A 107,414-nucleotide genomic window follows, 5' to 3' on the forward strand; every position below is an offset into this window, starting at 1 on the left:
AGATCGACGCCTACAACGCGGTCCTCGCCGAGTACCAGGCTGCGGACGAGCACGGAAGTGACCTCCAGCGCCATGTCGCAAGCTAATGTGCCGGGCGTGATTCGAACCGTGACGACGAGGAGTGAAGTGGTCAAGCGCAGCGCGATCCTCTGTGCAGGCGCGACCTTCATCTGCAGCACCCTCACCGCCTGCGGCGGTAGTGGTGGTGGAGCCGAAGGTTCCCCCGCACCGGAGACGCAGCAGCCGAGCGGTGTCACGATCAGCGCACCGAAGGACGCGATGGCGATGGACCGATGCGGCCTCCTGCCCCCCGACGCCGCGACCGGGCTCGGCCTGGCCGCGCAAGGCAAGGAGCAGTCCGATCCACTGGATCCGGAAGCTCCCTCGTCGTGCGTCTGGAACTCCGAAGATGGCAAGAACCGCCTGTCACTGACCCCGCTCGATGGCCGCTCGATCCAGGCGTATTACGACAACAAGTCGAAGTACGTCGATTTCCAAGATCTTTCCATCGCGGGGCACCCGTCGGTGCGGGCCAACCAGGGCGACCCGAAGCAGGACGGCACTTGCGACATCTTCCTCGCCACGAAGGAAGGGCAGATCTTGTCCGCACAGGCCCATGTGATGGACACGAGTCAAGACGCCTGCGGCATCGCGCAGAAGGCGCTCGAAGCCGCCGTTGCAACCCTTCCTGCTTCGAAGTAGCTATTGGGGGACAAGACAAATGCTCGACATGTGCTACGCGAGTAGCGCTAAGGAATACCGCAAGCAGATGGGCGGGTCCCCGGACGCCGCCAGCCTGCCCGCGCCCACCGACGAAGGTGTGAAGCGCTGGGAAAACGCCGCGAAGGCGTTCGACCAGATGGTCGAGGACATCGCCGCAGCGCTGCGCGATGCAGAGGCCGCGCACACGGGTCGTGCCGCCGAGGCCGCCAACGCCTCCATCGCCGAGATCCAGCCGCTCGCTCGGACTGCCGCCGAGACCTCGCGGGGAGTCAAGGCCGCGCTGGAGGAGCAGAACACCTACCAGCGGGAGGCTTTTCAGGCTCTCCCCGTCAAGGGCGACCCGTTGCCGAGCGGGCAGGGTGCTCTTCTCGACCCGCCGCAGAAGGGGTGGGTCGAGGACTGGGGTCTCGACTCGAACCCGGTGACCGGGTGGATGTCGGACTACGAGGACCGGCAGCAGGCCTACGTGGACACCAACCAGCAGGCCAACCAGGTCATGGAGCGCTACAGCCAGCAGACCGAGGGCGTGATCGCGCGGTTGCCGGAGTTCCAACCCGCCGACCAGCCGCCGCCCGCGGCTGCGCCGGTGTCGTCCTACCCGACTTCGAGCACGTACTCCGCTGGTGACAGCGGTTCCTCCTACTCGGGTGGCGCCTACTCCGCGCCGTCCGGCACGTCGTCGGCTTGGGCTTCGGCTCCGAGCGCCGCACCTGCGGTGCACGCTCCGTCCGCGCCGCCGGCCGCGTCGAACCCGTCCTGGGCGACGCCGACGCCAGCGGCTCCCGGACTTCCGCCGGGTGTGGTGCGCGGTCCCGACGGCACGCTGTTCCGGCAGAACCCGCAGACCGGCGCGTGGGAGCGGCAGAACCCCTCCAACGGGCGCTGGGCCCCCTCCCGCACCGGCGGCCCCGGTGGTCGCCGCGGCGGCGAAGGCGCAGGTGCGCCCGTGGGTCGCGGTGCCGGTGGCCGGGCCGGGATGGGCGGCCTCGGTGGTGCCGGTGGCGCGAACGCCTCCGGTGGGGCCGGTCGTGGTGGCCAGGCCGGTGCACCCGGGGCGGGTGCCGGTGCCGGGCGCGGCAAGCAGGGTGAGTCCGAGGAGCAGGAACACCAGCGTCCCGGCTGGCTCGTCGAGCAGGACGACGTGTTCACCAACGACATGCAGCGCACCGCACCACCCGTCTTCGGTGACGCCGACCAAGGCCGGTGATTCGTGGCCAGGCGTGAACTGAGCCTGCCTCCCGCCGCCGCGAACTACCTCTGCACCCGGTTCGACCTGCAGCTGCACCCCCTGCTGCGGGTCGGTTGGTTGCCGCTGGACGCCACCGAGAACGATCGCCGCGAGGCGGCCGAACTCGGTCGGCGCCAGCTCATCCAGCAGAGCCTGTTCGACGGCGACGAGCTGCACCCGTTCGTCGAAGAGGCCGTCCACCTGCTGGCCCGGCCGCCGCTGGCGATCGGGGTCGCGGTCCACGCGCGGGAGGGCGAGGACTTCAACGCGGTGCTCGTCGAGTACGGCCGCAGCACCGTACAGGCGTACCAGGCGGACGGCGAAACCCCTGACGACCTGCGAGAGATCCGAATCAAGCGGCACGAGCACGGTGGTCCGGCGGGCAACGCCATCAACCTGCTCGGCCAGGTCACCGCCGCCGAGGACGCGTCCGTGTCGATCCCCTACGCGCACCTGGAGCAGGTGACCACGCGGATGGGCGGCTCCGCGCGGACGCTGTCCTCGGCGCTGGGCTACGCCGGAGTCCGCGGTGCGCAAGCGAAAGCGCTGACGAACGCCTTCACCGCGAAGCGCAGCTTGGAAGGGCTGATCACCGTGCGCGCCTACGACCAGAAGGTTCGACGGACGCGTTCGCTGCCGTTCAACCTGCAGTTCTTCGCCACCGAAGCCGGTTGCTACCTGGCCCAGCGCAAGCCGGGGCGCGACGGCCGCGAGTGGTACACGCTGGCGCCGGCCGACTGGCGGAAGCTCGTCGGGACGATCAACGAGATGATCCGGCTGCTCACCCGGCCGGCGGCTCGCGTCTGAAGAAGATGCCGCTGCGCCGCGTGCACGCGGCGCAGCCGCGAGCCGTGCAGCCCACCTGCGCAGCGACGCGCTGACACCCGCACCTCCGAGCAGAACGAGCGCAGGGAACGGATCCGCAGACGTGAAGAGGGGCTGACCTCCTTGGAGAAGATCAGCCCCTCTTCGACGGTGCTAAGTCGGCTCGCCTTCGGTGCTGCGAAGGTGGGAACCGGGTGGCCCGGGAGGATTCCCGAGCCACCCGTTCGAGCTACGAGATCAGGACCCGAGCGGGAGGACGTTCGGCACGATCATCGGGCGGCGGCGGTACTTCTCGGCCACCCAGCGGCCCACGACCCGACGCACCGACTGCGCGATGCGGTGCGTGTCGGTGATGCCCTCGGCCTCGGTGCGCGCCAGCTCCATCTCCACCAGCGGCACCACTTCGTCCAACGCCTTCGGGTCGTCCGAGAAACCGCGGCCGGAGATCGTCGGCGACGAGACCGCGCGCCCGTTCGTGGCGTCCACCGCGACCGTGATCGCGATGAAACCGCCCTCGCCCAGCACCAACCGGTCCGACAGCGTCGATTCACCGACGTCGCCCACCGACAGGCCGTCGACGTAGACGTGACCGACCTCGACACGGCCCGCGATGCTCGCGATGCCGTCCACCATGTCGACCACCACGCCGTCCTCGGCGATGACCACGCGATCAGCGGGAACACCCGTCAACCGGGCCAGCTCGGCGTTCGCGCGCAGGTGGCGCCACTCTCCGTGCACCGGCATCACGTTGCTCGGGCGCACCGCGTTGTACAGGTACAGCAGCTCACCGGCGGAGGCGTGACCGGAGACGTGGACCTTCGCGTGGCCCTGGTGCACCACCTGGGCGCCCAGCCGGACCAGGCCGTTGACCACTCCGAACACGGCCGTCTCGTTGCCCGGGATCAGCGAGCTCGCCAGCACGACCGTGTCACCGGCGCGGATGCTGATCTGCCGGTGCTCGCCTCGCGCCATCCGCGACAGCGCCGACAGCGGCTCGCCCTGCGAACCCGTCGAGACGAACGCGACCTCGGTCTCCGGCATCTCCAGCGCCTGGTCCAGGTCGACGAGCAGGCCCTCCGGCACGTCGAGCATGCCCAGATCGGCGGCGATGCCCATGTTGCGCACCATCGACCGGCCCACGAAGCAGACCTTGCGACCGTGCGACTGGGCGACCTCCAGCACCTGCTGCACGCGGTGCACGTGGCTGGCGAAGCAGGCCACGATGACCCGCTGCGTCGCGTTGCCGATCACCCGGTCCAGCACCGGGCCGATCTCGCGCTCCGGCGTGACGAAGCCCGGCACCTCGGCGTTGGTGGAGTCGACCAGGAACAGGTCCACGCCCTCGTCGCCCAGCCGGGAGAACCCCGCCAAGTCGGTCAGCCGGTTGTCCAGCGGCAACTGGTCCAGCTTGATGTCACCGGTGTGCAGCACGACACCTGCGGGCGTGCGGATGGCCACCGCAAGCGCGTCCGGGATCGAGTGGTTGACCGCGAAGAACTCCAGGTCGAAGGCACCATGTGCGCTGCGCTGGCCCTCGGCGACCTCGATCAGCTGCGGGCTCAGCCGGTGCTCGCGGCACTTGGCCGCCAACAGCGCCAGCGTGAACTTCGAGCCGACCACCGGCAGGTCCGGCCGCAGCCGCAGCAGGAACGGGACCGCACCGATGTGGTCCTCGTGGCCGTGCGTGAGGACCAGGGCCTCGATGTCGTCCAGCCGGTCCTCGATCGCGCCGAAGTCCGGCAGGATCAGGTCCACGCCGGGCTGGTCGTCCTCAGGGAACAGCACGCCGCAGTCGACGATCAGCAGCCGGCCCTCGTACTCGAAGACCGTCATGTTCCGGCCGACCTCGCCGATGCCACCGAGCGCGACGACCCTGAGACCACCTTCGGCCAACGGGCGTGGTGGTGCCGACGAAGTCGGCGTCACCGGGTGGTACTCGGTGGCTGTCGCCTGTGCGCTCAACGCTGTGTCACCTCTGTGCTGCGTCCGGGTTGACCAATACCAAACCAGCATCCCACAGGTCACTGGTGATCAACCGCACCTGCTCCTCGGTGGCGGCCGGGAGCGGCAGCCTCGGCTGCCCCGTTTCGTAGCCGCACAGCCGCAGAGCCGTCTTGGCGAAGATGACGCCACCGACGAAGTTCATCGACCGGTAGACCGGGAGGAGTCCCTTGTGGACTTCCAGGGCGCCTGAGACATCGCCGGATTCGTAGGCGTCGAGCATCTTGCGAAGCCGGTCGCCGACCACGTGGCCGATCACGCTGACGAAGCCGACCGCACCCACCGACAGCCACGGCAGGTTCAGCGGGTCCTCACCGGAGTAGTAGGCCAGACCCGCGTCGTTCATCGCCTCGCTGCCCGCCCACAGGTCGTGCTTGGAGTCCTTGACCGCGACGATCTGCGGGTGCTCGGCCAGCCGCTTGAGGGTGTCGACCTGGATCGGCACCACGCTGCGCGGTGGGATGTCGTAGAGCATCACCGGCAGGTCGGTGGCGTCGGCGACGGTCCAGAAGTGCTGGTAGAGGCCTTCCTGCGGCGGCCGGGAGTAGTAGGGGGTCACGACCAGCAGGCCGTGCGCACCGGCCTTCTCGGCGGAGCGCGCCAGCTCCACGGAGTGCTCGGTGTTGTTCGTGCCGGCACCGGCGACGACGGTCGCCCGGTCGCCCACGGCCTCGACCACCGCGCGCAGGAGCTGTTCCTTCTCCTGGTCGGTGGTGGTGGGGCTCTCACCGGTGGTGCCGTTGACGACCAACCCGTCGTTGCCGACGTTGTCGACCAGGTAAGCGGCGAGCTCCTGCGCCACTTTCAGGTCGACCTTCCCGTCTTCGTCGAACGGCGTGACCATGGCGGTCAGGACGCGGCCGAACGGGCGGCCCGGAATGGCGGTGGGGCAGTCGGTCATGGTCCTGACGCTACCTGGTCAGGGACCTGCTGAAGACAGCCGGACCGAGCTGAACCGAGCCCGCCGGAAAGGCGTTGCCGACGGGCTCGAAAGGCCGTGCTTCTTTCGGTTCAGCGGTGCTGCAACGAGCAGTTCTTCAGAACGAGCGGCGCAGGTCCTGCATGGCCATGACGTCGGCCTCGTTGCCCTCGAAGGTGACCTTGGTTTCACGGCGACCGAACGCCTGCAGGAGCAGCTCGCTCGGCTCGCCGATGATGCGCACCGTGCGCGGACCGCGCTTGGCCTGGATCTCGGTGCCGTCGGTGCGGCGGAGCACCACGCCCACCGGGCTGCGGCCGTAGAACATCCTCGCGACGCGGCCCAGCGACTTCCACAGGGCCTCATCGCGCGTCTCGTCGGACGGGCGCGGCTGCCAGCCCTGCTGCGCGCGGCGCACGTCCTCGTGGTGCACGAAGAACTCGGCCGCGTTGACCGTCTCGTCGACCCCACCGATGCTCAACGGGTTCCACTTGGGCGGCCCCTGCCGCACCTGGTCGACCAGCTCCGGCCAGGCCAGCTCGCGCAGCTCCTGCTCAGCGCGCTCACCGCGCTCGGCCAGCGCCTTGATCAGCCGGCCCGCCAGCGCGTCCGGACGGCGTTCGCGCACCACCAGGTGCACCGCGAGGCCCCTGGTCGTCCACCCCTTGCACAGCGTCGGCGCGTCCGGGCCGACTTGCTCGAACAGCTCGCACAACAGCTGGCGTTCTTCGCTGGCGACACCCATGGCGCCCACTCTAGACGTCGATCTTCCCGAGCGTCGGACGCGTCGACGATCGAGACGAAAGCGGCACCCGCGGTACTTCCGCGGATGCCGCTTCCCGAGTTGCACAGGCGCGAGCGGCACAGCCGCGAGCAGTGAGAGCTGCTCTCGCAGCCGCACCGCCGCGGGTTCTGACACTCCTGGCGAGTACGCCGAGACGCCGTGCTGGCACGCATCACCCGCCGTGCTGGCACGCATCACCCGCCGTGCTGGCACGTAGCAGGAGTGGAGCAGGGAGCCAGGAGGTGTGCCAGGTTCCGCTACCCGCCCCGCCGAGCAGAGCGACCACGGATCGGGAGGGCGATCGTCAGCCTTCGGTGACGAAGGGGCTGGAGGCCACCTCCGTGCCGTCCTTGAGCGTGGTGATCTCGAAGTCGCTGAAGACGTTCGGCGCGGCCTTCTGCAGCTGCTTCAGGCACTCCACGGCCAGGCCGCGGATCTCGACGTCGGCGTGCTCGGAGGCGCGCATCGCGACGAAGTGCCGCCAGGCGCGGTAGTTGCCGCTGACCACGATGCGGGTCTCGGTGGCGTTGGGCAGCACCGAGCGGGCCGCCTGCCGGGCCTGCTTGCGGCGCAGCGTCATCTTCGGCTCGTCGGCGAACTTCTCCTCCAGCGCCGCCAGCAGATCGCTGTAGGCCTGCACGCTCGCCTCGGCGGCCTGCACGAACTTCTCGTGCAGCTCCGGGTCCTCGGCGATGACGTCGGGCTCGACCATCGCCGCGTCCCGCTCGGGGACGTAGCGCTGCGAGAGCTGCGAGTAGGAGAAGTGCCGGTGGCGGATCAGCTCGTGGGTCAACGAGCGGGACATCCCGGTCAGGTAGAACGACACCGACCCGTGCTCCAGCACGGACAGGTGACCCACCTCCAGGATGTGCTTGAGGTACCCGGCGTTGGTGGCGGTCGCCGGGTTCGGCTTGCGCCACGACTGGTAGCACGCACGACCGGCGAACTCGGCCAGCGCCTGCCCACCGTCGGCGTCGGTCGACCAGTCCACGTCTTCCGGCGGGAAGAACTCGGTCTTGCCGATCAGCTGCACTTTCGGCCGCACGATCTCGGTCACGACGGGCGTGCCCCTTTCCTGCTTCTCACGACTCCCCATGTTGCTCGAAAGCCTAACCGGCTGGCCCGACGAGATCGCCTGACGCCAGTTGACACCATCGAGTGCTTGCATGGCGTCACAGGTGCCGCCATAGTGGTGTCATGGACTTGAACCCGTACATCGACCAGCTTCGCGAAGACCTGACCTCCGCCGCTGCCGCCGGCGACGACCAGACGCGGCAGACGGCGGCGGTGCTGTCCGGCGCGATCGAACCGGCCGCACGGCTGGCGATCATGAACGCACTGTCCGACCTGGCGGCCGAGGTCACGACGAACCTCGACGGCCAGGTCGTGGACCTCCGACTGGACGGCCGCGACGTCCGCGTCGTGGTCAGCGGTGGCGGCAGCCCGTCGCACACCGCGGACGACACCGAACCACCCCCGCCTCCGCCGCCCAGCGGCGACAGCGGCGACATCAGCCGCATCACCCTGCGGCTGGTGGAGGAGATCAAGTCCCAGGCGGAGCAGGCCGCGTCCGCCCAGGGCGTGTCGCTGAACACCTTCGTCGCGCAGGCCGTTCAGGGCGCGCTGCGCGGTGGCGGACGCGGCGGCCCGTGGGACAGGCCGCGTCGCGGACGCGGAGGGCACGGCCACGGCGGGCACGGGCGTGGTCGCGTCGGGCCGTGGGACGGGCCCGGCTTCGGCGGCGGGCCCGGCTTCGGCGGCGGGCCCGGTGGCGAAGGCGGTGGCTCCCGCGTTCGCGGCTGGGTGCAGGGCTGATCCGGCCACATGGCGGAAGGGCGAGATGAGATGACCGACAACAACGACGAACCCGACCTCGACCAGGAGTGGTCCGAGGCCGAGGAAGAACTGACGGATCTGCTGCGCAGCCAGGACTTCGACTCCGACGCTCCGATCCGCATCGACATCGGCAACAACCGCGGCTCGGTCGTGGTCGAGCTGACCGACACGGCGATGACACACGTCGAGGTCCGGCACGACCCGAGCGCGGGCGGGCAGGACTGGCAGAACGGGCTGTCCGGTTTGCTGAGCTGGGTCACCGAACAGTTCGGCACGCAGGGCGGCCGCGGCGGTCTCGACCTGGGCAACCTGCCGCGCGAGCCGATCATCGAGGCCGTGCGCCGCACGCGCATCGACATGTCCAGCGGCCGGCTGGTCGTGCGGGCCCCGTCGAACGCACCGCTGCGCGGAGTTCCACTCGCGGTGCGGGTCACCGCGCCGCTGGGCTCCGAGGTCGGCGTGCAGAGCGGGTCCGCCGAGGTCGCCGTGTCTGGTGCTGCCGGGAAGGTCAACGTGCAGGCCGGGACGGGAACCGTCTCGATCGAGGAGGCCACCGACCGGGCCACCGTGCGCAGCGGCTCCGGACACCTCCGGCTGGGCGCCATGCGGGGCGGCGTGCACGCGCGCTCCGGGCGCGGTGATGTCGAGGTCGGCGTCATCGAGGCGCCGTCCTCGGTGGCCAACGGGTCCGGTGCCGTCTGGCTCGGCGAGGTCTCCGCCGACGTGCTGGTGCGCAGCGGCAGCGGTGACATCACCCTGGCCGACGCGGTCGACGGGCAGATCGAGCTGATCACCGGGTCCGGTGAGCTGCAGGTGTCGGTCCACCGCGGCACGAGCGCCGAGGTCGACCTGACCTCGTCCACCGGTGCCGCTCGCAGCGATCTGGACGTCGCTGATCAGCGACCGGAGACCGAGCCAACGCTGCGCATCTTCGGCCGCACGGGCAGCGGCGACGCCGTGCTCACCACCGCCAGCTGACGGAGTGGGACGGGTTTGCTTGGCAGCGCCGGTAGCGGAGGCTGAGTCCTACACCGGAACAGCGCCTGAGCTAAGGGCGTTTTTGAACGCGGCGAAGCCGCTGTCTCAGGTGTGGGACTCAGCTCGCACCGCGGGTTCCTCAACGGCTTCGTGGCGAGCACGCCGCAAGACGTACTCGAGGAGTGATGCGCGGAGTTCACGGAGCCGCTGCGCTTCCCCCTTCGGGGTTTCCGGCACCCTCACCGCCACGCAGAGGAGCTCCCTGATCAGTTCCTAGTTCGGCGTTCAGCGGGCGGATCAGGTCACCCCGTTCGCCGACCACGACGTCGTCGAGTCCGAGCCAGGTCGCCATCTCGCGCAGAGTGGCGGCCAGCTCAGGCGCTACGGGCGCGGCGTCGCGGCCGGGTTCCAAGAACGCTCCGGGGACCCGGAGCACGCCGGCCGCCCGGTCGGCCTTGAGATCGACGCGGGCGACGAGCTCACCGTCGAGGAGGAAGGGGAAGACGTAGTAGCCGTACTGCCGCTTGGGCTCCGGCACGTAGATCTCGATGCGGTAGCGGAAGCCGAAGATGCGCTCGGCACGCGAGCGCTCCCAGATCAGCGGGTCGAACGGGCACAGCAGCGCCCGGCCGGCCACCTCGCGGGGAGCGCGGGCCTCAGCGTGGCGGTAGGCGGGCTGACGCCATCCCCGCACCACGACCGGTTCGAGCACGCCGCCTTCGACGAGCTCCGCGACCGCCTGCTTCGACTGGTCCGGGGACAGCCGGTAGTAGTCGCGCAGATCGGTCTCGGTGCCGATGCCCAGGGCCTGGGCGGAGCGCTCCACCAGTCCGCGAACAGCTTCGGAGTCCTCGGGCTCGTGCGCGAGGACGTCGGCGGGCAGCACGCGTTCCGGCAGGTCGTAGAGCCGCTCGAAACCTCGGCGAGTGCCGGTGGTCAGCTCCCCCATCGCGAACAGCAGCTCGCAGACCCGCTTGGTGTCGGTGCGGTTCCACCACGGGCCGCGCCCCTGCCGCTCACCACCGCCGAGCTCGCGCTCCAACTGGCCCGCACCGATCGGGCCGAGTTCCTTGACGGCGTTCAGCACGTCGTTGACCAGCTCGGGGTTCTGCTCCAGCAGCTCGCGAGACCGCTTGCGCCACCCACCGCCGTGCTCGCGCATCCGCCAGCGCAGCAGCGGCCAGTCCTCGACCGGGATCAGCGACGCCTCGTGCGCCCAGTACTCGACGAGCATCCGGGGCTGCCGGGCGGTGTGCGACCACGCAGCGGTGTCGACCAGCTCCGCCGGGTAAGCACCGAGCCTGCTGAAAAGCGGCATGTAGTGGGCGCGCACCGCGACGTTGACCGAATCCAGCTGCAACAGCTTGGTCCGGGACAGGACCCGCTGGAGGTGCCGGCGGGTCACCGCTCCGCGCGGTCGCGGGTCGGCGAAGCCCTGCGCCGCCAGAGCCATTCGCCGTGCCGTGTCGTTGCTGATGGTCTGCACCTGGGCGATCGTGCCAGCACACCCCGACAACGCGGACTGCTGGCGCGTGCTCGGAACCGACACGTTAGGTTGTCGCGCATGGCTGAAGCCGATGTGCGCGAAGCAGTGGCGTCCGACGCCGCCGAGATCGCGCGCATTCAGGTCGAGACGTGGCAGACCGCCTACGCCGAAATCCTCTCCCCCTCCGTGCTGGCCGGGCTGGACAGCGGCGACGTCGAGCAGGAGTGGCGAGAAGCCGTCACCGCTGGCGCGGCCACCGTGCTGCTCGCGATCGAGGGTCACTGGACCGTGGGTTTCTGCGTCGCAGGCCCTGCCCCGGAATCCGAAGTCGCCGCCGCGGACGGCTCAGTCCCCGATGACGCATCGACGACGGTGCTGGTCAGCTCGCTGCTGGTGGAGCCGCGATGGGGTCGTCGGGGGCACGCCGGACGATTGCTCGGCACGATGGGGCGTCGGTTCGCCAAGCACGGCGCGACGCGTGGCATCGCGTGGGTTCCGGAGTCGGACTCCGCCTCGCTGTCGTTCTACCGCGCTGCGGGGTGGTCGCCGGACGGCACTGTTCGCACGTTGGACGCAGGTGGGCGCCCGCTTCGCGAGATGCGCCTGACCGGTCCGCTGGAATTCGAGTTCGAGCACCACTGACGCCTGTCCCCGGGAGCCGAAAGTGCTGACCATCATCGGGTTGCTGTCCACCACCTTCGGTGTGTCCGTGGCCTCCGCGCTCCTCCCGCTGATCAGCGTCGAGCTGTTCGCGGTGGGCCTGGTGCTCAAGGAACCCGACATCCCCTGGTGGGTACTAGCGCTGGTCATCGCCACCGGTCAGATCGGCGGCAAGCTCCTCCACTTCTACGCGGCCAGGGGCAACATCCGCCTCCCCGCATTCATGCGCAGGGAGAAGGAGGAGAAGCCGGCGACCAAGGGCCGCTGGAAGTCGTGGCTGGAGCAGTTCCGCGAGAACTGCCGGACCCGCCCGGTCTGGGCGGGGACCGTCCTGCTGATCAGCGCCGCCGCCAGCCTTCCCCCGTTCGCGGCGGTGGCCATCATCGCCGGTTGGGCCAAGGTGCCGGTGTCGACGTTCCTGATCACCGGTTTCATCGGCCGCTTCGCCCGCTTCGGCGTCTTGGCCGCGGCCCCAGCAGCGATGGCCGCCTGGCTCTGACCGCGAGAACCCCGACCTCAGCGGAAGGGCGAGTTCCGCTCCCTCTGGAGGTCTGGAGATCACGAGCACGGCTCCGAGGTCGACGCCCGGCAGGACCCACACCGACTCGCGTTGGCGACGCCGCCGGTGAGCAGCACGGCGCTCATGGCGAGCACACCGGAGCAGCGGCGCGGCGGAGGACTTGGACATGTTGCTCCTGGTCCTCCACCGGCCGCGGCCGGTGGAGGTCAGCAGACGGCGTCCGAGGGCTTGGGGTTGCCCAGTCCGAACAGCGGCCGCAGCGCGACACCGGCGTAGGTGCCGACGATGGCCATCACACCCCACAGCCAGCCGTGCAGGCTGAACGAGGCGATGCCGGAGAAGTAGGCGCCGATGTTGCAGCCGCCTGCGAAGCGCGCACCGATGCCCATCATGATCCCGCCGAGCACGGCGCCGACGGCCATCCGCCACGGGATCTTGCGGTGCAGGGTGAACGCCCCGGCCAGGGCGGCGGCGATCAGCGCGCCAACCATGATCCCGAAGTCCATCACCGAGATCCGGTCGGTGAGCACGGATGCGGTGAGCTTCGCCGCGTTCTCCGGGTCCTGCCAGAACGGGGCACCGGAGACGTCGACGCCGATCCAGCCGAGGATCTTCGCGCCCCACAGGGCGAACGCGGAGGTGATGCCCCACGAGCTGCCGGAGACGAACAGCGTCGCCGCGTTGAGCGCGGCCAGCAGCACCGCGCCGACCCACAGCGGCCAGGAGCCGCGCAGGGCGCGCAGCACGCCCTTGGCGATCGGTGGCTGGTCGATCGGCGGAGGCGTGCGGCGCCGCTCGACCAGCAGCGACACCCCCACGACGACACCGATGATGACCAGCGTGATCAGCACTCCACCGGCGTAGCCCAGCGGGGTCTCGGCCAGCGAGACCTTCGGGCCGATGCTCTGCACGCTCTTGATGAACGGCGAGATGAACGCGGTGAACACCGAGCCGGCGATGAACCCGCCGAGGGTGAAGATGATCGCGGTCTGCCCGCTGCCGACCGCGAAGAGCGTGCCGGAGGCGCAGGAGCCGCCGACCTGCATGCCGACGCCGAACAGGAACGCACCGAACACGACGCCGAGGCCAGCGGTCTGGAGCTGCGGTTCGGGCGTGCCGGACAGCGAGTACCCGCTGCCGAGGATCCCCGCGAACAGCACGGACGCCACGCCCAGCATGAGCATGTGCGCGCGGATCGCGCGACCCTGTCCCACGGTGATCAGCTGGCGCCATGCCGAGGTGAACCCGAACCGGGAGTGGAACAGCACCAGTCCCAGGGCGAGGCCGACGCCGTAGAGCACGGTCATCTTCCACCCGGCCGCGTTGGCCACGGCGAGCCCGAGCACGACGGCGACCGCGATGCCGATCGCCACGACTCCCCGTTGCGCGGGCGGTGCCGTGCGCACCGGCCGTGGCGCCGGTCTTTCAACTTCCACGACAGACATCTGCACTCCTACTCCTCCGTGACCGGAACCGGAGACGGCCACGATCGTCCCCTGCGGGATGACTGGCCGAGGTTCCGCCATGCTCGTACCCGCCCAGCCGCATGACGTCGACCTGGGCGGAGACGGCGATCTCGCGGCGATGTCCTCGCCGCGGGCCCACTCCCGGTATCCGGGCAGCGACGGCGGGTTGCCGAAGGCACTCGCCTGTGAGGGCGCTGCGGTCGCGCCGGTCGAAGCGCAGCGGCAGCGCCGCGCCCGACGGTCGAGTTCACCACCGGACCGTGCAACAGCCAGGGCGCGAGGTGCATTCCGCACAGGTGTTCACTGGCCCCAAAGGTGTGGGACACGTCATCCCAGCCCGATACCCGCACCAGCGTTTCCGTCGTGGTTGTCGCTGATGGGAACGCCGCGGTGGGCGGCTTCGGCGAGGACGAGACGTCGCTCGCGGCCTTGCCGAGGGGTGTGTCGTCGCCCACGACGGACAGCGAGGACCTCCAGCTCGGCCAGGTCGCAGACCTCGCGCAGCGCGTCGGCGTCCTCGACGAGCAGTGCGTGTTCGGGCAGATCACCGGCGCTGGCGCGCCGTGCGCCACCGATGCCGAGCCCGCGGTGTACCCCGGAACCGGTCCGCAAGGCTCTGCGATGGTTCCACGGGCACGACGCCGAGGCCGCCGCCAACGCATCGACTTGAGAGGTGCTGCTGAGCCGAGGCTCAGGCCTTCTCGTCCCGTTCCAGGTCGATCGCCTTGCGCATGGCCTTGCGGCCCCGGTTGCGGTCACCGGCCAGGTCGTAGGCCTGCGCGAGCGCGAACCAGCGGCGCCAGTCCTGCGGCGCCGTTTCGAGTTCGGACTGCTTGACGTCGAACCACTCGTCGGCGGCCTCCCGCACGACCCGGCCCGAGGGCCGGCGAGGCAGGTGCGAGACGTCGGGCAGCGCGCCCTCGTCGTCGAGCCTGCGGGCCAGCCGCTCGGTGGCGGCGCCGAAGCGCAGCTGGTCGGCGACGAGAACCGCGCCCAGCACGGGGAAGACCAGGATCGCCAGGCCGAGCGCGATGAAGACCGGCTCACCGCTGGAGATCATCGTGATCGCGCGGCCGCCCATCAGCACCAGGTAGGCCAGCAGCACCAGCGCGACCACGAACGCGGCGGTGCGCGCGGTCATCAGCTGCTTGGCCACCTCAGAGCCCCATCAGCACGTCGAGTCCCACGGTCAGTCCCGGACGGCCGGGAACCTCGCGGATGCCCAGCAGCACGCCCGGCATGAACGAACGCCGGTCGTAGGAGTCGTGGCGGATCGTGAGGGTCTCGCCCTCGGTTCCGAAGAGCACCTCCTGGTGCGCGACCAAGCCGGTCATCCGCACCGCGTGCACCCGCACCCCGTCGACCTCGGCGCCCCTGGCTCCGTCGGGGTCCTTGGTGGTGGCGTCGGGCATCTCACCGAGTTCGGCTTCCTCGCGTGCCTTCGCGATCACCTGCGCGGTGCGAGCCGCGGTGCCCGAGGGCGCGTCGGCCTTCTTCGGGTGGTGCAGCTCGACGATCTCGGCGGACTCGAAGTACTTGGCGGCCAGCTCGGCGAACCGCATCGACAGCACCGCGCCGATCGCGAAGTTCGGCGCCACGATCACGCCGACCTCCGGCTTGGCGGCCAACCAGGTGCGGATGGAGTCCAGCTCGGCCGGTCCGAGACCGCTGGTGCCAACCACGACGTTGATGCCGTTCTCGACGCAGAACTTGATGTTGTCGAGCACCGAGTCGGGATGGGTCAGGTCGACGGCGACCTGCGCGCCGGACTCGACCAGCCTCTCGATGGGGTCCCCCTGGTCGACCTCGGCGACCAGCTCGGTGTCGGCGGCCTCGCCGACGGCTCGCGCCGCTTCGGAACCCATCCGCCCCCGGGCGCCCAGCACACCAACCTTGATCACCGTGGAAACACCTCTCCGCACCGACGCTGCTCACCCGAAGTCTAGGCATCGTGCGCGCGGCCACCCGACGACCCACCCCGCGTGGTGACCGACACCATCCCGGTGATCTGCACGAGCCCGTGGTCGTGCGCGCACGGAGGCGGTTGTGACCCGAACCGACCGGGCGAAAAGGGGCATCGATCCAACGCTTTCGGACCGAACTGCCCTCCTCCCTACACGCCTTCCGGGAGGTCCTCCGGAGTCTTGTAGGGGCCCACGACCGCGGTGGTGAAGTGCCGGTTGAGGAGCTCCTGCGCGAGGGTCGCGACGTCGTCGGGCGTGACCTCCTCGATCTTGGCGAGGGTCTCCTCGACCGTGTAGTGACGGCCGTAGTTGAGCTCGGTCTTGCCGATGCGGCTCATCCGGGCCGCGCTGTCCTCCAGCCCCAGGACCAGGCCACCCCGCAGCTGACCACGACCCCGATCGACCTCCTCCGCCGACAGGCCCTCGGCCGCGACGTCGGCGAGCACCGAGCGGATCACCGAGGCGACCTCGCCCAAGCGCTCCGGCGTGCAGCCCGCGTAGACCGAGAACGTGCCCGCGTCCGAGTAGGCCGTGCTCGACGAGTACACCGAGTACGCCAGGCCCCGGCTCTCGCGGATCTCCTGGAACAGTCGCGAGCTCATCCCGCCACCGAGGGCCGCGTTGAGCACGCCCAGCGCGAAGCGCCGCTCGTCGTAGCGGTCCAGGGCCCGGCAACCCATCAGCAGGTGCGTCTGCTCGGTGTCGTCGGGCTGGAGCACGAGGCGCTCCTGCTTGGGCAGCCGGATCCGGCCGCCGCGCGGGGCTTGCGGGCGCTCGTCGCCGGCCAGCCGGTCGCCCAGCGCCTTGCGCAGCAGTCGCACCACCGTCGCGTGCTCGACGTTGCCCGCGACCGCGACGACCATCTTCGGCATCTGGTAGCTGCGCCGGTAGAAGCCGTGCACCCGGTTGCGGGTCATGTCGCTGATCGACTCCTCGGTCCCCAGCACCGAGCGCCCCAGCGGGCTGTCGCCGAGCACGGCCGTGGAGAACAGCTCGTGCAGCAGGTCCTCGGGATCGTCGTCGCGCATCGCGATCTCCTCCAGGACCACGTTGCGCTCCACGTCCACGTCGGAGGCGTCGTTGACGGCGTCGAAGACCACGTCGCAGAGCATGTCGATGGCCAGCGGCAGGTCCTCGTCGAGCACGTGCGCGTAGTAGCAGGTGTGCTCCTTGGAGGTGAACGCGTTGAGCTCACCGCCGACGGCGTCGATCTCCTGCGCGATGCCCACCGCGGTCCGCTTCGCGGTCCCCTTGAACAGCAGGTGCTCCAGGTAGTGCGCAGCACCGGCTTGCGCCCTGGTCTCGTCGCGCGACCCCACGCCGACCCAGATGCCCACCGACGCGGAACGGACGCCGGGCACCGGTTCGGTGACCACGCGCAACCCGCCCGGCAACACCGTCCGCCGCACTTCCGCCGAACCGTTGTGACCGAGAACCCGGGTGGTCCCGGGACGTTGCAGGTGCCCGGCCGTCTGCTTCTGCTGCTTCATAACCCTGTTCTCGTCGCCTCCGCGCGTCTCCCGCGCACTCACGACAATACGGCCCGCCCCGGTTGACCGGGGCGGGCCGCATCGCGATTTCGGATCAGATCATTCGGCGGCGGCTTCGGCCGGAGCGGCCTCGCCCTCGCCGGAGTTCTCCTCCTCGTCGACCAGCACGAGACTGATCTTGCCGCGGTTGTCGATGTCGGCGATCTCCACGCGCAGCTTGTCGCCGACGTTCACGACGTCCTCGACCTTGCCGATTCGCTTGCCGTTGCCCAGCTTGGAGATGTGCACCAGGCCGTCCTTGCCCGGCAGCAGCGAGACGAACGCGCCGAACGCCGCGGTCTTGACCACGGTGCCCAGGAAGCGCTCGCCGACCTTCGGCAGCTGCGGGTTCGCGATGGCGTTGATCTTGTCGATCGCCGCCTCCGCGGACGGGCCGTCGGCCGCACCCACGTAGATGGTGCCGTCGTCCTCGATGCTGATCTCGGCGCCGGTCTCCTCGGTGATCGAGTTGATCATCTTGCCCTTCGGGCCGATGACCTCGCCGATCTTGTCCACCGGGACGGTCACCGAGGTCACGCGCGGCGCGTGCGGGCTCATCTCGTCGGGCTTGCCGATCGCCTCGGCCATGACCTCCAGGATGGTGAACCGGGCGTCGCGCGCCTGGCCCAGCGCCTGCGCCAGCACCTCGGACGGGATGCCGTCCAGCTTGGTGTCCAGCTGCAGCGCGGTCACGAACTCCTTCGTGCCCGCGACCTTGAAGTCCATGTCACCGAAGGCGTCCTCGGCACCGAGGATGTCGGTCAGCGCCACGTAGTGGGTCTTGCCGTCGACCTCGTCGGAGACCAGGCCCATCGCGATGCCGGCGACCGGCGCCTTCAGCGGCACACCCGCGTTGAGCAGGGACAGCGTCGAGGCGCAGACCGAGCCCATCGAGGTCGAACCGTTGGAGCCCAGCGCCTCGGAGACCTGGCGCAGGGCGTACGGGAACTCCTCGCGCGAGGGCAGCACCGGCATCAGCGCGCGCTCGGCCAGCGCTCCGTGGCCGATCTCGCGACGCTTCGGGCTGCCCACCCGGCCGGTCTCACCGGTCGAGTACGGCGGGAAGTTGTAGTGGTGCATGTACCGCTTCGTCGTCTCCGGGGAGAGCGAGTCGATGGTCTGCTCCAGCCGCAGCATGTTCAGCGTGGAGACACCCAGGATCTGGGTCTCGCCGCGCTCGAACAGCGCCGAACCGTGGGTCCGCGGGATCACGCCGACCTCGGCGGAGAGGCTGCGGATGTCGGTCAGGCTGCGGCCGTCGATGCGGACCTGGTCGCGGATGATGCGCTGCCGGACCAGCTTCTTGGTCAGCGAGCGGAACGCCGCGCCGATCTCCTTCTCGCGGCCCTCGAACGCCTCGCCCTCGCCGGTGCCGACCTTCTCCAGGACCGACGCCTTGATCTCGTCGAGGCGGGTCTCCCGCTCCTGCTTGCCGGCGATCTTCAGCGCCTCGGCCAGCTCGGAGGACACGGCCTGCTCGACGGCGGTGAACGCGTCCTCCTGGTAGGCCGGGAACACCGGGAAGTCCTCGGTGTCCTTGCCGACCGCCTGGGCCAGCTGCTGCTGGGCCACGCACAGGGTGCGGATGAACGGCTTGGCGGCCTCCAGACCGGCGGCCACGACCTCCTCGGTCGGCGCCTGGGCGCCACCGGCGACCAGATCGATGGTCTTGTCGGTGGCCTCGGCCTCGACCATCATGATCGCGACGTCGTCACCGACGATGCGGCCCGCGACGACCATGTCGAACACGGCGCGCTCGAGCTGCTCGTGCGTCGGGAACGCGACCCACTGGCCGTCGATCAGCGCCATGCGGGTGGCACCGATCGGGCCGGAGAACGGCAGACCCGAACCCTGGGTGGACGCCGACGCGGCGTTGATCGCCAGCACGTCGTAGAGGTCGCCGGGCTTCAGGCTCATGACCGTGACCACGACCTGGACCTCGTTGCGCAGGCCGTCGACGAACGACGGGCGCAGCGGGCGGTCGATCAGGCGGCAGGTCAGGATCGCGTCCGTGGACGGCCGGCCCTCGCGGCGGAAGAACGAGCCGGGGATGCGACCCGCGGCGTACATCCGCTCTTCGACGTCGACGGTCAGCGGGAAGAAGTCGAAGTGCTCCTTCGGCTGCTTGGAGGCCGTGGTGGCCGACAGCAGCATGGTTTCGTCGTCGAGGTAGGCGACGACGCTCCCTGCGGCCTGCTTCGCGAGCCGGCCGGTCTCGAAACGGACGGTACGGGTTCCGAACGCGCCGTTGTCCAGCACGGCGGTCGCCTCGTACACGCCCTCTTCGATCGCTTCAGTCAAGGTGACTCCCTATCGTCACAACGCTCACGGCAGGAGCATCCGGATCGGTGATCCGACAAGGCCGGCCATCGATCGAAGCTCCCGGGACCGTCTCGTGACGACTTGCCCGGCAGCCACTACCGAGGACCGGCGGACGCCTGCACCCAGTGCTTGCCACCGTGAGCGCTCTATTGAATTGCTGGCGGCGCCTGCGAGGCACCGCCCGGTTCTACGCACCGGGGGGAGCGGCCGTGGCCACTCCCCCCGGTGTCATGTCAACGACGCAGACCGAGTCGCTGGATCAGCGAACGGTAGCGTTCGATGTCCACCTTGGTCAGGTAGTTGAGCAGACGCCGGCGGCGACCCACCATCAGCAGCAGACCACGACGCGAGTGGTGGTCGTGCTTGTGCTGCTTGAGGTGCTCGGTCAGGCCGATGATCCGCTTGGTCAGCAGGGCCACCTGGGCCTCCGGCGAACCGGTGTCGCCGTCCTTCACGCCGTACTCGGCCAGGATCTGCTTCTTCTCGTCAGTGGACAGCGCCACGAAATACTCCTTCTGCATGTCCCGTGTCTGTGGGCGGCGAGCTGCCGTGCGGCGCCACCGCCGTGAGGACTGGTACCCCGGAAATCGGCCACCACGGACTGCAGCCGTTCCACAGGCCAGGATAACAGGGAAGCCCTGCTCGCCTGGGTTACCCCGACGCAGCGCGCGTCACCGGCACGCGGTGCACCACCCGGTGCACCGGACCGCCTTCGCCCTGGTCACTGCGCATCACCGCGAGTTCTCCGGCGGTCCACCAAGGACCGGTGTAGCCGCTGAGGAGTCCCGGCATCGACCTCCGGTCGGCACGACCGGACGCCCACCGGGCGATGGTCAGGTGCGCCCGGAACCCGTGCGGGTCGCCACCGGCCGCGCGCACCAGCTCACCCAGGGCCAGCCGATCGGTCTCGGTGGCCGGTTCGACGCCGGTCCACAGCACGCCCCGGAAAGTTCCCGAGCCGGTCAGGCGCAGCGCGGGCGGTGCCGCGGTGACGCGCGCCATGCGGCGGTCGAGGCGGGCGGCGACGCGCTGCGGATCAGCGTCGTCGCCGTGGAAGCGCAACGTCAGGTGCCAGCGCTCGGCGGCGGTGAAGCGGAACTTGCGCACGCTCGCCGCCGCCTCGGTCACCCGCGCCGGGTCGAGGGCCGCGATCGCCTCCGACAGGTGCCGGACCGCTTCGTCGGAAGGCCACAGCGCGGTGAACAGCCGCATGCCGCGAGTATGGCGGCTGCGGCTCGTTCTCGAGTGCGGCGGGGCCACTGCTCGAGGTGTGGGACTGCGCCCTACCGCCGCGGGTTCTGAACGGCTCCGCGGCCAGTGCGCGCGACGGCGTGCATCGTCACGGCGCACGGAGTCCGACTGGCACCGCTTCGAGCAGGAAGACCGAACAGCCCCTACTCGCTGTCGGCGGCTCGGCGCAGCAGCCCGGCCAGGCGCGGGTAGCGGCCCTCCAGCAACGACGCCGCGGCCTCCAGCTCGGTGGGTTTGGCGACCTCCAGCAGCACCGGCCAGGCGATCTGCTCGCCGTTGGCGGTCTGCTTGACCGGCAGGTTGTCGCGCCCCACCGAGGGCTGCGACTGGCGCACGTCCTCCAATGCCTGCTTGATCGCGTCCGACTCGCCCGCGGCCACACCCGGGATGAGGACCTTGCGCTCCAGCATCACCAGCCGGGCCAGCACCTGCGGGTTGCCGATCTTGGCGCGGCGGCCGCTCATCACCTGGCTGAGCATCGGCGCGCTGATGCCGAGCACGTCGGCCAGCTGCGCCTGCGAGATGCGGAAGGCCACGACCAGTCGGCGCACCCGGTCTCCCAGCGGCTCGCCGTACCACTGCCGCTGCAGAGCCAGGTTTCGCTGGACGCTGCTGCTCTCCGACACCTTCGCTCCCCCTGCGTGACCGCCACCCCGATGAACCCGGGGTGATCCGGACTCGAATCCTGCCAGCTCACCGGCAGCACGGGGTCGAGAATCCGAAAACCTGTTCATCCCGGCGGCGGAGCTCACTCCCGCACTCCGAGGATTCGGCGGGTCTCGGCGACGTCGGCGTTCATCTGCTCGATCAGCGCGTCCACCGAGTGGTAGCGCTCCATGGCCCGCAGCCGCTGCACGAAGTCCAGATCGACGTGCTCGCCGTAGAAGTCGGCGTCCACATCGAGCACGAAGGCTTCGACGGTGCGCTCGGTCCCGGAGAACGTCGGGTTGCTGCCCACCGACACCGCGGCGGGCATCGCCGGGCCCGGTTGGGACGCGCCACGCCTGCGGTGGGTGAACCACGCCGCGTAGACGCCGTCGGCCGGGATCGCCGTGTAGTCCGGTGTGGACAGGTTGGCGGTCGGGAACCCCAGTTCCTCGCCGCCGCGACCCGCGCCACGCACCACGATGCCCTCGATCCGGTGATGACGTCCCAGCGCCGAGGCCGCGGCCACCACGTCACCCGCGTCGATGCACGCGCGGATGTAGGTGGAGGAGAACGTCACCGAGGTGCCGTCGGCGTCGTCGGAGCGCTCCACCGGTCCGGACACCAGCGCGTCGGAGGCGACCTCGAAGCCGAAGCGCTCGCCGAGCTCGGTGAGCAGGTCGATGTTGCCGGCCGCCTTGTGGCCGAAGGTGAAGTTCTCCCCCACCACGACCTCTGCGGCGTGCAGCTTCTCGACGAGGATTTCGTGCGCGAATCCCTCTGCTGGCACCCGGGACAGCTCGCGGGTGAACGGCAGCACGCAGAACACGTCCACGCCCAGCTGCTCGACGAGCTCGGCCCGCCGCCGCAACGTGGTCAGCTGCGCCGGGTGGCTCCCCGGGCGCACGACCTCAGCGGGGTGCGGGTCGAAGGTCATCAGCACGCACGGCAAGCCCCGCCGCCGAGCTTTCTGCACCGCGTGCGCGATGAGTTTCTGGTGGCCGCGATGCACACCGTCGAAGACACCGATGGTGACCACGCAACGGCCCCAACCACCGGGAAGCTGCTCCAAACCACGCCAACGCTGCACGACCCAGAAGCCTACTTCCCCCGAACGATCACGCGCCCAGCGGTGGAGCCCCACGCCGCCGCGTCGAAATTCGCGCGAGGTTCCGATTCCGCGGCGGGCGTCAGTTCCCGGGGGTGATCACCAGGACGGCCTTCGCCGTGCGGCCACGGTCGCGGACGAGGGCCACAGCCCGGCCGTCGGGGTCGAACATCCCGTAGGTCCCCTCGACACCGGCAGCGGTCACGACCTGCCCGTGCGACAGCGCGCGAGCGGTGGAGGCGTCGACGTTGCGGCGGGGGAAGGCCGTCTCGACGGCTTGGTCCAGGCCCATCGACAGCTCGGGGGTCTCCTCCAGCTGGTCGAGGGTGCGCGCCGTTGCCAGCCCGAACGGTCCCACCCGGGTGCGGCGCAGCGCCGTGAGGTGCCCCCCGACTCCGAGCTGTTCCCCGAGGTCGCGGGCCAGCGCGCGCACGTAGGTGCCCGAGGAGCACTCCACCAGCACGTCGAGTTCGGTGGTCTGGTCGGTTCGCCGCAGCGCGAGCACGTCGAAGCGCGAGACGGTGACCGGGCGGGCTGCGAGCTCGACGGTCTCCCCGCTGCGCGCGATCTCGTAGGCCCGGCGACCGTTGATCTTGACCGCGCTGACCGCGCTGGGCACCTGCTCCAGGTCCCCGGTCAGCGCCGCCACCCCGTCGCGGATCGCGCTCTCGTCCACACCGGACGCATCGATCGAGGACACGACCTCACCTTCGGCGTCGTCGGTCGTGGTCGACGCGCCGAGGGCGATGGTGGCCAGGTACGCCTTGGTGTCCAGCGCGAGGTGGCCCAGCAGCTTGGTCGCCCGCTCCAGGCCGAGCACGAGCACACCGGTGGCCATCGGGTCCAGCGTCCCCGCGTGCCCGACCTTGCGGGTGCCCATGATGCGGCGAACCCTGGAGACGACGTCGTGCGAGGTCATCCCCGCCGGTTTGTCGACCACCAGCAGGCCGGGAGGAACGGCGGGACCTTGTTTGCGGGATTGCGCGGACACGGCCAGCCATCATCCCCGACCCGGCGCCGCGCGATTCCGCCAGGGTCAGGCCGTCGCTGCCGCGGGGGTCGCGCCGACCACGGCCCACTTGCCGGAGCGGGCGCGCAGCAGCAGCGTGATCAGCCGCAGGACCATGAACAGGCTCAGCCCGGTCCAGATCCCCGCCAAGCCCCAGCCGAAGACCAGCGACAGCCAGATCAGCGGCAGGTAACCGATGACGGCGCTGAGGATCGTCGCGGTGCGCAGGTAGGCGGCGTCGCCCGCGCCGAGGAACACCCCGTCCAGCGCGAAGACCACTCCCGCCACCGGCTGCACCGCCACGAAGAACCACCAGGCGTGCGGCATCTCGGCGAGCACGGCGGCATCGGTGGTGAACACCGACGGCAGCACGCCGGACACGGCGGTGAAGAACACGGCCAGTCCGCACCCGAAACCCAGGCTGTACCAGGTCACCTGCTTGGCGACCGCCTTCGCGCGCGGCACCGAACCGCTACCGAGGGCGGCACCGACCAGCGACTGGGCGGCGATGGCCAGCGAATCCAGCACGAGCGACTGGAACATCCACAGCTGCCACACGACCTGGTGCGCGGCCGCCGTCTCGGCGCCGATGCGGGCGGCCACCGAGGTCGCCGACAGGAAGCAGACCTGGAAGGCCATGGTGCGCAGCACCAGGTCGCGGCCGAGGCCGAGCTGAGCGCGCATCCTCACCCAGTCGGGGCGCAGCGGCGCCTTCTCCACGAGCAGGGCGCGGATGAACAGGGCAGCGGCGATGCTCTGGCCGATCAGGTTCGCGATCGCCGAACCCTCCAGCCCGAGGCCCACCGGGTAGACCAGGATCGGGCACAGCACGGCGGACACGCCGTTGCCGATGAGCGTGTAGCGCAACGGGCGGACGGTGTCCTGGACGCCGCGCATCCAGCCGTTGCCGGCCATGGTGATCAGCACCAGCGGGGCTCCGCAGAGCGCGATGCGCAGCCAGGTACCGGCGGCGTCGGCGACCGGGCCGGGCCCTGCCAGCAGCTCCGCGACGGGCGTGGCGACCAGTTGGGCGATCAGCGACAGCACCACGCCGACGGCGATCCCGAGCCAAGTCGCCTGCACGCCCTCGGCGACGGCTTCGGTGCGCCGACCGGCGCCGTGCAGCCGGGCCGTGCGCGCGGTGGTTCCGTAGGTCAGGAAGGTCAGCTGGCTGGAGATCAGCGTGAACAGGGTGCCGCCGAGCGCGAGCCCGGCGAGCGGGACGGCGCCGAGGTGACCGACCACGGCGGTGTCGACCAGCACGTACAGCGGCTCGGCCGCCAGCACGCCCAGTGCGGGGAACGCGAGCCCCAGCACCTTGCGCGGTGACACGCGTTCCCCGGCCTCGGACACGTCATCTCCCTTGTAAGCTGCATCTCGTGGGTTCGACCCTGACAAAGGGTAGCGGTAAGGAGCGTCAGTGGACAGCGCCGATTACATCGAGGTCGCGCTGCGGCTCGCCAACGCCGACGTGACCGGCGTCGAGGCGGTGCGCGCCGCGCTGCACGACGAGCCCTGGTGGGCCGACCGGCTCCGGGACTCCGACCTGCCCCTGCTGCGGGAGGTCTCCGATGGCCTGCGTCGGGCGCTGGCCGCCATGGAGGCGTCGACCGGCCCGGCCCAGGACGAGACGGTCCTCACCGAGATCAACGCGCTGCTGGCCGCCCACCCCCCGCGTCCCCGGCTCTCCGGACACGGCGGTCATGACGGAGCACCCAACTGGCACGTCCACGTCGCGGGCCCCGATGCCCCAGCGGTGGACGAGGTCGCCGCAGCGGCGGCGTGGGGCCTGGCCCAGGGCGTCGTCGCGCACGGCACCACCCGCTGGGGGCTCTGCGAGGCGGAGGGGTGCTCGACGTACTACCTGGACACCTCCACCAACCAGGCGAAGCGCTTCTGCTCACCCCGCTGCGCCAACCGCATGCACGTGGCCGCCTTCCGAGCCCGCCAGCGCTCCTGACCCGGCCCGGCGCCGCGGTCAGGGCGCGAGGAGAGGCGCGTTGTCCAGGGCTTTGCGGATTCCGTCGAGGATCTCGTGCTCCTCGCCGCGAGCGGTGAAGCCGGAGGCCAGGCGGTGGCCGCCACCTCCGCAGGCGTTGGCCGCGTGGCTGACGTCGACGCGGCTGTCGGCGCGCAGCGACACCGACCAGTGAGCGGGACCGATCTCCTTGAGGACGGCGGCGACCTCGGCCTCGCCGGTGGTGCGGATGAGGTCGATGACGCTGTCGACGTCCTCGCTGCCCAGACCGTCGGACTGGGCCTTGCGGACGGTGGTGTGCACGAGACCCAGGCCCTGCGCCGCCGACGGCTCCAGCTCGGCCTTCGACAGGACACCGGCGAGCATGCCCAAGAACCCGAACGGGTGGGTGTCGAGCAGCGGCTTGGTGGTCGCCTCCGGGTCGACGCCCGCGTCGAGCAACCGGGCCGCGACCCGGTGCACCTCGGCGCTGGCGTGCCGGAACGAGCGGGTGTCGGTGACCAACCCGGCGTACAGGCAGCGGGCGGTCGGCAGGTCCAGTTCCGCGCCGAGCTCGTCCAGCAACCGCAGCACCAGCAGCACCGTCGCCTCGGCGGACTCGTCCAGGACGTGCAACGTGCCGTAGCGGGTGTTGGAGATGTGGTGGTCGAGGACGATCACATCACCACCTGCGGCGACGGTGCCCTTGACGCGGTCGGCGAGCTTGCCCAGCCGTCCGAGGCTGCCGGAGTCGCACACGACCAGCAGCGGCGGTGCGGGGGGAACCTCCGACGGGGGCACGATGAGCCCGTCGACGTCGAGGTCGCGCAGCGAGTGGGCGGGCTTGTCCGGATGCCCGAAGGACACCCGGACCGCGCTGCCGCGCTTCCTCAACGCCCTGCCCAGCGCGAGTGCGCTGCCCAGAGCGTCGGCATCGGGGTTGACGTGCCCGAACAGGGTCACATCAGGTGCTGCCGCGAGCTTGCCCGCAGCCGCCGCGACGGCCTCTCGCAGAGACTCGCCCGTCTCCGGGCCGCCCTGCCGGCCGGCGATCTCGGGTTGCCCGCGCACACGTCACCTCCACGTCATCGGCGGCCTCGTCAGGTCCACCGATGACCAACGCACCCGATTCGGCGCCGCGACTCAACCACCTTGTGGGCCACGACGCACATCGGCGTCAAAAGGGTCCTCGTCATCGACACCATCGGTGTCGTCGTCATCATCCTCGGTGTCAGCGCTCGCGCGGTAGGGGTCCGCGTCACCGGCCGGGACCGCACCGGAGGCCAGTCGAGCGACCTCCTCGTCGGCCTCCTTGGCCTTGGCGAGCAGCTCCTCCATCCGGCGGGCCTGGTCCGGGACGGTGTCCGCGACGAACGTCAGGGTCGGGGTGAACCGAACCCCGGTCTGGTCGCCGACCCGGGAACGCAGCACGCCGGTGGCGCTGGTGAGCGCGGCCGCCGTCGAGGCGTAGTCGGCGTCGTCGCCGAAGACGGTGTAGTAGACCGTGGCGTCCCGCAGGTCCGGGGTGACTCGCGCGTCGGTGATCGTCACCATCGCCAGTCGCGGGTCCTTGACCTCGTGCTCCAGCCCGGAAGCGACGATCTGCGCGATGCGCTTGGCCAGCCTGCGGGCGCGCGCCGTATCAGCCACGACGCACCTCCTTCTTGCAAGAAAGCTTCGACACCCGCGGTGCTCCGGCGGGTGGGTCCAACGTCGTTCTCGAAAGTGGCGAAGCCACTTCTTCCTCCGGTGAGCACCTGAGCAGCTCGCACCGCCGGGGCTCTGAGCGGTTTCCTGGCGAGCACGCCGCAGCGCCGATGCCCACCCTTGGCTGAGCGGAACACGCAAGAGTCCACGGAGCCGCTCAGGTTCCCCGACTCGCACCGCTGCGCAGGGGCATCACCGATGACCTAATCCTCGGGTCCCAGCATGCGATGCCGGGCGGAGAGGAGCTCCAGCTCTGGGCGGGCGGCGACCAACCGCTCGCACGCCTCCAGGACTTCGCGCACGTGCGAAGCGTCGCCGGAGACCACCGCGACTCCGAGCAGAGCGCGGCGGTGGAGGTCTTGGTCGCCGGCTTCGGAGACGGCTACCTCGAAGCGGCGGCGCAGTTCGGCCAGGACCGGCCGGACCACGGCCCGCTTCTGCTTCAACGAGTGGACGTCACCGAAGAGCACGTCCAGTTCGAGCGCACCGACGTACATGGGCGGAAATCTTCCCCCGACCCCCGCAGGGGGTCCGTCGCGGACCCCCTGCGCGGGTGTGCGGTGTCAGTCGCGAGGCTTCTCGCGCATCTCGTACGGCTCGATGATGTCGCCCACCTTGAGGTCGTTGTAGGACCCCAAGGTCAGACCGCACTCGAAACCGTCGCGGACCTCGGTGGCGTCTTCCTTGAACCGCTTCAGCGAGTTGATGCTGAGGTTCTCGGCGACCACCACGTTGTCCCGCAGCAGACGCGCCTTCGCGTTCCGCTTGACGATGCCGTCGGTGACCATGCAACCGGCGATCGTGCCGACCTTCGAGGACTTGAAGACCTCGCGGATCTCGGCGCGACCGAGCTCGACTTCCTCGTACTCGGGCTTGAGCATGCCCTTGAGTGCCTGCTCGATGTCCTCGATGGCGCGGTAGATCACCGAGTAGTACCGGATCTCGACGCCCTCGCGGTTGGCGACCTCGGCCGCCTTGCCCTCGGCCCGGACGTTGAAGCCCAGGACGATGGTGTTCTCCGCGGTGGCGAGGTTGATGTCGGACTCGTTGATGCCACCGACGCCGCGGTGGATGACCCGCAGCTCGACCTCTTCGCCGACCTCGATCTTCATCAGGGACTCTTCGAGCGCCTCGACGGTACCCGAGTTGTCACCCTTGATGATCAGGTTCAGCTGGTTGGTCTCCTTGAGCACCTTGTCCAGGTCCTCGAGGCTGACCCGCTTGCGCTTGGCGGCGTTCTGCGCCTCGCGGATGCGGGCCCCGCGGCGGTCGGCGATCTGCCGGGCGACCCGGTCCTCGTCGACCACCAGGAAGGAGTCACCGGCACCGGGCACCGACGTGAAGCCGATGACCTGGACCGGCCGCGACGGCAGCGCCGCGGTGACGTCCTCGTCGTTCTCGTTGATCATGCGGCGAACGCGGCCGTACGCGTCACCGGCGACGACCGAGTCACCGACGCGGAGCGTGCCTCGCTGCACCAGCACGGTGGCCACCGGACCGCGACCGCGGTCCAGGTGCGCCTCGATCGCGACACCCTGCGCCGACATGTTCGGGTTGGCCCGGAGGTCGAGCGAGGCGTCGGCGGTCAGCAGGATCGCTTCCAGCAGACCGTCGATGTTGGTGCCCTGCTTGGCGGAGATCTCGACGAACATCGTCTCGCCGCCGTACTCCTCGGCCACCAGGTTGTACTCGGTGAGCTGCTGGCGGATCTTGTCCGAGTTCGCGCCCTCGACGTCGATCTTGTTGACCGCGACCACGATCGGCACACCGGCGGCCTGGGCGTGGTTGATCGCCTCGACCGTCTGCGGCATGACGCCGTCGTCCGCGGCGATCACCAGCACGGCGATGTCCGTCGACTTCGCACCACGGGCACGCATGGCGGTGAACGCCTCGTGACCAGGGGTGTCGATGAAGGTGACGGGCCGCTCGTTGCCCTCCAGCTCGGTGACGACCTGGTAGGCACCGATGTGCTGCGTGATGCCGCCGGCCTCGCCGGCCTGCACGTTCGCCTTCCGGATGGTGTCCAGCAGCCGCGTCTTACCGTGGTCGACGTGACCCATGACGGTCACGACCGGCGGACGGGCGGCCAGTTCCTCCTCGGAGGAGCCCGGGTCGCCGTAGCTGATGTCGAACGACTGCAGCAGCTCCCGGTCCTCGTCCTCCGGAGAGACCATCTCGACCTTGTAGTTCATCTCCTGGCCGAGGAGCTCGAGGATCTCGTCGGAGACGGACTGGGTCGCGGTGACCATCTCACCGAGGTGGAACATCGCCTGCACCAGCGAAGCCGGGTTGGCGTTGATCTTCTCGGCGAAGTCGGTCAGCGAAGCACCGCGGCGCAGGCGGAGGGTCTCGCCGTTCCCGCGCGGGAGGCGGACGCCGCCGACAGACGGCGCCTGCATGTTCTCCATGTACTCCTGGCGCTTCTGCCGCTTCGACTTGCGACCGCGCTTCGCGGGACCACCGGGGCGACCGAAGGCACCAGCCGTGCCGCCGCGACCACCGGGACCGCCCGGACGGCCACCGCCACCGGGACGACCGCGGAAACCACCGCCGGCCGGAGCTCCACCCGGAGCGCCGCCACCGCCGCCGGGACCGCGGCCACCGCCGCCGCCACCACCGCCGGGACCGCCACGACCACGACCGCCGCCGGGGCCACCGCCGGAGCCGCCACGGGCCGGACGCGGAGGCATCATGCCGGGGTTCGGACGCGGAGGCATCATGCCCGGGTTCGGGCGCGAACCGCCACCGCCACCGCCGCCTTCGCCGCGCGGGGCGTTGTTGCCGCCACCGGCAGGAGCGGTCCCGGCACCCTGGCCGCCGCCACGGCGCTGGTCGTCACGACCGCGACCGGGGCCCTGCTGGCCACCGCGGTCCTGACGCGGACCCGGGCCGGGACGACCCGGGCGCTGCTGAGGAGCACCCTGACCGACGCCGAACGGGTTGTTGCCAACGCGCGGGGGCTTCGGACCAGGCTTGGGCGCCTTCGGGCGCGAAGCATCGCCGTCGCCACCCGGCGCCTTGGACGCGGGCTTGGGACCCGGCTTGGGACCGGGCTTGGCGTCGCCCTTGGGCTTGTCGCCCTGGGGCTCGGCCTTGGGCTGCTCGAACTTGGGCTCTTCGACCTTGGGGGCCTCGGCCTTCGGCTCCGCCTGAGCGGCCGGGGCCGGCTCCTCGGCCTTCGGTTCGGCCTTCGGTTCAGGCTTGGGGGTCGGCTTCGGGCCGGGCTTGGGACCGGGCTTGGGTGCCTCGGCACGAGGGCCGGGCTTGGGTCCAGGCTTGGGCGCTGAGGATCCAGCCGCCCCTCCGGAACTGACGGCCTTGGAATCGCTCTGAGAGGGCTTGCCGTTGTCGCCGTTCTTCCTCGACGACTTGACATATGCGTCACGAAGCCTGCGCGCCACCGGGGCTTCCACGGTGGAGGACGCAGACTTGACGTACTCGCCCTGCTCGGCGAGCTTGTTCAGTACTTCCTTGCTGGTGACACCGAGCTCTTTAGCGAGCTCATGTACGCGGGCCTTGCCTGCCACTGCTCTCCTCATCTGGGTGAGGCCGGGCGGCAGTCCCGCTCGACCTCGTCCTATCGCCGATGCGCGTTCATGGCTTCAGCTTCACGGCTGATTCATGACGGGTCGACCTGCTTTCCTTCGGTTGCCTGGCGCGGGACGGATCCCGCGTCGGTCATGTCCTGAGCCGCCGCAGGCGGTTGCCCGGCACTCAAGTGGTGTTGCACGGCTGAGGTGTCGAGAGATCCCGGCACTCGAAGTGCCCGCGGAAAAGCCCGGCGCCGTTCGGCCAGACGAAGGCAAGCCGGGTCAGGGTGCAGCCAGGCTCCCCGACCCGGTCGCCGATGCCGTGGATCGGGAATCGCGACGAGCCCCGAACCACCGACCTCAGCCACCACACGTAGCAGCTCAACGGCCGACGTCCGAGCACGACAACCCACGCACGTACGAACCGGCACATGGCACTGGCCATTCCCGGGTGCACTCGTGTGGATTGATCGCTCCCCTCGCGTCGAGCCTCCTTGACGATTCTAACCCGAGGGCGTCACTCAGCCGAACCCACGGTGGGCAGTCCCTCAACCGCCGGGTCCGGACCAGCCGGTTGGACGGGCGCCTGACCGCTCGTGGTGGTGGGCGACGACGGGTCGGCATCGCTGCGGATGTCGATCCGCCAGCCGGTCAGCCGGGCCGCCAGCCGCGCGTTCTGGCCTTCCTTGCCGATCGCCAGCGACAGCTGGAAGTCCGGCACGATCACCCGCGCGGTCTTGGTGCGCTCGTCGACCACCTCGACCGAAACCACCTTGGCCGGCGACAGCGCGTTGCCGACGAAGGTCGCCGGGTCGTCCGAGTGATCGATGATGTCGATCTTCTCGCCGCCCAGCTCGCTCATCACGTTGCGGACCCGCGCGCCCATCGGGCCGATGCAGGCGCCCTTGGCGTTGACCCCGCTGACCGTGGACCGCACCGCGATCTTCGACCGGTGCCCGGCCTCGCGGGCCACCGCCGGGATCTCCACGGTGCCGTCGGCGATCTCCGGGACCTCCAGCGCGAACAGCCGGCGGACCAAGTTGGGGTGGGTGCGCGACAAGGAGATCTGCGGGCCCCGGGCGCTGCGCGCCACGCCGTAGACGTAGCACTTGATCCGGGTGCCGTGCTCGTAGTTCTCCCCCGGGACCTGCTCGGCACCGGGGATGACGCCTTCGCTGTCACCGATCTGCACGATCACCATGCCGCGCGAGTTGGCGCGCGCGTCGCGCTGGATCACGCCACCGATGATCTCGCCTTCCTTGGCGGCGAACTCGCCGAAGGTCCGCTCGTGCTCCGCGTCGCGCAGCCGCTGCAGGATGACCTGCCGCGCGGTCGTCGCCGCGATCCGGCCGAACCCCTCCGGGGTGTCGTCCCACTCCTCGGCAACGCTGCCGTCGGGGTTGAGGGAGTGCGCGATGACCCGCACGATGCCGGTCTTGCGGTCGACCTCCACCCGCGCGTGCGGCTGGTGCCCCTCGGTGTGACGGTATGCGGTGAGCAGTGCCGATTCGATCGCTTCAAGGACCGTTTCGAACGGGATGTCCTTGTCGCGTTCGATCGCCCGCAGCGCCGCGATGTCGACGTTCACCTCGACTCCTCCGTGTCTTCCCGGTCGTCCCCCTGCTGGGAAACGCCGCTCGCAGCCCGCTCCAGCTTGACCAGGTCTTCCGCCGGTGGCTGCTGGAACTCCACCTCGACCACCGCGCGCTCCACATCACGGTATGCCACCTGGCGGATCTCAGCGCCCACCAGCACCTGCACGCTCTCATCATCCGCGCTGCCGACCCGCGCCACCAGCTGCTCGCCGCTGGTCAGCCGGATCTTGACCAGCCGGTTGCGGGCGCGCTTCCAGTGTCGCTGCTTGGTCAGCGGCCGGTCCACGCCGGGAGAGGTGACCTCCAGCGTGTAGGAGCCGGCCAGCACGTGCTCGTGCGCGTCCAGGACCTTGGCGACCGAGCGGCTCACCTCGGTGATGTCGTCGAGGCCGACACCGTCATCGGAGTCGATGACGACCTTGACCAGCCGGCGACGACCGGCCTGCTGCACGTCGAGCTCCTCGAGGTCGAAGCCCTTTTCGGCGACGGCCTCGGCGACGACGGGCTCCAGCTGCGCGGTGATCTCACCACGCGGCGGGCTGGACACGTTGGCACTCCTAGGTTTCGGTTCGTGGTCTTGGAAGACCTCATGCATCGCGATCCGGGCCCGAATCGCGGGCGCGAACCGCCCGCGTCCGGTCTGCTCCGGCCGCGGTCGCCCAGGGTATCGCGTCCGCCCGCACCCGAGCGCGACGCGGGACCCCTACGATCGGCGGATTCCCCCAGCCCTGAATGGATCACCGGTCCTACCGCTCCGGCGGTGGCCCCCAGGGTGCGCGCGTTGATCGCGGTGCCTGGCAGGATAGGTCGTCGTGGAACTTCCCCGCGCATCCCTGCCGGTGATCGAGCGCCGACGTGCTCTGCGGTTGTTCGCCGCCGCGCCCGCCGTGGCCGTGCTGGCCGCGTGCGGCACCGGCTCCGACGAGCCCGATCAGCTGCTGCCGCTGGCGACCGCCGCGAAGGCCGACGCCGCGCTGGCGAACGCGATCGCGCGCAGGCACTCGGGGATGTCCGAGACGGCGCGCGAGCTCGCCGCGGCGCGAGCCGCGCACGCCAGCGCGCTGCAGCGGGAGATCGACCGGGTCGCGTCGCGCGACCCCGAGGACCCGCCGTCGGTGCCCGATCCGGCTCCGAAGAAGGCACCGTCCTCCGCCGATGCCGCCGCCGACGCGCTGCGCGCCGCGGTGCGCGAGGGCCAGGAGCGGGCGGCGAGGCTCGTTCCGGGGCTGTCCGGCTACCGCGCGGGTCTGGTGGCGTCGGTGTCCGCGAGTTGTGCGTGCTTGCAGGAGGTGCTGGGTTGAGCGGGATCTCGGAGCAGGCCGCCAAGGCCCTCGGCGACGCGCTGGGCGCAGAGCACGCGGCGCTGTGGGTCTACGGGCTGGCGAACGCCTTCGTCGGCGAGGCGCGGGTGCGCAGCGCGATCGAGGAGGCCGTCGATGCGCACACCCGGCTGCGCGACACCGCTGAGCGGGCGATGCGGCGGGCGGGCCTGACGCCGACCCCGGCTCAGCCCGCCTACGACGTCGGCGGCGACGTGGCCAACCAGTCGAAGGCGGTCGAGCTGCTGATCACCACCGAGACCGACTGCCAGGTCGGCTGGCGCTCTGTGCTGGACAGCACCGAAGACGCCGGGATGCGCCGCACCGCGTTGGAGGGCCTGACCACCTCGGCCACCAGGGCGACCCGCTGGCGGCTGACGTTGGGACGCCAGCCCGCCGCGGAGGACTTCCCCGGCCAGCGGGCGTAGGAGCGCCTGGCCTCAGACGCGGGCGCCGACCGAGGGACCTGGTCATTTCGGTGCCTGGTCCTGGGGCCAGCCGAGCTTGAGCGCCTCGTTGGTGACGTCGCTGAGCGCCGGGTCCTTCTTCGAGGACTTGCTGTAGAACGCCGAGTCGCCGATCACGACCAGCCTGTCCTGCCGCCCCGAGGCGTAGGCCGCGTCGTCGAGGTCGGGCATGTCGCTCGTGCCGTCGCGCTCGTCGTCCACCAGGTCCCGGATGTTGCCCGTGCCGTCCTTGGTGGTCAGCTCGTTGAGCTGGGTGGCGATTTGCGGCGTCGGCATCAGCACGGTGATCACCGAGGTGAGGACGCGGCGGCCGTCGGGCAGGGTCGTCGTGTAGAGCGCGCGGGTGAGGTGGTCGCACTCCTGCTTGCTGAAGAAGTTCTGTATGGAGTCGGTCGAGACGCTCTTGCAGCCCTGGAACGCCTCTTCCTTGCGAACCAGGGTGAAGTCGTAGCGCAACTTCAACGGAGGCGGCGCGGCGACCTCGTCATCGGGTTTGACGGCGCTCCAGACCAGGCCGGACACGACCGCGATCAGCAGCAGCACGAGTCCCCGCAGCGCCCAGCCCATCGGCGTGACGCGCTGCGGCGGCTGCTGCCTCGGCGGCGGGGGCGGCGGCGCGGGCTGTCTGCCGGTGCCCGGGTACGGCTGCTGCGGCGCCGGGTGAGGCGCTTGCTGCGGAGTCGGCGAATGCGTGATCACCGGCCTGGTGACGTGCTCCGGGGTCGGTGCGGCCACCTGGCGGTCCTGCCTGATGTGGGCGTTGTCCCGCCTCAGCGGCGCGGTATCACGCTGCGTGTTGCCGTGCGCTCCCGTCACGTCTTCAGGCACACCCTGTCGGTCTGACACGAGTGCCTACGGTAGCGGTTCTGGATTGCGGGGCGAACAACCCGATACCCGGTTGCGCTGATCAGAGCAGCGCGCGGACCGCCCGTTCGACGTCCTCGGCAGTGTTGTAGAGGTGGAACGACACCCTGGCCTGGCCACCGCGACTGGCGCAGGCCACACCGGCCGCGGTGAGCTTGGCCACGGCGTCCGGGCTGGCCACCGACACGATCGCCGAACCAGCGGCCGACATCCCGAGCTCGGCCCGGAACCCGTCGGCCAGGCCGCTGCAGTGCGCGGCGACGTCCGCGAGATCCAGCCGAGCCAGCCACTCCATCGACGCGGCCGCGCCGACCTGCGCGAGCCACACCGGCGAGATGTCCAGCCCGCGCGCGTCACCGGACAACCGCAACGGCAGGCCGTAGGTGGCCTCCCACGGGTCCTCGGCGGCGTACCAGTTGGCGCTGTGCGGAACGGGTCGCGGCGCGTCGGGGTGGACCGCCAGCCAGGCCGAGCCGCGCGGGGCCATCAGCCACTTGTACCCGGCACCTGCCACCCAGTCCGCCCAGTCCAGCCGCAGCGGCATCCAGCCCGCGGCCTGCGTGACGTCGAGCAGCACGCGCGTGCCGTGCTCCTGCTTGGCCAGCCGGAGCCCTTCGAAGTCGGCGATGCGGCCGTCCTTGGACTGCACCGCGCTGACCGCGACGAGGTCGAAATCCGGTGCGCGCCCACCGATCTGGTCCAGCTCGACCTCGGTGACGGTGACGCCGCGACCGGCCTGCGCGGCGAACGGGAACAGCACGCTGGTGAAGTCGTCAGTGGCCACCAGCACCCGAGCGTCGTCGGGCAGGCTGGCCGCGACCAGGCCGATCACCTGAGAAGCGCTGGCGCCGATGGCGACACGGTCAGCGGGGACGCCGATGAGGCGGGCGAAGGCGTCCCGGGCGGTGGCCACGTGCCCGTCGAAGTCGCCGGGCCGGTCCGAGCCACGGCCCCAGCGCTCCACCGCCTCGGAGACCTTCCGGACGGCCTCGGTCGGCGGGACGCCGATGCTGGCGGTGTTGAGGTAGCCGTCGGGGACGTCGAAACTCGCGTCGAAGGCCTTCCGCATGCCCGCCATCCTCGCACCGATCAGGCCTCGGCGGTGATCTCTGCCTACGGTAGGGGCATGCACAGCGAAGAGATCGAGATTCGCACCGGTGACCGCGAAGTGGTCCGCGATCTGCGCGACGAGTGCCGGCAGTTCCTCAGCTCGGCGGGAGCCGGCGACGGATTGCTCAACGTGTGGGTGCCGCACGCGACCGCGGGATTGGCGATCATCGAGACCGGTGCGGGCAGCGACGACGACCTGCTCACCGCGCTGCGCGACCTGCTGCCCGACGACGACCGCTGGCGGCACCGCCACGGCTCGCCCGGTCACGGCCGCGACCACGTGATGCCCGCGTTCGTGCCGCCCTACGCGACGATCCCGGTGCTGGGCGGGCGGATGGCGCTGGGCACCTGGCAGTCGGTGTGCCTGGTGGACACCAACGTCGACAACCCGGTCCGGAAGGTGCGGCTGAGCTTCCTGCCCGGGTGAGGCGGAAGCCCAGCCGTCGCCGTCACGCGCTCAGGAACTCCTGGAGTCCGGCGAGGTCGTCGGTGTTGATGTGGTCGACACCGACCTCCTCGAGCACGCTCCACACGGCGTCGCGCTCGGCGCCCGCGCTGTCAGGGGTGGCCCAGAAGCGGACGCGCTGGCCGGCGGCGTGCGCGTCGTTCACCATCCGCTCCAGCTCGTCGCGCTCCTCGGCGGGCATGTCACCCGAGCCGTTCCAGGTGAACACCTGCGTCCAGTCGTCGGAGACCAGCGGAACGAGCCTGGGATCGGCGCCGATCGAACCGCCGGTGCCGCCGTCGAGGAACGCGTAGCGGTCGGACTGGCCCTCGATGAACTCGGTCGGCTTCTCGCCGGAGATCACCACCGTCACCGGTCCTTCGGTGACGGTGCCGTTCTCGTAGTGGGAGAACAGGCCCGCGTACTCGGGGTCGCGCATGATCTCGTCGAGCCGCTCGTACCCGTCCTCACCGAAGGTCTTGAAGTCGACCAGCAGTTGGAAGTCGGCGTCGTGGCCCGGGTAGATGCTGCCGCCCCCGGCGTTGAGCCGCTCCACCAGCGGGTCCAGGTACAACGACTCGATGGTCCGGTCGGGGTTGAGCTGGAAGGGGTCGTGGCCGATCAGCAGCGAGTCGCCCAGCGGGTAGATGTCGGCCTCAACGCTGGTGAACCCGTGGTCCAGCGCGTCCAGCAGCGGACGTTCGTGCAGGTAGTCGTTGTGCGCGTGCGCCTGGGCCAGGGGTTCGACGTCGGCGGCCGGTGCGGCGTGGGCCGCGACGGGCACGACCAGGGTCAGCGCTGCCAGCGCGGGCAGCACGAAACGTGAGGGGGAGCGCATCACGAAGCCTCCGGTGATGATCGGTTGATCACCACCGGAGACTAGTGCGATCGCCCTGGTCGGGGCGTGCGCTGACGAGGTTCAGCCACGCACGACGTCGATCAGGTGCGCCACCGCCTCGTCGGCGGCGACCTCGGTGCGCTCGCCGGAGAGCCGGTCGCGGACCTCGACGACACCGTTGGCCAGGCCCTTGCCGACCACCAGGATCGACGGGATGCCGACCAGCTCGGCGTCGGCGAACTTCACGCCCGGCGAGACCGCGCGGTCGTCGAGGATCACCTGCACGCCGGCCGCGTCGAGCTCGGCGGCCATTTCCTCGGCGCGGGCCCGGACGGTCTCGTCCTTGCCCGCGATGACCACGTGCACGTCGGCCGGGGCGACCTCGCGCGGCCACGCCAGGCCCATGTCGTCGTGGCTCTGCTCGGCGATGGCCGCGACCAGGCGGGACACGCCGACGCCGTAGGAGCCCATGGTGATCCGCTTGGGCTTGCCGTCCTGGCCGAGCGCGTCCAGCGAGAACGCGTCGGCGTACTTGCGGCCGAGCTGGAAGATGTGCCCGATCTCGATACCGCGCGCGGCCACCAGGGTTCCCTTGCCGTCGGGCGACGGGTCGCCCTCGCGGACCTCGGCGGCCTCGATGGTGCCGTCCGGCGTGAAGTCCCGGCCGCACACCAGGTCCAGCACGTGGTGGTCGGTCTTGTCCGCGCCGGTGACCCAGGCGGTGCCGGTGACCACGCGCGGGTCGACCACGTAGCGAACACCGTTCTCCTGCAGCGCCTTCGGGCCGATGTAGCCCTTGACCAGGAACGGGTTGGCGGCGAAGTCGGGCTCTTCCAGCAGCGCGACCTCGGCCGGTTCCAGCGAGGCTTCGAGGCGCTTCATGTCGACCTCGCGGTCGCCGGGCACGCCGATCGCCAGCAGCTGCCACTCGTCCGAACCCGGTTGGCGGGTCTTGACCAGCACGTTCTTCAGGGTGTCCGCAGCGGTGAACTTGCGGTCTGTGTTGGCGTTGAGGAAGTCGACCAGCGACTCGATGGTCGGCGTGCTCGGGGTGTGGTGCACCTCGGCGGCGGGCTTGTCCTCAATGGACTCCGCGGGCGGCGCGGGGGTGACCACTGCCTCGACGTTGGCGGCGAAACCGGATTCGGTGCTGCGGACGAAGGTGTCCTCACCGGTGGGGCTCTCGGCCAGGAACTCCTCCGAAGCCGAACCGCCCATCGCGCCGGAGGTGGCCGCCACGATCACGTAGCGCAGACCGACCCGGTCGAAGAGCTTGATGTAGGCGTCGCGGTGCTTCTGGTAGGACGCCGACAGGCCCTCGTCGTCGATGTCGAAGGAGTAGGAGTCCTTCATGACGAACTCGCGGCCGCGCAGGATGCCCGCGCGGGGCCGCTCCTCGTCCCGGTACTTGGTCTGGATCTGGTACAGCATGACCGGGTAGTCCTTGTAGGAGCTGTACTCGCCCTTGACGGTCAGGGTGAACAGCTCCTCGTGCGTGGGCCCGAGGAGGTAGTCGGCGTTCTTGCGGTCCTTGAGCCGGAACAGGTTCGGCCCGTACTCGGTCCAGCGGTTGGACGACTCGTAGGGCTCCTTGGGCAGCAGCGCGGGGAAGTGGATCTCCTGCGCACCGATGGCGTCCATCTCCTGCCGCACGACCTCCTCGACCCGGCGCAGCACGCGCAGGCCCAGCGGCAGCCACGAGTAGATGCCCGGCGCGACGCGCCGCACGTAGCCGGCCCGCACGAGCAGCTTGTGGCTCGGCACCTCGGCGTCGGCCGGATCCTCGCGCAGCGTACGCAGGAACAACGTCGACATCCTCGTGATCACGGCTACTGGCTCCTAGTTCGGCCCGATGGGAATACAGGCAGGGTAGCGACCACGCCGACTCGCCCGTCTGCGCGGTCGCGCCACGCCACCCAGCAATCCTCCCCAAACCCAAACCCCCAGGTCAAACCATTTCCCCACCACCTCCACCACCACTCACCACCGCAACTCCCCACGACTCCGATTCCCGCGCGGAACTCCGATGGATCCCACCGCCGGCCGGTGACCGGAAACCGGGACCGAGTTCCACTGAAGTCAGGAATTCGATTTCAGTGGAAATCCGGGTCCCGAGATCCACTGAAAACCGGGACCCGACTTCCACTGGAATCTCAGACACCACCCGATCAGGCGGGTTTTTCGAGAGATTCGCGGGCAGGTGCATTCGTGCGAGGGGTCCGCGCCTCTTCCCCGTGTGAGACATCCGGAGAAGCCACCGATCATCGACGACCCGTCCATCAAGGTCTTCCGCCGATGCGATGCCATCGCGGCGGGATGGAGCGACGAGGAGCTCCGTGGCGTGGAGTCGGCGTCGCCGGGTTTCCCCGCATCGCGTTCGGCCTGCTCAAACACGGTCCATCACGCGGGCGGTCGCCCACTGCGACGCCCTGCTGCACGCCGGGGTCATCTCGGTGGACGAGATCGCGGGGTTCCTCGTCGGCAGGCACGATCACGGGATCCGACGTGCGCGGGCGCGGATTCCGCACTTGGACGGGCAGGCCGAATCAGTTCCCGAGTCGGTGCTCCGGGTCGAGTTCGTGCTGCGCGGGCTGCACCCGTGCCTGCGCTGGAGGTCTTCGACGGGGATCGCTTCGTCGCCCGGCTGGACCTCGCCTTCGAGGAGGCGAAGGTCGCGGTCGAGCACGACGGCGGCTGGCACGCGGATCCGGCCCAAGTCGAGCAGGACCGCGATCGTCGCGATCGACTCAGAGCGCTGGGGTGGGCGGTGATCGTCGTGACCAACGACCGGCTCCGCGATCACGTGGACGAGGCCATCGCCGAGGTCGCGGCATCGCTGGGAGGCAGGTCCGGGGTGGCCGCATGACCGCTTACCCTGGTGGGCGTGTTGGTTCTGCTTCCTCCTTCGGAGACCAAGGCTGCTGGTGGGGACGGCGCTCCGCTGGAGCTGGCCGGGATGTCGCACCCGGAGCTGAACGGGACGCGCCGCGAACTCGTCGACGCGCTGTCCACTTTGGCCGGTGACGTGCCGCGGAGCCTGGAAGTTCTGGGGATTTCCGAGCGGCAGGTCGACGAGGTGGAGCGCAACGCCGCGCTGTGGTCCTCGCCCACCGCTCTCGCGCTGGAGCGCTACACCGGCGTGCTCTACGACGCCCTGGACGTCGGATCCCTGGAGCCCGCCCAGCGCAAGCAAGCCGATGAACGGCTGGCAGTGGCTTCGGCGCTGTTCGGGCTGGTGCGCGGAACCGACTCGATCCCCGCCTACCGGCTCTCCGGCGGGGGCTCGCTGCCCGGGCTGGGGACGCTGCGCAGCGTGTGGCGCCCGGTCCTGGAACCCGTGCTGGCCGCGGCCGACGATCTCGTGGTGGACCTGCGCTCAGGTGCCTACGCGGCGTTGGCGAAGGTCAACGGGGCCGTCGAGGTCCGGGTGCTGTCCGAGGCCGCTTCGGGCAAGCGCAAGGTCGTCAGCCACCACAACAAGTCCCACAAGGGCAGGTTGGCGCGGGCGCTGGCCTGCGCGCCCGAGGAGCCGCGGTCGGTGGAGGACGTCCTGGACGTCGCCTCCGAGGCGGGGCTGAGGGTGGAGCGCGAGGCCGACCGCGAGCTCTGCGTCGTCGTCACGGCCTGAGGAGACGAACAGCACAGCCCGGCGCCTGTTCCCCGGACGCCGGGTTCGGTCCGATAGACTGCGGGCTGTCTGCGGCTGGCACTCGGCCGCAATGCGAGCGGCGTCCGCCGCGTTCGCCCACCCATCGGCGCGGTATCGCGCCGGGCTCGTCCTCGTGATCGCCCGCGGAAAGACCCGCGAAGCTCTCCCCGTGACGTGCCTACCTCCGGGGAGTACTCTTCGTGCCTTCTTCTTCTGCCACGCCCGCACGCCGCAACCAGTCGGGACGTCCGCGACGTCGCCGTCCGCAGGCCAAGGCGCAGCCGGTCAAGCGCAGCCTGTTCGACGAGGTCGGGGTGACGGCCGTCGACCCGGCGCCGTTCGCCGATCTCGGACTGCCCAACCGCCTGGTGCGCGCCCTGCACGACAGCGGCATGCAGGAAGCGTTCCCGATCCAGGCCGCCACCATCCCGGACGCGCTGACGGGACGTGACGTGCTCGGCCGCGGCCAGACGGGTTCCGGCAAGACGCTGGCGTTCGGGCTTCCGCTGCTGGCGCTGCAAACCGGGAACGCGCGTCCGATGCGCCCGCGCGGCCTGGTGCTGGTGCCCACCCGCGAACTGGCCACCCAGGTCACCGATTCACTCAAGCCGCTGGCCAAGGCCTTGGGCCTGTACGTCCGCGAGGTCGTCGGCGGCACCTCGTTCAACCGGCAGGTCGACACGCTGCGACGAGGCGTGGATGTTCTGGTCGCGACTCCGGGTCGGCTGGCCGACCACGTGCGGCAGGGCACCTGCGATCTGTCCGAGGTGGAGCGCACGGCGCTGGACGAGGCCGACCAGATGGCCGACATGGGGTTCCTGCCGCAGGTCCGGGAACTGCTCGACATGGTTCCCGCCGACGGACAGCGGCTGCTGTTCTCAGCGACTCTCGACGGTGATGTGGACAAGCTCGTCGAGCGGTACATGACAGACCCCGTGGTGCACTCGCTGGCGCCGCCGTCGGCGAGCGTGGACAGCATGGAGCACCACCAGCTCTTGGTGTCGGCGACCGACAAGCAGGACGTGCTGGCGCGCATCGCCGCGCGCGAAGGCCGCACCATCATGTTCGTGCGCACCAAGCACCACGCGGACCGGCTCGCCAAGAAGTTGCGCGCCGTCGGCGTGGAAGCCGGTGCGCTGCACGGTGGGAAGGCGCAGAACGCTCGCACCCGCATCCTCGACGAGTTCAAGAGCGCCTCGACCAGCACGTTGGTGGCCACCAACGTCGCGGCGCGGGGGATCCACATCGACGACGTGAGCCTGGTGGTGCACGTCGAGCCGCCGGCCGACCCGAAGGACTACCTGCACCGGGCCGGTCGCACCGCGCGCGCGGGTTCCAGCGGCACGGTGGTGACTCTGGTGACCGACGACCAGAAGCAGGCGTTCCGCGCCATGGCGAACCAGGCCGGGGTCAAGGCCATCACCACCGAGGTCCGGCCGCAGGACGCCGAACTGGCGCGCGTCACCGGCGCACGCGAGCCGTCCGGCACGCCGCTGGCCGCGCCGCAGCGCCAGCAGCAGACCCCCGCGAAGTCGCGCGGCGAGCACCGCCCGCAGCGCGCCCCGCGAGGGACCGAACCGTCCCGCCGAGGCGGCTCGAACCCCAACCGCAACCGCCGTGGAGCATCGGCCGCCCGCACGGGCGCCCCGCAGCGCCCGCGCCGCTCCAACTCCCCTCGCTGAAGCCCGCATCGCGCGAGCGCGGACGACCTCGAGACCCGTCTCGTCCGCGTCTGCCCGTCCCAATCGCAGGGGCGCGATTTCAGTGGAAGTCAGGTCCCGGGTTCCAGTGGAATTCCGAATCGGATTTCAATGGGATTCGGAGTTCTGATCTCCACTGGAATCCGTTGGCCCTGGTGAGGGCGGGACGACGTGAAGTGCCCCTGGGAGCTGGTTGGCTCGCCAGGGGCACTTCCGGGTCATGGGTGGGTCAGGGTTTGAGGCCCGCTACCGGACCTATGACCACTACCGCGGGGGGTTTGATGTCGTGGGTCCGGACGTCTTCTGCGACCTGGGCCAGGGTGGTCTTCAGGGAGCGCTGGGTTCCGGTGGTGGCTTCCTGGACGACCGCGACCGGCGTGTCGGCCGGTCGGCCGTTCTTGATCAGGACCTCGGCGAACGCCTCGATGCGCTGGACCGCCATGAGCAGGACCAGGGTGCCGCGCAGCCGGGCCAGGGCCTCCCAGTCCACCAGCGATCGCTCGTCGTCCGGGGCGACGTGGCCGGAGACCACGACCGCCTCGTGCGCCACGCCCCGGTGGGTGACCGGCACGTCGGCCATCGCGGGCGCCGAAAAGGCGCTGGTGATGCCCGGCACCACGGTCACGGGGACACCGGCTTCCGCGCAGGCCAGCAGCTCTTCGAAGCCGCGCCCGAACACGTACGGGTCGCCGCCCTTGAGCCGGGCCACGAACTTGCCCGCGCGGACCTCCTCGATCAGCGTCTCGTTGATCACCGACTGACTCGCCGACCGCCCGTAGGGGATCTTCGAGGCGTCGATGACCTCGACGTGCGAGCCCAGCTCCTCCAGCAGCTCCCGCGGCGCCAGGTGGTCGGTGATGACCACGTCGGCTTTGGCCAGCAGCCGCCGTCCGCGCACCGTGATCAGGTCCGGGGCACCGGGGCCGCCGCCGATCAGCGCGACGCCGGGGGCGTTCGGCTCGGGGTGCTCGTCGACCACGCCTGCCTGCATCGCTTCCAGCAGCGCGTCGCGAACTCCAGCGCTGCGGCGCGGTCTTCCGCCGGCCAGCACGCCGAGCAGCAACCCGTCGTGCTCGGCGACGGCGGGCGTGACCGCGCTGCCCTCGGTGGCGTTGTCGGAGCGGACGCAGAACACCCGGTCTCGCTCGGCTTCGGCGCCGACGGCGGCGTTGACGTCGTCGGACGAGGTCGCCGCGACGACGTACCAGGCGCCGTCGAGGTCGCCGTCGCGGTACTCGCGACGGCTCCAGCTGATCTCGCCGGAGTCGGCCAGCGCTTCCACCGCGGGCGTCGCCTGCGGGGCGATCACCTCGACGGTGGCGCCAGCGTTGATCAGCCGGGGAAGCCGCCGCTGCGCGACGGGTCCGGCACCGACCACGACCACGCGGCGACCGACGAGGTCGAGTCCGGCGAGGTAGTGGTCATCCGTTTGAGTGGCCATGTGCGTGTCCGTGTGCGTGACCGTGCCCGGTCGGGTCGTCAGGGTGGTGGTGCGGCGTCTGCGGTGCGCCCAGCTTGTCCTCGAAACCCGGCAGCAGCACCCGGTACGCGCAGGTGTCGCAGTTCATCCGGATGTCGCCGTGCAGGGCCTCGTGGTATCGCTCCACGACGAGGTCGACCAGGGCGTCGCAGTCTCCCAGATATCCGGCGACGTGGAGCTGGAGCTCCGGTGCGGTCTGGGCCCACTCGCGCGCCTGCGTCACGACGCGCTGCGGCAGCACGCCGTCGAACAGGAAGTACGGGGCCACCACGACGCGCTTGGCCCCGAGCTTGCGAGCCCGGTCCAGCCCGCCAGGGACGTCCGGCGATGCCAGGGAGATGAACGCGGTTTCAACCGTCTCGAAACCGCAGGTCTCCTGCAAGAGGCGTGAGACCTTGCACACCTCGGCGTTGGCGTCGGGGTCGGTCGAGCCGCGGCCCACGAGGACCACGGCCGTGTCGGCCCATTCGTCGCGCGGGACCTGCTCGGCGATCCGCTCGGCGAGCAGCTCCAGCAGGATCGGGTGCGGTCCGAGCGGACGTCCGAAGACGAAGGACGTGCCCGGGTGGCGGCGGACTTCGCGTTCCAGCGCGGCGGGGATGTCGCCCTTGCCGTGCCCGGCCGCGACCAGCACCAACGGCACCGCGGCCATTCGGCGGTGGCCCTTGTCGGTGAGTTCGGTCCAGGCTTCGGTGACCGCGGGGGCGGACAGCTCGATGAACCCGCCCGAGCTGTCGACCCCGGCTGCGGACATCCGGGCCTTGAGCCGTTCGAGGAAGGCGTGGAACTGCGCGACGCCTCGTTCGTCCACCGTGCCGTGGCCCACGACCAGCAGCGGTTCGGTCACCGGTTACCTCCAGGTTCTGCCCAGTAGAGCAGGGCGTTGATGGCGGCGGCGGCGATCGCCGCCCCACCACGTTCGGTCAGGGTGCTCACGGCCGGTAGGCCGCTGCGCCGCAGTGCGGCCTTGCTGTCCACGGCGCCGACGAAGCCGACCGGGACCCCGACGATCAGCGCCGGTTCCAGTTCGCCTTCCTCGGCGAGCCGGAGGAGTTCGAAGAGCGCGGTGGGGGCGTTGCCGACGGCCCACACCGCGCCGCGCGGGTGTTCTGCCGCCGCGAGCCGCATCCCGGCCGCGGAACGGGTGAGCCCTTCGGAGGCGGCGAGTTCGGTGACTCCGGGGAAGTCCAGGCCGATGCGGGCTTCGCGGGCGGTGATGCCGGAGGCGACCATGCGCACGTCGGTGATCAGCGGTTCGCCCGCGAGCAGGGCGTCGCGCCCTTGCCGCAGCGCAGTTTCTTCCGCGACGACTTCGCCGGTCCAGCTGGGGTCGGCGGTGGTGTGCACGACGCGTTCGACGACCCCCCTCGTCAGCGGTTCGAACCGGTCGAAGTCGGCTCGCGACCGCATGATCCGGTAGGACTCGGTCTCGATCGGGTGGACTGTGCGCCTCATGGTCGTTCCTGTTTCCTATGCGATTTCCGCGCTTTTCCGGGCGGTGAACCGCCACCACGCCGCCGCACCGCCCCAGACCAGCAGGAACAGGCCCAAGGTCAGGTATCCGAGCAGCTCGAACTGGTCCGCGATCGCGGCGACCCCGTCGAGGTAGCCCAGGCCCGACTCGGCCAGGACTCCGCAGAGCACGACGAAGGCGACCAGCGCGGCGAGTCCCACGGTCAGCGCCGTGGTGGTGACGTTGACCCACAGCCGCCGCAGCGGACGGGCCAGGGACCAGGTGTAGGCGCGGGACATCAGGATTCCATCCACGCTGTCCACAGTGCACATTCCGGCGGCGAACAGCAGCGGCAGGCTCAGCACGGCGATGGCCGACAGGTTCGCGCCCGGGGTGACCATCGCCAGGACGGTGATCTCGGTGGCGGTCTGCATGCCGAGGCCGAAGAGCAGGCCGATGCCGAACAGGTGCCAGGACCGGGCCACGCCCTGCATCCGGCCGCGCAGCAGTCGCGCGAGCAGGCCGCGCCGTCCGAGGACGATGTCGACCTCGGCTTCGTCGATGGCGCCGCTCCGGGCGCGGCGCAGCAGCCGCCACGCGTCGCGCAGCACGAGCGCGTTGAGCACGGCGAGGACGGTCAGCACGGCGACCACGACCAGGTCGACGGCGGTGGCCATGTGCACGCCGGTCTGCTCGGCCCACTGCTGGGCGGCGGGTCCGGCGATGAACGCGACCGCGCAGGCCAGCAGCATGACGACGCTGGCGTGGCCGAGGGCGAACCACATGCCGGTGGACACCGGACGCCTGCCGCGCTGCATCAGCAACCGGGTGGCGTCGTCGATGACGGCGACGTGGTCGGCGTCGAAACCGTGCCGCAACCCGAGCAGGTAGGCGGTGGTGCCGGCGGCGGCGAGGCCTCCGGCGGCGCTGAACGCCTGCTCGTGCAGCAGGTAGGCACCCCAGCCCGCGAGGTGCAGTGCTCCGATCGCGGCCAGCAGGACCGCTGACTTCCGGCGCTCGCGCGCCCCCCAGCCGGTGGTGTGCCGGCTCACTTCGGCATCCCGATTCATGGGATATCCGACCTCCTGGGTTCTCCCGCCCGGGGTTCGGTGGCCGCGCGCCGCGGGTTCGCGGCACGGGGCCGGCACGCAGTGTCCTGACTCCCGGATCGACGTGGTTCCCCCGCCTTCCAGCTGATGACAGCCGTGGCGATGGGTGGGGACCACTCCCCGGTCACAGTGGCGGGACCGTCCCGGACTCGCACCGGGTTCCTGCACTGTCGGCGACAGTCATCCTTGCCTGATCTACGGTCCGAGGTCAAACCTGGTGAAATCGATCACGTTGCGTGATCTGCGCGCTGCTCCCGTCAGCCGATGGCGCTTTCAACCGGCTCAATCAGGGGTACCCGGTCGGGTGAGCACAGTGCTCCGGCTCGATGCTGCGTCAAGGAGGTCACCATGAACGAGACCCACTCGATCACGCTGAACCTGCAGGTCGTGGAGGCAGGGGCGAAGACGACCGCGGACGTCGGATTCACCACACCCGCCGGGCAGGCGCTGCACGGTCACGGCACGGCCCGCAGGCACCCCGACGACCCGGAGGTACCGCAGATCGGGGACGAGATCGCCATTGCCCGAGCCCTCTACGAACTCGCCCACAAGCTCCTGGACAACGCCTCGAGCGACATCGGGGACCGACTCCACAGGCGCGTCCACCTACCCGCCTGATCAGCATTTCGGGGTACTCTAGGACCGCGCGGTCGATGTCGTCGACCGTGGGCAGATCGGTGGGGTGGCGGCGATGTGCTGGCTCACCGCGCCGTCGCTGACGAGCTCTTCTTCCCGCCCGGGGTAGGTTGGCTCCGCCCCCGGACGGGAGGGAACCGGGTTCCGCCGCCAGCTGCGCTGGCGCGTCGGTAGGTCCTGCACCACCACGGGGCTCCGCGCTCACGGCGGTTCCTGCCGAGCGCGCCCATCGCCTCGGTCACCCCGGGCGGGCAGGGCGCGGACGAGGGCGAGTGGAACCCGGCGATCCGGCTCACACTGATCGGGCTGCCAGTCCACGTCTTCCGGCGGGAAGAACTCGGTCTTGCCGTTCCACCGCCGCTGCTGGCGAAACTTTCGGGCCGCGGTGGTTCTCGAGATCGCCCTGGCCACGACGCGTGCGTCCTGGGCACTCGCGGACGAGCCCGCCCGCGTCTAGGCCGCTCGCCGGATCCGCTCCCACGCCGCTTCGACGTGCCTGCGCTCGGTCGCCGGGGAGCCGACGGCCAGCCGCAGCAGAGTTCGCCCACCGATCTTGGTGTGGGTGAGGTAGAGGTCGCCGGAGTCGTTGAGCGCGTCCATCACCCGGTGCGTGCGCTCGTTGGCCTCGTCCACCGGGAGGTCCGGGTAGCGCGGCCGGAAGCAGACCAGCGCGAGCGGGTGCGGTTCCAGCAGCTCGAAACCGGGGTCGTCGCGCACCCAGCCGGCGAACTCCTGGGCCAGCGCGACGGTGTCGCGGATGTGCGCGCGCAGCCCTTCCGCGCCGTACCAGCGCAGCACCGACCACAGCTTCAGCGAGCGGAACCGGCGGCCGAGCGGGACCTGCCAGTCCCGGTAGTCGATCACCTCGCCGGACTCGCTGGCCTCGTTGCGCAGGTACTCCGGCAGGATCGACAACGCCTCGATCATCGGAGCCCGGTCGGCCAGCCACAGGGCGCTGCAGTCGAAGTTGGTCAGCAGCCACTTGTGCGGGTTGGTGCAGTAGGAGTCGGCGAAGTCGGCGACTCCCTCGTTGATCCAGCGCAGCTCCGGGCACACCGCCGCAACACCGGCGTAGGCCGCGTCGACGTGCATCCAGACGCCGCGCCTCCGGCAGATCTCGCCGATCTCGCGCACGGGGTCGATCGCGGTGGTCGAGGTGGTGCCGATCGTCGCGCACACCATCGTCGGCACCGCACCGGCTTCCACGTCCGCGGCGATGAGTTCGTCGAGGTGGCGCGGGTTCATGCCGAGCGTATCCGGGTCGGTGTCGACCACCCGCACGTTATCCGCGCCGATCCCGGCCAGCCGCGCAGCCCGCTCCAGCGAGGAGTGGGTGTGCGCCGAGACGTACAGCGCATGGCGTCGGGTGATGCCCCTGCGCGCGACGTCCTCACCGGTCCGCTGCAGCGCGGCCAGGCACGCGACGAGCACGGCGCTGGACGCCGAGTCCTGGATGACCCCGCCACCAGCCGCGTCGGTGCGGAAATGCGCAGGCAGGCCGAGCAGTTCGGCCAGCCAGTCCACGACGACGGTTTCCAGCTCGGTGCAGGCCGGACTCGTGGCCCACACCATGCCCTGCACGCCGAGCCCGCTGGAGAGCAGGTCACCGAGGATCGAGGGTCCGCTCGAATTGGCCGGGAAGTAGGCGAAGAACCCCGGGTGCTGCCAGTGCGTCACACCCGGCAGCAGGATCTCGTCGAGGTCACGCAGGACCTGATCGAATCCCTCGCCCCGCTCCGGCGGATGAGCGGGGAGCTTGTCCCGCACCTCCCCCGGCCCCACCTGCGATCGCACCGGGAACGATTCGATCCCCACCCGGTAATCCGCGATCCAGTCCACGACCTGCTTGCCGACCCGCCGGAACTCCTCCGGCGACATGTCACCACCCACCCGGCCACCCTGCCACTCCGGACGCGATCAGCGCAGGAGGTCGATGGCGTCCCTGGGGCAGATCTCGACGCATTCACCGCAGGACGTGCAGGCTTCCGCGAGCACGTAGGGGCGGCCCGGAGCCGGGCGGAGGGCGTGTTCCGGGCAGGTGAGCAGGCACGCGCCGCAGGCGGTGCAGGCGTCGGTGATGGTCAGCGGGTCAACGGACATCGCCCGCCATCCAGCGGTAGCCGCGCGGGGTGACCATCCGGCGACCGACCACAGTGGACTGCGAGGAGCCGACGACGACCGTGGTGAACATGTCCACGTCCGCCGGGTCGAACTCGTCGATCGAGGCGCACCAGACCTCCTGGTCCGCGCGGCTGGCCTGGCGGACCGCGCCGACCGGGGTCGTCGCCGGACGGTGCTCGGCGAGGATTTCCAGAGCACGGCCCAACTGCCAGTGGCGCTGCACCGAACGCGGGTTGTAGAAGCAGACCACCAGATCGCCCTCGGCTGCGGCGCGGACCCGGCGTTCGATCACCTCCCACGGCGTGTGCAGGTCGGACAGGCTGATCAGCGCGTGGTCGTGGCCGAGCGGTGCACCCAGCAGCGCCGACGCCGACAGCGCGGCGGTCACGCCCGGCACGCCGACGACCTCGATGTCCACGTCGGCCTTCTCCAGCGCGGGACTGGCCATCGCGTACACGCCCGCATCGCCCGAACCGATCAGCGCGACCGCGCGGCCCTGCTTGGCCAGCTCGACCGCCTCAGCGGCGCGAGCCTCTTCGGCGCCCAGGCCGGTGGCGCGCTCCTCGGTGCCGGGCCGCAGCAGGTGCCGGACCTGGTCGAGGTACTGGTCGAGGCCGACGACCACCGACGCGCGGCGCAGCTCGGCGTCGGCGCGCGGCGTGCGCAGGTCGGGGGCACCCGGCCCGATGCCGACGATGGCGAGCCTGCCGCGCGGGCTGATCCGGGTGGCGGCAACGGTGACGTTGTCACCCTTGATCTTGTCCGCGACCAGCTCGACCGGGGCGCCGTAGGCGAGCTCAACGGCGGCGTGCAGCGAGGAGGCCTCGGCGACGCTGGGCGTGCCGACCTCGCTGCGCACCACCTCGCTGGGGTTGGGCACCTCGACGCCGGCCAGCACCTCGGCCGGGTAGGTCAGCAGCGACAGCTCGTCGCCGCCGTCCTTGGAGTGCCAGAAGCCCAGGTCCTGCACCGCGTCGAGGATGCCTGCCTCGTCGGCCTTGAGGTCGACGCTGGCGAAGGCGCGGATGGCGCGCGGGTCCAGGCCGTGCTCGCTGTCGAGCCGGGCGATGGCCTCGGCGACCGCCGTGCGCGACACACCGCGCGCGGAGCCGACTCCGACGACCAGCGTGCGCGGGATGAGGCGCAGCGTGCGCTCCTCGTCCTCGGCCGGGCGGCGGTCGTCGATCACCACCGTCCACTGCGGGTTCGCGACGTCGGCGCTGACGTTCGGCGGCAGCGCCGGGAGCGGGAAGCCGTGCGGGTTGATCAGCCGGACCGGTTCGCCGTCGAGGATCGCCACGCCGCAGGACGGCAGGTCGCCGTCGACGGTGGCGTCTAGCTGCTCGACGAGCTCGTCGAGCGCGGTGGTACCAGTGGAGTCGGTCGCGGTGGTGATCACCGGAGTGCAGCCGAAGACGTCGGCGACCTGCTCGGCCAGCGCGTTCGCGCCGCCGCCGTGACCTCCGGTCAGGGCGATCGCGAAGCGCTGCGCCTCGTCGACGCTGACGATGCCGGGATCGGTGTGCTTGTCCTGCAGCAGCGGCGCGACCAATCGGACCGTGGCGCCGCTGGCCAGGAAGAACACGGCGGCGTCGAGGTGGTCCCAGAGGCGTCGGACGGCCGGTCCGATCGGACCGTCAGCGACCAGGGCCTCCGGCCCCAGCCGTCCGGCGAGTTCGGCGGCCGCCCGCCGTCCCGCCGCGGTCACCGCGAACAGACCGATCACTGCTACTCCCCTATGTCGTCGTCACATGCCCGGAACGGGTGAAAACACCCTACGACACTCCCGGACGGGGCAGTTCTGGTCCGAACCGCCCATGATCAATGACCTTGTGCCTGGTCAGCCCGGACCGGAAATGCCCGCTGCCTCGCGAGGGATCACGCCTTCTTGCGACCTGAGACGAGGACCACCGGGTTGGCCGCCTCCAGCCGGGAGGAGCCGTCCGGGAGTTCGGCAAGGCGGGAGGCCGCGAGCTGGACGCCCTCGACCTCGTACCCCGCCGAGCGCAGCGTCTCGCGGGTCGGCCCGACCCGGTCCAGGGCCGCCAGGGCGACCACGACGCGGGAGGCTCCGGCGTGGGCGCAAGCGGTGACGACCTCGTTGCCGCCACCTCCCACGAAGATCGAGTCCGGCTTCGGCAGCTCACGCAGCGCCTGCGGGGCCTTGCCCTCCACGATGCGCACGTCAACGCCGTGACCTGCGGCGTTGGTGACCATCCGGACCACTTGGGCCTCGTCGGACTCGACAGCGATGGTCGCCGCGCCCATCCGGGCGCACTCCACCGCCACCGAACCCGACCCGGCGCCGACGTCCCAGACCAGGGTGCCCGGACGCGGGGCGAGCTTGGCCAGCGCCACGGCGCGCACCTCGACCTTGGTGATCATGCCGTCGCGGTGCGAGAACTCGTCCTCCGACAGCGCCCAGCCGGTGGCCGGTGGAACCGGCTCACCGCCGGCGATCCACCCGCGCGAAGGCACCTCGTCCGCATTCGCCAGGCACAGCACCACGTTCGGCTCGAACCAGCCGCGCTTGGCCGCGTCCGCCGGGTCGATGGTCACCACCGACTCGTTCGGCCCGCCCAGGTCCTCGCCGACGATCATGGTGCGCCGCCACCCGGTTAGCCCCGACGCGATCTGCGCCGGACCTGACTTCGGCGCGGTCAGCACCGCCACCGCCGGGCGCGCCCGGCACACGTTGATCGCCGCGCTCAGATCGCGGCCGTGGGCGCTGACCACCACGACGTCGTCCCAGGACCGCCCCGCGCGCGCCATCAGCCGCTGAACGCTGGAGGTCGCGGGCAGCACCGCGCACCGGACGCCGCGCTCCCGCAGCGCGCGCACGGCGCCGAAGAACCCCGGGTCACCGGAGGCGAGCACCACGCCCTGCTCGTCCCCGGACAGCGCGGACAGCGCGTTCAGAGCCGGTTCCAGAGGCCCCAGTTCGAGCCTCTTCGCCTGGTCGGGCGCATGCGCGTCGAGGTGCCGCTTGCCTCCCACGACCAGCCGCGCCTGCGCCAAGGCCTCGGCACCACCCGGCGGCAGCGCTGCCCCGTCAACCCCGATCACCGTGACTGCCACGTCACCCACCTCGCCTCGGTGGCCGCGACCACGTGCTCTCCCTCGAAGTCGACCATGGCGACCCGAACACGCAGCTTGCGACCGCACTCCTCGCTGAACCGCTCCAATACTGCTGCCACCAGGTCGCACAACCGGTGCGCACACGCCGAGAAGTAGTCACCGCGCTGCCACACCTCGTACGCGCGGCGCGCGGTGGCGGCCTCGCTGACCTCGGTCACGTCCTGCTCGCTGCCGCCGAACTCCGCGGTCAGCCGTCCCAGCAGTCCGGTGTCCACCTTGGACCGCGTGTAGTGGGTCATGACGACACCGGAGGCGAGCTTGGTGAGCTTGCCGATCATGCCGACGAACACGAGCTCGTCGAGCCCGTGCTCCACCGCCCTGCGCACGGCAGCGCCGGTGAAGTCGCCGACCTCGATGAAGGCCACCTCGGGCTCATCGGGCAGCAGCCGCATCGCGACCCGCTCGGTGCGCCCGCCGGTGGACAGCACGGCCACCCGGCCCCGCTGGGCGGACAGCACCGACACGGCCTGCTCGACGCTGGACCGCCACGACGCGGTGGAGAACGGCCTGACGATGCCGGTGGTGCCGAGGATCGAGATGCCGCCGAAGATGCCCAGCCGCCGGTTGGTCGTCTTGTAGGCCATCTTCTCGCCGCCGGGCACGGTGATCGTGACGTCGGCGCCGCGCTCGCCGAGCACCTCGCGCACGGCGTCGCCGATCATCTGCCGGGGCACCGGGTTGATCGCCGGACCACCGACCTCCAGGCCCAGGCCGGGCTTGGTGACGGTGCCGACGCCCTCGCCGCCGTGCAGCACGACCTCGCCGTCCTCGCGAGGCACGACGCTGACCGTCAGCCGAGCGCCGTGCGTGACGTCCGGGTCGTCGCCCGCGTCCTTGACGACCACGGCGGTCGCCGGTTCGGCGCTGCCGGAGTCGACCTGGAACCGACGGCGCTTGCCGTCCGGGAAGCCGATGTCCACGGTGGCCGGGAGCTGCCCGGTGACCAGCAGTTCGGCTGCCGCTCGGGCCGCCGCTGCGGAGCAGGCCCCGGTGGTGAAACCGGTGCGCAGCGCCTTGGGCCGGACCTTCGCGGTGCGCGGGAGGTCCGGCTCGCGCAGCGGCGGCTGCGGATCACTCTGACTGCTCATCCGGCTTCGCCGCGGGCTTGCGCTTGGCAGACTGCTTGTTCTTCGCCGTGTTCGGCTTGGCCGGGGCCTTGCGCTTGGCCGAGCTGGACTTCGCCGCCCCGGTCGTCTTGCGCGTGGTACCGGTGGTGGTGCTCGCGGTGCCACTGCTGGCGGTGCTGCCAGTGGCGGCGGTGGTGGTGCCACTGCTGGCGGTGCTGCCCGTGGCGGCGGTGGTGGTTGTGGTGTCTGTGCCGCCGGTGTCGGTGGCGGTTCCGCTGGTGGCGTTGGCGGCGCTGGCCGCGGTGGCCGGAGCGGTCGTGGCGCTCGACGTGGCCGACTCCTGCTGCGGCGCAGCGGTTTCGGCCTCGGCGGGCTCGTCGGCGAACAGCTGCGACTGCGATTCGTCGACCTGGGGGATCGAGCGGTTCGCGCCGAAACGCGCTGCACCGCGCGCGGTCTCCTGCCAGTCCCGCACCGCCCACCACGCCGCGTCGGACTCCTTGAGGTTGGCCGCCTCGGACTCCTTGAGGTTGGCCGCTCCGGACTCCTCGAGGTTGGCTGAGTCGCTCTCCTCGGGCTGCTCGCGCGGCTTCTCGACGCGGCGGACGGAGCGCTCGGCGCGCAGCGCGCGACGGGCTTCCTTGTCGGCCTTGCGGTAGGTGTGGAAGTGGCCCGCGTGGTACAGGTGCGAACGGGTGCCACCCGCGGTGAGGCCCTTGCCGATGATGAACAGCGTGTGCCGCCACAACTTGTGCTTCTTGCAGTCGGCTTCGAGCTCGCCGAGCGTGCTGCGCACCAGCAGTTCGTCCGGCCAGGTCACCTTGTAGGCCACCAGCACCGGCGTGTCGTCCGGGTAGCCGCCCGCGCGCAGCTCCTCGACCAGCTGGCCCGTGCGCGCGGCGGACAAGAACAGCGCCATCGTGGTGCCGTGCTTGGCGAACTCGCGGACCTTCTCGCCGTCGGGCATCGGCGTCTTGCCGCCCTCCAGGCGGGTCAGCACCAGCGACTGCGCGACCTCGGGGACGGTGAGCTCGCGGCCGATCGCCGCCGCTGCGGCGGAGAAGGCCGGAACGCCGGGCACGATCTCCACCTCGACGTTCATCCGGACCGCGGCGTCGTACTGCTCCTGGACCGCACCCCACAGCGACGGGTCACCGGAGTGCACGCGCGCGACCTTGAGCTTGTCGCGCTCGGCGCGCCGGTAGATCTCCAGCGCGTTCTCGTGGGTGAGCCGGGAGGAGTCGACGAGCTCGGCATCGGAACGGGCGTGCTCCTGCACGCACTCCGGCGTGACCAGGCTCGCGGCCCAGACCACGATGTCGGCTTCGGCGATTCGCTTGGCGCCGCGGACCGTGATCAGGTCGGCCGCGCCGGGTCCGGCGCCGATGAACGAGATCCGGCCAGTCACCATTGCTCTCCTCTTCCGCCTCGGGGTGGCAGCACTACCACTGTCGACAAGTAAGGCGCATCGTCCACATCGGACACTTCAGCAAGCGGTAGTACCCGCGCATCCGGCGTGCCCAGGTGCTCGGCGTAGACCGAGCGGTCCAGAGCTCCGCAGTCGTCGATCGCGTCGCGCAGCTCACCCAGGCGTCGCCCGCCTTTGTAGGCAACGACCGTACCGCGCGCTCGCAACGCCTCCCGCAGCGCGGTGACATCCCGCAGCGTGGGAATCACGGTGAGTTGCTCCGAGCCCTCGGTGAGCGCGATGCCCGCCTGCGACGCGGTCGCCTGCATCGCGGTGATGCCGGGCACCGTCACGATCTCGACCTCGGTCAACAGCTCCACGACGGCCGCTGCCAGATAGCTGAACGTCGAGTACACGGCGGGGTCGCCCAAGGTGGCGAAGACCACCGTGCCGCCCTGATCACGCAGTCGCTTCGCGACGGTCTCTGCCGCGTCGTCCCAGTGCCTGCGGCGCCGCTCCTGCGGCCCGTCGACCGGGTCGGCGAGCGCGAACACCAGCCGCTGCACCCGCTCGTCGGAGCCCAGGTGAGCGCGCACGATGGCCTCCGCGCGGCCCTGCTCGTCGGGCGCGAGGACGGGCACGTACACGGTGTCGGCTTCGCGGATCTCGCGCAGCGCGGCCAAGGTCAGCATTTCCGGATCGCCGGGGCCGACCCCGACACCGACGAGTCTCATCGCAGGCACCTCATGACGAATCGAGCTACCGAACCGGGGTTTCCGGCCGGATGGGTGTGCAGGTAGGAGGCGTGCACCCCTCCGTGGACGAATCCCTCGCGGTGCGCCCCGGAAGGCCCGCGCCAGAACCACGCGGGAGGTTCGCCGTGACCGGGTTCGGTCGCGGTGCGGTGGAATTCGTGCCCGCTGATGCGGGCTCCCTCGGCGAACAGCGGTGATTCGGTGGCGGCGACGGCGTCTCGGTATCCCAGGGTCAGTCGCGGCGACATGGCCGCGCGCACCGGCAGCACCCCGCACATGGGTTCGCCATCGAGCTCCTCCCCGAGGTAGAGCAGTCCACCGCATTCGGCGTGCACCGGGCCTCCACCGGTGGCGAAGGCGCGGATCTCATCGCGCAGCGCGGTGTTCGCCGACAGCGCGGAGGCGTGCTGCTCCGGGAACCCGCCCGGCAGCACCAGCCCGGCGGTCCGGGCGGGGAGTCGCTCATCGCGCAGCGGGTCCACGAGGGCCACCTCGGCACCGGCGGTTTCGAGGAGTTCGACGTGCTCGGCGTAGCCGAAGCTGAACGCGTGCCCGCCCGCCACGGCGACCACCGGCCGGCCCTGCGGCTGCACTTCGACACCTGGATCCCAGGCGGATCCGGGCAGTTCACCGGCGGTGCCGGCGAGCGCGGTGACGGCGTCGAGGTCCACGGACCGCTCGATCACATCGGTCATCGCCTCCACGGCGCGCAGCGCTTCGGCGCCGTGCTCGACGGCGGTGACCAGTCCCAGGTGCCGCGAGGGGACTTCGAGGTCGTCGGTGCGCGGGATGGCGCCCAGCACCGGTAAACCCGCGTTCTCGGCGGCCGAGCGCAGCACCTGCTCGTGGCGCGGCGAGCCGACGCGGTTGAGCACCACGCCGGCGACCTCCACCTGCGGCCGGTAGTCGCGAAAACCGTGCAGCAGCGCGGCGAGGCTGTGGCTCTGCCCCTTGGCGTCGACGACGAGCACGACAGGGGCCTCGATCAACTGCGCGACGTGCGCGGTGGAGCCGAAGGCGAGTTCCTCGTCGCCGCCGATGCGGCCGTCGAACAGGCCCATCACGCCTTCCACGACAGCGATGTCGGCACCGGCGGATCCGTGGTGCAGCAGCGGCGCGATGCGGTCGGCTCCGACGAGCACGGGGTCGAGGTTGCGCGCGATCCGGCCGGCGGCGAGCCGGTGGTAGCCGGGATCGATGTAGTCGGGTCCCACCTTGAAGGGCGCGACCCGATCGCCGCGTCTGCGCAGCGCACCGAGCAGGCCGGTGACCACGGTGGTCTTGCCCTGCCCCGAACCCGGAGCGGCGAAGACCACCCGATCGCGGTTCACCACTCGATGCCCTTCTGGCCCTTCTGCCCGGCGTCCATGGGGTGCTTGACCTTGCCGGTCTCCATCACGAGGTCGGCGGCGTCGATCAGCGCCTGCGGCGCGTAGCGGCCGGTGATGACGACGTGCTGGTGGCCTTCGCGCTCGCGCAGCTTGGCGACGACCTCGTCGACGTCGACCCAGCCCCAGTGCAGCGGGTAGGTGAACTCATCGAGGACGTAGAGACCGTGGCGCTGCTCGTCGAGGCGGCGGGAGATCTCCTGCCAGCCTTCGAGCGCGGCGGTGGCGTGGTCTTGCTCGGTGCCCTTCTTGCGGGTCCAGGACCAGCCTTCACCCATCTTGTGCCACTCGACGGGGCCGCCTTCGCCGGTGTCCTCGTGGACCTTGCCGAGCGCGCGGAACGCCGACTCCTCGCCGACCTTCCACTTGGCGGACTTGACGAACTGGAAGACCCCGATGGACCAGCCCTGGTTCCACCCGCGCAGCGCGAGCCCGAAGGCGGCGGTGGACTTCCCCTTCATCTCGCCGGTGTGCACGACGACCAACGGCCGGTTGCGGCGCTGGCGGGTCGTGAGTCCATCAGCTGGCACGGAAGAAGGCTGTCCCTGAGGCATGCACTGACCCTAAGAGGTTGCTGCCAGTGACCTGCGTGGCGGTGCAGGTAGCGGAAACCGCACGCTGATCCCGGGGTCCGCGACCGATGCACGGTGCTGCGGCTGTCCTCCCCAGACGACGTGAGGCCGCCGCGGTGCGAGTTGCTCGGGTGGCCGAAGTGACGAGGCCCAGCGCACGGCCCCGCACGAGGTGGGCAACTTCACCGCTGCAACCGGCGTTCGACGCGTGAAGATGGACGAGCGTCCCAGCACTAGGAGCCGCCGCATGCCCACCAGGCCGCCTCTGGTGCTCTCCGCAGCCTCGTTCATCAGCAGCTTCGACCGGTTCGCCGTGACCCCGATGCTCGTGCTGATCGCGCTGAGCATGCACGTCCCGATGGCCTCGGCGGTCACGGTCGCCAGCGGCTACTTCCTGGCCTACGGGCTCTCGCAACCGCTGTGGGGAATCCTCTCGGACCGCTTCGGCCGGATCCCGATCATGCGCGCCACGCTGCTCGCGGCGGCGGCCACGGGCCTGATCTCGACGTTCGCCCCCTCGCTGGCGGTGCTGATCGCGGCGCGGGTCCTGGCTGGTGCGTTCATGGGCGCGGTGGTCCCGACGACGCTGACCTACGTCGGCGACACGGTCTGCCAGCAGAAGCGCCAGAGCGCGCTGTCGGACCTGATGGCCGCCCAGGCGGTGGGCACGGCCATGGCGACGGCGGTGGGCGGTGTGCTGGCTCACTGGCTGGACTGGCGCGTGGTCTTCGCGGTCCCGGCCCTCTGCGCGGCGATCTGCGCGCTGCTGCTGCGCGGCCTCCCGGAACCCGAGCGAGCGGCGGTCTCGGGCGGCGTGGGTTCCCACATCGGCGGAGTCCTGCGCAACCGGTGGGCGCTGCTGGTGTTCGGCCTGGTCTTCGTGGAGGGCGCGGTGCTGCTCGGCACCATGACCTTCCTGGCGTCGGCGTTGGTCTCCGAGGGCCTGGACGTCGCGGTGGCGGGCTTGGCCACGGGCGCCTACGGCATGGGCGTGCTGGTGTTCTCCAGGATCGTCAAGGCCATCAACTCCAAGGTCCCGGTCCCCCGCTTGATCGCCATCGGCGGCACGCAGGTGATCGTCGGCTACGCCCTGGTCTCCTTGGACACGAACTTGGCCACGGTGATCACCACAGCGCTCCTGCTGGGCGGAGGCTGGTCCTTCATGCACTCCTCCCTGCAGAGCTGGGCCACATCGGTGGCCCCGGAAGCGAGAGGAACAGCGGTAGCCCTCTTCGCCTGCGCCCTGTTCCTGGGCAGCGCAGCAGCCTCCGCAGCAGCAGGCCCCCTAGCTGACCACGGCAACTACACGATCCTGTTCACCACAGCAGGAGCAGTGGCAATCCCCCTGGTAGCCACAGCCACCTGCGCAAGGCACCGCTACCACCAGAAACAACCAACCCCAGCCTGAACCGTCAGGCAAGCGACGAAGTCGCTTCCTCCTTCACCACCCGAGCAGCCGGCACCGCCGCGGGTTCTGAGCGGCTTCGCGGCGAGGACGCCGCGACGCCGTGTATCGGCACACATCAGGAGTGGCGCCCGGAGACCATGGAGCCGCTCAGGTTCCGCCACCCACACCGCCAAGCAACCCAGCCACAACAACCACGAAGAAGAAGAGCCCCGCGCTCAACCGGCCTGGGGGTCGCTGGGAGCGCGGGGCACTTTGGAGGTCCACCCCTGGGGGTCAGGTGGACTGGTGGTCACCGTACCAATCCGACCGAAGGGTCTGTACTCACAGGGCTGAATCTCGTGACCAAAACGAGACTCAAGCAGCCAACCCGCTGTCACCGCTGACGGCGCGCACGACTCCGGCGACGTGTTCGGCGGAGAGCTCTTCGAGCCGCAGGCTGGGTCCGCCCAGGGCTGTGGCCACCTGGTTCGCCAGTCCGAGCTTGACAGGGCCGTTCTCGCAGTCGACGACCACGGAGGCGGTTCCGGTATTGGCGAGCGCGCGTGCGGCGCGCAGGGCGTCGTCGACGGCCTGCTTGCTCCCGGTGGCTCCTCGGACGCCGACGGTGGCCTTGCCGTCGGTGAGCAGCACGACGAGCGGCCGGCGCTGCGGGTCGCGGGTGCTCTCGGTCTGGATGAGGTGCTTGGTGCGCAGCAGTCCGTCGGCGAGCGGGGTGCGTCCGCCGGTGCGCATCCGGCGGAGCCGGGCGGCGGCGATGTCGACCGACGAGGTGGGCGGCAGGGCGACTTCAGCCTCGTCGCCGCGGAAGGTGATCACTCCTACCTTGTCCCGCCGCTGGTACGCGTCGCGCAGCAGGGACATGACAGCGCCGCTGACGGCGGTCATCCGGTCGCGGGCGGCCATCGAGCCGGAGGCGTCGACGGCGAAGAGCACGAGGTTGCCTTCGCGGCCTTCGCGCAGGGATCGGCGGACGTCGTCGGAGCGCAGGACCAAGCCGGGTCCGCTGCGTCCGCGCGCGGCTTGGTGGGGCGCGGCCGCGGCGAGAGTAGCGGTGACGTGCAGTCCGTGGCCGTCGACGGTGGTGGCGCGGGTGGTGCGTCCGCTGCGGGAGCGTGCGCGGGACCGACGGCCGGGTGCGCCTTCGCCGAGTCCGGGCACTTCCAGCAACCGTGCGCGGAACGACTGCCCGGCGCCGACTGGGGCGCGTTCGGAGTCGCCGCCACCGGTCTGCTGCTCCTGCTCCTCGCCGCCTCCGCCTCCGGTGGGTCCGGTGGGCTCGTCCTGGGGTTCGCCGCCTCCACCGGGACCGCCGTCGGGTCCTCCGTCGGGGTCGTCGTCGGGGTCTTCCGGCGGCTGGTCCTCGGATTGCTCCGCAGCGTCGGAGAGGGCCTGTTGAAGCTGGTCCTCGGCCATGCCGGGTTCGTCGAACGGGTCGCGGCGGCGCCGGTGCGGCAAGGCCAGGCGGGCCCCGGCTTCGACGTCCTCTTCGGTGACGGCGTCGGCGCCGCGCCAGGCCGCGTGGGCGATGGCGGTGCGCGCCAGCACCAGGTCGGCGCGCATGCCGTCGACGTCGAAGGCCGCGCACAGCGCGGAGATCCGGCGCAGTTCGGAGTCGGGCAGCACGACGTTCTCGACGCGGGAACGGGCGGCGCGGATGTGCTCGGCGAGTTCGGCGTCGGTGTCGGCCCACTGGGCGGCGAACCCTGCGGGGTCGGCTTCGAAGGCGAGCCGCCGACGGACGACCTCCGTGCGGGTGCCGACCTCGCGGGAGGCGGCGACCTGCACGGTGAGCCCGAAGCGGTCGAGCAGCTGCGGCCGGAGCTCACCCTCCTCCGGGTTCATGGTGCCGACCAGCAGGAACGACGACGCGTGCGAGACGGACACGCCGTCGCGCTCGACGTGGGCGCGGCCCATGGCGGCGGCGTCGAGCAGCAGGTCCACGAGGTGGTCGTGCAGCAGGTTGACCTCGTCGACGTAAAGCACGCCGCGGTGCGCTCCGGCGAGCAGGCCGGGCTGGAAGGCGCGGACGCCTTCGGTCAGGGCGCGTTCGAGGTCGAGCGAGCCGATGAGCCGGTCCTCGGTGGCGCCGACGGGCAGTTCGACGAGCTGCGCGGGCCGGCGGGTGGCGGTGCCGCCGTGCGGTGCGTCGGGGCACTGCGGGTCGGGCGCCACGGGGTCGCAGCCGAAGCGGCAGTCGTCGACGACGTCCAGCGACGGCAGCAGCGAGGCGAGGGCGCGCACGACGGTCGACTTGGCCGTGCCCTTCTCGCCGCGCACCAGAACACCGCCGATGCGCGGGTGCACCGCGTTGAGCAGCAGCGCGAGCCGCAGGTCGTCATGGCCGACCACGGCGGAGAAGGGGAAGCGAGGGGCAGCGGACATGCCGGTGTGGTTCCTTCCTCGGGGTGCGGACGCCCCGCTGTCGGGAACAAGGGGCCGCAGTGTCCTGACTCCCGGATCGTCACGTCCCTCCGGCCTTCCCAGGTCACCCCGGTGGCTCGCGCGGGAGGTCCGCTCCCCGGTCACAGTGGCGCCGACCGTGCCGGACTCGCACCGGCTTCCTGCCAACACCCCTTGCAAGCGGATTCACCGACATCGTCCCAGACGTCGATCAAGCACCCAACCTTCCGGCGCCGCAACTCACAGTTCGGAGTTGGCGGTGGTCGTTCCGCGTGGCGGTGCCGGTGGCAGAACCCGCGGCGGTGCCGAGCTGAGTTCCACACCTGCAACAGCGGCTCACGCCGCGAAGGCGCCTCAGCGACCAGCGATGACGCCCGCGCGGCGGGGTTCGCGTCGCATGTCGACGTGCGGAATTCCGTCTTCGAGGTACTCGTCCCCGGTCTCGACGAAGCCGAAGGAGGCGTAGAAGTCCTTGGCGTAGGTCTGGGAGGACAGCACGGCTGGCGAGTTCTGCACCTCCGCGACGACGGCGCGCATCAGCTTGCGGCCGATGCCCAGGCCGCGGGCGCTCCTGGCGGTGCAGACGCGGCCGATGCGGTAGGTGCCGTCGGGGTCTTCCAGCAGCCGCAGGTACCCGAGCACGTAGTCGTCGGCGGAGTCGACCCAGAAGTGGCGGGTGGAGTCCTCCAAGTCGCGCCCGTCGAGCTCGAGGTAGGGGCATTCCTGCTCGACGACGAAGACGTCGACCCGCAGCCGCAGCATCCGGTAGAAGTCGGAGGCGTCGAGGTCTGCGGTGTAGGCGCGTTGCACGGCGGTCGCGAGCGGCTGAAGGGTCACCCTTACCTGGATATCACAGGACTTCCCGGTTTCCCGCACTCGCAAGCGGCGGGAGTTGTGCAGACCACTCGCCCACCGCTCACAACGGGTAGTTCGACAGCCTGGTGTAGACGCCGGGCGTGCCGGGACGACCGCAGCCGGTGCCGTAGGACACCACGCCGATGAGCCGCCCACCTGCCACGATCGGCCCGCCGGAGTCACCTGCGCAGGCGTCGCGCCCGCCTTCGGGATACCCGGCGCAGAACATGCTTCGCGGGTCGTAGTCCGGGTAGGCCGAGCGGCAGGCGTCATCGGCGGCGACGGGCACCTCTACGGAGCGCAGGCTGTCCGAGTTGGGACCGTTCTCACTGGTCCGACCCCATCCGTAGACGCGGGCCATGCTGCCCGGCTCGTACGGCGCGGTCTCGCCGGGCGCGACCACCGGCAGCGGACGCTGCGGCAGTGGAGCGCTGAGCTCGAGCACGGCGAGGTCGTCGCCGGTGGTGAAGTCCTCGTAACGCGGGTGCACCCACACGTCGTCGACCTCGGCTTCGGTGCCCTGCGAGCTGCGCAGGTCGGTGCGCCCGGCGATCACGCGGACGTCCTCGGGCGAGCGTTCAACCCCGGTGAGCGGATCGTGCGCGCAGTGCGCCGCGGTGACGACCTCGCCCGCGCGGATCAGGGTGCCGCCGCAGAACTGGTTGCCGTACCGGTCGGTCAGCGCGACCACCCAGGGAGCATCGTCGGTGGTGGCGCCCGCGCCGCTGAGGATGCGGGACTGCGGCTGGTCGTCCCCGGTGATCGCCTTCTCCGCGTGGGCAGCGGGGCTCGCGCCCGCCAGAGCGGTGACCGCTCCGGCGATGGCGAGCGCGCGCAGCGCACGGGTCTTGTCGGCAGGTCCCTGTTCGTCGCGGCCCAAAGTCGGTGCCTCCAGCTGTCGCGGTCATCGGAGCGGACACACCGTAATCACCCGCACACAGGAACATCACGAGTCGCAACTCACAGCTTGGCAGGAAAATATTTCGTTAAAATCGACTTAGCAAGAAGATTATTTCGCGAATGTCGCCGTTGACAGTCGCGCCTCCATCCCAGGGCATCGCGGAACCGGCGTACCTCCAACACCGGCACCCGCCGATCTCACCTGTCCGGATGACGAGATGAACCTGATCAAGCGATGCGGCAGCGCATGCTGCCCGAAGTGGGGAGGAATTCCGCCGTGCTCCTGGACCCGACGCCGTTGCCCGCCTTCCTGCTGGCGAGCGCGGTCGTGATCATCACACCGGGAGTGGACGTCTTCCTGCTGTTGCGCACGTCGCTGAACCACGGCCGCAAAGCGGGCCTGCTGGCGCTGGTCGGGATCCACAGCGCCAGCGCGCTGCAGGTCGCGCTGGTCATCTCCGGGCTGGGCGCGCTGATCACCAAGGCGCCGGGCGCGCTCGTGGCCCTGAAGTGGGTGGGCGCGGCCTACCTGCTCTACCTCGCGGCCACCATCGTGCGCGGGTACTGGCTGACCAAGCGCGAGTCCGGCTCGCTGGACGTTACGCCGCCGGAGGACGTCAACCCCTACCTGCGCGGCCTGCTCAGCAACCTGACCAACCCGAAGATGCTGCTGTTCAGCCTCGCGTTCCTGCCGCAGTTCGTCGGTTCGTCCACGCAGCCGGCGCTCCAGCTGGTCGCGCTGGGCGTGGTGTTCCTGGTGCTGGCGGCGATCTGGGAGGTCACCATCGTGCTGGCCGCCGCCGGGATCGCCGACCGGCTAAAGAACCCCCGCGTCTCGAAGTCGCTGGACGCGTTGAGCGCGACGGCTTTCGTGACCATCTCGATCGGTCTCGTCGCGAGCTGACAAGAGGGTCAGCAGCGCCAGCCCTGCCAGCACGAGCAGCACCACCGGCACCGCCACCACACCCGACAGCAGGCTGATCACGAACGGCGTGCAGAAGCCCAGGTAGGCCAGCACCCACATGATCGCGGTCAGCCCGGCCAGCTCGGACGGTCCGGCGATGCGGCCGACCACCGTGAGGCAGTAGGTCGAGACGAAGCCGTATCCGGTGCCCAGCGTCAGCGCGGCGAGCAGGCCCAGCCACGGCTGCGCCTGCCACGCTGCGACGGCGGCCAGCACGAGCCCGGAGGCTGTCGCCAGCAGCCCGAACACGGCCGTCGCCCGCACCCCGCGCTGGGCGATCCGGCGAGCCCAGGGCTGCACGACCGCGCCGAAACCGGGCGCGCACAGCGTCGACACCCCCGCGTAGAGCACCTCGTAGTCGGGCGCGTGGACGGTGACCTGGGCGGGGAGCACGGCGAAACCGACAGTGGGGCACAGGAAGATCCACGGCGCCACCGGCGCCACCCGGCGGAGGAACCGGGGATCGCGGGCCCCCTTGCCGCGCGGCGTCCCGGCCGTCGGCTCGATGCGCGTCTCCGGGCAGCGCAGCGCCAGCGGCAGCGTCACCGCGCACAGGATCAAGTGCGGGACGTAGGCGCAGACCAGCGGGAACGGGCCCCAGGTCGCGACCAGCGAGGACACCACGCCGCTGATGCTGAAACCGGCCGCCAGCAGCACGCCGGCCCTGCGCGCGCCGGCCCCGTCCTCGGCCGCGGTCCCGAACGGCGGGTGCGACAGATCGCGCACCCAGGCGCTCCCGGCGGCCAGCACGGCACCGGTGCTCACACCGACGATCAGCCGCCCGGCGATCAACCACGGCACCACGTGCGCCCCGAGCATCAGCGCCACCGTGGCCAGGGCGCTGAGCACGATCGCCCAGATCACCACCGGCTTGCGCCCGCGCCGATCGGCCAGCGGACCCCCGAACAACAGGCCGGGCACCAGCCCAACGACGTAGAGCGCCAGCAACCCGGTCGCCGCCGACGGGCTCAGTCCCAACTCACCCCGGTAAGCCCCCAGCAGCGGGGAGAACTGGTTCGCACCCCACCCGGCCACCATCAACAGCAGAGCGGCGGGCAACCACACGTTTCGCACACCTGAAGTTCTACGCGCCGCACCCCACCACAGGCACCGACCGTTCGGATTTCCCGAACGACGGGGCTTTTCACCCCTCCGCCGCTGGGGTGCGGTTCTGGTTTCGAACTGACCGGGCGAAACCGACATCGACCATGGGTCGCTCGGACCAGAACCGCCCGCTGCCGGGCACACCGACACTCGTGGCGCGCATCTTCCGTCGAGTGCGCCTCATTTCGGTGGCTCCCACGATCGCCCGGCCGTACGTTGCCCGCATGGACTTGCGGCGCTTGGAGACGTTGCTGGTGGTGGCCGACGAGGAGCACTTCGGCCGGGCCGCCGAGCGGTTGTTCCTGGCCAAGGCCACCGTGACCGAGCACGTCAAGCAGCTGGAGCAGGACTTCGGAACGCCGCTGCTGCACCGCAACCCGGTGCGCCTGACCCCCGCGGGCCACCGGCTCGCCCGGCACGCCCGCGCGCTGCTCGCCGCAGCCGACATCGCCCGCGCGGACGTCGCCGAAGCCGTATCGACCGAGCCGCGGACGCTGCGGGTCGGAGTCATGGGGCACGGTTCGGCGGAGCTGACACCAGCGACCGCGCAGGCGTTCCGGATGGCCCACCCCGAGATCGACCTGCGGCTGGTGCCGCTGGACTTCACCGAGCACGTGTCCGCGCTGCTGGAGCACCGCGTGGACGTGGCCTTCGTGCGCCCGGCCCCGGTGGACGAGCGCGTCGAGGTCGACGTGCTGACCACCGAGCGGCGCATCGTGGTGGTCTCGGCTCGCTGGGAGCTGGCCGACGCACCCGAGGTGCGGCTTGCCGACGTGCTCGACCTGCCGTTCATCCGGCTGCCCGAGCGCACGCCGCGCCCGTTCACCGACTACCTGTACTTCACCGCGGCGCGGGGTGGTGAGGCCCCCCGCCGCGGTCGCGACGACGCGGTCACGCCGCACGAGGTGCTCGCCACGGCGGCCGCCGGACGCGGTGCGGGTTCGGCGCTGGCATCCTTCGAGCGCTTCTACCCGTGGCCCGGCACCAGGTGCGTTCCGGTCGCGGACGCGCCGTGGGAGCACAGCGTGCTGGTCAGCCGCGCAGGCGACGAGGATCCGCAGGTGCGTGCCTTCCGGGCCTTGGCCACTGGACTCGCCCGCGAACTCGGCCCCGGGCTGCGGCTGACCCCGGTGTGATCCGTGCTCGCCCCGTGATCAGTGCTGCGCCGTGAGCTGGGCCTGGATGTCGGCTTCGTAGGTTGCGGTGCGGGTGTAGACGCCCGGGTTGCCCGGCCTCGCGCAGCCGTTGCCGGTGGAGACGATGCCGACGATCTTGCCGTCGACCACCAGCGGCCCGCCGGAGTCGCCCTGGCAGCTGTCGATGCCGCCTTCGGGGTATCCGGCGCAGACCATCGCCTGCGGGTCGTACTGGCCGTACGCCTGCTCGCAATCGGCGTCGGAGGTCAGCGGGACCTCGGCCTTCTGCAGGGTGTCCGAGGCGTCGCCGCCTTCTGAGGTTGCGCCCCAGCCGAGCACGGTCGCCATCCGGCCCGCCTCGTAGGAGGCGGTGTCGGCCGGTGTGGCCACCGGCAGCGGGGCCTGCGGGAGCTCCTGCTCGAGGGTCAGCACCCCCACGTCGGCCCCTGTGTTGGCGTCCTGGTAGTTCGGGTGGACCCAGATGTCGGTGACCGGGACCTCGACGCCGTCGGTGGAGGACTTGCTCTCCCGGCCTGCCACCACCCGCACCGACGCGGGCCGCTCGCCCTTGACGCAGTGCGCCGCCGTGATGACCTTGTTCGCCGCGCCGATGGTGCCCCCGCAGAACTGGTTGCCCTCGGCATCGGCCAGGTAGACCACCCACGGGTGGTCGGCGATCGGAGCCGCTTGTCCCCCGACGATCGGTGGCGCAGCGGTCCCCTGCTCGCCGGCGTTGGCCGAGGTGGCCAGCAGACCACCGATCAGGCCGATCGCCGCCAGCGCTCCGGTCGCCGCCCGCATCCCGAGTTCGTACTCCGCCATGGTTCGTCTCCTCCCCGGAGCCTTCCGGCGGCCGTCCGACCGCCGCTCCGGCTCGTCCAAAGTGTCCACGAGTAAGAGGAAACGAACCCTCTGCCAGATACACCTCGGCCAGGAGCTCAACACGAACGAGTGGAATTACACGCCACTTCCCACTCGGACGGCCCAACGATTCGGTCCACTGTGGATGGTCAACGGGAGATGCGTGCCACCCGGGACGGCGCAGCCGGCCCGGGTGGTCGATCAGTCCTCCAGCTGGCCTTCCAGCTCCAGGTACACCGACCGCAGATCGTCGAGGACCTGCTCGTCCGGTTCGGCCCACAGGCCTCGGTCCGCGGCTTCCAGCAGCCGCTCGGTCATGCCTCGCAACGCCCACGGGTTGGAGTTGCGCAGGAACTGCTGCACCTGCTCGTCGAAGACGTAGGACTCGGCCAGCTTCGCGTACATCCAGTCGTCGACGACCCCGGCGGTCGCGTCGAACCCGAACAGGTAGTCCACCGTGGCCGCGAGCTCGAAGGCGCCCTTGTAGCCGTGCCGCTGCATGGCCGAGATCCACTTCGGGTTGATCACCCGAGCCCGGAAGACCCGCTTGGTCTCCTCGCCCAGCGTGCGGGTCTTGACCGCGTGCGGCACCGCCGAGTCACCCACGTAGGCGGCCGGGCTCTGCCCGGACAGCGAGCGCACCATCGCGACCATGCCGCCGTGGTACTGGAAGTAGTCGTCGGAGTCGGCGATGTCGTGCTCGCGGGTGTCGACGTTCTTGGCCGCCACCTGGATGCGCTTGAACGCCGTCTCCATGTCGCCGCGCGCTTCGCGGCCGTCGAGCCCCCGGCCGTAGGCGTAACCGCCCCAGGTCGCGTAGACCTCGGCGAGGTCGGCGTCGCTGCGCCAGTTGCGGGCGTCGATCAGCGGCAGCAGCCCGGCACCGTAGGCGCCCGGCTTGGAACCGAAGATGCGCGTCGATGCCCGGCGGTCGTCGCCGTGCTCGTCGACGTCGGCGCGGTAGTGGGCGGCGACGTAGTTGTCCTCGTCGGGCTCGTCGAGCTTGGCCACGGTCTGCACCGCGTCGTCGATCAGCGAGACGACGTGCGGGAACGCGTCGCGGAAGAACCCGGAGATGCGCACCACGACGTCGATGCGCGGCCGGCCCAGCTCGGCGACCGGCACCACCTCGAAGCCGGTGACCCGTCGCGAGGCGTCGTCCCACTTCGGGCGGCAGCCCAGCAGCCAGAGGATTTCGGCGATGTCGTCGCCCTGCGTCCGCATCGCCGAGGTGCCCCACACCGTCAGGCCCACCGAGCGCGGGTTCTCACCGGTGTCGGCGACGTGCCGGGTGATCAGCGAATCCGCGAGCGCGGATCCGACGTCGAAGGCGTTGCGCGACGGGATGGCCTTGGGGTCCACGGAGTAGAAGTTGCGGCCGGTGGGCAGCACCGAGATCAACCCGCGGGTCGGCGACCCGGACGGCCCGGCGGGCACGAAGCCACCGTTGAGCGCGTGCAGGACGTGCTCGACCTCTTCGGTGGTGCGGGCCAGGCGCGGCACCAGTTCGACGCAGGCGAACCGCAGCACCCGCACGACGTCGGCGACGCCGGTGCCGATCACGTCGGTGACGACCTGCTCGGCGCGCTCGGAGTCCCAGTCGGTGTCGGCCAGCGCCTGGATCAGGTTGCGCGCCAACGACTCCACCAGGTCCACCGCGTCCGACGCCGAAGCCGACGGCCCCTCGACGAGCTCGGTCAGCTCGGCCGGAACGTCCGCGCGAGCACCGGGTTCGGCCAGCAGCGCCTGCTCGTCGAGCCCGAAGTGGTCCGACAGCGCGGAGCGCAGGCCGGGCAGCGCGCCGACCTTGCCGCCGAAGACCTGCTTCGCGCGCAGGATCGCGAGCACGTCGTTGACCAGCTCCTCGTCCCGCGGCGCGCGTCCGAGGATGTGCAGGCCGTCGCGGATCTGCACGTCCTTGATCTCGCACAGGTAGCCGTCGATGTGCATCACGAAGTCGTCGAAGGACTCCGCGTCCGGCTGGCCCTCCTGGTGCAGGTCGTGGTGCAGCTCCGCATGGGTGACCAGCTCCCAGATCTGGTTGCGCAGAGCCGGTTTCTTCTCCGGGTCCAGGTCGGTGACCAGCGCGTACTCGTCGAGCAGCTGCTCCAGCTTGGCGATGTCGCCGTAGGCGTCGGCACGGGCCATCGGCGGGATCATGTGGTCCACCACGGTCGCGTGCCCGCGCCGCTTGGCCTGGGTGCCCTCACCGGGGTCGTTGACGATGAACGGGTACACGAACGGCATGTCGCCCAGCACCGCGTCCGGCGCGCAGTCGGCCGCCAGCCCCAAACCCTTGCCCGGCAGCCATTCCAGGGTGCCGTGCTTGCCCAGGTGGATCACCGCGTGCGCGCCGAACTCCTCGGCCAGCCACCGGTAGGCCGCCAGGTACTGGTGCGAGGGCGGCAGGTCCGGGTCGTGGTAGATCGCGATCGGGTTCTCGCCGAACCCGCGCGGCGGCTGGATCAGGATCACCACGTTGCCGAAGCGCAGCGCGGCGACGTAGATGCAGCCCTCGTCGTCGACGTAGAGGCTGCCGGGCGGGGCGCCCCAGTGCTCGGTCATCGACGCCCGCAGCTCTTCGGGCAGCGCGTCGAACCACTCGCGGTAGCGGGTCGTCGGGACGCGGATCGCCGCCTCGGACATCTGCTCCTCGGTCAACCACTCCACGTCGTGGCCACCTGCGGAGATCAGCCGGTGGATCAGGGTGTCGCCGTCCAGGCCGGTCACGTCCAGGCCGCCGAGGTCGTAGCCGGCGTCCTCCAGAGCGCTCAGCAGCACGACCGCCGAGGCGGGGGTGTCCAGGCCGACGGCGTTGCCGACGCGGGAGTGCTTGGTCGGGTAGGAGGAGAGCACCACGCCGAGGCGCTTGGTGGAGTTGTCCACGTGCCGCAGCCGCGCCAGCGACACAGCGGTGGAGGCCACGCGGGCCGCGCGCTCGGGGTCGGCGACGTAGACCGGGATTCCCTCCGGGCCCTCCTCCTTGAAGGAGAACGGCACGCTGATCAAGCGGCCGTCGAACTCCGGCACGGCGACCTGCATCGCGGCGTCCATCGGCGACAGCGCGGCGTCGCTGTCGGACCACACCGCGCGGCTGGTGGTCAGGCACAGGCCCTGCAGCACCGGGATGTCGAGTTCGGCCAGCGCACCGGCGTCCCAGGAGTCCTCGTCACCACCCGCGCTGGCGTCGGCGGCGACCGCACCGCCCGCGGCGAGAACGGTGGCGATCAGCGCATCGCACCCACCCAGCAGTTCGCGCAGACCAGCGGCGTCGGACAGGCCGCGCAGCGAGCCGCAGAACACCGGCACCACGTTGGCGCCGGCCGATTCGACCTGGTCGGCGAGGGTGTCGACGAACGCGGTATTGCCCGCCAGCGCGTGCGCCCGGTAGAAGACGACGCCGATCGTCGGCCGCGACGGGTCGTGCTCGCGCTCGCCGTGCAGGCCGAACTCCGGCATCGACTGCGGTTCGGTGAACCCGGTGCCGGTCAGCAGCACCGTGTCGGACAGGAAGTGCGCCAGCTGGGCGAGGTTGTCCGGGCCGCCTTCGACCAGGTAGGCCAGGGCCTGGGTGGACACACCGGCGGGCACCGTGGACAGCGTCATCAGCTCGGCGTCCGGGGTGGCCTCGCCACCCAGCGCCACGGTCGGCAGCCCCGACGCCAGCACCGCGTCCAGGCCCTCCTCCCAGGCGCGACGGCCGCCCAGCAGCCGGACCACGACGACGTCAACGCCGTCGAGCAGCGCCGGAACGTCCTCAGCGGCCACGCGGGAGGGGTTGGCGACCCGGTAGTCGGCCTCGGCGGCACGGGCGGCCAGCAGGTCGGTGTCCGCAGTGGACAGCAGCAGAACTCGGGCGTCGCGGGCAGGCTCGCTCACGGTGATCCTCTCTCGGGGTGCGCGCCCCGGCGGGGGTCACGGCGGCAGGAGTTCCTGGCTCCCGGATCCTCGCGGTGTCCCGCCTCCCAGCCCTGCGCAGGCCGTGGCTGTCGGGTTCCGCTCCCCGGTCACAGTGGCGCGACCGCCCCGGCCTCACACCGGGTTCCTCCACGTCACCGCCGTACTGGCGCAGCCATCCTATCGACCCCGCGATCACCCACCACCCCACCGACGATTTCGCGAGAAAGATCTCCTCCACCCACTGCGACTCGTCTTGCTCACCGGTGCAGGGGGAGGACTCGAGCGGCTGCGCGGCTCCTGGCGCCGCTGATGCATGCCGGTGCTCGGCGTCGCGGCGTCCCACCCCCCGAAGCCGCTCAGAACCCCCCGGCGGTGCCGGTCTCGCCGGTGGTGGAGGAGAGCGGCTCCGCCGCTTGCCTGACGTGTTGTTCAGTAGCCGGCGGCTACGTTGACCAGGCCCAGGAGTGGTTGGCCTGCCATGTGGCGGCGGACGTTCTCCTCGACCCTGCGCGCCAGGGCCGGCATCTGCAGCGACGGCGGGTTGGCCGTGTGCGGGGAGATCAGCGCGCGCGGGTGGGTGAACAGCGGGTGCCCGTCGGGCAGCGGTTCCGGGTCGGTGACGTCGAGCGCGGCACCGCCGATCCGGCCGGCGTCCAGGGCATCGACCAGCGCCTCGGTGTCGACCAGCGAACCCCGCGCGATGTTGATCAGCCACGCGTCGGACTTCATCGCCCGCAACGCGGCGGCGTCGATGAGCTTCGAGGTCGCCGAGGTCGCCGGAGCCGCCACCACCACGAAGTCCGACTCCGCGAGCAGCTCCCGCACCCCGTCGGCATCCTCGGACGGCCAGGTCCGCTCGGCGCCCAGCACCGGCTTGCCGGAGCGGTTGACCGCCAGCACCCGGACGACGAAGGGACGCAGCATCTCGATCAGCGCCTTGCCGATCCCACCAGCGCCGATGATGCCGACGGTCGAGCCGGCGAGGCTGCGCATGCCCTCGGGACGCTGCCAGGTGGTGGCTCGCGCCATCGCGACGAGCTGCCGCGAACCTGCGAGCATCAGGCCGAGGGTGTGCTCGGCGACGGTCTGGGCGAAGGTGCCCGCGGCCGAGGTGAAGGTCAGGTCCTCGCGCAGCGCGCCGGAGGCCACCCAGGATTCGATGCCGGCCGAAGGCAGCTGCACCCATTCCAGGTCCGGGCGGTCGTACTCGCCGAACCGGCTCGGCTCCCCGCCGAACCAGACCAGCGCGTTCGCCTCCTCCGCCGAGCTGAGCTCAGCACCGGCCGCTACCACGGCGGCTTCCAGCTCGGGCTGGGCGACCGGACCAACGTGGACCTTCACGACTCTTCCTCTCTCACGAACTGCGAACGCGTCCCCCCCGGGGGGGGGGAACGTCAGCCCTCGACGAGCTGTGCCAGCGCGGGCAGCTGGGACTCATCCTCCAGCGCCGAACCGACCGCGACCACGTCGGCTCCGGCCCGCAAGAACTCGGGAGCGTTGCGGGCGTTCATCCCGCCGGTGGCCACCAGGCGCAGCGAGGGGAAGGGGCCCTTCACCGCGCGGAACCAGCTGCTGCCCAGCTCAGCGGCGGGGAACGCCTTCACCCACGACAACCCGAGGCGCAACGCCTGCTGGACCTCGCTGGGCGTGGCCACCCCGGGCACGTGCGGCAGGTCGAGTTCGGCGCTCAACCGCACGACCTCGGCATCCAGGCCGGGCGCGATGGTGAAGGCCGCGCCCAGGTCGCGGGCGGTGCGGAGCTGTTCGGGGGTGATGATCGTTCCCGCGCCGACCGGGCGGCCGCGTTCGGCTCCGGCGCGCACGGCCGCTGCCAGGGAGGGCTCGGCCTTCGGCGTCTCGATCGGGACTTCGACGGCGTCGATGCCCAGGTCCCAGGCTCGTTCAGCCAGCTCCGCGGTCCGCTGCGGGTCCATGCCGCGCAGGATTGCCATCACCGGCGTGGCGAACAACTCCTCCAGGAAGGGCACTTCTCACTCACTCCCGTCGAATCGCAGCGCGCCCCACTGCTCCTCGTCGAGCGCCAGCCAGCGCGCGAGCGAATCGGCGTCGGGCGGTGCGGTGTGGTCCTCGGTGCTGCGCAAGCTGTGCGCGGCCAGCAGGTGCCCGCGGCGCAGGCAGTTCTCGTCGTCCTCGCCGCGCAGCACCCCGGAGAGGAAACCGGCCGCGAAGGCGTCACCGGCGCCGACCGGTTCGACGACCTCGACGGTCGGGGCGGGCACGACGGTGCGGCGCTCGCCGAGCGCGTAGGCGGCCTCGGCTCCGTCCTTGACCACGACGGTGACCGGTGAGTCGAGCAGTTCCCGCACGTCGTCGGCGGTTCTCACACCCCACAGGGTGGCGGCTTCGTCGAGTCCGACGAACACGACGTCGGCGAGCTGGGCGAGCTCGGCGAGCACCGGGGCGGCCTGCCGAGCCGACCACAGCGTCGGCCGGTGGTTCACGTCGAAGGAGATCGGGCCACGGCGGGGGCGGGTCAGCAGCCGTCGGGTCAGCCGGTCGCAGCCCTCGGACAGCGCCGGGGTGATGCCGCTGATGTGCACGACGCGGGCGGCGTCGATGACGTCGTCGGCGAGGAAGTCCTGGTCCATCGTCGAGGCAGCCGAGCCCGCGCGGTAGTAGTGGACTCGGGTTCCGTCCGGCCCGGGGTCCTTGAAGTAGACGCCGGTCGGTGCCTCGGAACGCATCTCGACCAGGCCGGTGTCGACGCCCGCGCCCGCGATGGAGGCGGCCACGCGCCGCCCGAGCGGATCATCACCAAGGCGGCTGGCCCACCGCACGTGGTGTCCGAGGGAGGCCAGGTGAACGGCCACGTTTGACTCGGCGCCACCGGCGGAGAGCGTGAACGCGGGGGCCTCTTCGAGGGGGAGCGGGGCGGCCGGGGCGACCAGCGACATGGTCTCTCCCAGGCACAACACCTCGGCCTCGTTGCCCACCTGCGCCACGTTTCCTCCTGCCATCACTGGGACGGGCGACAGCTTAGCCAGACACCGCTGCGAATTGCACACCTCCCATTGCATGAGGCGCAACCAGGCGGGTAGAACCGGCGGGCCGCACCGGCGTGGGTTCTCCTAGGCTGTGCCCGGTGATCGACAACGATCATTCCCACAGCCACCAGGAAAAGGAGGATGCTCGCATGAGTCTGGAGCGCCCGATCGATCCTGATCCGTACTCGTTCCTGCCTTCGGTCCCCGCGTTCACCGTCACCTCCACCGACGTGGCCGACGGCCGGGCCATGCCGAAGGCCCATGCCTACGACGGGATGGGCGCGGACGGGCAGAACGTGTCGCCGCAGCTGAGCTGGTCGGGTTTCCCGGAGACCGCCAAGAGCTTCGTGGTCACCTGCTTCGACCCGGACGCACCGATCCCCGGCGGGTTCTGGCACTGGACCCTCGTCGACGTTCCCGCCGACGTCACCGAGCTGGCCGCCGACGCGGGCAACCGCAGCGGCCAGAACATCCCGGCGGGTTCGTTCCACGTCGCCAACGACATGGGCGAGCGCGCCTTCGGCGGTGCTGCCCCGCCGCCCGGCGACCGGCCGCACCGCTACTACTTCGTGGTGCACGCGGTGGACACCGAGGAGCTCGGCGTGGACGAGAACGCCTCGGCGGCGGTGGTCAGCTTCAACCTGGCCTTCCACACCGTCGGCCGCGCCGTCATCACCCCCACCTACCAGCACTGATTCCGCACGACGTCGCGCCCGCCCGGACCAGTCCGGGCGGGCGCGACGTCGTCATCACCCGGAAGAGATGTATCTGTTGAGGGTGTTCGCGCCTCTTCTTTCATGAGGGAGGTGCGAGAGATGAGTCTGCTGCCGGGTTCCACCGCCGCGGTGATCGCGACCGGGGTCGCCGCGCTGCTGCTGCCGTCGTTCGTCGCCGGTCGCTACCGCCGGCACGGCGAGCTGGGCGCGGGAACGGCCGTGCTGCGCTTCGCGACGCTGCTCTACGCGATCGCGCTGGGCTGCTACGTCCTGCCGCCCACCGGCACCTCCTGCTTCCCCGTGCAACTGCGCCCGCTGTCGGCGCTCACCAGCGCCGTGGGGGTCGAGCAGTTCGCCTGCAACGTCGCGCTGTTCGTCCCGCTGGGCGCGCTGCTGCGCCGCGCCCCACCGGTGGCGGCGCTGGCCGGCGCCGTCCTGTCGGCGTTCGTCGAGGTCACCCAGCTGACCGGGCTGTGGTTCCGGTTCCCGTGCCCCCACCGGGTGTTCGACGTCGACGACGTCATCGCCAACACCACCGGGGCCGCGCTCGGAAGCCTGCTGGCCCCGCTGCTGCACCGGATTCCAGCGGGCAGTGGTCGACGCGCCAGCGAACCGCGTCCGTTGACCGTCGGTCGTCGGCTGCTGGGGATGTGCTGCGACGGCCTGCTGCTGTGGTGGCTGGGCGTCACCTGCGTTCACCTGACCGGCTTCGCCCTGCGCTGGGCAGGCATCCCGCCCTCGACGGAGTTGCAGGTGACCGCGGCGTGGCTGGTCCCGGCGCTGCTGTTGCTGTTCGCCGCCCTGACCTCGGACGGCACGCCCGGTCAGCGGCTGGTCCTGCTGCGGGCGCCCTCAGCCGGCGGACGAGCCGCCGTCCTGCGCTGGACGCTGGGCGCCGGGGGCCTCGCGCTGCTGCAGGGCGCATGCGAGCTGGCGAGGGGAGCGCCGAGCGGGGTGCTCGGCCTGCTGTGGTGCGCCGCGCACGCGATCGGTGTGATCTGGGACAGAGATCGGCGTGGAATCACCGGGCGGCTCTCCGGGTTGGAACTGACCGACGTCCGCGGACCGGCGACGGCCCGCACCAAGTGAGGCAGGATGGAACCGTGCGGCATTTCGATCTAGTCATCATCGGCTCCGGCTCCGGCAACTCGATCCTCGACGACCGGTTCGCCGACTGGAACGTGGCCGTCGTCGAGAAGGGCATCGGCCCCAACGACGCCTACGGCGGCACCTGCCTCAACGTCGGCTGCATCCCGACGAAGATGTTCGTGCACACCGCCGACGTCGCGGGCGCCCCCGAAGCCGGCGCCGGGCTCGGTGTCGACCTCGAACGCCGCGGCGTGCGCTGGCCGGAGGTCCGCGACCGCATCTTCGGCCGCATCGACCCGATCTCCGAAGGCGGCCGCCGCTACCGGGCCGAGGGCTCGCCCAACGTGACCCTGCTGACGGGCGAGGCCACGTTCACCGACGTCAAGCAGCTGACCGTCCAGACCGCCGACGGCGCTGAGACGATCACCGCCGACCGCTTCGTGGTCGCCGCCGGTGGCCGCCCAGTCATCCCCGAGATCCCCGGCCTGGACCAGGTCGAGGTGCACACCAGCGACACCGTGATGCGCCTGGACGAGCTCCCCCGCCGGATGATCATCGTGGGCACCGGTTTCATCGGCGCCGAGTTCGCGCACGTCTTCAGCTCGCTGGGCGTTGAGGTCACCATGATCGGCCGCTCGGGCAAGGTGCTGCGCGTCGAGGACGCCGACGTGGCCACCCGGTTCACCGAAATCGCCGCCCGCCGCTGGGACCTGCGGCTCAACCGCAAGGTCGTCTCCGCCGAGAAGACCGGCGATGCGATCCGGCTGAACCTGGAGGGCCCGGAGGGCGCGGAATCCGTCGAAGCCGAGAAGCTGCTGGTCGCGGTCGGGCGAACTCCCAACGCCGATCTGATCGACGCGGCGACCGGTGGGCTGGAGCTCACCGACGAGGGCAAGATCGCGGTCGACGACACCCAGCGCGCCTCGGTCGAGGGCGTGTGGGCGCTCGGCGACATCAGCTCGGAGCACGAGCTCAAGCACGTCGCCAACCACGAGACCCGCGTCGTGCAGCACAACCTCCTGCACCCCGAGGCCCCGATCTCCTCCGACCACCGCTTCGTGCCGCACGCGGTGTTCTCCGGTCCGCAGATCGCCGCGGTCGGCCTCACCGAGCAGCAGGCCCAGCAGCGGGGCGTCGAGTACGTCACCTCCACCCAGGACTACGCGGGCATCGCCTACGGCTGGGCGATGGAGGACACCACCGGTTTCGCCAAGCTGCTGGCCGACCCGAACACCGGGCTGCTGATCGGCGCGCACGTCATCGGCCCGCAGGCGCCGACGCTGCTGCAACCGATCATCCAGGCCATGCACTTCGGCCTGGACGCGCGCAGCATGGCTCGCGGCCAGTACTGGATCCACCCGGCGATGCCGGAACTGCTGGAGAACGCGCTGCTCAACCTGCCGCTCAACTGATCCGGCGCACGTCCAACGGCGTTTCGACCGCGGTCCCGTCCGGGCCGCGATCGACCCGGTAGGCCCCTGCGCGGCGCTTCTCGGAGAGCGCCTCGACGAGTTCGGTGCCCCGGTAGAGCAGACCTGCACCGTCGGCGGTGGCGTAACCCGGCGGCAGCGTCCCCTCTGCGATCAGGCGCTGGAGAAGCGGACGCCGTCGGGGTTCGCTGTCGTAGTGCACTCCGTTGGAGTGCGGCAGCAGACCGAGGCCGTTGGTGACGGGCCGCAGCTCGGGACCGAACGAGTCGGTGGTGCCGCCCGCGTGCCAGCAGATCGACCCGGCCGACACGCCGGTGAGCACGACCCCCGCCTGCCACGCCTCGCGGAGCACCTCGTCGAGGCGGTGCAGCCGCCACATCGCCAGGAGCCCGGCGACGCTGCCGCCCCAGACCCACACGACGTCCCTGGTCAGCAGGTGCTCGCGCACGTCGTCGATGTTCGGCATGGGGAACAGCGCCAGGTGGCTGGGTTGCCAGCCCTCAGCGACGGCGTTGGCGTAGAAGGTGCCGATCAGCCCGGCGTCGTCACCGACCGCGGTGGCCAGGAGGCACACGCGCGGCGCGCGGCCGGTGGTCCCGGAGAGGTCGACGGCGTGCCGGGTCAGCGCTCCGATCCCCCACGGCAGGCGATCGGATGCGCTGATCCCGCCACTGGTGGCGAGGATCGTCGGGGCGTCAGCGGGCATGTCCGAAGGCTATCCAGCTCACCGCCGAGCGACCCGCGGTTCTGCTCAGGCGGGGACGGATGGTTCCGGATCAGCCCAGTAGTCGGTGCCCATGTCGAAGGTCCCGTCGGCCGCGGGCGCGGCCCAGGACGCCGCGACCACTCCGGCGGCGAAGCCTCCGCGACGCTCCGCGGGGACCGGGGTCGGTTCGAGCGACACCGCCGGGGCACCGAAGCGGGTGATCACGATGTGCTCGCCGGCTTCGGCGCGGTCGAGCAGCTCGGTCAGCCGCTCGCGGGCTTCATCCACGGAAAACTCAACAGCCATGCCGACAAGTTACCTGCATCACGCTGATCTTGAGACCGAACCGGGTAGTTGGTTGGGCAGTTCTGCCTACACCCCACCTCGAAGCAAGTCCCTTTCGCCCCGCTCTGTCGGGAAATGCGTCAACTGAGTCCTGCGGCCAGACGCGGCAGACCCGTTGGCGCGCCGCCGTCGAGGAGGCGGCGCAGCGCATCGGTGTCGAGGTGCTTGGACACGAGGTCGCCGAGCAGGTCGAGCTGCGCGTCGCGGATGTCGGCGAACACGGTGTCCTCGGCGGCGCGGAAACCGTCCCGACCGGCCAGCCCGGCGGCCCAGCCGAGGAATTCGCGCCGGAAGTCGTCGTTCTCGAACAGACCGTGCCAGTGCGTGCCCAGCACCGGCCCCGAGATCCCGCCTTCCCCTTCGCCGTCGGGGAGCGTGATCAGCGGCGGCAGGTCACCTCGGCGGACCTCGACGCCGTGATGGATCTCGTAGCCCGCGACGTCTTCGCCGAACGCCTCACCACGCGGCCTGGCCAGCGTTTTCTCGCGATCGAAGTCGATCTCGAGGTCGAGCAACCCGAGCCCGTCTACTGCACCGGACCCGGACTCGACCTCGTCGTGGATGCGTCTGGTCAGCATCTGGAACCCGCCGCAGATCCCGGCCACCGGAAGCCCCGCCCGCGCGTGCTCGCGGATCGCCTCGGCCAGGCCGCTCTCGCGCAGCCACGCCAGGTCGGCCACCGTGGACTTCGAACCGGGCAGCACCACCAGATCGGCGTCGGAGAGCCGGGAGGGCTCGGTCACGAACCGCACGGCCACACCGGGCTCGGCGGCGAGCGCTTCGACGTCGGTGGCGTTGGAGATCCGGGGCAACCGCGGCACGGCGACCCGCAACCACTGCTCACCTCGCGGCGGCGCGGGCCGGCCGACGACGCCGTCGGCGACGTAGGACAGCGAGTCCTCGGCGTCGAGCCACAGGTCTTCTGCCCACGGCAGCACGCCGTGCACCGGCCGCCCGGTCAGCGCCCGCAGCTGGTCCAGGCCAGGCCGCAGCAGCTCGGGATCACCCCGGAACTTGTTGATCACGAAGCCGGCGACCAGCGCCTGATCGGCGGCGTCCAGCAGCGACAGGGTGCCGAAGAGCTGCGCGAACACGCCGCCCCGGTCGATGTCACCGACCACGACCACGGGCAGCCGCGCGGCCTGCGCGAGCCCCATGTTGGCGATGTCGCTGGCCCGCAGGTTGATCTCCGCAGGCGATCCCGCACCCTCGCAGACGACGTAGTCGTGGTCACGCCGCAGCTCGTCCAAAGTGGACGCGACGGTGTCCAGCAGGGCCGCCTTGCGCTCGCGGTAGGACAACGCGGTCACCTCACCGGCGACGCGGCCGAGCACCACGACCTGCGACTGCCGGTCGCTGCCGGGCTTGAGCAGCACGGGGTTGAACCGCACGGACGGCTCGACACCGCACGCCGCCGCCTGCACCGCCTGCGCCCGCCCGATCTCCCCGCCGTCCGGCGTGACCACGGAGTTGTTCGACATGTTCTGCGCCTTGAACGGAGCGACCCGCGCTCCGGTACGCGCCAACCACCGGCAGATCCCAGCGGTCACCACGCTCTTCCCCGCATCCGATGTCGTCCCAGCGATCAGCAGCGCATTCACACCCCGTTCCTACCCCATCCGGCAGCACCAGAGCCCGTCGGGCTGAACGCCGTTTGAGCAGGGTCGACACGCTGAGCAGGAAGTCGCGAAGGCAGCGGGCAAGCGCGCGAACGAAACCAACCGGCGCCACACCTCTCCGACCACGGCACTCACCCCTTGAGACTGCTGAGGCAGCCAGGGCGGCGCAGGCCGACCGGGTCAAGGTCTTCCTGTGCGGTTTTTCCGCCATAGTGACCGAATCCAGACACCGAATGTGGGAAAGTCTGGCCTCATGGAACCTGAGTACCTCGTGCGGGATCTGGAGGCCAAGGCCGCCGAGATGCAACGCCGCGCAGAAGAAATGCAGGAGCAGATCAAGAGCGCGAACGCGACGGCGACCTCTCGTGACGGAGCGGTAACGGTGCAGGTCGCTCCCAATGGCGCGTTGCAGAACATCGAGTTCTCCCAACGCGCCACTTCGCTGTCGGCGATCCAGCTCACCCAGACCGTGATGCAGACGGTGCGACAGGCCCAAATGGAAGCAGCACGCAAGATCACCGAGATCGTGGAGCCGCAGTTCGGCGGTACCGACGCGATGGACTTCATCACCGGATTCATGCCCCAGCCCGACGACGAACAGCAGACCGGCAAGGAGTCGTCAGGACCGCAGAAGAACGCACCGAAGCGTCCGGAACCGCAATCCGGCTGGGATGACGACGACGACCTCAACGACGGTCGTTCGTTCCTGCGCTGATCAGAAGGGGTGGACAATGGGTGACGGCTTCAAAGTCAACCCGGACGAGCTCCGCTCATTCGCGAAAGGGCTCGATGAGCGAGGCGATCAGGTGAGCAATGCCGCTCAGGCCACCAGCGAGATCAAGCTCGGAGAGGAGGCATTCGGCCCCTTGGTCGTCATCCTCTCTCAATTCGTCGACAACGCTAGCGACGAATTCTCCCAGAAGCTCAAGGAGTGCTCGGCGTCCATCGACAGGGCTGTCGACGACATCAACGCCGCCGCCGCTGACTACGAACGCGACGACGAGCAGGGCGGCCAGAACATCGACCAGGTCAAGGGGGCGATGTAGGTGGGAGAAGGAGTCTTCACCGGGTTCGACAGCGCCACGGACTCGGTGTCCGGCGCGGGCCCCGTTGAATCCGCCGTCCAGACCTTCGATTCGCTTGGCCGGCTGTCCGAAGGCGATTTCTTGGAGGCCGGTCTCAACGTCGGTGCCTTCGGTCTGGATCTGCTGGGTGCGGCGATGGACCCGCTCGGAGCGTTGGCCAGCGCCGGGATCAGTTGGCTGATTGAACACATCAGCTTCCTGCGCGATGGGCTAGACTCGCTCATGGGCGACCCTGACACGATCAAAAAAGGCTGTCAGAAGTGGAACGACACCGCGCTGAAGCTGGATGAGATCGCGAAGCAGCAGAAGCAGGCGCTCGACAGCCAGGTGCAGAACTGGGAGAAGTCAGCCGCGGACGCATTCCGAAAGAGCCACGGGCAGCTGAGCGAGGAAATCGCCGCCGTCTCGAAGGCATGCACCGGAATGTCGGAAACGATCTCGAACTGCGGCATCGCCACTGCGGCCCTGCGGGGCATGGTTCGCGACATGATCGCCACCTTCATCTGGGAGGTCATCCGAAACGCGGTCATCGCATTGGCGGGTTCGTTCGCGACCTTCGGTGCCGCCGCAGCGGCATTCGCCGCCTGGACCGTGGGACGCGGTGCCATGCTGCTCGGCAAGATCGCGTCGTACATGACCAAATTGATCGGCGCTGTCGGCAAGGTCGTAAGCCGCCTCAAAACGCTTCTGACCAAGGTCGATGACATCGTCCGCGGCATGAAGCGCTTCGGCCGGGGCGGTGATGGTCCCGCTCCCACCCGTCCGACGGGCGCCACCGACGCTCCACCAGGCCCACGTTCATCGGGGTCCGAATCACCACCCGCGTCCACGCAGGCCAGCAATGCGGATACGACGCCGAGCACGTCGAACGATCCCAGCATCAGCGCACGCTTGGACAACTGGGGACAGAAGAAGGTCGATGACAGCAAGGCCGACTACCAGCGGCGGCGCGAGGAGATCGACGAGAAGTACCAGGGAAGTGCGTGGCAGCGGTACAAAGATTCCGGAGACACCTACGAAAACTGGAATCGAGGGTGGAACAACTCGACGGCCGAGGGAATCTCCAATGCCTACACGCCCTACTCGCCTCTGGAGCGCAGCGGCGGTGGCCAGATGGCACACTCGGTTCCGAACTTCCACGAAGGCGCCGGTTTCGTGAACAAATTCGCAGGTGACCTCTTCCGAGAGGGAACCAAGGCCGACGATATGAAGAACGAAGTGTCCGAACCGAAGACGGACGACAAGAGCCGGGCCGACCAGATCAAGAACAGCCAGGGCGATCGGGTGGAAGAAATCCGCGATCGGTGAACCGCACGTGAGTGCGTAGCCGGAAAAGGCACCGGCTACGCACTCACGGCCTCCGAGTACGCCACGGAATGAGCGCCAGCACCAACAGAACGCCGGAAATTCCGACGATCCCGAGATAGACGGCGCCACGCGCACCAGGCACTTCCGTCACGTGCAATGGGCCGCCGACACCGCTCCGATCGGTCACCAGCTGAAGATCGGAACCGAACGGCCCGGCAAAGCCGATCGGATCGTATTCAAGTCGCTGGCCACCGCATTGCACGGTGTAGGTGTAGAAGTTCGGCGAGCGAGTGGAATCTTGCCAATTCGCGTCGAGGACCTGGCACCGCACCGGATCCGAACCGGCCACTGCCAGCCAGCCTGGGCGGCCGCCGAGCATGCCCGCCAGCGCGAGGGCGAACAAGCCCACCGCACACGCGATGCGAAGTGTTCGGGGCGCTGGAAGCCCGGACACCCCTCGGTAGAGGAGGATCAGACCGAACAGCGGTACGGCCAGCAGCGCGAGGTCCCAACCAGTGCCGGACAGGGGCCCGATCAACAGCGCGACCACGAAGAAGATCACCGTGATCGCACGACATGTCGTGTGCCGGACGGTTTGAGCAGATTCCGAACCACCTGCGGCCACCAACAGCCGCAACCCGAGCACGACCGGAACGACCGCCGCGATCGCGTTGACGATGCCCCGCACACGGGATGACGGATCCGAAACAGCGACCAAGATCGCGATCGCGATCAACACGACGCCGTAGTTCAGAGCGACGAAACCGTTTCGTCGACACCGCATCCGCTCCGGTGATCTCTCCGGATGTTGCGAAACGGCCCTGGTGTTCCAGGCCATGCTGAAGGCCAGCGTGCCGAAACCAATCAGAACGAAGCCCACGACGTGGACGAGCCAGTGCAGCGGCAGGAGCACGAGCAACGCGCCGACAGCCTGAATACCGATGGGCACGACCACATCGGCCGAGGACCCGCCGGATCGGTCCGCCTGACCAGCGGTGTCCGGCGACTGCTGTGGTGACGACATCGATCCAAACTCCCGAAACAGACGGCACGGCACTCGCGAGACGATATCTCACCCGGTCGGGCCAAGAAGGCAAGATCAGAAACCTGGAACCCGGGCACAACTGGTACTGCACTGCCGAGATTCGCGACACCAAGACGCGAAACATGAGATAACGCAACAACGCATCGCTGAGCTGCGTAGAGCCACCAAACAGCCGAGATGGTCGCTAGCGCAGGAGGCCCGGCCGGAGCTCGGAGACCGCCCGGGTGACGCGGTGGACGACGGATTTCCCGGGAAGTTTGATTCGCGGTGGAACCGCCCGCTGTTTGTCGAGGATTTGCTTGTGGCGTCGGGCGAACCCGTCATCGACCGGCTGGAACAGCAGAGCCGCGGAGACCGGTTTCGAGTTCGGGGCGTCTTTGACCTTGGGGCGCGGGAGCTGACCGTGGATCGCGTGCAATTCGCTCCACGAGACCAGATCGGTCTCTGCCGTGTATCCGCAGCCAGATGCCGCGTTCGTCGATGAGGAGGCGGTGGAGCTGAGCGACCATCCCGATCGCGCCGACCACCCCGATCAGGGCGAGCGGACCGAACAGCACGGTGAAGAACCAACCGATGTAGGGCGCGGCATCCCGCCCTTTCCGCGTGACGATCTCGTCCGGGGACAGCGCAACGGCTAAGAACAAGCCGACGAAGGCGAGGAGGAACAACATCCCCGCCAGGAATCCCCAGCCTTCGCGGTACCGGACGACCTTCGCCGATGCGCTGGGCGCCCACATCTCGGTCTGCACGCGCCCAGCTTGGGGATCGGCTCCCGGCATCCGGCGAGGAATCCGGCGATCCAGCCGTCACTGCTGGGTGAGGATTTCGTTGCCGTCTTCGGTGATGAGGATGGTGTGCTCGAACTGGGCGGTCCAGCTCTTGTCCTTGGTGGTGACCGTCCAGCCGTCTTCCCACATGTCGTACTCGTGGGTGCCGAGGGTGATCATCGGCTCGATGGTGAAGGTCATGCCCGGTTCCAGGACGGTGTCCACCGACGGCTCGTCGTAGTGCAGGATCACCAGTCCGCTGTGGAACGAGCGGCCGATGCCGTGGCCGGTGAAGTCGCGGACGACACCGTACCCGAAGCGCTTGGCGTAGGACTCGATGACGCGGCCGATCACGTTGAGCTGGCGGCCCGGCTTGGCGGCCTTGATGCCGCGCATCGTCGCCTCGTGGGTGCGCTCGACCAGCAGGCGGGCCTCCTCGGAGACTTCGCCTGCCAGGAAGGTCGCGTTGGTGTCGCCGTGCACGCCACCGATGTAACCGGTGACGTCGACGTTGACGATGTCGCCGTCCTCGATGATCGTCGAGTCCGGGATGCCGTGGCAGATCACCTCGTTGAGCGAGGTGCAGCAGGACTTCTGGAACCCCCGGTAACCCAGCGTCGACGGGTACGCACCGTGGTCGAGCAGGAACTCGTGCACCACGGCGTCGACGGAGTCGGTGGTGACGCCCGGCTGGATCGCCTTGCCCGCTTCGGCCAGCGCCTGGGCGGCAAGCTTGCCCGCGAAGCGCATCGCCTCGATGACCTCGGGCGGCTGCACGTCAGGGTCGGTGTTGCGCTTGGGAGCCGGTTTGTCCACGTACTCGGGACGCTCGATGTGCGCTGGGACTTGGCGGCGCGGCGTCGCAACGCCTGGCTTCAACGGGGCTCGAACCGGCATGCCCCCACTTTAACCACGTTGGTCGGCACGACTCCGGGCGGTGACGGCACCACGCGGAACCATCCGCGATGTGGGACGCCATCACCCGGTATGCGGGAGAGCTCAGGCCGGGGACGCGGTCGACAGGCCCGCCTCCTTCGCGGCTTCGATCAGCGCCGGGTCGTAGGAGACGTAGGTCACCGGCTCGTTGCGGATGCCACAGGCAGAGGCGAGGTGGATCGCGTCCACCGGGCCGAGCCCCGCGCGCAACTCGCTGGCCGTGTCGAGCACTTCCTGCTGCACCGGCAGCGTCTCCAGCTTGGACACCACGATGGACGCCAGGTCCTCGGCGGCCGGGCCCCGCTCGCGGAAGTTGCGCAACACCTCGACCTTGGACAGCGCGCTGGTCACCCGCGGCTGCTCCCAGCGATCGCGGATCCACTGGCTCAGCGCCTGGCTCTCCGGTTCGGGGGCGATCATCTTGATCAGCGCGGAAGAGTCGAAGTAGATCAAAACCACTCCTGTTCACACCTGGGGCGACGCCGACGGCCTTCGGGGGAGGCGGTGCCGGCGCGGTTCGTCGGGGTGCCCGCCGGGCTCACGGCGGGCCGATGCGTATCCGGACGAAGCCGGATACCAGGTTCGCGCATCGTCGCGGCAACACAACGTGGCGACCGGGATCGCACCTCGGAGGTGGCCACACCGGTGACGACCCATCGAGCGCAGCAACAAACCGTCACCACTGCGCTCGATGGGCTACAACCTAGCACCAAATTGACCCTAAGTGATCACCCAAACACGTGAAGCGACATGCCCGGTTCTGATCACAGACCGCCGAGGAAGCGCTTGGCCGCGTCCACCGACGGGCCGGAAGCCCCCGCATCGGTGATGAGCACCGCGAAGGCGACGTCGTCGCGGTAGCCGACGAACCAGCCGTGCGAGCGGGTGCCGTCGCCGAACTGCGCGGTACCGGTCTTGCCCCGGACCTCGCCCGAACCCGCGAGGCCGCGGGCGGTGCCGCCGGTGACGACCTCGCGCATCATCGAGCGCAACTGCTCCAACGACGCCGGGTCGATCTTCTCCAGCTGGGCGTCGGCGGTGGTCTGCTGACCGCGCATGAGCGTCGGCGTCGGCATGCCGCCGTTGGCCACCGTCGCCGCCGCCAGCGCCATGCCGAAGGGGCTGGCGAGCACCTTGCCCTGGCCGATGCCGTTGGCCGCGTGCTGCGTGACCGTCTCGGCGTTCGAGACCTTGCCGGTGATCGTCGTCGAGCCGGGCATGTTGAAGTCGACGCCGATGCCGAACTTCTTCGCCTCCTTCGGCAGCGCGTCGTCGGGCAGGTCCACCGACAGCTGCGCGAAGGTCGTGTTGCAGGAGTGCGCGAACGCGGTGTGCAGCGGCACCCGGCCCAGGTCGAACTCCTTGTCGTTGGGCAAGGTCATGCCGTCGAAGACCTTCTTCGGCGGGCACTCGACCGGAGAATCGGCGCGGACCTTGCCCGACTCGAGCGCCGCGGTGCCCGTGATGATCTTGAACGTCGAGCCGGGCGGGTACTGCCCGGAGAGCGCCATCGGTCCCTGGGCGTCAGCCGGGTCGTTCTGCGCGACCGCCAGCACCTCACCGTTGGACGGCTTCATCGCCACGATCATCGCGGGCTGCGGAACCGGGTCCAGCGCCTGCTCGGCAGCGCGCTGCGTGCGGTCCGACAGCGTCACCGAGGTCGGCGGGACCGGTTTCTCCGCGACCGTGTGCAGCTTGCTGATCTCGTTGCCCTTGGTGTCGGCGACGGCCACCTGCCAACCGGCGTTGGCCTTGACCTGCTCGTCGACCTTCTTCGACACACCGGCCAGCACCTGCCCGGCATAACCGCGTTCGGAGGCCAGCAACCGCACCTGCGCCGGGAACCGCACGCCGGGCAGGTCGTAGATGCTGGAGCGGACCTTGTCGTAGTCGGCCTGCCGCAGGGTGACGACCTGGTAGGGCTGGCCGGGCGGGGTTTTGCCCACGCCCTCGACGATGGACTGCTGGGTGATCTCCGGGTCCACCTCGCGCAGCGCGCCGGCGAGCTTGCCCGCCACGCCCGGCACGTCTCCGGTCTCCTGGCCGTTGAGGCTGACCGTGACCACCGGCTCCGGCCCCATCAACTGCTTGCCCTCGGAGCCCGTCACGGGCCCGGGCGCCGGCAGCACCTCGCTGTAGGCGAGCGTCTGACCGGCCTTGAGCTTCGGGTGGACCACCGAAGGCGCCCACAGGACCTTCCAGCCCTCGGACTCCTCGGCGAGCTGCACGGTGTTGGTGTACCGCCACACCTTGCCGTCACCGAAGTCCCAGGAGAGGTCGTACTGGGCGGCGGCCCCCTGCTCGTTCTCGGTCACCTGGCCCAAACTCGCGCGCGACGCGGTCGGGGCGAGTGTTTTGCGCACCTGCTCCAGCGTGCGGCGCGCGGCGTCGGGGTTGTTGGTCTGAGCCGCCGCACCCGCCACATCACCTGCGGCGACGGCGTTGACGAATGCGGTGGCCACGTCCTTCTCGGATGGTCCGGTGCTGCACCCTGCCACTGGAATCAGCAGCGTTGCGGCGAGCCCGGCCATGATCCGCGAGGAATGCATGCCCGCGAGTATGCCGAAGTCATGCAGGACACCGAATCTGGGCTCCCGGCATGAAGCGGACGGAACCGCTCTACAGGAGAACAGTCGCGAACTCGCCGACGCACCGGAAGCCGACCTTCTGGTAGGCGGCTCGGGCGGCGACGTTGTAGTCGTTGACGTACAGGCTCGCGGTGCGCCCGATGCCGCGCACGAGGCGGTCTGCCACCGCCGCCGTCCCGACGGTTCCCAAACCCGTGCTGCGGCGATCCGGGTGCACCCAGACGCCCTGGATCTGGCCGACCGTCGACGACAGCGCGCCGATCTCGGCCTTGAACACCACTTCACCATCCTCGAACCGCGCGAACGCCCGGCCGCTCGAGATGAGATCGGCCACTCTCGCCCGGTACCCGGCGGCACCGCCGTCGGTCGAGGGGTCCACGCCCACCTCCTCGGTGAACATGGCCACCGCAGCGGGCAGGTAGCGCTCCAGCTCGTCCGGTCGCACCGAGCGCACCAGCGGGTCGGGATCGACGTGCGGTGGCTCGGAGAGCGCCATCAGCGGCTGCGCTGCGCGGATCTCGCGCGCGGGTCCCCACTGCGCCTCGACCTCTTCCCACAGCGCCAGCACTTGCTCGGACGGGCCGACCAGCGAGGAGCACACCCGGCGGCGGCGCAGCGCACGATCGGCGAAGGCGCGCATCGCGTCCCGGCCACCGCGCAGCGGGACCAGGTTCGCGCCCGAGAAGCACATCCCGCTCAGCGGGCTGCCGTAGCCCCAGAGCTCACCGCCCAGGCGCAGCGGGTGGACACCGGCCTCCTCGACGCGCGCAGCGACCATGCAGGCGGCCACGGGCGCGGAGTCCAGCGCGGAGCGGACCAGATTCGCGTCCCGTTCCTCCAGCAAGCGGGCACCGGCAACCTTGAGCACCCGCCAAGACTGCCAGAAACACCACGCGAACGGCTGATCGGCGGAGATCAACCGAGTCGAACACAGCTGCGGTCACCCGTTCGGAGCAGCAACAACACCGGGGGGAGCACGTCGGCCGCCCGACGGACCGGGCGGCCGACGTGCGCGATGCGGCGTCAGCTGACGCTGACGGTCGGGCTCGCGCCCTCCTCCACGGTCTCGCCCATGTCCTCGGCGATGCGCATGGCCTCTTCGATCAGCGTCTCGACGATCTGGTGCTCGGGCACGGTCTTGATGACCTCGCCCTTGACGAAGATCTGGCCCTTGCCGTTGCCGGAGGCAACACCCAGGTCCGCCTCGCTGGCTTCTCCGGGGCCGTTGACGACGCAGCCCATGACCGCGACGCGCAGCGGGACCTCCATGCCCTCCAGACCGGCGGTGACCTCGTCCGCGAGCTTGTAGACGTCGACCTGGGCGCGCCCGCAGGACGGGCAGGAGACGATCTCGAGCTTGCGCGGCCGCAGGTTCAGCGACTGCAGGATCTGGGCGCCGACCTTGATCTCCTCCACCGGCGGAGCCGACAGCGAGACCCGGATCGTGTCGCCGATGCCCTGGCGCAGCAGCGCGCCGAAGGCGGTGGCCGACTTGATGGTGCCCTGGAAGGCCGGGCCTGCCTCCGTGACGCCGAGGTGCAGCGGGTAGTCGCACTGCTCGGCGAGGATCTCGTAGGCGCGCACCATGACCACCGGGTCGTTGTGCTTGACCGAGATCTTGATGTCGTGGAAGTCGTGCTCGGCGAACAAGCCCGCTTCCCACAGCGCCGACTCGGCCAGCGCCTCCGGGGTGGCCTTGCCGTACTTCTCCATCAAGCGCGGGTCGAGGGAACCGGCGTTGACGCCGATGCGGATCGGCGTGCCGTGGTCCTTCGCGGCCTGCGCGATCTCCTTGACCTTGTCGTCGAACTTTCTGATGTTGCCGGGGTTCACGCGCACCGCGGCACAACCCGCTTCGATCGCCGCGAAGACGTACTTCGGCTGGAAGTGAATGTCGGCGATGACCGGGATCTGCGACTTCTTCGCGATGGCCGGCAGGGCCTCGGCGTCATCGGCGCTCGGGCACGCGACCCGGACGATGTCGCAGCCTGCGGCGGTGAGTTCGGCGATCTGCTGCAGAGTGCTGTTGATGTCTGCGGTGACGGTCGTGGTCATGGTCTGCACGGAGATCGGGCTTTCGCTGCCCACTCCGACCGGTCCGACCTGCAACTGGCGAGTCTTACGCCGCTCCGCGAGCACCGGGGCGGGGCCTCCGGGCATGCCCAGATCGACGGTCATCGATACCTCTCCACCTCTTCTGGTGTGCTTCGGACGGTGTCCCGCCCGCATTCCACGATACCGGCGCACCTTCATCCGGCTGGACGCCCGGGCGTTTGACGGATCACGTTGGGTGATCGACATCGGCCGTTCACATCCCGTTCGGCCCACGACTTCGAGCCGCGCATCACCCTATCGGCGATATTGCGCTCACAAACACGCGCCATCTCCGTCACCGAGGACGACACGTCGTCCCCGGCTGTGAACGCGGTCCACCACAGCGGTGAAAACCGGTTAACGCTCATGGCTTCGACGCAGCCGCTGCCTCAGGTGCGGGAATCAGCTCGCAACGCTGACCAGAGCGACCACTCGCCAACCCCTAGTACAACGTCACCGGGTTGACGATGTCGGCCACCAAGACCAGCAGCGAGTACGCGATGAAGACGAGGCTGACCGCGTAGGCCAACGGCATCAGGCGAGCCGTGTCGAACGGACCCGGGTCCGGACGCCGGACCAGCTTGGCGAAACCGCGCCGGACCCACTCCCAGGCCGCGCCCGCGATGTGCCCGCCGTCGAGCGGCAGCAGCGGCAGCATGTTGAACACGAACAGCGAGAGGTTCACGCCCGCGAGCAGGTTGAACATCAGGATGACGCGCTCGTCGACGCCGAACTGCTCGGTGGCCAGCACCTCACCGCCGAGGCGGCTGGCGCCGACGATGCCCACCGGCGAGTCCTTGTGCCGCTCACCGCCGAAGATGGCGCTGACCAGGTCCGGGACGCGCTGCGGCAGCTCGACGATCTTCTGCGCGGTCAGGCCGACGAACTCGCCGATGGTGCTCACCACACCACCGACGTCCTGCTTGACCAGCACCGACGTCGGTGAGAGCCCCAGGAAGCCGACCGTCTCGTACTCGCTGGTCGAGTTCAGCTTGGGCCGCTCGGTCTGCATGAGCGCGGCGTTCAACGTCTGCCGGTGCCCGTCGCGCTCGACCACGACCGGGACCGAACCCTTCGACTGGCGGATCTCCAGCTGCAGGTCGTCCCAGGACTGGAAGGGCTTGCCGTTGAACTCCACGATCCGGTCGCCCGGCTCGAACCCGGCCGCGGCCGCGGGCGAGGGCTTCGCGCCGGGCGGGCACTTCTGGGTGTCCGGCGCGTTGGCCGGGAGCACGCACTCGCTGACCGAGGAAACCGTCAGCGTGGGGGTGTTGATGCCGTGGCCCATCAGGATCGCGGCGAAGATGCCGACCGCCAGGATCAGGTTCATGACCGGCCCGGCCATCATCACGATGATCCGCTTCCACGGGGACCGCTGGTAGAACTGCCGGTGCGCGTCCTCGGGCGTGACGTCCTCGGCCGACATCTGCCGCGCGTCCTCGATCATCGCCCGCCACGGGGCCGACGAGGCGCTGCGGCCGTACTCCTCGTCCTTCTTGGGCGGGAACATGCCGATCATCCGGATGTAGCCGCCGAACGGGATGAGCTTGAGCCCGTACTCGGTGTCGCCCTTCTTGCGCGACCAGATGGTGCGGCCGAAGCCGACCATGTACTCGGTGACCTTGACGCCGAACATCTTGGCGGTCGCGAGGTGACCCAGCTCGTGCCACGCGATGGAGAAGAGCAGCCCGAAGAAGAAGATCAGGATGCCAACGACTACCAGCACTGCTCCGCCTTCCCTCCGGCCAGCTCGCGTGCCCGGGTCCGCGCCCAGTCCTCGGCTGCGAAGATCTCATCAAGTCCCGACGGCTCGCCGCGCCACTGGTCGGCAGCGGAGAGCGTGTCACCCACAGTCTGCACGATCTCGGTGAACCGGAGTCGGCCGTCGACGAACGCGGCCAGGGCTTCCTCGTTGGCGGCGTTGTAGATCGCGGGCAGGCACCCCCCGCCGGAACCGGCCGCCCGGGCCAGCTCGACAGCCGGGAACGTCTCGTTGTCCAGCGGCTCGAAGGTCCACGCCTGGGACTCGTCGAACGTGAGCCGCGGCGCGACCCCGGGAACGCGGCGTGGCCACTCCAAGCCCATCGCGATCGGGATCTTCATGTTCGGCGGGCTGGCCTGCGCGATCGTCGCGCCGTCGGTGTAGGTGACCATCGAGTGCACGATCGACTGGGGGTGCACCACGACGTCGATGCGCGAGTAGTCGATGCCGAACAGCAGGTGCGCCTCGATGAGCTCCAGGCCCTTGTTGACCAGGGTTGCCGAGTTGATCGTGACGACGTTGCCCATCGCCCAGGTCGGGTGCGCCAGCGCCTGCTGCACGGTGACCTCGGCCAGCTCCTCGCGCTTGCGGCCGCGGAACGGGCCGCCGGAGGCGGTCAGCACCAGCCGGTCCACGTCGCTGTTGTCGTTGCCGAGCAGGCACTGGGCCAGCGCGGAGTGCTCTGAGTCGACCGGGATCAGCTGTCCGGGCGCGGCCTCGTCCAGCACCAGCGCACCACCGGCGACCAGGGATTCCTTGTTGGCCAGGGCCAGCTGAGCACCTGTTCCCAGGGCGGCCAGCGTCAGGCGCAGGCCGCGGGAGCCGTCGACGCTGTTGAGGATCACGTCCGCCGGTGCGGCGTCGATGAGCTCCAGGGCCGATTCCGGTCCGGCCAGCAGGCGCGGCAGCTTGAACTCGCCTTCGGCGTACCCGCGCTTCTGCGCCTCGGAGTAGAGGGCCAGCTGGACGTCCTCGGCGGCTGTGCCCTTCGCCACGGCGATGACCGGCACCTGGAACTCCAGCGCCTGCGCGGCCAGCGCCTGCGGGTCGCTGCCGCCCGCGGCGAGTCCCACGACCTGGAAGCGGTCGGGGTTGTCGCGCACCACATCGAGTGCCTGGGTACCGATCGAACCGGTGGAGCCAAGCACCAGAACGGTGCGCGGAGTGGTGTCGCTCTGTGTGCTCGTGTCCGCGTGCATCGCCGTCATTGTCCCTGAAGCAGGTGAGCAGGTGCCCCTCGCGGTGCACAAATCACCATTCGGCGTCACGATCGGCCTATCGGCCGCAGCGCGATGAACTAAGGAGGCCGTCATGGGCATCATCGGATGGATCGTTCTTGGCTTGATCGTGGGAGCCATCGCGAAGCTGATCATGCCGGGCAAGGACCCCGGCGGAATCATCATCACCATGCTGCTCGGCGTGGTGGGTGCCTTCCTCGGTGGGTTCATCGGCAAGTGGATCTTCGGGACCGGCCTCCACGAGTTCTGGTCGATCCGCACCTGGATCCTGGCGATCCTGGGATCGCTCATCGTCCTCGGCATCTACCGCGTCATCATCGGCCGCAAGGCGGTCAAGGGCGGGTAGGTGCGGGTCGTCGTCCACGGGGTGCCGCGCGAGCCGAGTTCGCGCGGCACCCTTTTCGCAGCTGATGCCGGGCAGGTGGGCGCTGAGACGCCGACCGGGTGTGCGAGGATGGAGGCGATCGTGGATCGCTGTCCGGCGGTGCGCGAAACCCAAGCAACAGGCTATCCGGCCGCGCGTGGCCGGTGTGGCGCAGGAGGGGAACGTGGCGAGCACCGAGCTGGAGAAGAAGCCCAGCCAGGCCATCGACCCGGCCGAGGAACCGTCGGTCGAGTGGGGCTGGCACGGCGGTTTCCCGAAGGGCACCCAGATCGCCGGCTGGTTCTCGGTCGTCGCGGTCCTGTGCATGCTCATCGGCAACCACCAGGGCATCCTCAGTGGCGGCGGGCACTTCAAGATGGAAGACCTCTGGCTCATCGGCACCGCCGTGGTCCTGGCCATCGGCCTGCTCTACGACTTGGCCAAGAACAAGCGCCGCCGCTGACCCGAACCTCCGAGAAGCCGCCCCCGGGACTCCGAGGGCGGCTTCGCTGTTCATGGGGGCAGTCCTGGCCCGAGCTCAGCGCAACGCGTGCCGGGAGAAGAAGTCCATGATCAGCGGCGTGGCGTCGACCGGCGCGGGCTGATCGGAGTCAGGGTTGGGATGCGTCGCAGGCCAGTCGTGCGCGACCGAGTCCATCCGGTAGTGCACGACCTCGGCTCCCCCAGCGCACGCCCGGTGCTCCACCTCGTGCACCCCGTCGCCGACGTCGCGGGTGACCGGATCGGGGTCGCAACCGTTGCGCTCGGCCCAGCCCGCCAGCCAGTCCGGGATCGGCGGGAGCCCGCGCTCCACGTCGCCGCCGTAGGGGATCGTGTCGTCCAGCGCACCGTGGAAGTCGAGCATCGGCGCCGGACGCCTGGGCTCGCAGGCACCGCCCTGCGGGTAGAAGGCACCGGAGACCGGGGCGAAGGCCGCGATCCGGTCGCTCATCCGGCAAGCGAGGACCGCGGTGAACCCACCGCCGTTGGACTTCCCCGCGGCGTAGATCCGAGCCGGGTCGACGCAGAGATCGCGCTGCAACTCGTCGAGCAGGTCACCGGTGAACCGGACGTCGTCGACGTCCGCCGAGTACGGTGCTCCCTGCCAGGCCGTCTTGCCGTCGGTTCCGACGAGCCCCTGCGGGTACACCGCGATGGCATCCGTGCCGGAGAACTCCGAGAGCTCCTCCTGGTACGCGGAGTCCCGCGAGTGCCCGTGGAAGGACAGCACCAGCGGAGTCGGCCGCAGCGGTACGTAGTCCTCCGGCACGTGCAGCAGGTAGGTGCGGGCGATGCCACCCGACACGATCTCCTCGGTCACCGATTCACCGGGCGCGACGGCGGTGTTCCCGCAGCCCGTCGACACCGCCCGGTGATCGGGCAGCTCGGCGTGGGCGGGAGCGGCGAGCAGCACCAGCGCCGCCGCGACGATCGAATGAACCGCTGCGCCACGAAATCTCAGGTCAGGCACCGTTACCTCCCAGCTCGATCACTCAGACCTGGAGATCATCGGCCACCGGAGGCGGAGCCGGCCACTTCTGTTCATCGCGGTCAAGAATCCGCGGCCGCGCCGAGGGAGGGCTACTCCTCGGCTGCGAGCTGACCGCAGGCCGCGGCGATCTCCTGGCCGCGGGTGTCCCGGACCGTGCAGGAGACCCCGGTTTCGCGAACCCGGCGGACGAACTCGCGCTCGACCGGCTTGGGGCTGGCGTCCCACTTGCTGCCCGGGGTGGGGTTCAGCGGGATCAGGTTGACGTGCGCGAACTGGCCGAGGTGCTTCTTGAGCAACTTGCCGAGCAGGTCGGCGCGCCAGGGCTGGTCGTTGATGTCCCGGATCAGCGCGTACTCGATCGACACCCGGCGGCCGGTGTGGTCGGCGTAGCCGCGAGCGGCCTCGAGGACTTCAGCGACGTTCCAGCGGTTGTTCACCGGCACCAGCGTGTCCCGCAGCTCGTCGTCCGGGGTGTGCAGCGACACCGCGAGCGTGACGTGCAGGTTCTCGGCGGTCATCTTCCGGATCGCCGGCACCAGGCCGACGGTGGAGACGGTGACCGAGCGCTGCGACAGACCCAGGCCGTCGGGTGCGGGATCGCAGATGCGGTGCACCGCGTCGATCACCCGGCGGTAGTTGGCCAGCGGCTCTCCCATGCCCATGAACACCACGTTCGACAACCGCCCGGGGCCTCCCGGGACCTCGCCGTCGCGCATCATGGCCGCCGCCGACCGGACCTGGTCGACGATCTCGGCGGTCGAGAGGTTGCGCTGCAGGCCGCCCTGGCCGGTGGCGCAGAACGGGCAGGCCATGCCGCATCCGGCCTGGCTGGAGATGCACACCGTCGCGCGGTCCGGGTAGCGCATCAGGACGCTTTCCAGCAGCGTCCCGTCGTGCGCCTTCCACAGCGTCTTGCGCGTGGTGCCCTCATCGGTGTCGAGGTTGCGCACCGGGTTGAGCAGCTGCGGCAGCAGGGCCGCGCCCAGCGCCTCGCGGCTGCCCGCCGGGATGTCGGTCATCGACTCGACGTCGGCGTTGAGCCTGCCGAAGTAGTGGTTGGCCAGCTGCTTGGCGCGGAACGGCTTCTCCCCCAGCTCGGCGACGACGGCCTTCCGCTCCTCGGCGGAGAGGTCGGCGAGGTGGCGCGGCGGCTTGCCGCGGCGCGGGGCGTCGAAGACGAGCGGCAGGGATTTCGTAGACATAGCGCCCTGCAGTCTCCCACGTCCGCGGACGACCTTGGTGGGCAGCCGGTTGAGCCGGCCCGCTTGCCCTCGCGGACGCCCGAGGTATGGTTTTCGCCGTGGCGAAACCTGGAACTGCGAGTCGCCGAAACACGGCCGTCCTGGCCGTGGTCGCGATGCTGGTGTCCGCGTGCGGCACCAGCCTGAGCCAGCCCGATGACGGCCGCAAGCACGTCGTCACCACCTTCACCGTGCTCGCGGACATGGCGCGCAACATCGCCGGCGACGCCCTGGTGGTCGAATCGATCACCAAACCAGGCGCGGAGATCCACGAGTACGAACCCACTCCCAGCGACATGCTCAAAGCCGCCAAGGCCGACGTGGTGCTGGACAACGGCCTCGGGCTGGAACGCTGGTTCGAGCGGTTCGTGCAGCGCAGCGAGGCCGAGCACGTGACGCTCAGCGAAGGCGTCGAACCCGTTCCCATCCGCAGCGGCGAGTACCAGGGCAAGGCCAACCCGCACGCGTGGATGTCACCGCGCACCGCCGCGATCTACGTCGCCAACATCACCGACACCTTCATCCGGATCGACCCGGCGCACGAGGCGACCTTCCGCGCGAACGCCGACGCCTACCTGGCCCGGCTCGCCGAGATCGACCGATACCTGCGCGATGAGCTCGCCGCGCTGCCCGAGTCGCGCCGGGCGCTGGTCAGTTGCGAAGGTGCCTTCTCGTACCTGGCGCGCGACGCCGGTTTGACCGAGGCGTACCTGTGGCCGGTCAACAGCGAATCCGAGGGGACGCCGCAGCAGATCAAGGACACCACCCGGTTCGTCCGCGCCAACGGGGTCCCGACGGTGTTCTGCGAGTCCACCGTCAACGACGGCCCGCAACGGCAGGTGGCCCGCGAAACCGGGGCGGAGCTGGGCGGGAAGCTCTACGTCGACTCGCTCTCCGGCCCCGAGGGGCCGGTTCCGACCTACCTCGACCTGCTGCGCCACGACGCGCACGTCATCGTCGCCGGACTGCGCGGAGGGACACCTTGACCGCCATCAGCGCCCACCACGTGACCGTCCGCTACGGCGACGTGCTCGCCCTCGACGACGTGTCGGTGGACATCCGCGAAGGACGCGTCTGCGGCCTGCTGGGGATGAACGGATCGGGCAAGTCCACGTTCTTCAAATCCCTGATGGGCCTGGTCAAGCCGGATGCGGGCAACATCCGGATCATGGACCGCGACCGCAGGCAAGCGCGGCGCGAAGGCCTCCTCGCGTACGTCCCGCAGTCCGAGGCGGTGGACTGGGCGTTCCCGGTGACGGTCGCCGACGTGGTGCTGATGGGCCGCTACGGGCACCTCGGGCTCACCCGGCGCCCGCGCCGCGCCGACAAGGCCGCGATGCGCGCGGCGCTGACCCGCGTAGGGCTCACAGACCTCGCCGCCTGGCCCATCGGCGAACTCTCCGGCGGCCAGCGCAAGCGGGCCTTCGTCGCGCGCGGCATCGCGCAGGACGCGCGACTGCTGTTCCTCGACGAGCCCTTCGCCGGGGTCGACAAGAAGTCCGAGGCGACGATCAGCGACCTGCTGCGGGAGCTGCGCGACGAAGGGCGCACCGTGGTCATCTCCACCCACGACCTGGCCAGCGTCCCCGAGCTGTGCGACGAAGCGGTGCTGCTGCAGCAACGCGTGATCGCCCACGGCGCGATCGACGAAGTGCTCGCACCCGAGGTGCTGGCCCGCACGTTCGGGGTGGAGGCGCGATGATCGAGTGGCTGATCGAACCCCTGCAGTTCGGCTTCATGCAGCGGGCACTGCTGGTCAGCCTCGTCGCGGGGCTGGTGTGCGCGGTGCTGTCGTGCTGGGTGACGTTGATCGGCTGGTCGCTGCTGGGCGACGCCGTCTCGCACGCCGTGCTGCCAGGAGTGGTGCTCGCCTACGTGCTGGGCATGCCGTTCTCGGTGGGGGCGTTCCTGTTCGGCAGCCTCGCGGTCGGGCTGATCGCGGGCGTGCGCAACACCACCAAGCTCAAGGGCGACGCGGCGATCGGCGTGGTGTTCACCGGCCTGTTCGCGCTGGGTCTGGTACTGGTGTCGCGAATCCCCAGCCAGGTCGACCTCAACCACATCTTGTTCGGCAACGTCCTGGGGGTCACCGACTTCGACATCGCCCAGGTCCTGATCATCGCCGCCGCGGTGCTGGCGGTGGCGCTGCTCAAGCGACGCGACCTCACGCTCTACGCCTTCGACCCCACGCACGCGCACGCGATCGGCATCTCGCCGCGGCGGATCAGCACCCTGCTGCTGGCGATGCTGGCGCTGACCGTGGTCGTCGCGCTGCAGGCGGTCGGGGTCGTACTCGTCACCGCCATGCTGATCACTCCCGGAGCGACCGCGTTCCTGCTGACCAAGAGGTTCCCGCAGATGCTGGCGACCGCGGCCGGGCTGTCGGTGCTGTGCTCGGTGACGGGCACCTACCTGAGCTTCCACGTCGACACCTCGACCGGCGGGATGATCGTGGTCTGCCAGTCCGCGGTGTTCGCCCTGGCCTACCTGCTGGCCCCTGGGCAGGGGCTCGTGCCCCGAGCGCTGCGGCGACGCTCGGTCGTCGGTGACCGAACGACGGCGGGAACCGCGCCGCCCGTATCGTGAAAGTCATGCCGAGCGAAACCGAGCGCCCGTCGCCTTCGGTGGAGGACTACCTCCGGGCGATCTACGGGCTCAGCGAACGGGGCGAGCCCGTCACCAACGCGACGCTGACCGCGCGACTCGGCCTCAGCCCCTCCTCGGTCTCGGGAATGATCAACAAGCTGGACCAGCTGGGCCTGGTCACCCACGTCCGCTACCGCAGCGTCGAGCTGACCACCGAAGGCCGCAGGCTCGCGCACTCGGTGCTGCGCAGGCATCGCCTGATCGAGCTGTTCCTGGTCGAGGAGCTCGACTACAGCTGGGACGCGGTGCACACCGAGGCCGACGCGCTGGAGCACGCCGTCTCCGACGAGCTCGTCGAGCACATATCCGCCAAGCTGGGCAACCCCACCATCGACCCGCACGGCGACCCGATCCCCACCGCCGACGGCCTGCTCCCCGCGCCCAAGACCCTGCAGCTCGACCAGATCGAGCCCGGCACGGTCGGCACCATCGCGCGCGTCTGGGACACCGACTCCGAGCTGCTGCGCTACCTCACCGAGCACGGCATGACGCTGGGGTCGCGCATCGAGGTCGTGGAGCGCAAGCCCTTCGGCGGACCGCTGGTGGTGCGCGTCGGCGAGCCCCCGCACGCCGAAACCCACTTCGTGGGTGACGAGATCGTCGCGGCGCTGTCGATCAGTGTGCAGAACTAGGTTCGCCGGTCAGCCGCGAACCGATCGCGTGGGAGCACACCACCTGCTGCGGCGGGCGATCCGGTAGCGGATCCGCTTGGGCGACCTCTTCGCCGTAGATCTGCTCGGTGACCAGCTTGCTGTGCAGCTCGTCGGTCCGGTGCGCGCCGAGCACCGCCATGAGCAGGTCGAAGCGGCTGCTGGTCAATGACACGGCCACGTAGCAGAAGCCGCCCATCCCGGCGAAGACCAGGCTCGCGGTGATCCACATGTTGAACGCCTGAGCCAGCGTGATCACCGAAGCGCCCAGCGCCAGCGCCGACCCGAACGCGACCGCTCGGGCGATGGCCGCCTGCCGGAGCATCGAGCGGAACACGGGGTGCTGCTGGCACAGCTGCCGGATGATGCGGGAGCGCTCGTGACAGTCCAACTGAGCAAGCCGGCTGAGGCCCGCGGTCACCGGCTGGGCCGCGCGGAATGCCATGGCTGCTCCCGAAAAACCGAGTACGTGCATACGACATCACCCAGTCGATCACGCACTCGGACGGCGATCAAGCCGTCATTCGGGGGCTTCGCGTTTGCGGGAGGGCGACGAAGACGTGACGCTGCCTACAGAAAGGGCCCGCTCGAACGCGTCGAGGGGCCTCTGGCGCCGTTTTCGGGAGTGATCGCTGTGAGCATCGCACTGGGTGCACCCGGGTGGACCGACCTGACGTCCTACGACGTCGAAGCCGCGCGCGAGTTCTACACCGGGCTGTTCGGCTGGCGCTGGGTGCAGCGCTGCGAGTACAGCATCGCGTTCCGGGACGACACACCGGTGGCCGGGCTGCTCAAGCCCGATTCCGACCACATCCCGACGGCCTGGACGCTGTACCTGGAGTGCGAGTCGACGCGACGGGCGACCGAGCGGATCCGGGCGCTGGGCGGGAAGGTCATCGTCCCGCCGACCGAAACCCCCGGGCACGAGATGTTCCTGATCGCCGAGGACCCGGGCGGAGCGGTCGTGGGCCTGTGGGAAGCACCGGAGAACGCCGTGTTCGGCTGGGCGCGAGCGGGCGCGCTGTGCTGGGCCGAGGTGCGCACCCGCGACGCCTCGGCCGTCGACTCCTTCTACGCGCAGCTGCTGGGTTACCGGCAGGAGCAGATCGGCGAGCCGGGCGGCGATTTCGACTTCACCGTCTGGCACGTCGGCGACCAGCCGATGCTGGGCCGCTCCGAGTCGAGCCGGTCGCTGCCCGCCGACGTCCCGTCGCACTGGCAGCTGTACTTCCAGGTCAACCCCGACCACGACGCCGACGCCGCGGTCGCCAAGGCCCAGGCGCTGGGTGGGGAGGTGCTGCGCGAACCGACCGACTCCCCGTACGGGCGAATGGCCGTGGTGCGGGACGTGGTCGGCGCCAGCTTCGCCGTCATCGACACCGACCGGCTCACCCCCGAGTGATCAGTCCAGCACCAGCGGGTCGAGCTCCGCGATGTGGTCGCGGTCGCCGATGACCTCGATCTCGGTGATCCGGCCGTCGTGGATGGTCACGATGAACACCGAGTGCGCCTTGCCACGAGGCGCGTAGGCCGCGCCGATCGAGTCGGCGACCAGTGCCGGACGCGCCAGCTTGGCGCCGTTCTTGAACGCCTCGGCCACGACGTCCGCACCGCGCGACTCCGCCGAGAGCGCAGGGGCACCGGCCTTGCGGGCGCGGGCGGCGGTGTCCACCGCTCGCTGATCGGCGCGCAGCACGACGTCCGGGTCGAGCACGTTCAGCAGGCCCTCGAAGTCGCCTTCGCGGGCCGCGCGCAGGAACGCGTCGATGACCTCGCGCTGGGCGACAAGGTCCGGTTCCGGCCGTCCGCTCTGCCGAACCCGGCGGCGGGCGCGGCTGGCGAGCTGCCGGGTGGCCGTCGAGCTGCGTCCCACGATCGGGGCGATGTCGTCGAAGGGCACCGCGAACATGTCGTGCAGGACGAACGCGAGGCGTTCGACCGGTTCGAGCATGTCGAGCACGACGAACAGGGCCAGCCCGACCGAGTCGGCCATCACCGCTTCCGCTTCCGGCGTCAGCCCGTCCGACGGCTCGGGCAGGTCGTCGGACGGCCGCTCGGGCCTGGAGCGGCGGGCGCGGAGCATGTCCAGGCAGACCCGGCCGACGATCGTGGTCAGCCAGCCGCCCAGGTTGGCGACGTCGTCGGCGCCCGCGCGGTCCACGCGCAGCCACGCCTCCTGCACCGCGTCCTCCGCTTCGGCGTGCGAACCGAGCATCCGCAGCGCCACCGCTTCCAGCCGCCTGCGGTGCTGCTCGAACCGCTTCGCCAGGAAATCGCTGTCGTCCATCGGTCACATCCCTCCGTCGCCGGCCGTCATGGGGGTAGACGAGCCGGGACCGGCTCATGTGACAGGGAGGCACCCATGCAAGCACGGATGAACAACCCAGCGATGCTCCTGCCGGACGCTTTCAAGTCGTTCCAGGCGTTGGTGAAGGCCGTTCACTCGGTCGACATCCCGGCGGAGGTATTGGAGCTGGTGCACCTGCGCTCCAGCCAGATCAACGGGTGCAGCTTCTGCGCGCACCACAGCTCCAAGCAGCTCAAGGAGCTCGGGACCAGCGACGACAAGCTCTGGGCGGTGGCCGCTTGGCGGGAGGCTCCCTTCTTCGACGACGGCGAGCGCGCCGCGCTGGAGCTGGCCGAGGCCACGACCCGTCTCGCCGACAAGGGCGACGCCGTCGACGACGAGCTCTGGAAGCGGATCACCGAGCACTACGACGAGGAGCAGATCGCGGCCCTGACGCTCATGATCGGGCTGTCCAACCTCTTCAACCGCGTCAACGCGGTCACCCGGCAACCCGCCGGCGAGACCTTCTGAACCAACTGAGGTCCGTGTCCCGATCTCCATCGAGATCAGGGCACGGATCTTCCATGAGATCAGGAATCCCGCGCACGGGGAGGTGCGGTCACGGGCACTACTGGTCCGACCGCCCGTGATCAGGATCCGTGGTGCGGCAGGTCAGACCTGTCCCCGGGGGCGCATCAAGGAGCGAGCAGGCCCGTGGGCTTGGTGCGGGTCCTGAGGCGGTAGGCGACCGGGATGGTCCTGCCCGGGGACTCAGCCGCCGCCCGGGCCGCCGTCTTGGCGGAGAACTCGATGCGCAGGACCGCCTCCAACGTCTGACGGTCGTGGAAGCGCCAGAGCGTGGGCACCGTCGTGCTGGTGAAGTGGTGGCGGGTGAAGAACGACTCGATCTGCCCCGGATCGATCTGCGGGGCGTCGGCGCGCATCCAGTCGCCGTAGGGCGAGCTCGCCGTGTCCAGGTCGACGATCGCGATCGTGCCGCCCGGACGCAGCACCCGCTCCGCCTCGGCCAGGCCCGGCTCGCAGCCCGGCCCGAAGAAGTACGCCGTGCGCGCGTGCAGCAGGTCCACGCTGCCGTCGGCCAGCGGGAGGCGCTGGGCAGGAGCGACCCGGACGTCCACGCCCGGCGTGCCCGACATGCGGGCGCGAGCGCGTTCGGCCAGCGGCTCGTGCGGCTCGACTCCCATCACCGAACGAGCCGTGGCAGCGAAAACAGGCAGGTGGAAGCCGTCACCGCAGCCCACGTCGACCACGTCGAGGCCGGCCCAGTCGCGCTCGGCGCGCAACGCCTTCCACAGCGCCCCCACCGAGTCCTGGGCTTGGTTCTCCGCCTCGTAGACCTCGGGCCAGTTCCAGATGTTGGGACTCGGCGTGACCTCTGGCACCTGCTCCTCCCGCCAGGTCCGCATCAGCTGGGGATGAGCCAGAACAGCATCATCCACGCCAGCGGTGCCGACGGGAGCAGCGAATCCATCCGGTCCATCAGGCCACCGTGACCGGGCAGCAGGCTGCCCATGTCCTTGATGCCCAGGTCGCGCTTGATCACCGACTCCATCAGGTCGCCGATCGTCGCGCTGCACACCAGCGCGGCGCCGACCAGCACGCCCATCCACCACTGGCCGTCGAGCAGCAGCCACACCGACAGCGCACCGGCCAGGACGCCGCCGACCAATGACCCGCCGAAGCCCTCCCAGGACTTCTTCGGGCTGATCACAGGCGCCATCGGGTGCTTGCCGAACAGCACGCCGAACGCGTACCCACCGGTGTCCGAGGCAACCACGCAGATCAGGAACACCAATGCCCGGAACGCACCGTCCTCCGGGCGCACCAGCATCGCGGCGAACGCCGTGAACAGCGGCACGTAAGCGGCGGTGAACACCGAGGCGGTCACGTCGCGCAGGTATCCGTCGATGCCGTCGCGGAACCGCCAGACCAGGCAGCCCAGCACGGTGATCGCGAACGAGATCAGGATGCCGCGCAGCCCGAACGGCCAGGACAGCCACATCATGGCCTGCCCGCCGACCAGCACCGGGACTAATGACACCCGGATGCCCGCCGCGCGTCGCACGGCCTGGGCCAGCTCGATGGTCGACACCAGAGCAGCCGCTGCGGCGATGCCGATGAACACGAACCGCACCATCAGCAACGAGAGGATGACGGCCGCCCCGAGCACGACCCCGACGCCGATGGCGGCGCGGAGGTCACGACCGGCCCGGGATGGACGCGAAGGCGGGTCCGGAACGTCGTCGGCCGACATTCCGGACTCGTCTGCACACTGGCCGGGCGTCACCACTCAGACCTCGAGGAGTTCCGCTTCCTTGTGCTTGAGCAAGTCGTCGACCTGACCGGTGTAGCGGTGGGTCAGGTTGTCGAGTTCCTTCTCCGCACGCGAACCCTCGTCCTCGCCGGCTTCGCCGTCCTTGACGATGCGCTCGATCTCTTCCTTCACCTTCCGGCGGATGCCGCGGATGGTGACCCGGCCTTCCTCGCCCTTGGTCTTGGCGAGCTTGACCATCTCCTTGCGGCGCTCCTCGGTCATCTGCGGAATCGCGACGCGGATCAGCTGGCCGTCGTTGGACGGGTTGACCCCGAGGTCGGAGTCGCGGATCGCCTTCTCCATCGCCTGGATCTGGCTGCCGTCGTAGGGCTTGATGACGACCAGCCGAGCCTCCGGGACGGAGACGCTGGCGAGCTGGTTCAGCGGCGTCGGCGATCCGTAGTAGTCGACGACGATGCCGGAGAACATCGCGGGGTTCGCGCGACCGGTGCGGACGGAGGCCAGCTCATCCTTGGCCACCTCCACAGCCTTTTGCATCTTCTCCTCGCCTTCGAGAAGAGCTTCGTCGATCACGGCTGCTCCTTAAGTCTGCCGACCAGTGGACTTTGCAAGTGTTGCGCGTCGCTCGGCTCGCTTCCCAGGCGGCCTCACGACCAGATCAGGATCCAGCACCATCAAAGCTGCTCGGCGCTCGGGGTGCTGACCAGCGTGCCGATCTTCTCACCGCCGACCGCCCGGGCGATGTTGCCTTCCTCCATAAGGTTGAACACCAGGATCGGCATGTCGTTGTCCATGCACAGGCTGAACGCCGTGGCGTCGGCGACCTTCAGGCCGCGTTCCAGCACCTCGCGGTGGGTGATGTGCTCGAACAGCTTCGCGTCCGGCGTGGTCTTGGGGTCGGCCGTGTAGACGCCGTCGACGGCCTTGGCCATCAGCACGACCTCGCAGCCGATCTCCAGCGCCCGTTGCGCAGCGGTGGTGTCGGTGGAGAAGTACGGCATGCCGGTGCCGGCACCGAAGATGACCACGCGGCCCTTCTCCATGTGCCGCATCGCGCGCCTCGGGATGTAGGGCTCGGCGACCTGACCCATGGTGATCGCGGTCATCACCCGGGTGTCGATCCCGTGCTCGCGTTCGAGGAAGTCCTGCAGCGCCAGGCAGTTCATCACCGTGCCCAGCATCGCCATGTAGTCGCCGCGCGCGCGGTCCATGCCGCGCTGCTGCAGCTCTGCGCCGCGGAAGAAGTTCCCACCGCCGATCACGATGGCGACCTCGACCCCGTCGGCGACGATCTCGCCGATCTGGCGGGCCACGGTGGCGACCACTTCGGGATCGATTCCGACGCCGCCGCCGCCGAACATCTCGCCGCCGAGCTTGAGCAGCACGCGACCGTAACCACGCTTCGCCGGGCCGTCGTCGGTCACTTTGAATCCTCCCGCGAGGTCTTGAGTGTGCACTTCGTCAACTGAGGTGCGGGTCGAAAACCGAGTACCCGCCTCGTGAGCGACCGATACCCGGCGCGGCCCCGCGAGCGCGGAACCGCCCTTACCTTGCAAAAGCGCCCCGCCTCGAACAACGAAGGCGGGGCGCCGTGCCGTCATCCACGGCCGCCGGGGCCGGTGCGCCGGCCGAACCCCACCGGGGTGCGACCGGCAGCCGCCGCGGCGCGGGCTCAGGCCTGTCCGACCTCGAACCGGACGAACCCGGTCACGGTCACACCGGCCTCGTCCAGCAGGGCCTTGACGGTCTTCTTGTTGTCCTGCACGGACGGCTGGTCCAGCAGGCAGTTCTCCTTGAAGAAGCCGTTGAGGCGACCCTCGATGATCTTCGGGATGGCCTTCTCCGGCTTGCCCTCCTCCTTGGCGGTCTCCTCGGCGATCCGGCGCTCGTTGGCCTGGATGTCCTCGGGGACCTCGTCGCGGGAGAGGTAGGTCGGCTTGAGCGCGGCGACCTGCATCGCGGCACCGCGAGCGGCGTCCGCGTCGTCACCGGTGTACTCGACCAGCACGCCGACCGCCGGGGGCAGGTCCGCGGAACGGCGGTGCAGGTAGGTGGCCACCTGACCGTCGAACTTCTTGACCCGGCGCAGCTCCAGCTTCTCGCCGATCTTGGCGGAGAGCTCCTGCACGGCGTCGGCCACGGTCTTGTCGTCCAGCTTCGCGGCCAGCGCGGAGTCGACGTCGGTCGCGCCCGCGGCGGCGGCCGCTGCGACGACCTTGTTGGCCAGCTCGATGAACTCGTCGTTCTTGGCGACGAAGTCCGTCTCGCTGTTGATCTCGATCAGCACGCCGCCCTCGGCGACGACCAGGCCCTCGGCAGTGGCGCGCTCGGCACGCTTGCCCACGTCCTTGGCACCCTTGATGCGCAGGCTCTCGACAGCCTTGTCGAAGTCGCCCTCGTTCTGCTCAAGAGCCTTCTTGCAGTCCATCATGCCGGCGCCGGTCAGCTCGCGAAGACGCTTGACGTCGGCCGCACTGAAGTTCGCCATCGTGCGTAGTCCGTCCCTGTTGATACGGAGGTGGAAGATCTTTTGCGAATGCTCGACCCGGCACCGCGCGATGCGCCGCGATCAGCGGCCGTGCTCTCGGCCCGGCGTGGGTCGGTTGCCAGTGTGACTGGCGGGAAGCCTGATCGCGCTGCGCACCCGCTGATCTTCGGCGGGTGCGCAGCGCGAGTGATCAGGACTGCGCGGGCTGCTGCTCGCCACCCTCGGTGGCCTGGCCGGAACCGGCCAGCAGCTCCTTCTCCCACTCGGCCAGCGGCTCGCCGCCGGCCGGCTTCTCCTCGCCGCCCTCGGAGGCGCCGTTGTTGCGGCCGCTGCGGGCCATCAGGCCCTCGGCAACACCATCGGCGACCACGCGGGTCAGCAGCGCGGCGGAGCGGATCGCGTCGTCGTTGCCCGGGATCGGGTAGTCGACCTCGTCCGGGTCGCAGTTGGTGTCCAGGATCGCGACAACCGGGATGCCCAGCTTGCGAGCCTCGCCAACGGCGATGTGCTCCTTCTTGGTGTCCACGATCCACACGGCGCTGGGCACCTTGGACATGTCGCGGATACCGCCGAGCGTCTTCTCCAGCTTGTCCTTCTCGCGGGTCAGCATCAAGATTTCCTTCTTGGTGCGACCCTCGAAGCCACCGGTCTGCTCCATGGTCTCGAGTTCCTTGAGACGCTGCAGACGGCGGTGAACGGTCTGGAAGTTGGTGAGCATGCCGCCCAGCCAGCGCTGGTTGACGTACGGCATGCCGACCCGCAGAGCCTGCTCGGAGATCGCTTCCTGCGCCTGCTTCTTGGTGCCGACGAACAGGATCGTGCCCCCGTGGGCGACGGTCTGCTTGATGAAGTCGAACGCACCATCGATGTAGGTCAGCGTCTGCTGCAGGTCGATGATGTAGATGCCGTTGCGCTCGGTGAAGATGTAGCGCTTCATCTTCGGGTTCCAGCGACGGGTCTGGTGCCCGAAGTGCACGCCGCTGTCGAGCAGCTGCTTCATGGTGACGACGGCCATGGCCTGTGTTCACCTCTTGAGTCGGGCGCGCCCTCTGCCGGGCGCGCGTTGGGTTGCCGCGACGAGCCGGGTGACTCGCCGCCCTGGTGCCCGGCCCAGATCCCCCACCCAC

Annotated in this window: 105 protein-coding genes and 3 riboswitches (1 of these 108 only partly in view); of the genes, 33 read left to right on the plus strand and 72 right to left on the minus strand. The window is 70.1% G+C overall.

Annotation, left to right across the window (positions count from 1 at the left end):
- The 4 genes from E1161_RS06720 to E1161_RS06735 form a co-directional block, all read left to right on the plus strand.
- Positions 1–86, plus strand: the end of a protein-coding gene (locus tag E1161_RS06720) for a hypothetical protein (protein ID WP_132620705.1). It extends 235 nt beyond the left edge of the window; only the last 86 of its 321 coding nucleotides appear in the window; its start codon lies off the left edge, out of view; its stop codon occupies positions 84–86.
- 40 nt (positions 87–126) lie between these two features.
- A complete protein-coding gene (locus E1161_RS06725; RefSeq protein WP_165939707.1) occupies positions 127–702 on the plus strand; it encodes a DUF3558 domain-containing protein in 576 nt (191 codons plus the stop codon).
- Between the two features lie 67 nt (positions 703–769).
- Positions 770–1,930: a hypothetical protein gene (locus E1161_RS06730; protein ID WP_207920134.1), complete on the plus strand. Its 1,161-nt coding sequence runs from the start codon at positions 770–772 to the stop codon at positions 1,928–1,930.
- 3 nt (positions 1,931–1,933) lie between these two features.
- Positions 1,934–2,758, plus strand: coding sequence for an ESX secretion-associated protein EspG (locus E1161_RS06735; RefSeq protein WP_132620709.1), 825 nt, complete (start codon positions 1,934–1,936; stop codon positions 2,756–2,758).
- Between the two features lie 255 nt (positions 2,759–3,013).
- Here the strand turns inward: E1161_RS06735 and E1161_RS06740 are convergent, their stop codons facing one another.
- The 4 genes from E1161_RS06740 to thyX all read right to left on the minus strand — a co-directional run bounded on the left by E1161_RS06740 (position 3,014) and on the right by thyX (position 7,537).
- Positions 3,014–4,702: a ribonuclease J gene (locus tag E1161_RS06740; RefSeq protein ID WP_132620874.1), complete on the minus strand. Its 1,689-nt coding sequence runs from the start codon at positions 4,700–4,702 to the stop codon at positions 3,014–3,016.
- A gap of 43 nt (positions 4,703–4,745) precedes the next feature.
- Positions 4,746–5,678, minus strand: coding sequence for a 4-hydroxy-tetrahydrodipicolinate synthase (gene dapA, locus E1161_RS06745; protein WP_132620711.1), 933 nt, complete (start codon positions 5,676–5,678; stop codon positions 4,746–4,748).
- 136 nt (positions 5,679–5,814) lie between these two features.
- The gene (locus tag E1161_RS06750) at positions 5,815–6,441 is read right to left on the minus strand and encodes a TIGR03085 family metal-binding protein (protein WP_132620713.1); all 627 of its coding nucleotides are present in this window, start codon (positions 6,439–6,441) and stop codon (positions 5,815–5,817) included.
- 343 nt (positions 6,442–6,784) lie between these two features.
- Positions 6,785–7,537 (minus strand): FAD-dependent thymidylate synthase, encoded by a 753-nt coding sequence (gene thyX, locus E1161_RS06755; RefSeq protein ID WP_132620715.1) that lies wholly within the window; start codon positions 7,535–7,537, stop codon positions 6,785–6,787.
- A gap of 140 nt (positions 7,538–7,677) precedes the next feature.
- Here thyX and E1161_RS06760 point away from each other — a divergent pair, with 140 nt between their 5' ends.
- Complete coding sequence (locus E1161_RS06760) at positions 7,678–8,295, plus strand: toxin-antitoxin system HicB family antitoxin (RefSeq protein WP_132620717.1); 618 nt, start codon at positions 7,678–7,680, stop codon at positions 8,293–8,295.
- 30 nt (positions 8,296–8,325) lie between these two features.
- Positions 8,326–9,294 (plus strand): DUF4097 family beta strand repeat-containing protein, encoded by a 969-nt coding sequence (locus E1161_RS06765; protein ID WP_165939708.1) that lies wholly within the window; start codon positions 8,326–8,328, stop codon positions 9,292–9,294.
- Positions 9,295–9,490: 196 nt separating this feature from the next.
- Here the strand turns inward: E1161_RS06765 and E1161_RS06770 are convergent, their stop codons facing one another.
- The gene (locus E1161_RS06770; protein WP_132620719.1) at positions 9,491–10,780 is read right to left on the minus strand and encodes a winged helix-turn-helix domain-containing protein; all 1,290 of its coding nucleotides are present in this window, start codon (positions 10,778–10,780) and stop codon (positions 9,491–9,493) included.
- A gap of 78 nt (positions 10,781–10,858) precedes the next feature.
- Between E1161_RS06770 and E1161_RS06775 the strand changes: the two genes are divergently transcribed.
- Together E1161_RS06775 and E1161_RS06780 are read left to right on the plus strand one after the other, a co-directional pair.
- Positions 10,859–11,422 (plus strand): GNAT family N-acetyltransferase, encoded by a 564-nt coding sequence (locus E1161_RS06775; protein WP_132620721.1) that lies wholly within the window; start codon positions 10,859–10,861, stop codon positions 11,420–11,422.
- A 22-nt stretch (positions 11,423–11,444) separates the two neighbouring features.
- Positions 11,445–11,939, plus strand: a complete 495-nt coding sequence (locus E1161_RS06780; protein WP_235874838.1) for a VTT domain-containing protein — start codon at positions 11,445–11,447, stop codon at positions 11,937–11,939.
- A 227-nt stretch (positions 11,940–12,166) separates the two neighbouring features.
- Here the strand turns inward: E1161_RS06780 and E1161_RS06785 are convergent, their stop codons facing one another.
- The 12 genes from E1161_RS06785 to E1161_RS06840 all read right to left on the minus strand — a co-directional run bounded on the left by E1161_RS06785 (position 12,167) and on the right by E1161_RS06840 (position 24,607).
- Positions 12,167–13,405: a YeeE/YedE family protein gene (locus tag E1161_RS06785; protein ID WP_132620723.1), complete on the minus strand. Its 1,239-nt coding sequence runs from the start codon at positions 13,403–13,405 to the stop codon at positions 12,167–12,169.
- Positions 13,406–13,753: 348 nt separating this feature from the next.
- Positions 13,754–14,038, minus strand: coding sequence for a hypothetical protein (locus E1161_RS06790; RefSeq protein ID WP_132620725.1), 285 nt, complete (start codon positions 14,036–14,038; stop codon positions 13,754–13,756).
- A gap of 79 nt (positions 14,039–14,117) precedes the next feature.
- Positions 14,118–14,567 (minus strand): hypothetical protein, encoded by a 450-nt coding sequence (locus E1161_RS06795; protein ID WP_132620880.1) that lies wholly within the window; start codon positions 14,565–14,567, stop codon positions 14,118–14,120.
- Positions 14,568–14,583: 16 nt separating this feature from the next.
- A complete protein-coding gene (gene dapB, locus E1161_RS06800; RefSeq protein WP_268951372.1) occupies positions 14,584–15,327 on the minus strand; it encodes a 4-hydroxy-tetrahydrodipicolinate reductase in 744 nt (247 codons plus the stop codon).
- A gap of 212 nt (positions 15,328–15,539) precedes the next feature.
- The gene (locus E1161_RS06805; protein ID WP_132620727.1) at positions 15,540–16,880 is read right to left on the minus strand and encodes a M16 family metallopeptidase; all 1,341 of its coding nucleotides are present in this window, start codon (positions 16,878–16,880) and stop codon (positions 15,540–15,542) included.
- Positions 16,881–16,979: 99 nt separating this feature from the next.
- Positions 16,980–19,220, minus strand: coding sequence for a polyribonucleotide nucleotidyltransferase (locus E1161_RS06810; RefSeq protein WP_132620729.1), 2,241 nt, complete (start codon positions 19,218–19,220; stop codon positions 16,980–16,982).
- A 254-nt stretch (positions 19,221–19,474) separates the two neighbouring features.
- Positions 19,475–19,762 carry a 30S ribosomal protein S15 gene (gene rpsO, locus E1161_RS06815; RefSeq protein WP_408011957.1) on the minus strand — a complete coding sequence of 96 codons (288 nt, stop codon included), beginning with the start codon at positions 19,760–19,762 and terminating at the stop codon, positions 19,475–19,477.
- Positions 19,763–19,892: 130 nt separating this feature from the next.
- A complete protein-coding gene (gene thpR, locus E1161_RS06820; RefSeq protein ID WP_132620731.1) occupies positions 19,893–20,453 on the minus strand; it encodes an RNA 2',3'-cyclic phosphodiesterase in 561 nt (186 codons plus the stop codon).
- Between the two features lie 182 nt (positions 20,454–20,635).
- The gene (locus E1161_RS06825) at positions 20,636–21,118 is read right to left on the minus strand and encodes a helix-turn-helix domain-containing protein (protein WP_132620733.1); all 483 of its coding nucleotides are present in this window, start codon (positions 21,116–21,118) and stop codon (positions 20,636–20,638) included.
- A gap of 122 nt (positions 21,119–21,240) precedes the next feature.
- On the minus strand, positions 21,241–22,227 hold the full coding sequence (locus E1161_RS06830; RefSeq protein WP_132620735.1) for a bifunctional riboflavin kinase/FAD synthetase: 987 nt from the start codon (positions 22,225–22,227) through the stop codon (positions 21,241–21,243).
- A 100-nt stretch (positions 22,228–22,327) separates the two neighbouring features.
- Entirely contained in the window at positions 22,328–23,236 is a 909-nt protein-coding gene (gene truB, locus E1161_RS06835; RefSeq protein ID WP_132620737.1) for a tRNA pseudouridine(55) synthase TruB, read from the minus strand.
- A gap of 45 nt (positions 23,237–23,281) precedes the next feature.
- Entirely contained in the window at positions 23,282–24,607 is a 1,326-nt protein-coding gene (locus E1161_RS06840; protein WP_132620739.1) for an MATE family efflux transporter, read from the minus strand.
- Positions 24,608–24,674: 67 nt separating this feature from the next.
- On the opposite strand from E1161_RS06840, the gene E1161_RS06845 reads away from it, so the two are divergent.
- Positions 24,675–25,214, plus strand: coding sequence for a CGNR zinc finger domain-containing protein (locus E1161_RS06845; RefSeq protein ID WP_132620741.1), 540 nt, complete (start codon positions 24,675–24,677; stop codon positions 25,212–25,214).
- An 18-nt stretch (positions 25,215–25,232) separates the two neighbouring features.
- Here E1161_RS06845 and E1161_RS06850 read toward each other — a convergent pair whose 3' ends face one another.
- The 7 genes from E1161_RS06850 to rimP all read right to left on the minus strand — a co-directional run bounded on the left by E1161_RS06850 (position 25,233) and on the right by rimP (position 32,590).
- Positions 25,233–26,225 (minus strand): DHH family phosphoesterase, encoded by a 993-nt coding sequence (locus E1161_RS06850; protein ID WP_132620886.1) that lies wholly within the window; start codon positions 26,223–26,225, stop codon positions 25,233–25,235.
- A gap of 129 nt (positions 26,226–26,354) precedes the next feature.
- Positions 26,355–26,861: a 30S ribosome-binding factor RbfA gene (rbfA, locus tag E1161_RS06855; protein ID WP_132620743.1), complete on the minus strand. Its 507-nt coding sequence runs from the start codon at positions 26,859–26,861 to the stop codon at positions 26,355–26,357.
- Positions 26,862–27,121: 260 nt separating this feature from the next.
- Positions 27,122–27,415 carry a DUF503 domain-containing protein gene (locus tag E1161_RS06860; protein ID WP_132620745.1) on the minus strand — a complete coding sequence of 98 codons (294 nt, stop codon included), beginning with the start codon at positions 27,413–27,415 and terminating at the stop codon, positions 27,122–27,124.
- A gap of 66 nt (positions 27,416–27,481) precedes the next feature.
- Entirely contained in the window at positions 27,482–30,445 is a 2,964-nt protein-coding gene (infB, locus tag E1161_RS06865) for a translation initiation factor IF-2 (protein WP_132620747.1), read from the minus strand.
- A 92-nt stretch (positions 30,446–30,537) separates the two neighbouring features.
- The gene (locus E1161_RS06870) at positions 30,538–30,879 is read right to left on the minus strand and encodes a YlxR family protein (protein WP_328591222.1); all 342 of its coding nucleotides are present in this window, start codon (positions 30,877–30,879) and stop codon (positions 30,538–30,540) included.
- An 86-nt stretch (positions 30,880–30,965) separates the two neighbouring features.
- Positions 30,966–32,036, minus strand: a complete 1,071-nt coding sequence (nusA, locus tag E1161_RS06875; RefSeq protein ID WP_132620749.1) for a transcription termination factor NusA — start codon at positions 32,034–32,036, stop codon at positions 30,966–30,968.
- Positions 32,033–32,590, minus strand: a complete 558-nt coding sequence (gene rimP, locus E1161_RS06880) for a ribosome maturation factor RimP (protein ID WP_132620751.1) — start codon at positions 32,588–32,590, stop codon at positions 32,033–32,035. Before rimP ends, nusA begins: the two co-directional genes overlap by 4 nt.
- Before the next feature lie 265 nt (positions 32,591–32,855).
- Between rimP and E1161_RS06885 the strand changes: the two genes are divergently transcribed.
- Together E1161_RS06885 and E1161_RS06890 are read left to right on the plus strand one after the other, a co-directional pair.
- Positions 32,856–33,344, plus strand: a complete 489-nt coding sequence (locus tag E1161_RS06885; RefSeq protein ID WP_132620753.1) for a hypothetical protein — start codon at positions 32,856–32,858, stop codon at positions 33,342–33,344.
- Positions 33,341–33,790 carry a ferritin-like domain-containing protein gene (locus E1161_RS06890; protein WP_132620755.1) on the plus strand — a complete coding sequence of 150 codons (450 nt, stop codon included), beginning with the start codon at positions 33,341–33,343 and terminating at the stop codon, positions 33,788–33,790. The genes E1161_RS06885 and E1161_RS06890 overlap by 4 nt, the downstream gene beginning before the upstream one ends.
- Positions 33,791–33,832: 42 nt before the next feature.
- Here the strand turns inward: E1161_RS06890 and E1161_RS06895 are convergent, their stop codons facing one another.
- Both E1161_RS06895 and E1161_RS06900 read right to left on the minus strand, forming a co-directional pair.
- Positions 33,833–34,675: a hypothetical protein gene (locus E1161_RS06895; protein ID WP_235874840.1), complete on the minus strand. Its 843-nt coding sequence runs from the start codon at positions 34,673–34,675 to the stop codon at positions 33,833–33,835.
- Between the two features lie 61 nt (positions 34,676–34,736).
- The gene (locus E1161_RS06900) at positions 34,737–35,762 is read right to left on the minus strand and encodes an aminotransferase class V-fold PLP-dependent enzyme (protein ID WP_132620757.1); all 1,026 of its coding nucleotides are present in this window, start codon (positions 35,760–35,762) and stop codon (positions 34,737–34,739) included.
- A 57-nt stretch (positions 35,763–35,819) separates the two neighbouring features.
- Between E1161_RS06900 and E1161_RS06905 the strand changes: the two genes are divergently transcribed.
- Positions 35,820–36,230, plus strand: a complete 411-nt coding sequence (locus E1161_RS06905) for a secondary thiamine-phosphate synthase enzyme YjbQ (RefSeq protein WP_132620759.1) — start codon at positions 35,820–35,822, stop codon at positions 36,228–36,230.
- 22 nt (positions 36,231–36,252) lie between these two features.
- Here E1161_RS06905 and E1161_RS06910 read toward each other — a convergent pair whose 3' ends face one another.
- Positions 36,253–37,086 carry a phosphatidylinositol-specific phospholipase C/glycerophosphodiester phosphodiesterase family protein gene (locus tag E1161_RS06910; RefSeq protein ID WP_132620761.1) on the minus strand — a complete coding sequence of 278 codons (834 nt, stop codon included), beginning with the start codon at positions 37,084–37,086 and terminating at the stop codon, positions 36,253–36,255.
- Between the two features lie 81 nt (positions 37,087–37,167).
- Positions 37,168–38,913, minus strand: a complete 1,746-nt coding sequence (locus E1161_RS06915) for a proline--tRNA ligase (RefSeq protein ID WP_132620763.1) — start codon at positions 38,911–38,913, stop codon at positions 37,168–37,170.
- A 772-nt stretch (positions 38,914–39,685) separates the two neighbouring features.
- Between E1161_RS06915 and E1161_RS27050 the strand changes: the two genes are divergently transcribed.
- The 3 genes from E1161_RS27050 to E1161_RS06930 all read left to right on the plus strand — a co-directional run bounded on the left by E1161_RS27050 (position 39,686) and on the right by E1161_RS06930 (position 42,417).
- Positions 39,686–39,952 (plus strand): DUF559 domain-containing protein, encoded by a 267-nt coding sequence (locus E1161_RS27050; RefSeq protein WP_165939710.1) that lies wholly within the window; start codon positions 39,686–39,688, stop codon positions 39,950–39,952.
- Positions 39,953–39,970: 18 nt separating this feature from the next.
- Entirely contained in the window at positions 39,971–40,714 is a 744-nt protein-coding gene (gene yaaA, locus E1161_RS06925) for a peroxide stress protein YaaA (protein WP_132620767.1), read from the plus strand.
- Between the two features lie 221 nt (positions 40,715–40,935).
- Positions 40,936–42,417: a DEAD/DEAH box helicase gene (locus tag E1161_RS06930; RefSeq protein WP_132620769.1), complete on the plus strand. Its 1,482-nt coding sequence runs from the start codon at positions 40,936–40,938 to the stop codon at positions 42,415–42,417.
- A 247-nt stretch (positions 42,418–42,664) separates the two neighbouring features.
- Here E1161_RS06930 and cobA read toward each other — a convergent pair whose 3' ends face one another.
- Genes cobA through E1161_RS06950 form a run of 4 tightly spaced genes read right to left on the minus strand, consistent with a single transcriptional unit; the run spans position 42,665 to position 46,420 of the window.
- Positions 42,665–43,876 (minus strand): uroporphyrinogen-III C-methyltransferase, encoded by a 1,212-nt coding sequence (gene cobA / locus E1161_RS06935; RefSeq protein WP_132620771.1) that lies wholly within the window; start codon positions 43,874–43,876, stop codon positions 42,665–42,667.
- On the minus strand, positions 43,857–44,762 hold the full coding sequence (locus tag E1161_RS06940; protein ID WP_132620773.1) for a sirohydrochlorin chelatase: 906 nt from the start codon (positions 44,760–44,762) through the stop codon (positions 43,857–43,859). Before E1161_RS06940 ends, cobA begins: the two co-directional genes overlap by 20 nt.
- Positions 44,759–45,370, minus strand: a complete 612-nt coding sequence (locus E1161_RS06945) for a precorrin-8X methylmutase (protein WP_132620775.1) — start codon at positions 45,368–45,370, stop codon at positions 44,759–44,761. The genes E1161_RS06940 and E1161_RS06945 overlap by 4 nt, the downstream gene beginning before the upstream one ends.
- Before the next feature lie 15 nt (positions 45,371–45,385).
- Positions 45,386–46,420, minus strand: coding sequence for a HoxN/HupN/NixA family nickel/cobalt transporter (locus E1161_RS06950; protein WP_235874841.1), 1,035 nt, complete (start codon positions 46,418–46,420; stop codon positions 45,386–45,388).
- A gap of 97 nt (positions 46,421–46,517) precedes the next feature.
- Positions 46,518–46,642: riboswitch (cobalamin riboswitch) on the minus strand.
- A gap of 183 nt (positions 46,643–46,825) precedes the next feature.
- On the opposite strand from E1161_RS06950, the gene E1161_RS06955 reads away from it, so the two are divergent.
- Positions 46,826–47,095 carry a DUF1876 domain-containing protein gene (locus E1161_RS06955; RefSeq protein WP_132620778.1) on the plus strand — a complete coding sequence of 90 codons (270 nt, stop codon included), beginning with the start codon at positions 46,826–46,828 and terminating at the stop codon, positions 47,093–47,095.
- A 471-nt stretch (positions 47,096–47,566) separates the two neighbouring features.
- On the opposite strand, the gene E1161_RS06960 is transcribed toward E1161_RS06955, so the two are convergent.
- From E1161_RS06960 to cobO, 9 genes are all read right to left on the minus strand, one after another.
- Complete coding sequence (locus E1161_RS06960) at positions 47,567–48,991, minus strand: aminotransferase class I/II-fold pyridoxal phosphate-dependent enzyme (RefSeq protein WP_132620892.1); 1,425 nt, start codon at positions 48,989–48,991, stop codon at positions 47,567–47,569.
- A gap of 39 nt (positions 48,992–49,030) precedes the next feature.
- Positions 49,031–49,213, minus strand: a complete 183-nt coding sequence (locus E1161_RS06965) for a DUF362 domain-containing protein (protein ID WP_132620780.1) — start codon at positions 49,211–49,213, stop codon at positions 49,031–49,033.
- Positions 49,203–50,960, minus strand: a complete 1,758-nt coding sequence (gene cobJ, locus E1161_RS06970; protein WP_132620782.1) for a precorrin-3B C(17)-methyltransferase — start codon at positions 50,958–50,960, stop codon at positions 49,203–49,205. Before cobJ ends, E1161_RS06965 begins: the two co-directional genes overlap by 11 nt.
- A 152-nt stretch (positions 50,961–51,112) precedes the next feature.
- Complete coding sequence (cbiE, locus tag E1161_RS06975) at positions 51,113–52,312, minus strand: precorrin-6y C5,15-methyltransferase (decarboxylating) subunit CbiE (protein WP_132620784.1); 1,200 nt, start codon at positions 52,310–52,312, stop codon at positions 51,113–51,115.
- Positions 52,297–53,460, minus strand: a complete 1,164-nt coding sequence (locus E1161_RS06980; protein WP_132620786.1) for a cobalt-precorrin-5B (C(1))-methyltransferase — start codon at positions 53,458–53,460, stop codon at positions 52,297–52,299. The genes cbiE and E1161_RS06980 overlap by 16 nt, the downstream gene beginning before the upstream one ends.
- Positions 53,444–54,850, minus strand: a complete 1,407-nt coding sequence (cobM, locus tag E1161_RS06985) for a precorrin-4 C(11)-methyltransferase (protein ID WP_132620788.1) — start codon at positions 54,848–54,850, stop codon at positions 53,444–53,446. The genes E1161_RS06980 and cobM overlap by 17 nt, the downstream gene beginning before the upstream one ends.
- Complete coding sequence (cobI, locus tag E1161_RS06990) at positions 54,844–55,581, minus strand: precorrin-2 C(20)-methyltransferase (RefSeq protein WP_132620790.1); 738 nt, start codon at positions 55,579–55,581, stop codon at positions 54,844–54,846. Before cobI ends, cobM begins: the two co-directional genes overlap by 7 nt.
- The gene (locus tag E1161_RS06995) at positions 55,578–56,936 is read right to left on the minus strand and encodes a cobyrinate a,c-diamide synthase (protein WP_235874842.1); all 1,359 of its coding nucleotides are present in this window, start codon (positions 56,934–56,936) and stop codon (positions 55,578–55,580) included. Before E1161_RS06995 ends, cobI begins: the two co-directional genes overlap by 4 nt.
- Complete coding sequence (gene cobO, locus E1161_RS27545; protein WP_132620792.1) at positions 56,930–57,544, minus strand: cob(I)yrinic acid a,c-diamide adenosyltransferase; 615 nt, start codon at positions 57,542–57,544, stop codon at positions 56,930–56,932. The genes E1161_RS06995 and cobO overlap by 7 nt, the downstream gene beginning before the upstream one ends.
- A gap of 265 nt (positions 57,545–57,809) precedes the next feature.
- Between cobO and E1161_RS07005 the strand changes: the two genes are divergently transcribed.
- Positions 57,810–58,970 carry an MFS transporter gene (locus tag E1161_RS07005; protein WP_132620794.1) on the plus strand — a complete coding sequence of 387 codons (1,161 nt, stop codon included), beginning with the start codon at positions 57,810–57,812 and terminating at the stop codon, positions 58,968–58,970.
- Between the two features lie 354 nt (positions 58,971–59,324).
- Here E1161_RS07005 and E1161_RS07010 read toward each other — a convergent pair whose 3' ends face one another.
- The 3 genes from E1161_RS07010 to E1161_RS07020 all read right to left on the minus strand — a co-directional run bounded on the left by E1161_RS07010 (position 59,325) and on the right by E1161_RS07020 (position 63,105).
- Positions 59,325–61,352 (minus strand): putative cobaltochelatase, encoded by a 2,028-nt coding sequence (locus tag E1161_RS07010; RefSeq protein ID WP_132620796.1) that lies wholly within the window; start codon positions 61,350–61,352, stop codon positions 59,325–59,327.
- Positions 61,353–61,387: 35 nt separating this feature from the next.
- Positions 61,388–61,560: riboswitch (cobalamin riboswitch) on the minus strand.
- Positions 61,561–61,724: 164 nt separating this feature from the next.
- A complete protein-coding gene (locus tag E1161_RS07015) occupies positions 61,725–62,207 on the minus strand; it encodes a GNAT family N-acetyltransferase (protein ID WP_132620798.1) in 483 nt (160 codons plus the stop codon).
- A gap of 79 nt (positions 62,208–62,286) precedes the next feature.
- Positions 62,287–63,105: a S1 family peptidase gene (locus tag E1161_RS07020; RefSeq protein WP_132620800.1), complete on the minus strand. Its 819-nt coding sequence runs from the start codon at positions 63,103–63,105 to the stop codon at positions 62,287–62,289.
- 255 nt (positions 63,106–63,360) lie between these two features.
- Here E1161_RS07020 and E1161_RS07025 point away from each other — a divergent pair, with 255 nt between their 5' ends.
- On the plus strand, positions 63,361–64,029 hold the full coding sequence (locus tag E1161_RS07025) for a LysE family translocator (protein WP_235874843.1): 669 nt from the start codon (positions 63,361–63,363) through the stop codon (positions 64,027–64,029).
- On the opposite strand, the gene E1161_RS07030 is transcribed toward E1161_RS07025, so the two are convergent.
- Positions 63,943–65,163, minus strand: a complete 1,221-nt coding sequence (locus E1161_RS07030) for an MFS transporter (protein ID WP_235874844.1) — start codon at positions 65,161–65,163, stop codon at positions 63,943–63,945. The two genes, E1161_RS07025 and E1161_RS07030, sit on opposite strands and share 87 nt — an antisense overlap.
- A 254-nt stretch (positions 65,164–65,417) precedes the next feature.
- Here E1161_RS07030 and E1161_RS07035 point away from each other — a divergent pair, with 254 nt between their 5' ends.
- On the plus strand, positions 65,418–66,329 hold the full coding sequence (locus tag E1161_RS07035; protein WP_132620802.1) for a LysR family transcriptional regulator: 912 nt from the start codon (positions 65,418–65,420) through the stop codon (positions 66,327–66,329).
- An 18-nt stretch (positions 66,330–66,347) separates the two neighbouring features.
- Here E1161_RS07035 and E1161_RS07040 read toward each other — a convergent pair whose 3' ends face one another.
- From E1161_RS07040 to E1161_RS07060, 5 genes are all read right to left on the minus strand, one after another.
- On the minus strand, positions 66,348–67,151 hold the full coding sequence (locus tag E1161_RS07040) for a S1 family peptidase (RefSeq protein WP_132620803.1): 804 nt from the start codon (positions 67,149–67,151) through the stop codon (positions 66,348–66,350).
- 240 nt (positions 67,152–67,391) lie between these two features.
- Positions 67,392–71,069: a cobaltochelatase subunit CobN gene (cobN, locus tag E1161_RS07045; RefSeq protein WP_132620805.1), complete on the minus strand. Its 3,678-nt coding sequence runs from the start codon at positions 71,067–71,069 to the stop codon at positions 67,392–67,394.
- 49 nt (positions 71,070–71,118) lie between these two features.
- A riboswitch (cobalamin riboswitch) is annotated at positions 71,119–71,237 on the minus strand.
- Positions 71,238–71,519: 282 nt separating this feature from the next.
- Complete coding sequence (locus E1161_RS07050) at positions 71,520–72,431, minus strand: D-isomer specific 2-hydroxyacid dehydrogenase family protein (protein WP_132620807.1); 912 nt, start codon at positions 72,429–72,431, stop codon at positions 71,520–71,522.
- A 53-nt stretch (positions 72,432–72,484) separates the two neighbouring features.
- On the minus strand, positions 72,485–73,078 hold the full coding sequence (locus E1161_RS07055) for a bifunctional 4-hydroxy-2-oxoglutarate aldolase/2-dehydro-3-deoxy-phosphogluconate aldolase (RefSeq protein WP_235874845.1): 594 nt from the start codon (positions 73,076–73,078) through the stop codon (positions 72,485–72,487).
- Between the two features lie 3 nt (positions 73,079–73,081).
- Positions 73,082–74,053 carry a sugar kinase gene (locus tag E1161_RS07060; protein WP_235874846.1) on the minus strand — a complete coding sequence of 324 codons (972 nt, stop codon included), beginning with the start codon at positions 74,051–74,053 and terminating at the stop codon, positions 73,082–73,084.
- Between the two features lie 191 nt (positions 74,054–74,244).
- Here E1161_RS07060 and E1161_RS07065 point away from each other — a divergent pair, with 191 nt between their 5' ends.
- The 3 genes from E1161_RS07065 to E1161_RS07075 all read left to right on the plus strand — a co-directional run bounded on the left by E1161_RS07065 (position 74,245) and on the right by E1161_RS07075 (position 77,312).
- On the plus strand, positions 74,245–74,790 hold the full coding sequence (locus E1161_RS07065) for a YbhB/YbcL family Raf kinase inhibitor-like protein (protein ID WP_132620811.1): 546 nt from the start codon (positions 74,245–74,247) through the stop codon (positions 74,788–74,790).
- Between the two features lie 120 nt (positions 74,791–74,910).
- Entirely contained in the window at positions 74,911–75,900 is a 990-nt protein-coding gene (locus E1161_RS07070) for a VanZ family protein (protein ID WP_165939711.1), read from the plus strand.
- Positions 75,901–75,914: 14 nt separating this feature from the next.
- A complete protein-coding gene (locus E1161_RS07075; protein ID WP_132620815.1) occupies positions 75,915–77,312 on the plus strand; it encodes a mycothione reductase in 1,398 nt (465 codons plus the stop codon).
- Here E1161_RS07075 and E1161_RS07080 read toward each other — a convergent pair.
- The 3 genes from E1161_RS07080 to E1161_RS07090 form a co-directional block, all read right to left on the minus strand.
- Complete coding sequence (locus E1161_RS07080) at positions 77,305–78,036, minus strand: Type 1 glutamine amidotransferase-like domain-containing protein (RefSeq protein ID WP_132620817.1); 732 nt, start codon at positions 78,034–78,036, stop codon at positions 77,305–77,307. The two genes, E1161_RS07075 and E1161_RS07080, sit on opposite strands and share 8 nt — an antisense overlap.
- A 45-nt stretch (positions 78,037–78,081) precedes the next feature.
- Positions 78,082–78,342, minus strand: a complete 261-nt coding sequence (locus tag E1161_RS07085; protein WP_132620819.1) for a type II toxin-antitoxin system Phd/YefM family antitoxin — start codon at positions 78,340–78,342, stop codon at positions 78,082–78,084.
- A 119-nt stretch (positions 78,343–78,461) separates the two neighbouring features.
- Positions 78,462–79,982: a cobyric acid synthase gene (locus tag E1161_RS07090; RefSeq protein WP_132620821.1), complete on the minus strand. Its 1,521-nt coding sequence runs from the start codon at positions 79,980–79,982 to the stop codon at positions 78,462–78,464.
- Positions 79,983–80,193: 211 nt separating this feature from the next.
- Here E1161_RS07090 and E1161_RS07095 point away from each other — a divergent pair, with 211 nt between their 5' ends.
- From E1161_RS07095 to E1161_RS07105, 3 genes are read left to right on the plus strand one after another with little or no spacing between them, the layout of a single operon-like run.
- The gene (locus E1161_RS07095) at positions 80,194–80,715 is read left to right on the plus strand and encodes a YbaB/EbfC family nucleoid-associated protein (RefSeq protein ID WP_132620823.1); all 522 of its coding nucleotides are present in this window, start codon (positions 80,194–80,196) and stop codon (positions 80,713–80,715) included.
- 16 nt (positions 80,716–80,731) lie between these two features.
- Positions 80,732–81,046: a type VII secretion target gene (locus tag E1161_RS07100; protein WP_165939712.1), complete on the plus strand. Its 315-nt coding sequence runs from the start codon at positions 80,732–80,734 to the stop codon at positions 81,044–81,046.
- Positions 81,047–82,393, plus strand: coding sequence for a WXG100 family type VII secretion target (locus E1161_RS07105; RefSeq protein ID WP_132620827.1), 1,347 nt, complete (start codon positions 81,047–81,049; stop codon positions 82,391–82,393).
- A gap of 43 nt (positions 82,394–82,436) precedes the next feature.
- Here E1161_RS07105 and E1161_RS07110 read toward each other — a convergent pair whose 3' ends face one another.
- The 9 genes from E1161_RS07110 to dxr form a co-directional block, all read right to left on the minus strand.
- Positions 82,437–83,417 carry a hypothetical protein gene (locus E1161_RS07110; protein WP_132620829.1) on the minus strand — a complete coding sequence of 327 codons (981 nt, stop codon included), beginning with the start codon at positions 83,415–83,417 and terminating at the stop codon, positions 82,437–82,439.
- Between the two features lie 341 nt (positions 83,418–83,758).
- Positions 83,759–84,187, minus strand: a complete 429-nt coding sequence (locus E1161_RS07115; protein ID WP_132620831.1) for a hypothetical protein — start codon at positions 84,185–84,187, stop codon at positions 83,759–83,761.
- Positions 84,188–84,244: 57 nt separating this feature from the next.
- Entirely contained in the window at positions 84,245–85,102 is an 858-nt protein-coding gene (gene map / locus E1161_RS07120) for a type I methionyl aminopeptidase (protein WP_132620833.1), read from the minus strand.
- Positions 85,103–85,204: 102 nt separating this feature from the next.
- On the minus strand, positions 85,205–85,594 hold the full coding sequence (locus tag E1161_RS07125) for a type II toxin-antitoxin system VapC family toxin (protein WP_132620834.1): 390 nt from the start codon (positions 85,592–85,594) through the stop codon (positions 85,205–85,207).
- Positions 85,595–85,905: 311 nt separating this feature from the next.
- Positions 85,906–87,690, minus strand: coding sequence for a penicillin-binding transpeptidase domain-containing protein (locus E1161_RS07130; RefSeq protein WP_207920136.1), 1,785 nt, complete (start codon positions 87,688–87,690; stop codon positions 85,906–85,908).
- Positions 87,691–87,760: 70 nt separating this feature from the next.
- Positions 87,761–88,597, minus strand: a complete 837-nt coding sequence (locus E1161_RS07135) for a GNAT family N-acetyltransferase (protein ID WP_132620835.1) — start codon at positions 88,595–88,597, stop codon at positions 87,761–87,763.
- Positions 88,598–88,752: 155 nt separating this feature from the next.
- Entirely contained in the window at positions 88,753–89,907 is a 1,155-nt protein-coding gene (gene ispG / locus E1161_RS07140; RefSeq protein WP_132620836.1) for a flavodoxin-dependent (E)-4-hydroxy-3-methylbut-2-enyl-diphosphate synthase, read from the minus strand.
- A gap of 358 nt (positions 89,908–90,265) precedes the next feature.
- Positions 90,266–91,549, minus strand: coding sequence for a M50 family metallopeptidase (locus E1161_RS07145; protein WP_132620837.1), 1,284 nt, complete (start codon positions 91,547–91,549; stop codon positions 90,266–90,268).
- Complete coding sequence (dxr, locus tag E1161_RS07150) at positions 91,540–92,793, minus strand: 1-deoxy-D-xylulose-5-phosphate reductoisomerase (RefSeq protein ID WP_132620838.1); 1,254 nt, start codon at positions 92,791–92,793, stop codon at positions 91,540–91,542. Before dxr ends, E1161_RS07145 begins: the two co-directional genes overlap by 10 nt.
- A gap of 103 nt (positions 92,794–92,896) precedes the next feature.
- Here dxr and E1161_RS07155 point away from each other — a divergent pair, with 103 nt between their 5' ends.
- Both E1161_RS07155 and E1161_RS07160 read left to right on the plus strand, forming a co-directional pair.
- Positions 92,897–93,169, plus strand: coding sequence for a GlsB/YeaQ/YmgE family stress response membrane protein (locus E1161_RS07155; RefSeq protein WP_132620839.1), 273 nt, complete (start codon positions 92,897–92,899; stop codon positions 93,167–93,169).
- 202 nt (positions 93,170–93,371) lie between these two features.
- Positions 93,372–93,650 carry a DUF2631 domain-containing protein gene (locus E1161_RS07160; RefSeq protein WP_132620840.1) on the plus strand — a complete coding sequence of 93 codons (279 nt, stop codon included), beginning with the start codon at positions 93,372–93,374 and terminating at the stop codon, positions 93,648–93,650.
- A 75-nt stretch (positions 93,651–93,725) separates the two neighbouring features.
- Here the strand turns inward: E1161_RS07160 and E1161_RS07165 are convergent, their stop codons facing one another.
- Entirely contained in the window at positions 93,726–94,649 is a 924-nt protein-coding gene (locus E1161_RS07165; protein ID WP_132620904.1) for an alpha/beta hydrolase family esterase, read from the minus strand.
- Positions 94,650–94,768: 119 nt separating this feature from the next.
- Positions 94,769–95,881 (minus strand): 23S rRNA (adenine(2503)-C(2))-methyltransferase RlmN, encoded by a 1,113-nt coding sequence (gene rlmN, locus E1161_RS07170; RefSeq protein WP_132620841.1) that lies wholly within the window; start codon positions 95,879–95,881, stop codon positions 94,769–94,771.
- Positions 95,882–96,036: 155 nt separating this feature from the next.
- Here rlmN and E1161_RS07175 point away from each other — a divergent pair, with 155 nt between their 5' ends.
- From E1161_RS07175 to E1161_RS07190, 4 genes are read left to right on the plus strand one after another with little or no spacing between them, the layout of a single operon-like run.
- Positions 96,037–96,906 (plus strand): metal ABC transporter substrate-binding protein, encoded by an 870-nt coding sequence (locus tag E1161_RS07175; protein ID WP_235874855.1) that lies wholly within the window; start codon positions 96,037–96,039, stop codon positions 96,904–96,906.
- Positions 96,903–97,622, plus strand: a complete 720-nt coding sequence (locus E1161_RS07180) for a metal ABC transporter ATP-binding protein (RefSeq protein ID WP_132620843.1) — start codon at positions 96,903–96,905, stop codon at positions 97,620–97,622. The genes E1161_RS07175 and E1161_RS07180 overlap by 4 nt, the downstream gene beginning before the upstream one ends.
- Entirely contained in the window at positions 97,619–98,506 is an 888-nt protein-coding gene (locus tag E1161_RS07185; protein ID WP_132620844.1) for a metal ABC transporter permease, read from the plus strand. Before E1161_RS07180 ends, E1161_RS07185 begins: the two co-directional genes overlap by 4 nt.
- 5 nt (positions 98,507–98,511) lie before the next feature.
- Complete coding sequence (locus E1161_RS07190) at positions 98,512–99,198, plus strand: metal-dependent transcriptional regulator (RefSeq protein ID WP_132620845.1); 687 nt, start codon at positions 98,512–98,514, stop codon at positions 99,196–99,198.
- Here the strand turns inward: E1161_RS07190 and E1161_RS07195 are convergent.
- Complete coding sequence (locus E1161_RS07195) at positions 99,182–99,661, minus strand: hypothetical protein (protein ID WP_132620846.1); 480 nt, start codon at positions 99,659–99,661, stop codon at positions 99,182–99,184. The genes E1161_RS07190 and E1161_RS07195 overlap by 17 nt on opposite strands.
- 189 nt (positions 99,662–99,850) lie before the next feature.
- On the opposite strand from E1161_RS07195, the gene E1161_RS07200 reads away from it, so the two are divergent.
- Positions 99,851–100,618 (plus strand): VOC family protein, encoded by a 768-nt coding sequence (locus tag E1161_RS07200; protein ID WP_132620847.1) that lies wholly within the window; start codon positions 99,851–99,853, stop codon positions 100,616–100,618.
- On the opposite strand, the gene E1161_RS07205 is transcribed toward E1161_RS07200, so the two are convergent.
- Positions 100,619–101,503: a sigma-70 family RNA polymerase sigma factor gene (locus E1161_RS07205; RefSeq protein ID WP_132620848.1), complete on the minus strand. Its 885-nt coding sequence runs from the start codon at positions 101,501–101,503 to the stop codon at positions 100,619–100,621.
- Positions 101,504–101,578: 75 nt separating this feature from the next.
- On the opposite strand from E1161_RS07205, the gene E1161_RS07210 reads away from it, so the two are divergent.
- Positions 101,579–102,034: a carboxymuconolactone decarboxylase family protein gene (locus E1161_RS07210; protein WP_132620849.1), complete on the plus strand. Its 456-nt coding sequence runs from the start codon at positions 101,579–101,581 to the stop codon at positions 102,032–102,034.
- 164 nt (positions 102,035–102,198) lie between these two features.
- Here the strand turns inward: E1161_RS07210 and E1161_RS07215 are convergent, their stop codons facing one another.
- The 6 genes from E1161_RS07215 to rpsB form a co-directional block, all read right to left on the minus strand.
- Positions 102,199–102,930, minus strand: a complete 732-nt coding sequence (locus E1161_RS07215) for a class I SAM-dependent methyltransferase (RefSeq protein ID WP_132620850.1) — start codon at positions 102,928–102,930, stop codon at positions 102,199–102,201.
- On the minus strand, positions 102,930–103,778 hold the full coding sequence (locus E1161_RS07220) for a phosphatidate cytidylyltransferase (protein WP_132620851.1): 849 nt from the start codon (positions 103,776–103,778) through the stop codon (positions 102,930–102,932). The genes E1161_RS07215 and E1161_RS07220 overlap by 1 nt, the downstream gene beginning before the upstream one ends.
- A 36-nt stretch (positions 103,779–103,814) precedes the next feature.
- Positions 103,815–104,372, minus strand: a complete 558-nt coding sequence (gene frr / locus E1161_RS07225; protein WP_132620852.1) for a ribosome recycling factor — start codon at positions 104,370–104,372, stop codon at positions 103,815–103,817.
- Between the two features lie 101 nt (positions 104,373–104,473).
- Entirely contained in the window at positions 104,474–105,223 is a 750-nt protein-coding gene (gene pyrH / locus E1161_RS07230; RefSeq protein WP_132620853.1) for a UMP kinase, read from the minus strand.
- Positions 105,224–105,471: 248 nt separating this feature from the next.
- Positions 105,472–106,287 (minus strand): translation elongation factor Ts, encoded by an 816-nt coding sequence (gene tsf / locus E1161_RS07235; protein WP_132620854.1) that lies wholly within the window; start codon positions 106,285–106,287, stop codon positions 105,472–105,474.
- A gap of 190 nt (positions 106,288–106,477) precedes the next feature.
- The gene (rpsB, locus tag E1161_RS07240) at positions 106,478–107,302 is read right to left on the minus strand and encodes a 30S ribosomal protein S2 (protein WP_132620855.1); all 825 of its coding nucleotides are present in this window, start codon (positions 107,300–107,302) and stop codon (positions 106,478–106,480) included.
- Positions 107,303–107,414: the final 112 nt, after the last annotated feature.

Source organism: Saccharopolyspora aridisoli (assembly GCF_004348445.1).
In the GTDB taxonomy this organism is placed as follows: Bacteria; Actinomycetota; Actinomycetes; order Mycobacteriales; family Pseudonocardiaceae; genus Saccharopolyspora; species Saccharopolyspora aridisoli.

What these genes read in the sequence shown, in the direction of transcription:
- E1161_RS06730 (WP_207920134.1), top strand. Translation starts at nt 770, where the DNA reads ATGGGCGGGTCCCCGGACGCCGCCAGCCTGCCCGCGCCCACCGACGAA.
- dapA (WP_132620711.1), bottom strand. Translation starts at nt 5,678, where the DNA reads ATGACCGACTGCCCCACCGCCATTCCGGGCCGCCCGTTCGGCCGCGTC.
- E1161_RS06750 (WP_132620713.1), bottom strand. Translation starts at nt 6,441, where the DNA reads ATGGGTGTCGCCAGCGAAGAACGCCAGCTGTTGTGCGAGCTGTTCGAG.
- E1161_RS06760 (WP_132620717.1), top strand. Translation starts at nt 7,678, where the DNA reads ATGGACTTGAACCCGTACATCGACCAGCTTCGCGAAGACCTGACCTCC.
- E1161_RS06765 (WP_165939708.1), top strand. Translation starts at nt 8,326, where the DNA reads ATGACCGACAACAACGACGAACCCGACCTCGACCAGGAGTGGTCCGAG.
- E1161_RS06775 (WP_132620721.1), top strand. Translation starts at nt 10,859, where the DNA reads ATGGCTGAAGCCGATGTGCGCGAAGCAGTGGCGTCCGACGCCGCCGAG.
- E1161_RS06785 (WP_132620723.1), bottom strand. Translation starts at nt 13,405, where the DNA reads ATGTCTGTCGTGGAAGTTGAAAGACCGGCGCCACGGCCGGTGCGCACG.
- E1161_RS06795 (WP_132620880.1), bottom strand. Translation starts at nt 14,567, where the DNA reads ATGACCGCGCGCACCGCCGCGTTCGTGGTCGCGCTGGTGCTGCTGGCC.
- E1161_RS06805 (WP_132620727.1), bottom strand. Translation starts at nt 16,880, where the DNA reads ATGAAGCAGCAGAAGCAGACGGCCGGGCACCTGCAACGTCCCGGGACC.
- rpsO (WP_408011957.1), bottom strand. Translation starts at nt 19,762, where the DNA reads ATGCAGAAGGAGTATTTCGTGGCGCTGTCCACTGACGAGAAGAAGCAG.
- thpR (WP_132620731.1), bottom strand. Translation starts at nt 20,453, where the DNA reads ATGCGGCTGTTCACCGCGCTGTGGCCTTCCGACGAAGCGGTCCGGCAC.
- E1161_RS06860 (WP_132620745.1), bottom strand. Translation starts at nt 27,415, where the DNA reads ATGTACGTCGGTGCGCTCGAACTGGACGTGCTCTTCGGTGACGTCCAC.
- E1161_RS06900 (WP_132620757.1), bottom strand. Translation starts at nt 35,762, where the DNA reads ATGCGGAAGGCCTTCGACGCGAGTTTCGACGTCCCCGACGGCTACCTC.
- E1161_RS06905 (WP_132620759.1), top strand. Translation starts at nt 35,820, where the DNA reads ATGCACAGCGAAGAGATCGAGATTCGCACCGGTGACCGCGAAGTGGTC.
- E1161_RS06910 (WP_132620761.1), bottom strand. Translation starts at nt 37,086, where the DNA reads ATGCGCTCCCCCTCACGTTTCGTGCTGCCCGCGCTGGCAGCGCTGACC.
- cobA (WP_132620771.1), bottom strand. Translation starts at nt 43,876, where the DNA reads ATGGCCACTCAAACGGATGACCACTACCTCGCCGGACTCGACCTCGTC.
- E1161_RS06945 (WP_132620775.1), bottom strand. Translation starts at nt 45,370, where the DNA reads ATGAGGCGCACAGTCCACCCGATCGAGACCGAGTCCTACCGGATCATG.
- E1161_RS06955 (WP_132620778.1), top strand. Translation starts at nt 46,826, where the DNA reads ATGAACGAGACCCACTCGATCACGCTGAACCTGCAGGTCGTGGAGGCA.
- E1161_RS06960 (WP_132620892.1), bottom strand. Translation starts at nt 48,991, where the DNA reads ATGTCGCCGGAGGAGTTCCGGCGGGTCGGCAAGCAGGTCGTGGACTGG.
- E1161_RS06965 (WP_132620780.1), bottom strand. Translation starts at nt 49,213, where the DNA reads ATGTCCGTTGACCCGCTGACCATCACCGACGCCTGCACCGCCTGCGGC.
- E1161_RS06980 (WP_132620786.1), bottom strand. Translation starts at nt 53,460, where the DNA reads ATGAGCAGTCAGAGTGATCCGCAGCCGCCGCTGCGCGAGCCGGACCTC.
- cobM (WP_132620788.1), bottom strand. Translation starts at nt 54,850, where the DNA reads ATGGTGACTGGCCGGATCTCGTTCATCGGCGCCGGACCCGGCGCGGCC.
- cobI (WP_132620790.1), bottom strand. Translation starts at nt 55,581, where the DNA reads ATGAGACTCGTCGGTGTCGGGGTCGGCCCCGGCGATCCGGAAATGCTG.
- cobO (WP_132620792.1), bottom strand. Translation starts at nt 57,544, where the DNA reads ATGCCTCAGGGACAGCCTTCTTCCGTGCCAGCTGATGGACTCACGACC.
- E1161_RS07005 (WP_132620794.1), top strand. Translation starts at nt 57,810, where the DNA reads ATGCCCACCAGGCCGCCTCTGGTGCTCTCCGCAGCCTCGTTCATCAGC.
- E1161_RS07010 (WP_132620796.1), bottom strand. Translation starts at nt 61,352, where the DNA reads ATGTCCGCTGCCCCTCGCTTCCCCTTCTCCGCCGTGGTCGGCCATGAC.
- E1161_RS07025 (WP_235874843.1), top strand. Translation starts at nt 63,361, where the DNA reads ATGCGGCAGCGCATGCTGCCCGAAGTGGGGAGGAATTCCGCCGTGCTC.
- E1161_RS07035 (WP_132620802.1), top strand. Translation starts at nt 65,418, where the DNA reads ATGGACTTGCGGCGCTTGGAGACGTTGCTGGTGGTGGCCGACGAGGAG.
- E1161_RS07040 (WP_132620803.1), bottom strand. Translation starts at nt 67,151, where the DNA reads ATGGCGGAGTACGAACTCGGGATGCGGGCGGCGACCGGAGCGCTGGCG.
- E1161_RS07065 (WP_132620811.1), top strand. Translation starts at nt 74,245, where the DNA reads ATGAGTCTGGAGCGCCCGATCGATCCTGATCCGTACTCGTTCCTGCCT.
- E1161_RS07070 (WP_165939711.1), top strand. Translation starts at nt 74,911, where the DNA reads ATGAGTCTGCTGCCGGGTTCCACCGCCGCGGTGATCGCGACCGGGGTC.
- E1161_RS07080 (WP_132620817.1), bottom strand. Translation starts at nt 78,036, where the DNA reads ATGCCCGCTGACGCCCCGACGATCCTCGCCACCAGTGGCGGGATCAGC.
- E1161_RS07085 (WP_132620819.1), bottom strand. Translation starts at nt 78,342, where the DNA reads ATGGCTGTTGAGTTTTCCGTGGATGAAGCCCGCGAGCGGCTGACCGAG.
- E1161_RS07100 (WP_165939712.1), top strand. Translation starts at nt 80,732, where the DNA reads ATGGGTGACGGCTTCAAAGTCAACCCGGACGAGCTCCGCTCATTCGCG.
- E1161_RS07110 (WP_132620829.1), bottom strand. Translation starts at nt 83,417, where the DNA reads ATGTCGTCACCACAGCAGTCGCCGGACACCGCTGGTCAGGCGGACCGA.
- map (WP_132620833.1), bottom strand. Translation starts at nt 85,102, where the DNA reads ATGCCGGTTCGAGCCCCGTTGAAGCCAGGCGTTGCGACGCCGCGCCGC.
- E1161_RS07130 (WP_207920136.1), bottom strand. Translation starts at nt 87,690, where the DNA reads ATGCATTCCTCGCGGATCATGGCCGGGCTCGCCGCAACGCTGCTGATT.
- ispG (WP_132620836.1), bottom strand. Translation starts at nt 89,907, where the DNA reads ATGACCGTCGATCTGGGCATGCCCGGAGGCCCCGCCCCGGTGCTCGCG.
- dxr (WP_132620838.1), bottom strand. Translation starts at nt 92,793, where the DNA reads ATGACGGCGATGCACGCGGACACGAGCACACAGAGCGACACCACTCCG.
- E1161_RS07155 (WP_132620839.1), top strand. Translation starts at nt 92,897, where the DNA reads ATGGGCATCATCGGATGGATCGTTCTTGGCTTGATCGTGGGAGCCATC.
- rlmN (WP_132620841.1), bottom strand. Translation starts at nt 95,881, where the DNA reads ATGTCTACGAAATCCCTGCCGCTCGTCTTCGACGCCCCGCGCCGCGGC.
- E1161_RS07175 (WP_235874855.1), top strand. Translation starts at nt 96,037, where the DNA reads ATGCTGGTGTCCGCGTGCGGCACCAGCCTGAGCCAGCCCGATGACGGC.
- E1161_RS07185 (WP_132620844.1), top strand. Translation starts at nt 97,619, where the DNA reads ATGATCGAGTGGCTGATCGAACCCCTGCAGTTCGGCTTCATGCAGCGG.
- E1161_RS07190 (WP_132620845.1), top strand. Translation starts at nt 98,512, where the DNA reads ATGCCGAGCGAAACCGAGCGCCCGTCGCCTTCGGTGGAGGACTACCTC.
- E1161_RS07195 (WP_132620846.1), bottom strand. Translation starts at nt 99,661, where the DNA reads ATGGCATTCCGCGCGGCCCAGCCGGTGACCGCGGGCCTCAGCCGGCTT.
- E1161_RS07205 (WP_132620848.1), bottom strand. Translation starts at nt 101,503, where the DNA reads ATGGACGACAGCGATTTCCTGGCGAAGCGGTTCGAGCAGCACCGCAGG.
- E1161_RS07210 (WP_132620849.1), top strand. Translation starts at nt 101,579, where the DNA reads ATGCAAGCACGGATGAACAACCCAGCGATGCTCCTGCCGGACGCTTTC.
- E1161_RS07215 (WP_132620850.1), bottom strand. Translation starts at nt 102,930, where the DNA reads ATGCGGACCTGGCGGGAGGAGCAGGTGCCAGAGGTCACGCCGAGTCCC.
- E1161_RS07220 (WP_132620851.1), bottom strand. Translation starts at nt 103,778, where the DNA reads ATGTCGGCCGACGACGTTCCGGACCCGCCTTCGCGTCCATCCCGGGCC.
- tsf (WP_132620854.1), bottom strand. Translation starts at nt 106,287, where the DNA reads ATGGCGAACTTCAGTGCGGCCGACGTCAAGCGTCTTCGCGAGCTGACC.
- rpsB (WP_132620855.1), bottom strand. Translation starts at nt 107,302, where the DNA reads ATGGCCGTCGTCACCATGAAGCAGCTGCTCGACAGCGGCGTGCACTTC.